Source organism: Agromyces fucosus, assembly GCF_004134865.1.
GTDB lineage: Bacteria > Actinomycetota > Actinomycetes > Actinomycetales > Microbacteriaceae > Agromyces > Agromyces fucosus.
This window is the reverse complement of sequence record NZ_SDPO01000002.1, coordinates 280,120-394,629: the sequence shown is the minus strand read 5'-3', so window position 1 is coordinate 394,629 and position 114,510 is coordinate 280,120. Positions and strand designations below refer to the sequence as shown.

Genomic DNA, 114,510 nt, shown 5'->3' with positions numbered 1-114,510 from the left:
TCGCCGTGGCGTCGCAGGGCTCGGGGCTCGCGCACCGGGTGTCGCTCGACCAGTTCGAGGGTGCGCGGCGGGCCGTCTCGCACCTCGTGGAGCTCGGGCACCGCGACATCCGTCACCTTGCAGGGCCTGAGGACTCGATGGATGCCCCGGAGCGCCTGCGCGGCTGGCGCGACGTGCTCGCCGCCCATTCGCTCGTCGCCCGCGAGCCGCTTGTCGGCGACTGGTCGCCGGCGAGCGGGTACCGGCTCGGACGCGAGCTCGCGGCATCCGACCCCGACTTCACCGCGGTGTTCGTCGGCAACGACCAGATGGCGCTCGGCCTGATCCATGCGCTCAGCGCCGAGGGGCGGTCGGTGCCGGGCGACGTGAGCATCGTCGGCTTCGACGACATCCCCGAGGCCGAGCACATCGCGCCGCCGCTGACGACCGTGCGGCAGGACTTCGCGCTGCTCGGCCGGGATGCGGTCGCCGCGGTGCTCACGGTGCTCGGCGACGAGCAGGCGGAGGACCTGCCCGTGCGGGCGCCGACGCTCGTGGTGCGTGCGTCGACGCGCGCCGTGGCGTAGCCGCGCCGCCGCCCGGCTGCGCTCGGGACCACTCGTGTCGCACGGGGCGCGCCGCCCGGGCCCCTGGGACCACTCGTGTCGCACCGGACACGCCCGCCCACGACTCCGGGACCACTCGTGTCGCACCGGACACGAGTTGTCAGGTGTCCCGTGCGACACGAGTGGTCCGAACGGGGCGCGGCCGGGCGCGCGTGCCGCGGCGCCTACCTCTGCCGCCCTACGCCTGCTGGCTGTAGTCGGGCAGCTCCTGCAGGGTCCAGCGGTTGCCGTCGGGGTCCTTCAGCGTGATGAAGCGGCCCCAGGCCTGCTCGTCGACGCCCTCGGCCTCGACGCCCTTGGCGCGCAGCTCGGCGAGTGCCGCGTCGGCATCGGGGATGACGACCTGGATGACGTCGAGCGACCCCGGCTCGATGGTGCTGCCGAGGCCCTCGCCGATCGCGATCGAGCAGGCCGAGCCGGGCGGCGTCAGCTGCACGAAGCGCAGGCCTTCGTTGACCCGCTGATCGTGGTCGGCGTTGAAGCCGAGCTTCTCGACGTAGAACTCCTTCGCGCGATCGACATCCGTGACGGGCACGAAGATGAGCTCGATCTTCCAGGTCATGGTGAACTCCTCGGTGAGTGGGGTGCGATCCGTCCATCGAATCGCCTGCTTCGAGCGTAGGCAACGAAGCGGTCAGTTTCCGTCCGCAATGACAAGCGAGCGGATGCCGCGGCGCCCGAGTGGAAGGATGGACGCATGGCATTGCACATCACGGGGGAGCAGGCCGCCGACGAGCTGCTCAGCGACGACGCGTTCGCGCTGCTCACGGGAATGCTCCTCGACCAGCAGGTGACCATGGAGTCGGCGTTCGCCGGGCCCGAGAAGATCCGCTCGCGCATCGGCTCGATCGACCCCGAGACCGTCGCGAGCTACGACCCCGAGGCCTTCGTCGAGGTGTTCAAGCAGACGCCGGCGGTGCACCGCTTCCCGGGATCGATGGCCGGTCGCGTGCAGGCGCTCGCCGCAGCGATCGTGGAGCAGTGGGGCGGCGAGGCATCCGCTCTCTGGACCCGGGGCGAGCCGAGCGGTGCCGAGGTGCTCGCCCGGCTGAAGGCGCTGCCGGGCTTCGGCGACCAGAAGGCGAAGATCTTCCTCGCGCTGCTCGGCAAGCAGTGCGGGCTGACAGCGCCGGGCTGGCGCGAAGCCGCGGGTTCGTACGGCGACGAGGGCGCCTTCCGCTCGGTCGCCGACATCACCGACCCCGAGTCGCTCGCCAAGGTGCGCGCGACGAAGCAGGCCGCCAAGGCCGCGGCCAAGGCCGCGAAGGGCTGAGCCCAGCGGGGCCCGTCAGCCGCGTCGGACTGGCTCGGCGGCAGGCCGGCTCGGCCGCACGAGGCCGGCTCAGCCGCACGAGCCCGGCCCGGCCGCACGAGCCCGGCCCGGCCGCTCGAGATCGGGCCATCCGCCCCATCCGCCCCAGCCGGCCCAGCCGACTCAGCCGACTCAGCCGCACGCCTTCGCTGCGTAGTCGGCGACGACGGTGGACGTCACCGCCTCGCCGTCGATCACGGCCGAGGCATCGATCGTCACCTCTCCGGCCGGCACCTCGGCGAGCCTTGTGCTGAACGTGTGGACGGCATTCCTGCCGGGCGCAACTGCCGTGAACGCCTTCTCGCCGTACGCCGTCTGCACGCGGAGGTCGACCGGCACGTCGTCGCCGTTGGTGACCCGCACCGAGACGTAGGCCTTCGATCCGATGCACCGCGGCTCGGCCGTGACCGCCAGTTCGAGCGAGGGCGGTGCCGCCGCCGGCACGCCGAAGACCTCCACCTCGGAGAGATTCAGCGCGTAGGCCACGTCGTCGAGCTGGATGCGCACGTAGCGGCCCGTGGCCTGCGTGGGCGTGGTCGTCGGGCGGCCGGCCTGCGAGGTCACCACCGTCGACCAGACGCCCTCGGCGGCGAGGTCGTCTGCGGTGAGCGGGCGGTTCGGGAACGGCTCGGGCGACACCACGATCGTGTAGTCCTTGAGCCGCGCGGTGCAGCAGTCGACACGGTTCCAGACCGCGGTCTCGGTGAGGTCGAACTGCGCGCCGAGGTCGACCTGCCACCACGGGCTGGCCTCGTTGCCGGCGGTGTTCGAGAGGTTGGAACCGTTGCCGACGGTGTCGCCGTCGACCGCCTTCTCCGCCCCGTAGGTGTAGCCGCCGTCGAGCGGCCAGGTCGACGACTGGGTGGCGGGCTTGTCGAGGGCGACGTTCGTCGGTCGCTCGGGGAGGGTGAACGTGTAGCTCTGCCCTTCGGCCGTCGGGAATGAGACCTTGTCGGGCCCGTCGGCGGTCACTGCGACGGGGTTGCCGTCGCCGTCCGTCACCGTGGCGCCGGCGATGCCGGGATAGCTCCCGATGAACTCGCCGCCGCCTCGCGCGGTGACCTCGAACTCGGTGGCGTTGCCGTCGCGCCACGCCAGGTCGATCACGAAGTTGCCGCGGGCGACGAGCCCCTCGACCTGCCCGCTGCTCCATGCGCGAGGCAGCGCTGGGAGGAACTGCGTGTACCCGGCCTGGCTCTGCACGAGCATCTCGGTCATGCCCGCGGTGAGCCCGAAGTTGCCGTCGATCTGGAACGGCGGGTGCGAGTCGAGCAGGTTGTCGAGGAGCCCAGCGGTGTTGCCGCCGAGCATCGCGCGAACCATCGAGTAGGTGTCGTCGGCGAGGCCCGTGCGGGCGTACATGTTGATCTTCATCGCCTTCGACCAGCCGGTGCCGTTGAGACCGCGCTGTTCGAGCGAGGTGATCGCCGCGTCCATCCACTCGGGCGTCTCTTGGTTGATCAGGGTGCCGGGGAAGAGCCCGATGAGCTGCGAGGTGTGGCGGTGCACGGAACCCTGGTTGGCGCTGCCGCCGGCGCCGAAATTCCAGATGGCCTCCTCGGGCAGGCTTCCGGCCTGCGCCCGGCCGAGCGTCGTCTCCTCGAACCACTCCTTGACCTGCCCTTGGCTGCCGATCAGGATCGGGTCGAGCTGGCCCTGCTTCTCCTGCCACACGGCTCGAAGGTCGGCGTCGACATCCAGGCGTTCGGATGCCTCGATCGCCATGTCGTACAGCTCCCACACGATCGACTGGTCGTAGGCGGTGCCGACGGCGGTCGGACCGTGCTCGGCCGAGACGCCGGGGGCGACGGTGAGTCGGCCCTGAGTGTCGCTGTACCAGAGGTACTCGTTCCAGAACGCCGCCATCTCCTTGAGCATCGGGTAAGCGCTCTCGCGCAGGAACTCCTCGTCGCCGGTGAAGAGGTAGTAGTCGTAGACGTTCTGCAGTGCCCACGACGACCCGCCGACGTTCCAGCCGTACTCCTGGGAGCCGATCGGCGCCGTGTGCCCGAACGGGTTGACCTGGGTGTTGATGAGGAAGCCGTTGCCGGTGCCGATGGGCGCCGTGGCGAAGTCCTCGGTCGCCACGGCCGCCGATCGCTCGGCCGTCAGCCGGCCGGGCACGACGAGCGATTCGACGTAGTCGTTGAAGGGCACCTGCGTCTCGGCGAGGTTCGTGATCATGGCCGGCCAGTAGTTCATCTGCACGTTGACGTTGAAGTGGTAGTCGGCGCCCCAGAACCGCCCGGCCTCGCCGACCATCCACAGGCCGACGAGGTTCGTGGGCAGGTCGCCGGCTCGTGACCCTGCGATGCTGAGGTAGCGGCCGAACTGGTAGGCCAGCTCATCGACCGCGAGGTCGTGGTCGCCCGCGCGGTAGTCGCGCATCAGTTGGTCGGTCGGCACGTCGGGCGCGTCGCCGCCCACGTCGAACTGCACCCGGTCGAAGAGCTCCCGGTAGTCGGCGAGGTGACGCTCGAGCAACGGCGTGTAGCCGCTCACCACGGCGGCGTCGACCCGTTCGGTGATCTCGACGTGCGGGTCCTCGCCGCGATAGGCCGGGTACACGTTCTCGTAGTCCGTGCCCGTCGAGGAGACGAGGGTGACCGAGTCGGCGCCGGTGACGGTGAGGGTCTTGCCGTCGCCGCTCGTGACGGTGCCGCCTTCGTTGGCGAGCCTCACCTGCATCTCGGCCTTCAACTGGTTGTCGTCGACGCGGCCTGCGAGCGTGATGCGCTGCTGCGCGGCATCCGCTGTGCTCGTGGTGGTGAAGCCTGCGGCCGACGTTGCCGAGGTGGTGAACGAGAGCTTGCCCGCCTCCGACGCGCGCAGTCGCACCACGGCGACCTGGTCGGGGTAGCTCACGAAGTATTCGCGCTCGTAGTGCACGCCGCCGTGGTCGAAGTTCACCGATGAGACCCCGGTGCGCAGGTCGAGGTCGCGCACGTAGTTCGTGACCGCGGCGTCGACGATGCCGGCCGCGGCGAAGTCGAGTGAGATGTCTCCGAAGTCCTGGTACTGCCCCATGCCCGTGCCGTTGCCGAACATGAGGTTCGTCAGCTGCTGGTTGGCACCGCCGGTTCCGGTCGCCGGAAGCCCGAACACGTACGCGGACTTGTCGTCGAGCGCCTCGCGGTAGCTGTCGAGCTGCTCGGGCGTGACGGCGGTCGCCCGGTTGCCGCCGATGTAGTTCCGGCCGGCGGCTGGGCCACCCCGCCAGAGGGTCTTCTCGTTGACGTGCAGGCGATCCTTGCTCGGCTGCCCGAAGGCCATGAGGCCGGTCGAGCCGTTGCCCTGCACGAGGGCGTCGTTCTCCCAGTTGGCCACCGGTTTCGTGTACCACATGCGCAATGCGTTGCCATCGGGCTGCGGCAGATCGGACGCGCTCGTTGCCAGACCGGCAGCCGAGATCGAGGTGAAATCATCGGATGTCTCTGCGCTCGCCGCGGGCGCACCAGTGACGGCTATCCCGCCGAGAAGCAGGGCGAAGGCGGCAGCGGCGCTGATCGCCCGAACGTGACTCGCGTGCATGAGAAGACTCCTTCGTCTGACCTCTAGACGTACCGGCCGAGTTAGTAGAGCATATAAACAAAGTCGTCCGGAGGTCGAGAGCCAGACGACGAGCAGTGCCCAGACGAAGGAGTCACCGCGTGCAGCGAGTACACGGTCGAGCACGCGGCGATGTCCTGCTGAACGCGACCGCGCTCAGCAGGTCGTGCTGAGCATCCGGCCGGGCCAAGGGACGGGGTCGGCCGGATGCGTCAGTCGACGAGGAACCCCGCGATCGTGAGCGCCATCGACTTCGGCTCCCACGCGTGGTCGGCGGCCGGCACGGTGCCGCGGAACGCGTGCGGCAGGCTCGCCATGAGCGAGTCGGCGGCCGGCGTCATGAACTCGAGCGTCTGCTCGCCGAGGAGCACGAGCGCCGGCAGCGTGATGCCGGCCCAGAGGGCGGGCCGCGGCGCGCTCTGCGTCCAGGCGAGCGCCTCGGCGTCGGGCTCGAGGCTCGGGCCCATCGAGGTCATGATCGGCCAGCCCGGGCTCGCCTTCGCGCCCGCGAGCCACTCGGGCGGCATGTCCTTCATGAAGTACTCGATCGTCGCGTCGCCATCGCCGGCCGCGATGCGTTCGCGCAGCCCCGCGAGGAACGCGGCGCCGTCGGTGCCGAGCTCGGCGTTCAGCGGCACCTCCCACAGCACGAGCTTCGAGACCGCGAGACCGGATGCCGCGGCCGCGAGTGCGATCGCCCCGCCCGAGGAGCTGCCGAAGAGGGCGACGGCCTCGTCGGCGCCCTCGGTGGCCACGTCGATGAGTGCGCCGAGGTCGTCGAGCGTCTGCGCGAGCGTGATGGGCGCTTCGGCGGCGCTCTCGCCGCGGCCGCGCCGGTCGTAGTGGTAGACCGTGAATCCGTGACCGGCAAGCTCCTTCGCCATCTCGACGGTCGCGGGGTCGAAGGCGCGGAACTGCATCGCACCGTCGACGAGGACCACGGGCGGACCCGACCCCTGGCGGTGGTAGGCGATGCGCGTGCCGTCGGCGGAGGTCGCGAACTCGGTCATCAGATGCCCCTTCGTCTCGCTTCTGGGTCAGGCTACGCCGCCAGGGCGCGTCGTGCCACGGCGTTGTCGGTGGGTGGTGGCAGTGTTGGGGTCACAACACCATATGTAGGGGTCGGCGGGGTGAAGCACCCCCAAGGGTTCCGATTCGCGACACGCCCGGCATCCGTCCACAGGGCAAGAGATTTCGAAGACGCCGGCTGTGGATAACCTCCGGCGAAGCCGCGAGAATCCGCCGGTCATCGAGGCATCCGCTGTTCATAACCCGTGGATAACCCCGTGGATAACTACACGAATGTAACTACAGCATGTTGTGGCAGTCGAGTTCTTCGAACACTAGATGTAGTATTGAAGTACGAAATGCAACACCGGGGGACGGGCTCCTCCAGAGCCTGAGAACGAGGGGAAAACAATGACGGTCACGGTCTACACCAAGCCTTCTTGCGTCCAGTGCAACGCGACGTATCGCGCCCTCGACAGTAAGGGCATCGAGTACGAAGTGCTCGACCTCTCTGTCGACGAGAGCGCCCTTGCGCAGGTCAAAGAGCTGGGCTACCTGCAGGCCCCGGTCGTCATCACCGACGAAGGCCACTGGTCGGGATTCCGTCCCGACAAGATCGACGAGCTCGCCTCGCGCCTCGCATAAGAGGCACCGGTGAGCTCGGGGGAGTGAACCGGTGGAGAACGCAGTCGCGAAGGACGCACCATGACGAATCTGGTCTACTTCTCGAGCGTCTCGGGCAACACGAAGCGCTTCATCGAGAAGCTCGGCCGCTCTGCGGCCCGCATCCCGCTGCATGCGCGTGAAGCAGCATTGCACGTCGACGAGCCCTACGTGCTCGTCGTGCCGACCTATGGCGGCGGCGACGGCAAGGGTGCCGTTCCGAAGCAGGTCATCCGCTTCCTGAACGACCCCGACAACCGCTCGAACATCCGCGGTGTCATCAGCGCGGGCAACACCAACTTCGGTACGGCCTTCGGTCTGGCCGGCGACATCGTCGCCGCCAAGACCGGGGTGCCGCACCTCTACCGCTTCGAAGTATTCGGAACACCAGACGACGTTCGCGCCGTCAACGATGGATTGGACGCATTTTGGCAAACACAGCGACAACTGACGGCGTAGCGCTCATCGACGCACCGCGATCGGCCAGTGGCATGGACTACCACTCGCTCAACGCGATGCTGAACCTCTACGGCCCGAACGGCGAGATCCAGTTCGACAAAGACCGTGAAGCGGCGCGCGAGTACTTCCTGCAGCACGTCAACCAGAACACCGTCTTCTTCCACTCGCTGAAAGAGCGCCTCGACTACCTCGTCGAGAAGGAGTACTACGAGCAGGCCGTGCTCGATCAGTACTCGTTCGAGTTCATCACGAAGCTCAACGACCTGGCGTACTCGAAGAAGTTCCGCTTCGAGACGTTCCTCGGCGCGTTCAAGTACTACACGAGCTACACGCTCAAGACGTTCGACGGCAAGCGCTACCTCGAGCGCTTCGAGGACCGCGTCGTCATGACGGCACTCGGCCTCGCGCAGGGCGACGAGAAGCTCGCCGTCAACCTCGTCGAGGAGATCATCGGCGGCCGCTTCCAGCCGGCCACCCCGACCTTCCTCAACACGGGCAAGGCCCAGCGCGGCGAGCTCGTCTCCTGCTTCCTGCTCCGCATCGAAGACAACATGGAGTCGATCTCGCGCGGCATCAACTCCGCCCTGCAGCTCTCGAAGCGCGGCGGCGGCGTGGCGCTCTCGCTCTCGAACATCCGCGAGGCCGGCGCTCCGATCAAGCAGATCGAGAACCAGTCGAGCGGCATCATCCCCGTGATGAAGCTCCTCGAAGACTCCTTCAGCTACGCCAACCAGCTCGGTGCCCGCCAGGGTGCCGGCGCGGTGTACCTGAACGCTCACCACCCCGACATCATGCGGTTCCTCGACACCAAGCGCGAGAACGCCGACGAGAAGATCCGCATCAAGACGCTGTCGCTCGGCGTCGTCGTGCCCGACATCACGTTCGAGCTCGCCAAGAACGGCGAAGACATGTACCTCTTCTCCCCGTACGACGTCGAGAAGGTCTACGGCAAGCCGTTCGGCGACATCTCGGTCACCGAGAAGTACCGCGAGATGGTCGACAACCCGCGCATCAAGAAGACCAAGATCAACGCGCGCGAGTTCTTCCAGACGATCGCCGAGATCCAGTTCGAGAGCGGCTACCCCTACATCGTGTTCGAAGACACGGTGAACAAGGCGAACCCCATCAAGGGCCGCATCAACATGTCGAACCTGTGCTCCGAGATCCTGCAGGTGAACACGCCGACGACGTACAACGAAGACCTGAGCTACAACGAGATCGGCAAGGACATCTCGTGCAACCTCGGCTCGCTGAACATCGCGCTCACGATGGACTCGCCCGACTTCGGCAAGACAGTCGATACCGCCATCCGTGGCCTCACCGCCGTGTCGAACATGAGCCACATCACCTCGGTGCGTTCGATCGAAGACGGCAACGACAAGTCGCACGCCATCGGCCTCGGCCAGATGAACCTGCACGGCTACCTCGCTCGTGAGCGCATCTTCTACGGCAGCGAAGAGGGCATCGACTTCACGAACATCTACTTCTACACGGTGCTGTTCCACGCCCTGAAGGCGTCGAACGCCATTGCCAAGGAGCGCGGCGAGACCTTCGTCGGTTTCGAAGACTCGAAGTACGCGTCGGGCGAATTCTTCGACAAGTACACGGATGCCGCGTGGGTGCCCGCGACCGCCAAGGTCACGCAGCTCTTCGCCGACTCCAACGTGCACATCCCGACGCAGGAGGACTGGAAGGCGCTGAAGGCGTCGATCCAGGAGCACGGCATCTACAACCAGAACCTGCAGGCCGTGCCGCCGACCGGTTCGATCTCGTACATCAACAACTCGACGGCCTCGATCCACCCGATCGCGTCGAAGATCGAGATCCGCAAAGAGGGCAAGCTCGGGCGCGTCTACTACCCGGCTGCGTTCATGACGAACGACAACCTCGAGTACTACCAGGACGCCTACGAGATCGGCTACGAGAAGGTCATCGACACCTACGCCGCGGCGACGCAGCACGTCGACCAGGGCCTCTCGCTCACCTTGTTCTTCAAGGACACGGCGACGACGCGCGACATCAACAAGGCGCAGATCTACGCATGGAAGAAGGGGATCAAGACGATCTACTACATCCGCCTGCGTCAGATGGCCCTCGAGGGGACTGAGCTGGAGATGTGCGTCTCGTGCGCGCTTTGATCAGTCTTCCAAACTGACGACATCGACTCGCGACATCCGCTCAGAAGGACTTGAAATGACTCTCACCGATCCTGTGAACTCGGCTCAGAACGACCCCGCGCACACGGGCGGCAAGCTGAAGCTCGTCAGCCACGTCAACGCGATCAACTGGAACAAGATCCAGGACGACAAGGACCTCGAGGTCTGGAACCGACTGGTCAACAACTTCTGGCTGCCCGAGAAGGTGCCGCTGTCGAACGACATCCAGTCGTGGAACACGCTGACGCCCGACGAGCAGCAGCTCACGATGCGCGTGTTCACCGGGCTCACGCTGCTTGACACGATCCAGGGCACGGTCGGCGCGGTCTCGCTCATCCCCGACGCGATCACGCCGCACGAAGAGGCCGTCTACACGAACATTGCGTTCATGGAGTCGGTGCACGCGAAGAGCTACTCGTCGATCTTCTCGACGCTGTGCTCGACGAAGGACATCGACGACGCCTTCCGTTGGTCGGTCGAGAACGAGAACCTTCAGAAGAAGGCCGCGATCGTCATGGAGTACTACCAGGGCGACTCCCCGCTGAAGCGCAAGGTCGCCTCGACGCTGCTCGAGAGCTTCCTCTTCTACTCGGGCTTCTACCTGCCGATGTACTGGTCAAGCCGCGCGAAGCTCACCAACACGGCCGACATGATCCGCCTCATCATCCGCGACGAGGCGGTGCACGGGTACTACATCGGCTACAAGTTCCAGAAGGGACTCGAAGGTCTCTCGCAGGCCGAGCGCGACGACCTGAAGGACTACACGTTCTCGCTGCTCTACGAGCTCTACGACAACGAGGTGCAGTACACGCAAGACCTCTACGACGGTGTCGGCCTGACCGAAGACGTCAAGAAGTTCCTGCACTACAACGCCAACAAGGCCCTCATGAACCTCGGCTACGAGCCGATGTTCCCGAAGACCGTCACCGACGTGAACCCGGCGATCCTCTCGGCGCTCTCGCCGAACGCTGACGAGAATCACGACTTCTTCTCGGGGAGTGGCTCGTCGTACGTGATCGGCAAGGCCGTCGTGACTGAGGACGAGGACTGGGACTTCTGACCAACGGGCCCGATCCGACGCCGGAGTCGCTCCCGTATCCTTCGCCTGAAGGATGGCTGCCCGATGCGCAGTACTTCCCGACGTCTGCGATGTGGGCCACGGGTGCTCTCGCGGTAGCGGTCGGCATCGGTTCGATGCAGTTCACAGTGGTCGGCTCATTGGTGTGGGGCGTCGTGCTCGCCGTGCTCTTCGGGTTGATTGCACTGACCGCGATGGTGTTCGGCCTCTTCGCCGTGCGTCGGAGCCCTCCGCAGTTGATCAACGCCGTGACGCTCGGCCGAGCCACGGCGCGGCCGGTCGATGGTTGGGTGCACTTCTGCCGTGAACGCCCAGTGCGAATCTGGAGCGTGCTGTGGTTGATCGTGATGGGGCTCGGCACCGGTGTACTGCTCGGGTTGGCGATGCCGGGCGTGCTGGGCGCACCCGGCGGCCTGTGGTGGTTGTTCCTGTTCGTTCCGTTGCTCGTGCTCTGCCTCGTGCCCATCGGGGCCGGGGTGCTCCAGCTCGTACTCGACCGCAAGAACACCTCCTTCGGCAGGATCCCGGTGGGGCTGACCCTCAGCCGTCATGGCGTGGCGCGGTACCTGATCGCCGGGGGCGTGCGGTGGGTGCCGTGGGAGACGATCAGCGGCGTCGAGGCGCACGTGCATTCTCGCGTCAGCATCAGTCGTATCGGCACGGCCGAGCCATTGGAGTTCACCGCGGGCGTCTTCGAGCAGGACGCGGTGCTGCTGTACTGCGCGGTGCGTTTCTACGCCGAGCATCCCGAACTGCGTGAGGAGCTCAGCACGATCGTGGCGCAGCGCCGCTTCGAGAGCTGGGATCGCGCGCTCAGCGTTCGCTGAGGGACCGGAATCTCGTCCACAATTCAAGGCACCTCCGAGGTCCAGCCAACCGAGTACTGCAATCTTCGGGTTGAGCCCGTCGAAACCGTGCGTGCGTGATTCGACGGGCTCAACCCGATGAACGGGTGTCAGCCCCGGTGGCTCAGCAGGTCAGGTCGGCGTGTTCGACCGTGACCTCGCCGGTGACCGGGCCGGCGCCCAGGTCTGTGGCAGTGGCCACCGTGAGGTCACCCGGATCCAAGGTCGTCGCACGGGTGTTGAACGCGTGCACGACGTTCTTGTCAGCCGCGACCGCAGTGAACTGCTTCTGACCGAACTCCGTGGTGATCGCCACGTCGACGGGCACGGCCTCGAGATTGTGCACGCGAGCCGTGACGTACGCTTTGCCAGCGATGCAGCGCTCATCGACGGTCACCTCGACGTTCGGGCTGACCTCCTCGGTGCCGGACGGGGTCACCCGGAAGCCGTCGACCAGCATGAATGATCCTGACTTCTTGACGAGCTTGATCGTGTGCGAGCCCGGCGTCACGGCCGTCGCGAACACCTCCTGCATTGCAAGCCGGCTCGTCGCTCGCGCGTCCACCGTCGTCTGGAATTGGCCGTCGATATAGACATCGATCAGGCCGTAGCTCGGTTCCTTCTCGGTGACGAACCCGATGCGGCTCCCCGTGAACGTGAACGTCGCAGACGAGTTGTCCACCGTGGTGTATGCCACATCGTTGTTGTGGTTGCCGAAGTCGCGATTGATGCTCGTCGACCAGCCGCTGCCCGCGTAGGCGATCGCCGGCGAGTGGTTGTTGACCACTGTCGGGCGCAGCACCTGGAGCGCATCGAGGACGAGGTACTGCCCCGAGCGTTTGACGACGCGAATCGTGTGCGTGCCGGATGCCAGGTCGCGCTTGCTGAAAACGACCTGCTTCACCTGTCGCGCGCCGGCGGCGTACGCCGAGACCGTCTGGACGAGCGTGCCATCGATGTACACGTCCATGTCCCCGTACGTCGGGTGCCGCTCCGAGACGATCTCGATGCCGGTTCCCTCGAAGGTGTAGCTGAATTCCGCGCCGTTGGCTGTGGCGTACGACACGTCGCTGTTGTAGTTGCCGAAGGGTCGCGCGAGACCGCCGTTGCGGGACCACCCGGCCCCATAGGTGATGAACTGGTCGGTGTCCGCGACGCGCAACTGCCCGAGGCCGCCATGCACCAGAGCAGCAAGATCTTCGAACCGGTTCTGGGTCGCATTGCCCCAGGCCCCGTTCTCCCACATCATGACGTTCATGCTGAATGGCATGCGACGCGCATTCATCGTCGCGATCCGATCCCGGAGTTGCGGCGCCGTTTCGGCCGAGGTGATGATCTGCTGACCGGATCCGGTGATGCCCCAATTGTTCTCTGTGATGCTCATCAAATGATCGGCCTCACCGACTCCCGGACCTGCGATGATCTTCCCGTCGCTGCCGTTGGGGGCCGAAATCCCCGGCCACGGGCTGCCGTTGCTGGCGATCTCACCGAAGAAGATGTCGTCGGTGTTCGTGATCTGAGCGGAATTCCAGCCGCCGTTGAAACTCACCATGCGCTCGGGGTTGCCTGCGCGGGCGGACTGCTTGAGGTCGAGATAGCTGTACCCGTAGTAGGCGTTTCCATCATCGAAGAACCACCCGTCGAGGTCGCTGCCGTAGCGGGTTCCGATCTCCTCGATCACAGTCTTCCAATTTGCGATGAAGGTCGCGCGATCGCCCCAGCCGCGGGTGGGGTAGGTGCTGGGGAACTGCTGCTTCTGCCACCAGTCGGTGCTGTTCGCGCCGAGATGCCAGTCCTGCCCGGTGTGGTAGTAGAGATGGAAGCCGATGTTGTCCGCCTTGAGCGCGCTTGCGACCTCGCCGATCAGATCTCGCTGCGTCGTACGGTCGCCGTGTCCGAGGATCGCATCGACAGAGGAGATCGGCGCCGACATCTGATACGTCCACCACGAAATGGACCAGATCACGTATCCGGCGCCGGTCGCCTTGACCTTCTCGACGAACGCCGGCACATCGAAGTCGTTGGTCTGCTGCTCCATCGACTTCTTCGTTCCGCTACGGGGCCCACCCCAGGGACCGTACTGGAAGAAGAGGCCGTACGGCGTGCCGGTGAACGCGCTCGTATCGGCGCGAGCCGCAGCGACATCCGCCTGGTATGCGCTGTATTCGCTGGACGGGAACATCTCGAGCGCCTTCAACGACGCGGTTCCCGAAAGCGAACCCGTTCGCGTGAGCGTGATGCTCGATGTGCCGGCTGGGAGCGCCACGTCACCGATCAGTCGGCGGTCCCATCGGCCTTCAGCCATCGTCGTCGTGACCGGGGTCGTGGACAGCACGGGCCCGCTGGCATCCCCGCTCCGCACGGTCAGTTGGAACTGCTGCCCCTGAGGGGCAGCCATGAGCGACTGTACGCGGTACGTGCGGGCAGCAGGCTGAGTGACCGTCCAGGTGAAGTGCTGGTCGGCTCGCGTCCATCCGGACATGTACAGGTCGAACGGCCAGCCGGGAGCGCCCATGGTGAAGTCGGAGCTGCGCGCAGCACGGTTCGCACCGAGGACGACCTGGCCGTCGACGTCGGTCACGGTGCTGAGGGGAAGCTCGGCGGGGCCGCCTTGGGGGAGATCGCTCGCGGCCGATGCCGCGTTCGCGCTCGTCAGGAGGCTGGCCGTCAGCGCGATCAGCGCTAAGAAGCCCACTCCGGCGCGTGGAAGTCGTCGGTGCATGGTGTGTACCTCTCGTCGTCGTTGACTGGGAATGTTACGCGTACCACGCTTCAGCATGATCCGGCGGCTACGGCGCTGTCAAGAGGTCGCGCGAGAGGGGCGGACGGTGATGCGACGACCCGCACGCAGGTGAACCATCCCTACGGACGCACGTCCGAGCCTGGACTGCGGGCAAGCCCGACCTGCCTGTCGGCTGTCAGTTCGCCGCGGGCGGTGGAGCTGTCGAGTCGTGAACTTCGAAGCGCGTCGGGAGAATGATCTCCCGGCCCGGTCCGTCTTCGTCGCCTGCGAGGCGGCCCAGCAGCATGCCGGTTGCCAGTTCTGCCATCTCTGCTGCGGGCTGAATGATGCCGGTGAAGAACGGGTCGAGGACCGAGTCGCTCCGCGCGTTGTCGAAGGTCGCGATCGAGACATCCTCTGGCACCCGCATCCCGAGCTCACGAGCAGCTTTGGCAGCGCCGATGGCGATGAAGTTGTTCGCCGTCACCATGGCGCTGGGTCGGTCGTGGCCGCCGAGCACCGACAACGCCATCTGGTAGCCGCCTTCGACCGTGAAGGGGGCGTTGCGCAATGCGACGGGCGACAATCCCGCACCTCGAAGCGCCGAGATGAAGCCGTCTGTTCGCTCCAGAGCGGAGACGATCTCGCTGGGACCGGACAGCATGGCGAGCCGCTTGTGTCCGAGGCCGAGGAGGTAGTCGGTGAGTTGTCGTGATGCCGTGCCCGTGTCACAGCGCACGACATCCACGTCGTTCCCTGGCATGGGGTAGCCGATCACGCTGATCGGCAATCCCTGGCCCTGCACGAAGTCGACCGAATCGGGTCGGTTCGTCACCGGAGCGAGCACGATGCCGTCGACGCGTCGCTGCACCAGCGCGCGCAGCTGCGTCAGCTCGTTCTCCTCGCTCGCCTCGGTGTGGGTGAAGAGCACCGTGTAGCCATCACGTCTGGCCGTGTCGCCCACGCTGCGGATCTGCTGAATGGCGAAGGGATTGCTGATGTCGGCAACGACGAGCGCAATCACCATCGTCCGATTCGTGCGGAGAGTCTGGCCGATCATGTTCGGCACGTACTTGAGCTCTGCGATGACCGCCTCGACGCGAGACCGAGTCTTCGGTGACACCGAGTCAGGGTTGTTGAGGACCCGCGACACTGTCATCGGGGCAACGCCGGCCCTGTCTGCGACATCTCGGATCGTGGCCATCGTCCCTCTCATACCTGCTCCTGCCCACCGATGCTACGCGTAACACCGAGCGTCGGCGTCGCTTTCTGGATACCCAGAGGCCACCGATCACCTTCCTGTACGCGAACGCGCCCGGGCGGATGCTGCAAGGCCCGTGACCTTCTACGATGCTCGGTCGGCTCTGGCACCGCCCCCACCTCCGCCTCAGCCGTGTGTCGTCAGAGGAGTCGGGGACTGCTCGTCTCGCAGCACGATATCAATCACCGGCGCCAGCAGGTCCGCCACGTCTGGTGGGATCGTGATGACGAGCTCGCCACGAGGGTCCGCCTTGCCAGCATGCACTTCGGGCAGACTCGCGATTCCGACGAAATCAAGCGTCCGCGAGTCGCCGACGACGTGGACGGACTCGATGCGTCGGACCGGAATATTGGAGACCGTGATCGAATCCCACGGTCGGAGCGTGCAGTAGACGAAGACGTGCTCGCCATCCGAGTCGATCTTCCGCCCCAGCGGGAGCGGCGCCCTGAGGTCCGCTGGCCGTGAGATCGATCCGTAGACCGCTGACGCATTGCGTCGAATCCACTGCCCGATGTCGTCGAGTCGGGACGCCGCTTCCTCCGGAATGCGGCCATCGCCCCTGGGCCCGACGTTCAGGAGAAGGTTGCCCCCCGAGGAGACGGTCTCGGCGAGTGTCGCGAGAATGGAGGGCGTGCTCTTCCACGGTCCGTCGTCTGGCACCCAGCCCCATGAGTCCGTCATCGTCATGCAGATCTCCCATGGGCCGGCCGGCACTCGCTCGGGTATCTGTTGCTCCGGGGTCGCGAAGTCGCCGAAACCGACGCACCGATCATTGACGACGCAACCGGGCTGCAGGGAAGCGACTAGCCTGCGTATCTCCGCGAAATCCCATTCCTCAGGGGTGTGCTCGAATTCGCCGTCCAGCCACAGAACGTCGACGACGCCGTAGTTGGTCAGCAGCTCCGTCAGTTGGCCGATGAAGAACGCTCGATACCGCTTCCACTGGGCCTCGGAGACCCGTTGGTAGCTGCCGATCCGATACGGCTTCGTCACTGTCTCATCTGTCATGCGTGGATACTCTGCGTGGTACCAGTCCGGGAGGGAGAGGTACAGCCCGATCCGAACGCCGGCCTCCCTCAGTGCCGCGACGAGCTCCGCAGTGAGGTCTCGCCCGAACGGCGATGTCTTCGCGATGGAGTAGTCCGAGAGTCGCGTGTCGAACATCGCGAATCCGTCGTGGTGCTTTGCGGTGAAGACCGCGTAGGCGGCACCGGAATCGGCGATGATGCGCGCCCACTCGACGGCGTCGAAATCCTGCGGGTCGAACTCCGCCGCGTTCGCGAAATACTCGTCGCACGCGACCGGCTCTCGCGGAGGGTGCTGCCCCTCGACACCTCCGGTCATCTGCCACGACAACTCCCATCCGCGGTGAGCAGCATGACCGAAGTGGATGAAGACTCCGAAGCCGGCTGAGGCGAACCAGTCGGTGTTGACGTCGTTGCTGATGATGAACTCCCTCGTTCGTGTTGCGATTGTGAAATGATACGCGTACCATCACCGTATCGCGACAGTGTACCGGGCAATCAGCCGACTGCTCATCGGAGGCGGAACGGGCTTGATGCCCTCGTCGTTGCGATGCGCCAACAGTGCGATCCTTCCCTCGGGCAGGATCACGATCACAATGAAGTGAAAGGACAGATCACATGAGATTGCGCAACGCAGCAGTCACCGCGGCAGCCCTCGCAGCCTCCGCGCTGGTCCTCGCGGGATGCGGCTCGAACGGTGGAGTCGGTGGAAGCGATGACGTCGAGCAGAACACCGGCGAAAAGGCCACGATCAACTATTGGACCTGGTTCCCGCCGCAAGCGACGCTCGACGCGGCCATCGCCGCATTCGAGGAGGAGAACCCGAACATCACGGTGGAGCTCCGCACCTTCGAAGCCGCGGATTACCAGAAGCAGCTTCCGCTCGCCCTCTCCGGCGGTGAGAGCATCGACGTGGTGGGTGTGCAGGTCTCGGCCATGACGAACTCGGTCAAGGACTACCTGCACCCGGCTGATGAGTGGACCGGCGACTGGCTCGCCGACATCAACCCCACGATGGTCGAGCAGACGACGTCGATCGCGGATGATGAGGTCCTCTACTCGGTGCCGATGGGCTCCATCGGCAGCCCGCTCATGTACTACAACGCCGCGATGCTCGAGGAACTGGGCATCGAGGTGCCCGCGACGGCAGCCGAGTGGAAGGTCGCGGTCGACGAGATCAAGGCGCAGAAGCCCGACGTCACCCCGGTCGTCTTCACGGGAGAGCCGTACTGGCAGGAGGAGATGCTGTTCGGCATCGCCGAGCAGAACTCGCCCGGCCTGTCCGATGACATCATCGGCGGCGACGGCGCGTGGGATCAGCCGGCGCTCATCGAAGGCCTCAACACCTACAAGTCGATCTTCGACGACGGGATCGTTGGAACCGACGTGCTGAGTCTGCAGGGCACCCGTCCCAGCGAGCTGTTCTCCGCAGGCCAGGCGGCGTTCTACATCGACGGTTCGTGGCAGAACTCCCTCCTGTCGGCCGCCTACCGGTCCGAGAACGGGATCGAGCTCGAGGACGTCGGCGTCACGGGCTTGCCCGTGATCGACGGCGGATCTCCCGCGGTCCGGGCGCTGGCCGAGGGCGGTCTCGCGATTCCGGCGGCATCGAAGAACGTCGAGGCGGCGACGGCGTTCATCAAGTTCATGGTGGAAGCCGGCGGCGCGGACGTCTGGGCCAAGGACCTCGTTCTCGTCCCGAGCCTCGACGGCTACACCCTTCCCGACGGCGTCCTCGAGAGCGACGCTGCGCAGCAAGGCTTCCAGACGGCCAGCACTCTCATCGGAGCGCCGACGTCCAAGCGGGACAGCCAGCAGGACTTCCTGAACCAGGTGGAAGGAAACGCGATTCTGGACGTCCTTCGCGGTACGAAGACCGCTGAGGAAGCCGCTGCGACGATGCAGGAGGAGTGGACCTCCGGCCGCTACCCGCACGGTTCGGACCAGTGACGACGACCGAGACCTCCACTCTCGTCACGCGCGCGGGGGAACGGCGGCAACGCCGGTCCCCCGCGCGGGGGGTCCGCGGGAGGTCGCCTTTCCGCGGGGGATGGTACGTCGTCCTCTTTCTCGGCCCGCTCCTGCTGTTCTACGGGGTGTACTTCCTGTACAGCTTCGGCATCCTCGGGATGGTCAGCACCGAGCGCGTGGGACTGACGTTCCGCAACGCCGTCGACGTCGGGATGCAGAACTTCGTCCTCGTTCTCGAGGACCCCACCTTCCAGCGCTCCCTGATCAACACGATCGTGTTCGGGCTGTTCAGCGTGCTGGTCGCATTGACCCTGGGTTTCATCCTGGCCATGATGCTCGCGTCCGGCGTCAGGATGCGCAGACTGTTCTACACCGTCTTCCTGCTGCCGTCGTTGATCCCTATGTCGCTGTTCGCGACGGTCTTCAGCCGGATGCTGGAGACACGCGACGGCGCGATCAACGATGGCTTGCGTAACCTCGGCCTGGGCTTCCTCGCCCAGGACTGGCTCGGCGACCCAACTGCCGCCTACGTCGCGATCGGCATCCTGCTCACGTATACGATCGGGCTGCCGATCATGTACTACACGACCGACGTCGCGCAGGTGAATGCCTCGATCGTGGAGTCGGCCACCTTGGACGGCGCATCCGTGTGGCAGATCTACCGCATCATGCTGTTCCCGTTGCTGCGTACGACCCACATCACCGTGATCCTGTCCGTCATCCTCGGATCGTTCCGCGCTTTCGACATCATCTACTTCTCGACCGGCGGCCAGCCGGGTGGGCGCACCGACATCACGGGCACCTATATCTACAAAGCGACGCTCGGCCTGGATCGGGTCGGCTACGCCGCCGCTGCGTCCATCATCGTGCTGATCATCGCGCTCATCATCTCGGTCGTGCAGATCATCGTGCGACGGAAGGCCTCGTGATCATGGCACGCATGAAAACCCAACACGCCGCAGACGAGGAGGCCCTGCCGCTGCGCAGCCGCCGGATCGACAAGATCCTCATCTACGGGTTCCTCGTCATCATCGGCCTGGCGTTCGCCGCGCCCCTCATCAATGCCGTGCAGATGTCAGTCGCGGTCGGAGGAATCGGCAACTACTGGGCGGTGCTCACCCGCACCTTGAACGGCGTGTCGATTCCGCAGACCTTCCTGAACAGCGCGATCATCGCGCTCATGCACGCCGGGCTCGTGTGCGTGATCGGCGCCCTCGCCGCCTATGCGTTCTCGTTCATCCCCTTTCGGGGACGCGAACCGCTGTACTACGGGGTGCTCCTGTTCCTTGCGGTCCCTGCCACGTCCATCCTCGTTCCCGTGTACTTCATCAGCGGCACTCTGGGCCTGTTCAACACCCACATCGGTGTGGCCCTGCCCGAAGCGGTCCTCACCCTGCCGTTCGCGGTGCTGCTCCTTCGCAATCGGATGGATGACATTCCCCGTCAGCTCGTCGAGGCTGCGATCCTCGACCGCGCGAGCCACATCGGCGTCTTCTGGCACGTTGCAGTACCGCTCTGTCGGGGGCCGCTGTTCAACTTGGCCGCGCTGAGCGTGATGTGGTCACTCCAGGACTTCCTCTTCCCGTCGGTGCTCCTCCGCTCGCCCGCGCTCACAACAGCGGCGCAGGCGGTGCAGACGATCCGCAGTGCGTTCGGGCCGACCCCCGCTGAATCCTCCCAGTACTACGCAGCGCTCGTGCTGCTCGGCGTGCCCGCGCTCGTGATCATCCTCTTCGCCTTCAAGTACGTCACCAGCGGCCTCTCCGCCGGCGGCGTAAAGGAGTGAGCGGAGCGCCAGCTCGCACAGCCCGGCCGCCGGCCACCGATCACCATCGTCTCCTGACTCATCTCAGCGGCGACCTGACTCACCTCCAGAGCGGACCTCAGATGAGCCGCCAGACCCTCCCCGGAGAGATGCAATGACAACCACCATCACCACGGCGCGCGCTTTCCTCGTCGACATCACTGTCGAGACGGAGCGCACCGATGCGGTGCAGAGCTTCGTGAAGCAAGAGACCATTTTCGTCGAAGTGTCCACGAGCGACGGCCTGCATGGCCGCGGCTACGCGTACACCATCGGCACCGGTGGCCGGGCGGTGCTGTCGATGCTGCGCGAGCACCTCCTCGATGTGCTGATCGGTCAGGATGCCGACCGCATCGAGGCGGTCTGGCATCGTCTATTCGCGTCAACGCGGGCGACGACCACCGGCGCCATCACATCGCTTGCACTGGCCGCGATCGATACCGCGCTGTGGGACGTGGCATGCCAGCGAGCCGGGCTGCCGTTGTGGCGACTCGCCGGCGGGTTCCGACGCGACGTGCCGCTCTACGACACCGAGGGCGGCTGGCTCCATCTTCCGATCGACGAGTTGGTGGACGGAGCCCTGAGCTCCCAGCGGAAGGGGCTGAGCGGGGTGAAGGTCAAGATCGGGAAGCCGAATGGCCAAGAGGACCTCGAGCGGCTGGCCGCCATACGTGACGCGGTCGGATCCCAGTTCGACCTCATGGTCGACGCGAACCAGTCCATGACCGCGGCGGAGGCGATCCGCCGTGCCAGGCTGTTCGATGGGCTCGATCTCGGTTGGATCGAGGAGCCGCTTCCAGCGGACGACATCGAAGGCCACGTGCGCCTGTCGCGATCGACGGCGACACCGATCGCAGTGGGGGAGTCGATGTATTCGATCGCCCAGTTCCGTGAGTACCTCGACCGTGGCGCGGCCAGCATCATCCAGGTCGATGTCGCCCGGGTGGGCGGGATCACGCCATGGCTGAAGGTCGCCCATCTCGCCGAGGCGTTCAACGTCGACGTGTGTCCGCACTTCCTGATGGAGCTTCACGTGAGCCTGGTCGCAGCCGTCCCGAACGGGCGGTATGTGGAGCACATCCCTCAGCTGCGTGCGGTCACCAAGAAGGAGATGCTCATCGAGAGTGGCCGCGCATACGCGCCCGAGAGCGTCGGACTCGGCATCGACTGGGATCGTGACGCGATCGAAGACCGGATCGTCGCGTAACGAAGCCGCTGCCCAGCGCCAGGACGGCAGGACACGTCGGTGAGAGTCAGTCCGCAGCCACGTCCTTCGGCGGGTTGAACATGAACTCGATTCGGATGCCGTTGTCGTCTTCGACGAACGCCGCGTAGTAGCGGTCGCTGAATCGCGTGAATACCTTCGGGCCACTGACGGCCGTCCAGCCCGCATCGATCGCGATTGCGTGCAAGCGGTTGACCGTCTCGCGCGAATCAACGGGGAAGGCGAGGTGCTGCCATCCGACCTTGCCGTGGCGGTGCGGACCGCTGCCCGGTTCTCGAGTCGGGAAGAGGATGAGCTCGTCTTCACCCAAGGACCAGGACACGCTGTTGTCGGCATCTTGCCGCGTGCAGCCGAGTGCGACCATCACCGGGTCGAACTGGGCGATCGAGCGGGGCAGGTCTTCAACGGAGAGCCCGATGTGGTCGAAGAGGCGCATCCGGCCATCCTATGAGGCACGATTTCAGAGTGGAAAGCCCTGCCGCAGCGTTCATCGACCGCACCCTCCGAGCCGAGGGGTCGGACGAGCGCGCGAGCGCTGATGCCACGAGGATCGGCGGCGGCCTGCGGTTCTACGGCGCATCAGTCGGGGCTGTACGGGGCGTTGTGAGAGACGCGCGGCGGCGGCATCCTGAACTGTCGCATGACGAGGTCGCCGCACTCGCATCTGAGCTGTGGGCCGAGCCGGTGTACGAGCGCCGGCTCGCCGCAGTCGTGCTACTCCAGGGGCAGGTGCCGACGCTGCTCGTCAGCGACTTCACCCGCCTCGAGCAGTTGCTGCGATCGGCGGGGGCGCGAGAACTCATCGATCCGCTCGTCGCCGACGTTTTGCGTCCGCTGCTCGAGCGACTGGAGGGTGTCGATGCGACTCGGGCGAATCGCATCGTCGATCGGTGGGAGAGCGAACGCCTGTTGCCGGAATCGTGACGGCGGATGTCCCGCGCCGCGACCAGCCCCGGTGCCATGATGTGAGCACGTTTCAGCTCAGTATCGGGGGATATGCGTGAACAGAGATCGCGCGAGGATGTCGGGGCTCCTCGCAACTGCCGTGGTGTCGGTCGTCGTCGTGCTGGGACTTACCGGATGCGCTGAGGGCACCGACCCGGTGGATCGGGCCCAGGCGCAGGTCACCGCGAAGGAGAAGGCCGTGGCGACCGCCCAGGCCGAGTTCGACGCCGCATCCGATGAGTTCTGCGGCGCGAGCCGCGACTACATCGACGCGCTCGATGTGTACGGCGACGTGCTGCACGACACCGCGATCACCGTCGGCGACGTGCAGACGGCCGGCACCGACCTCGCCGACCCTCGCGACGATGCGTTCGACGGCGCCGAAGCCGCGGTCGATGCGCAGCAGGCGCTCGTGACCGCCCAGCAGGAACTCGTCGACGCGCAGGTCGCGCTCGCCGCGGCCGAGGCCGGGCCGACCGGCACGCCCTCCGTCGTTCCGACCGAGGTGCCGACCAGCGCGCCGCTGGCACCTGCCGCCTCCGTCGACCGCGTGAAGCAGGCTGAAGCCGACTTCGATGACGCGCAGGCAGCCGTCACCCCGCAGACACCGCTGGTCGAGGCATCCGAGCAGTTCAACAGTGCGGTCGTCGCGCTCGAGATGGCATGGCTCAGGCTCTTCGCCGATGCCGGTTGCCTCACCGACGACCAGCAGGTGGAGGCCGTGGCGTCGGTCACCGCGTACACGTACGCACTGCAGCAGGACCTCGCCACGGCCGGGTACTACACCGGCACCGTTGACGGGGTGTCGGGGCCGCTGACCGTGCAGGCGATCGAAGACCTGCAGGAGGCGAACGGCCTGCCGGTCACGGGCACGGTCGACAAGGCGACGGCCGAGGCGCTCCAGGCCGAACTCGTGGCGCTCGGCGGTGCGGCCGCGCAGGAGTCGCTCGCGTCGACGGCGGCCGTGCAGCAGACGCTGAAGCTCGCCGGCTTCTGGGACGGGCCGGTCGACGGGGTGTGGACCGACGAGCTCACGGCGGCGCTGCAGGCAATCCAGACGGAGCTCGGCGTCGAGCCGACCGGTGCGGTGGATGCCGCGACGATCGCCGCCTTCGAGCGCGCGATCGCCGAGCTCACTGCTCCGGATGCCTCGCCGAGTCCGTCGCCGTCGAGTCCGCCCGCCGGCTGACCCGATCGACGTCACACGTGCGCCGGCGTGCGAGACTGCCTCGGTGACGGACATCGAGATGGCGAGCATCGACGGCGGCAGCGTCGGCTTGCACGATGCGCGCCGCCAGGTGCGCTGGAGCGTCGAGCTCGAGCCGTTCGAGATCGGGGTGTACCCGGTGACGCAGGAGCAGCTCGCCGAGCTGCTCGGCGAGACCGCGACGCACCCGCGGCGCCCGGCGACCGACGTGAGCTGGCTGCGGGCCATCCGCTTCTGCAACGCGGCATCCGAGTGGGAGGGCCTCGAGCCCGCCTACACGTACGACGGCGAAGACGTCACCTGGCACGTCGACTCCGACGGGTTCCGCCTGCCGACCGAGGCCGAGTGGGAGTTCGCGTGCCGGGCCGGCTCGACGCGACCGCACTACGGCCCGCTCGACGAGGTCGCCTGGACGAGCGCCGACGGCGTGACCGCGCCGCAAGACGTGGGCGGCAAGCATCCGAATCTCAATGGGCTCTTCGACACGCTCGGCAACGTGTGGGAATGGTGCTGGGACCTGCTCGACCCGGCCCGCTACGACGAGTACCGCGTGTTCCGGGGTGGCGGATTCGCCGACGACGCGTGGAGCGTGCGCGCCTCGGTGCGCCGGGGCGGCGCGCCGCGCATGCACCATCCGGACGTCGGCTTCCGTGTCGCGCGCGGCGGCTTCGAGACGACGGATGCCGCGCAGGGCTGGTCTGCCGCGGCGGACCTCGAGCGGGCGGCGATCGACGGGCCCCTGCCGTCGGGGTGGACGCCTCGAGGCTGACGCCACGCAGCTGACGGGCGGTTCGGGCGCCGACGAAGTTCGCCGCGTGCTCGCCAGAAGGCACCGCCGCGTGGGAATCTGTGTGCATGGGGGAAGAGGTGGCGCGTTCTCGTCGTACCGCTGCGGTGGCGGCAGCCCGCCCCGTGAGGTTCGTGCTCGACGCGTACAACACAGAGCACGCCGTCTACGGGCTGGTGCTCGTCACGGCACTCATCACCGTCGGGTGGAAGTTCGACACCGACTTCGAAGTGCTGCTGTTCATCGTCGGCACGGTCGGGGTGTTCTGGCTCACGCACATCTATGCCGTCGTCGTCGCGAGCCGCCGCACGGCAGAGGGGCGCGCGGTTCCGATCGGCCGGGCCATCGCGCGCACCGCCTCGCATTCAGTCGGGATGCTGCTGGCCATGCTGCTGCCCGCGCTGGCACTCGCCCTCGCAACGCTGGGATGGATCGACCAGTATGTCGCGTACTACATCGCGCTCTGGGTCGGGATCGTGAGTCTCGCCGTCATCGGCTGGGTCAATTCCGAGCGCAACAACGGCGCTTGGTACCTCCGGCTGCTCAGCGCGGCGATCACGACGGTGCTGGGGCTTGCGGTCATCTGGCTGAGCTCGCTCGTGCACTGAGGCGCGCCGGGGCGTCGCTCACGCGTGCTGCGAGGTCAGCTGATGAGGCCGTAGGCGCCGGCCGTCGCGAGGAGGTTCCACGCGGCGTGCGCGACGATCGACGGCGCCGTGCGACGGGTCGCCATCGCCAGTGCGCCGTAGACGATGCCCGCGAACAGGGTGCCCGCGGCCAAGATGACGCCGTTGACGCCGCCGAGCACCTGTGGAAGATGGAGTGAGGCGAAGATCAGCGCGGTGACGAGCACGGCGGCGTTCGTGGCCCGGAAGCTGCGGTCCTGGTCCGGCGCGTACCCGTCGAACAAACGCTTGAGCGAGGGCTGCAGCATGCCGCGGAAGACGACCTCTTCGATGAACGGCGCACTGACGACGGAGAGGATGAGCATCGGAACCCAGACCATCGGGTCGGGGGTTACGATGACGTTGCTGGGGAGCCCGCCGGGGTCACCGAAGATCATCAGGGCGATGCCGATGAAGATCGGCCCCACGAACCAGATCGTGGCAAGCGCTGCTGGAATCGCGAGCAGGTCGATCCACCGGAACGACAGACCGTAGTCGCGGATGAGGCTGCCGGTGCCCCATCTTCGCGAGACGAACACGATCCAGCTGACGACGAGCAACGGCATGGCGATGCTCACTGCCAGCCAGACCGGGTACGTCATCAACTCGATCGGAATGATCGACGGCCCCAGGATGCAGGCGACGAAGATGCCGACGCCGACGAGGGCATGAAGAAGACCCCATCGATGAGCCGATGGGATCACGGGGGCGGGCGCGGGGGCCTGGGCGGGCAGCGCTGAAGTGTCTACGACGACGACCGTACCGGAACCCGAGGGTCACGAATGACGAACTGCGGCGACCCAGTCGGCATACGTCTGAACGCCGTGGTCGGCAGACGGCCCCGGAAGGATGGTGCCGTCGCGCAGCGCCTTGCCGAAGCCGCCGGGCAGCGCGATCTCCCAGATCGGGCCCGTGTTGCCGACCGCTGCAGAATAGGCCCGCACCATGTCCGCCATGCGGAGTTCTTCAGGGCCGGCGAGATCGGCAGGTCGCCCGGCGAGCCCGCCTTCGGCAAGAGCGACCAGGCGTTCACCGACCTCGCGGGCGGCGACCGGCTGCGAGACCATCTTGGGAACGACCGTGATCGAACCGAACCTCATCTGCCCCGAGAGCTGCTGGGCGAACTCGTGGAACTGGGTGGCGCGAAGGATCGTCCACGGGACCGGGCCGGCGCTCACGACCTCCTCCTGCCGCTGCTTCCCGGCGTAGTAGCCGAAGGGTGCGCGGTCGCTGCCGACGATCGAGAGCGCGAGGTGGTGGGGAACGCCTGCGGCCTGCTCCGCGGCGAGCAGGTTGTTCGTCGTGGTCTCGAAGAACTCGATCGACTTCTTCGCCGACTGCGTCGCCACGGAAGCGACGTCGATGACGGCAGCCGTTCCGTCGATCGCCCCGGTGAGGCCGGCGCCCGTCATGAGATCCACTCCCGTGGAGCGGGAGAGGATGACGACGTCATGTCCACGCTCACGCGCGACATCGACGACGTGGCGGCCCACGGTTCCGGTTCCTCCGGCGACGGCGATCCTCATTCGTGCGTCCTCTCGATTCAGCTCGACCTTCACCAGTAAAGACCCTTGTGCGGGGTGATTTGTGACAGTCAGCCCATGTCGGTCGGGGGCACCTCGCCGGTGTACATGCCGTACGTGCGGTCGGCGGCGGCCTTCGCGACATCCGCTGCGGTGCCATCGTGCTGTTGAGCGGCAGCCCACGCGTCGGCCGAGCGCCGCATGAACGACTTGCCCTCGTCGGTCGCGACCCAGGCTGCCGCCTCTTCGGGCGCGATGCCGTCGGCGCCGCCGGCGAAGTGCAGCGCGAGGCCGAGCAGGCCCTGGTCCCAGCCGATGCCGGTCGCGGAGGGGCCGAACTGCTCCCAGAAGCCCTCGGGGACGCTCGCCGCGGTCGCGACGTTCTCGAGCTCGAGGCGAGTGGACGAGGCATCCACTGCGACGAGCCGGACGTTCACGATCGCGGGTTCGCCCATGCCCATGCCCCAGGTGACGGTGTAGCCGGCCTGCCCGCCGTTCGGCGGGTCGCAGCGCCGGATCTCGCCGCCCGCGTTGCCTTCGAACTGGTAGTTGCCGCCGAGCCGCAGGTCGCCGCTGACCGGCAGGAACCAGCGCGGGATGCGCTCGGCGGAGGTCACGGCGTCCCACACGTCGTCGATGGGGGAGGGATAGGTCTGGGCGAGCGTCTGCACGTAGGCGAGCGCGTCGTCGACCTCCTTCGTCTCGATGCTGCGGGTGACGGCGTCGATCTGCGCGTTCACGTCAACCATTTTGCTTACTCCTCTCCTTCTGGGTCGCGGCGGTCGACGAGTGTGGCCGCGCCGCCGTTCATGGGTGGGTCGCTGACCTCGCGTTCGGCCTCGGCCGCCTTCCGCTTCGCCAGCCGGCCCCGTGCGAGCTCGGTGCCGAGGGCGTCGAGCTTCGGTTGCCAGAAGCTGCGGAAGGTGTCGAACCAGGCGTCGGCCTGGGCCAGCGGTGCGGGGTCGACGGCGTACAGCCGCCGCGCTCCGTCGGGTCGCACGGTCACGAAGCCCGACTCGCGCAGCACGCGGAGGTGCTGTGAGACGGCGGGCTGGGAGATGCCGAACTCCGCTTGGATGACCCGGCCGACGTCGCCGGCCGGCGCCTCGCCGTCGGCGATCAGTTCGAGGATGCGGCGTCGTACCGGATCGCCGAGGACATCAAGAGCGTGCATGCGACCATGATTGCATCACGACTTATATAAGTCAAGTCTTATTGTATCTTCGGATTCTGATGCGAAACGGTTGAGCGCGCCCGCGGCGTCACATCGTCGCGGCAGCTTCCGCGTCTTCCGCCGCGGCCGCACGCTGCCGGGTCGAGTAGAGCGTGCCCCAGCGGGTCAGTTCTGCGAGCACGGGTGTCGCGCTCGCGCCGAGCTCGCTGAGTCGATACTCGACCTTGGGTGGCACCTGCGGATACACGGTTCGGATGACCAGGCCGTCGTCCTCGAGCTCGCGCAGCTGACGGGTGAGCACGCGCGCGGTGGGGTCCTGCAGAAGGCGTCCGAGCTCGCCGAAGCGCAAGACCCCGTGCTCATCGAGAAGCATCAGGATGCTCGGCTTCCAGGCGCCGCCCAGAACCGCGATCGAAACCTCGGTGTCGCACGAGTCCGCCCACTCGTGGATGATCCGTGCAGTCTTCTCGCGCATCGGAGCCTCCTTGGTATCCACTTGGTCAGTACGTATCAGAAATGACCGTACTTGTTGCTCCTGCCTGTACTTTACAGAATGAAAGCGTGACTTCAATCCCTACTTTCGTCGGCCAGCGTTCGACCCTCCGCCTCTGGCTCGCGATGGTCCCGCTCCTTCTCGGCGTCCTCATCGGCGCGCTCGCGATCAGCAGCGTCTCCACCGCCCTTCCCGCAATCCGCGGCGATCTGGCCCTCACCGACACCGAGAGCCTCTGGCTCGTCGATGTGTACGCACTGTCGCTGGCCGCCACCCTCATCGTGGCGGCCCGGTTCGGAGACGCCTTCGGGCGGAAGACCATCATCCTCATCGGCCTGGCCGGGTTCGCGGTGCTCAACGCAGTGGGAGGGTTTGCGACGAGCGGCGTCGTACTCATCCTCGTCCGTGCCCTGCTCGGCGTTGCCGAAGCCTTCGTCATCGCGGGGGTCGTCGCGACGATCGGCGCCAAGTTCCACGAGCGGGAGCGCGTGCTCGCATACGGGCTGTGGACCGCGACATTCGGCACCGGGAGCGCGCTCGGCCCGGTGATCGGCGGCCTGCTCGCCGAAGGCCCCGGGTGGCGCTGGTTGATGCTGGGAAGCGTTCCGCTCGCCGTGATCGCGGGCCTGCTCGCCCTCTGGCTCGTGCCCGACTCGCGCAGCTCGCAGCAGCCCTCCTGGGATGCACCGAGCATCATCTCCTCGATCATCGGGCTCGGGGCTCTCGTCTTCGCGCTGCACGAGGCCCTCGTCGCGCCCGCATCGGCGGTGGTCAGTGCACTCGTCGCCGTCGTGGGGCTCGTGTTCTTCGTGCGCAGGCAATGGCGGCTCAGCGAACCGTTCCTCGACATCCGCCTGTTCCGCGTGCCAGGCTTCAGCCCTGCCGCCATCCGCATCATCGCCAGCAGCGGAGCCTCCGCTGCCTCGGTGCTGCTGGTCAGCCTGCACCTGCAGGACACTCGGGGCCAGAACGCCGCCGAGGCGGGAATCGCGCTGCTGCCGCAAGCCGTGGCCATCGCCATCGGAGGTGTCGTGGCACCCCTCGCCCTCCGCTGGCTGTCGGCGAGCCGTCTCACCGTCGTCGCCCTCCTCCTGCAGGCCGTCGGACTCGGCTGGCTCGCACTCGATCCGAGTCTCATGGCCATACCGCTCGTGCTCGTGGGACTCGGGTTCGGAGTCGGCGCGACGCTCGCCGCGACCACGCTGTTCGAGGTGACGACCGAGGATCAGGCCGGGCAGGTGGGTGCGATTCAGGAGGTGGGGTTCGCGCTCGGCGGCGGGCTGGGCGTCGCGGTGTTCGGCACCATCGCCGCCGTGCTGGTCACCGGAGGTTTCGTCGTCGCGGTGCTGGTCGCAGCCGCCGTCGTGACGGCTGCCGCGGTGCTCCCGCTGGTGCGGCGTCGAAGCGAGCGGCTGAGCTCGCTCGTGCGCTGAGTACGCCGTCAGCCCGCGTCGGGCGGCGGCGCCTCGCCGGTGTACATGCCGTAGGTGCGGTCGGCGGGCCTTCGCGACATCCGCTGCGATGCCGTCGTGCTGTTGCCCCTCAGATCGCGGCGGTGACCGCGAACTCGACGAAGTAGTCGGGGGTGGCGAGCTTCGCCTCGACCGTGGCGCGGGCGGGCGGGTTGGCGCCGTCGACCCAGGCGTCCCAGACCGAGTTCATGTCGGCGAAGGTCGCGATGTCGGCGAGGTAGATGGTGACGCTGAGCAGCTTCGACTTGTCGCTGCCGACGCCCGCGAGCAGCTCGTCGACGCGCTGCAGCGCGGCCCGGCTCTGCTCGACGACCGTGGCGCCCTCGGCCACCTGGCCGGCGAGGTAGACCGTGTCGCCGTGGACGACCGCCTGGCTCATGCGGGCGCCGGGCTCGATGCGCTGAATGCTCACAGCATCTCCTTGTGTTCGTGGGGGTGGACGAACAGGCTATCGAGCCGGGCGCATCCCGGCCGACCCGAGCACGCGCTCGACCGTGAGCTCGAGCACGACCCGCTGCGGATTCGGGCGCGGCTGCCGGTAGCGCGCGGCGTAGAGCTCGACCGCCAACGCGACCGCCTCTGGATCGTCAAGCACGCGAGCCGGGCCCTCGAAACTGATCCAGCGCACGCCGTCGACCGTGTTGACGCTCGCCCGCCCGCTGCGCTCGGCGTTCAGGAACTTCTGCGAGCCGCTGCTGCCGATGATGCGCACGACGCCGTCGAGGTACGTGATGCCGACCGGCACCGAGTGGATGCGGCCGTGGCGATCGAGGGTCGAGAGCGTCGCGAGGTGGTACTCCGAGAGGAACTCTCGAGCGGTGTCGGTCAGCACTTCGCGCCTTTCGTGCAGGGATGAGACGGTGGTGCCGGGATCGGCCGCGCTCACGGAGTCCAGATCAGGAGTGTACGCGGGAGACGAGTGATGCGAGCACGCTCGAGTCCGCGATCTGCGCGAGGAGCTCGGCTCCGTCGAGCGGATCCGCGTCGGCGACTCGGATGTCGGCGCCCGGCAGGCGGGCGTACAGCTCGGACGAGAACTCGTCTACGATGTGCGCGCTGCGGAACACTCCGCCCGTCGCCCGGATGGTCGGGGCCGGTGCGAGGTGCTCGCCGACGCGGCGGAGCCCCGTGAACGCCGAGAGGGCGAGTTCGCGTGCTCCGCGCGTGAGGATGGACCGCGCGACCTCATCGTCATCGGCGACGGCGGAGACCTGCCGCGCGTACCTCGCGATGCGTTCCACGCGACTCGGGTCGGACTGCAGTTCGATGTAGGCGCTCTCGACATCGGGGAACTCGGCCCTGACGACGTCGAGCAGCGCCGTCTCGGGGCCGCGGCCGTCGTGGGCCCGCATCGCGGCGTCGAGCGCCTCCCGGCCGAGCCAGTACGCGCTACCGGCGTCGCCCATGAGGTTGCCCCAGCCGTCGATGCGTGCGACCGCCGAAGCACCGACCGCGAACGCGACGGTTCCGGTGCCCGCCGCGACGACGACGCCCCGCTCCTCGCCCAGCGTGCCGAGGAACGCGGTGACCGAGTCGTGCGCGAGCGTGATCGACTCGACGCCGAGTTCGTGCGCGCCGGTTCGGTAGAGCCCTTCGGCGTCTGCCTCGCTGCGCGTCAGCCCCGACACGCCGACACCGGCCGAGGCCGGCCGGCAGCCGCGTTCGAAGGCATCGCGGATCACCTCGGCGAGTTGCGGGCGCAATGGCAGGTCGGTGCGGATGCCGGGCAGCGACCACTGCTGCAGCTCGGCGCCGCGATACCGGACCTTGATCCCCGACTGGCCGGCGTCGACCGCCAGTGTCGGAGCACGGTCACGGTCCGCTCCCACGGACGCCATCTCCTCCGCCCCCATCACCCTCAGTTCTCCTGTCGTCCTCGGCGCACCGCCCTCGTTCGCCGACTCGGCATGTCAACGTTGGACACGGCCCTTCGTGGCATGTTACCTGTCGCGGTGCGAATTGTGGAAAGCTGAAGACAGCACTCGATGCCACGGGCGCCGTCGGAGACCCACGTCCCCGACCTCACGCCGACATGGAGGATTCCGATTCAGTCCAGGGCGACCCTTCACGATGTGGCGCGGCTCGCCGGAGTCAGCGCCAAGACCGTCTCGCGGGTGTACAGCGGTTCGCCGCGGGTGCTCCCCGAGACCCGCGAGCGCATCCTCGCGGCGGCGAAGCGATTGCGCTTCCGGCCGAACACCGTGGCACGCAACCTCCGCCAGGGCGGCAAGACCGACACGGTCGCGTTCGTGATGGGCGATATCCACAACCCGTTCTACTTCCACGTCGCCGCCGGCATCGAGCAGGAGCTCGCGAAGGGCGGGTTCACGATGCTGTGGGCCAGCACGGGTGATGCCCCCGACAGCGAGCCCGTCGTCGTCGACGCCCTGCTCAGCCAGCTGGTGCGCGCGCTGGTGCTGATCCCGATCGCGGGCGACCAGTCCTACCTCGAGGGCGAGCGGCAGCTCGGCACGCCCATCATCACCGTCGATCGCCCGGCAACCGATCTCGTCGCCGACACCGTCGTGCTCGCGAACCGGAGCGGCATGGCCGACGCGGTGCGGTCGCTGACGGCCAACGGCCATCGCAAGATCGGGTTCGTGAGCAACCCGAGCGAGATGTACACGCTCTCGGAGCGACTCGCGGGCTACCGGCAGGCACTCATGGAGGCCGGGGTCGCCGACAGCACGCCGTGGGAGCGGCTCGGCAACGATCCGTCGATCACGCCCGAGTCGCAGGTGCGCTCGCTGCTCGACTCGAGCGACCCGCCGACCGCGATCGTCACGGGCAACAACCGTGCGACCATGGGCGCGCTCCGCGAGCTGCGCACCCGCGAGGATCCGGTCGCCCTCATCGGCTTCGACGACTTCGAGCTCGCCGAGATGCTCGGCATCTCGGTCGTCGCGCACGACCCGGTCGAACTCGGCCGCGCCGCCGGCCGCCTCGCCCTCGAGCGCATCGAGCACCACGGCGGGCCCATCCGGCGCATCGAGCTGCCGACCCGCCTCGTGAAGCGCGGCTCCGGCGAGATCCCCGCACCGACCGGCTGACCGATCGCCGCCTCACCCGATCGCATCACCGGCGGCGAATCGCCGCATTGACATGATCATCAGGGTGTGCAAACCTGCCATGACAACGCTGACATGGCCTCGTTCCCGAAAGAAGACGATGAAGTTGACCACCGAACCGCACGCGCTCCTCGAGATGCGTTCGATCACGAAGGAATTCCCAGGGGTCAAAGCCCTCTCGGATGTCTCGATCACGGTGCGTCCCGCAGAGATCCACGCGATCTGCGGTGAGAACGGCGCCGGCAAGTCGACGCTCATGAAAGTGCTCTCGGGCGTCTACCCGACCGGCACCTTCACGGGCGAGATCTGGTTCCGCGGCCAGCGGGTCGAGTTCAGGGACATCCGCTCGTCTGAACAGGCCGGCATCGCGATCATCCACCAGGAGCTCGCGCTCATCCCCGAGCTGTCGATCACCGAGAACATCTTCCTCGGCAACGAGATCAACCACGGCGGCCGCATCGACTGGGTCGCCCAGAAGGCGCGGGCCCTCGACCTCCTTGCGCGAGTGGGTCTCGACGAAGACCCCGACACGCAGATCAAGCACCTCGGCGTCGGCAAGCAGCAGCTCGTCGAGATCGCGAAGGCGCTCGTGAAGGAGGTCAAGCTGCTGATCCTCGACGAGCCGACCGCGGCCCTCAACGAAGACGACTCCCAGCACCTGCTCGACCTCATCAGGGGGCTCAAGGGCAAGGGCATCGCGTCGATCATGATCTCCCACAAGCTCAACGAGATCGAGGCCGTCGCCGACCAGATCACGATCATCCGCGACGGCCGTGCGATCGAGACGCTCGACGTGCACGCCGGCGGGGTCGATGAGGATCGCATCATCCGCGGCATGGTGGGGCGCTCGCTCGAGAGCCGGTACCCGGAGCGCACGCCGAGCATCGGCGATGTGTTCTTCGAGGTGAAGGACTGGACCATCCAGCACCCGCAGGTGCCCGAGCGCCTCGTGGTGAAGGGGTCCAGCTTCAACGTGCGTCGCGGCGAGATCGTCGGCATCGCCGGCCTCATGGGCGCCGGGCGCACCGAACTGGCGATGAGCATCTTCGGGCGCTCCTACGGCAACTACCTGTCGGGCACCATCGTGAAGGACGGGCAGGAGATCGTCCTGAAGGACGTCGAGTCCGCGATCGACCACGGGCTCGCCTACGTGAGCGAAGACCGCAAGCAGCTCGGCCTCAACCTGCTCGACACGATCAAGCGCTCCATCGTCGCCGCGAAGCTGACGAAGATCGCCAAGGGCGGCGTCATCGACGACTCGCAGGAGTTCGGGATCGCCGAGGACTACCGGAAGCTCTTGCGCATCAAGACCCCGAGCGTCGACGCCGGCGTCTCGAAGCTCTCGGGCGGCAACCAGCAGAAGGTCGTGCTGGCGAAGTGGATGTTCACCGACCCCGACCTGCTGATCCTCGACGAGCCGACCCGCGGCATCGACGTCGGCGCGAAGTACGAGATCTACCTGATCATCCAGGCGCTCGCCGCACAGGGCAAGGGCGTCATCCTCATCTCGAGCGAGCTGCCCGAACTGCTCGGCATGGCCGACCGCATCTACACGGTGTTCGAAGGCCAGATCACCGACAACATCCCAGCACACGAAGCGAACCCCGAGGCACTCATGCGCAGCATGACCTCCGCGAAGAAGAAGGCGAACGCATGAGCACGACGGCGAACGACCCGGCCGCCCCGAAGAAGGGCGGACTCTCCGACCTGCGCAAGGTCTTCGGAGGCGGCCAGTCCAGCCTCCGCCAGTTCGGCATCCTCGGCAGCCTGATCGTCATCATCCTGATCTTCCAGATCTGGACGGGCGGCCTCACCCTGTCGCCGACGAACCTCATCAACGTCGTCAACCAGTACTCCTACATCCTGATCCTCGCGATCGGCATGGTGATGGTCATCATCATGGGACACATCGACCTCTCGGTCGGCTCGGTGGCGGCGTTCACCGGCATCATCGTCGCGAAGTCGATGGCCGACTGGAACCTGCCCTGGCCGTGGGCGATCCTGCTCGGCATCGCCGTGGGCGCCGCGATCGGAGCCTGGCAGGGATTCTGGGTCGCGTTCATCGGGGTCCCGGCGTTCATCGTGACCCTGGCCGGCATGCTCATCTTCCGCGGTGGCAACCAGTTCATCGGCCAGTCGACCACCACGCCCGTTCCGCAGGAGTTCGGCATCATCGGAGCCGGTTACCTCCCCGAGCTCGCGGTGCCGCTGAACTTCAACGTGCTGACGATGATCCTCGGCGTCATCGGCGCCGGATGGATCGTCTGGAACGAGATCCGCGCTCGCCGCGTGCAGAAGAAGATGGGCTCCGAGATGGCGCCCGTGTGGGTGAGCATCGTGAAGGTCGTCGTGCTCGCCGGCGTCATCCTCTGGGCCGCTTGGCTGTTCGCGACCGGGCGCCCCGGCACGAGCTTCCCGATCTCGGGCATCATCCTCGTCGCCCTCGTCATCCTCTACTCCTTCATCACGAACAACACGATCTTCGGCCGCCACATCTACGCCGTCGGCGGCAACCGCATCGCCGCCACGCTCTCGGGCGTCAAGGATCGCCGGGTCGACTTCTTCGTCATGATGAACATGTCGGTGCTCGCCGCCGTCGCCGGCATGATCTACGTCGCCCGTGCGACCGCATCCGGCCCGCAGGACGGCAACGGCTGGGAGCTCGACGCGATCGCGGCCGTCTTCATCGGCGGCGCCGCGGTCTCGGGCGGCATCGGCACCGTCATCGGGTCCGTCATCGGTGGTCTCGTGATGGCGTTCCTCAACAACGGCCTGCAGCTCATCGGCGCCGACGCCGACGTCGTGCAGATCATCAAGGGCCTCGTGCTGCTCTTCGCCGTCGGCGTCGACGTCTGGAGCAAGAGCCAGGGGCGCCCCTCGATCCTCGGCATCTGGGGCAGCCGTCGGAAGTCGCGCCTCGAGGCGCAGGCGCCCGACGAGGCTCCGACGGTGGTTCCGAGCTCGCAGTCCAACCTCTCGTCGCAGCCCGAGGACGTCACCCGGCGCTGAGGAACGTCGGCCGCGACATCCGCCGGCCGTCCCATCCCAAGAGAATCCGTCAATCCAACAAGAAAGTGAAAGATCAATGAAGAAGATCACTCTCGCGGCCACGGCGCTCGCCGCGGTCGCTGCACTCGCCCTGTCGGGATGCTCCGGCGGAGAGCGCGGTGGTGACGCCGGCGGGGCGTCCGACGCAGCCGGATTCGCCGCCGACTCCACGATCGGCGTCGCGCTGCCCGACAAGACCTCTGAGAACTGGGTGCTCGCGGGCGGCCTGTTCGAAGACGGCCTCGAGGAAGCCGGGTTCAAGGGCGACGTGCAGTACGCGCCCGCCTCGAACACCGTCGCCGAGCAGCAGAACCAAATCTCGGCCATGGTCACCAACGGGGCCAAGGTCATCGTCATCGGTGCGAAGGACGGCAAGCAGCTCGGCACGCAGCTGCAGCAGGCTGCCGACGCCGGCGTCAAGATCATCGCCTACGACCGCCTGATCGAGAACACGGAGAACGTCGACTACTACGTCGCGTTCGACAACTTCAAGGTCGGCCAGCTGCAGGGCCAGGCGCTGCTCGAGGGCCTCGAGGCACGCTCCGGCCACGCCGCGCCGTGGAACATCGAGCTCTTCTCGGGCTCGCCCGACGACGCGAACTCGGCCGTCTTCTTCGACGGCGCCATGGAGGTCCTCCAGCCGAAGATCGACGACGGCACCCTCGTCGTCGCCTCCGGCCAGACCGACATCGCGCAGACCGCGACGCAGGGCTGGGAAGCTGAGAACGCCCAGAGCCGCATGGACTCGATCCTGACCTCGACCTACTCGAGCTCCGACATCGACGGCGTGCTCTCGCCGAACGACAACCTCGCTCGCGCGATCATCACGTCGGCCAAGCAGGCCGGCAAGGACATCTCGAAGATCACGGTCACCGGTCAGGACTCCGAGGTCGAATCGGTCAAGTCGATCATGGCCGGCGAGCAGTACTCGACCATCAACAAGGACACCACCCTGCTGGTGGAGCAGACGATCAAGATGATCCAGCAGCTCCAGAAGGGCGAGGAGGCCGACGTCAACGACACCGAGCAGTACGACAACGGCGTCAAGGTCGTGCCCGCCTACCTGCTGGACCCGGTCATCGTGACCAAGGAGAACGCGGCCGAGGCGTACGCCAACAACCCGAACCTCCTCGAGATCGTCACCGCTGCACAGTGAGCTGACGTCCCGGAGAACCGAGGATCACCAGATGAGCGGCCCGCCGATCCGGCGGGCCGCTCGTTCTGTATGGGCCGTCGCGGCGGGCCTGCCACGGCAATGGGCAGCGCTGCCCATTCTCCGCACGCCGTGCTTCGTGGTGTGATCATGACGCGCACAAGGGGCGCTGAACACACCGGCGCCGCTTCGGCGCCCGAGAAGGGGACGTTGATGAAGAAGTTCGGAAGAGGAATCGCCGGTGGGGCGCTGGCGCTCGCGATCGCAGGGCTCTGCGCGATCGCGCCGGCGACCGCGGCGACTGCCTACAGCGGCACGACCGGCCAGGGCTGCACCGCCTACCAGTACTCGCGTGGCGGATACGCCACGTGCGTCGGTCAGATCCAGCGCATGCTGAACGGGGTGCAGTCGGCGTACAGCCTGGGCAGCGCCCTCGCCGTCGACAACTCGTTCGGCCCCGCCACTGAGTCGCAGGTGCGCAAGTTCCAGACCTGGGTGCACATCACCTCAGACGGCATCGTCGGACGCAATACGTGGAACACGCTGTGCTCCTACGCCGGCCAGGTCAACTTCGCCTACGCGAGTTCGAGCGCGGCGAAGCGCACGGCGTGGCAGGCCGCCTACGACGCCGGATGCTACGTGGAGAAGCCCGCCTCGGGATCGCCCGGGTACGTCACCATCTCGAAGTACTAGTCGCAGCAGCGATGAACGAAGGGCGGGTGGCGCGAGCCACCCGCCCTTCGGCGTTCACCAGGGCGCTGCGTTCATCGCTTCGGATCGGCGAGCACCCGGCCGCTCGCCGAGAGCGCGAGGCGCCGCGGCATGAAGCGGACGAGCGTGCTCGTGATCGCATTGGCCCGGCCGGAGACGACGCTCGCGGGCGTGCGGCGACGGTCGAGGCGACGGAGCGCGAGCCCCACGACCTCCTCGGGGGACTGGAAGCTGCCCACCGCGGCATCGCCGGTGCCGACGATGTCGAAGAACTCCGTACGCGTCGCGCCGGGGCTGAGCGTGAGCACCCGCAGCGACGATGCACGGTTCTCGTAGGCGAGTGCCTCGGTGAAGCTCAGCACGAAGGCCTTCGACGCCCCGTACACCGCCATGTCGGGGCAGGGCTGGTACGCCGCGGTGCTCGCGATGTTCACCAGGGCGCCTCGGCCCTCGCGCACGAGGTCGGGCAGGAACTCGCGCGTGATCGCCACGAGGGAGGCGACGTTCAGCTGCACCATCTCGGCGATGCGGGCCGGGTCGGCGTCGACGAACGCGCCCTTGACTCCGAAGCCGGCGTTGTTGACGAGGGTGCCGATGCGGATGCCCCGTTCGTCGAGCGCGACCCGCAGCGCCGTGTGGGCGTCGGATGTCGCGAGGTCGAGCGCGATCGGCGTCGCGCGCACGCCGTGCTCGCGTTCGATGCGATCGGCGAGCTCGCGCAGTCGCTCCTCGCGGCGGGCGACGAGCACGACGTCGGCGCCCCGGCGGGCGAACTCGGTCGCGAAGGCGGTGCCGAGGCCCGAACTGGCGCCGGTGATGAGGGCGGTGGTCCCGGTGAAGTCAATGGTCATGTTCGCTAATGTAGACAGTGACAGCATTGTTGTCAATGTCTACTTTCCGATAGAGTGCACGAGTGACCGAACGCGCCTATCACCACGGCAACCTGCGTCAGGCGCTCCTCGAGCGTGCGTGGGCGACGATCGACGATGACGGCATCGACGCCCTGTCGCTGCGACAGCTCGCACGCGACGTCGGCGTCAGCCACGGTGCATCCGCTCGCCATTTCGCCGACCGCACGGCACTGCTCGACGCGATCGCCGTCGCCGGCTTCACGCGCATGAACGACGCGCTCGCGGCGGCGGCGACGACCGAGACGACGTTCGCCGGGCAACTGCGCGCCGCGGGCCTCGCCTACATCGGGTTCGCGGTCGAGCATCCGGCGATCCTCGACCTGATGTACAAGGCGAAGCACCATCCCGACGCGTCGCCCGACCTCCTCGGACTCAGTCGGGCGAGCATGGCCGTGGTCGTCGAGTTCGTCGGCGCGGCGCAGGCGACGGGCGAGGTGCGGCCGGGCGACGTCGAACGACAGTCGCTCGTCGTGTTCGCCGCCGTGCACGGCGTCGCCGCGCTCGCCACCGACGACCTGCTCGACGGGGTGCCGTGGCGAGAAGCCGCCGACGCCACGATCGACGCCGTGCTCAGCTCGCTGACGGGCGTCGCCACGCCGTGACCCGATGAGGCGTGCGTCGGCGCGTCGTCTCGTCAGTCAGCGGGCGGGAGGCTCGGTGCCCGACAACTGCTGCGCAAACCTGAGCGACTCGACCGATCCGAGCTGTTGCTGCCGGTGAGGCTTCGCCAGGAAGCCGGAGAGGACCGGGATGTCGCGAGCGTCCCCGCGGAAGGGGACCCGCACGTCGCTGTCGCCGTCGCGGTCGAAGGGCAGACCCCGGTCGGCAGCCACGGCGCGGCGGATGACGAGCATCGGCCGCTCGTCGTGCAGGTCGGCACTCGGTTCGACCCCGTCGATGTGGTGCCACTCGAACACCGTCGGAGACTCTCGCAGCCGTGGCTTGCCGGCACCCGTGCCGTGCCTGACATCACGGACCGCGTGCACCGTCACGAATCCCGGCGCCAGCGTCAGGATCGCTGTCGGACGGCGGTTCCTCCGGGTTTCGCGCACGATGACGGGAAGCCCGCCGACCGCGATCGCGAGGAAGGCGAGGCCGAACAGGCCGTACATCCATGCCGGTCCCGAGATGGAGGCGGCACGGAGCGGCCCGCCGTCGAGGGTCGTGTCCCAACCGAGAGTCACGCCCGCGACGACGGCCGGCACGAGCCAGCTCGCTGCGACGACGACGACCATCACGAGCGCGAAGAGCTCCACGAGCAGCGTGGGAACCCACGACGAGTGTCCGATGCGCTCGAGCGCGCTGAACTCGCCCGACCGCTGCCACCGGGAGAGGTCGGCATCGCGAGCGGCGCGGGTCATGTTCAGTCCTGAGGTGGTGCGGGGAGCGAAGGGCTTCCAGTAGAACATGTCGATGAACGAGGCGCGCTGCTCATTCTCCCGCCGACTCCGGCTACTCCACGAGCTTGCCCGCCACCGAAACCTCGCGCATGAGGGACGCGATCTCCGCCGGGATCGGCGGGATCGACTCGCGCGTCACACCGGTCGACGGCGACCAGACGAGGTTCACCTGCAGCGCGGCATCCGTCTCGGGGTAGTCGCTGCGGTTGTGGCAGCCGCGCGTCTCGCGACGCTCGAGCGCCGCCTCGAGAGTTGCGCGGGCCGCCAGCGCGGCCGACTTGAGGTCGAAGGCGTGCGCGAGGTCCTGGTAGCCGGCGATGTCGGGGTGCACGCCGATGTCGGCGATGCGGGTCTCGATCGCCTCGAGCTCGGCGAGTCCGGCGACGAGGCCCTGCTCGTCGCGCACGACGCCGGCGTGCTCGGTCATGGTGTCGCGGATGGCGCGCTGGAGGGCGCGCACGTTCTCGGTGCCGTCGGAGGCGAGCAGCCCCGCGATCTCGTCGCGCGCCGTCTGCACCGCGGCTGCTGAACGCGTCTGCGCCGGGAGGGCGGCCGAGTACGAGGCGGCGGCCTGCCCGACGATGCGGCCGAAGACGAGCAGTTCGATGAGCGAGTTGCCGCCCAGCCGGTTGGCGCCATGCAGGCCACTGGATGCCTCGCCGATGGCGTAGAGCCCCGGGACATCCGTGCCGTGGTCGTCGGGGCGCACCCACACGCCGCCCATCGAGTAGTGCGCGGTGGGCGCGATCTCGATCGGCTCCTTCGTGATGTCGAGCATCTGCAGCTCGAGCATGGTCTGGTAGACGCGGGGGAGGCGGGTCATGATCGTCTCGCGGGGCAGGTGCGAGACATCCAGCCAGACACCGCCGTTGGGCGTGCCGCGGCCCTCCTTGATCTCGGTGTAGCAGGCGAGGGCGACCCGGTCGCGGGTCGAGAGCTCGAGGCGCTCGGGGTCGTACTTGTGCATGAAGCGCTCGCCGAGGCCGTTCGTGAGGATGCCGCCCTCGCCGCGGGCGGCTTCGGAGATGAGGGTGCCGGCCGCGTTCTCGGGCTCGATGATGCCCGACGGGTGGAACTGCACGAGCTCGGGGTCGCGCACCCGGCCGCCCGCCTCGACGGCGAGACGCCACGAGTCGCCGGTGTTCTCGTCGCGACGGGAGGAGGTGCGCCGCCAGATGCGGTTGTGCCCGCCGGCGGCGAGGATGACCGCGTCGGCGTGGATGAGGTAGCGGGTGCCGTCTTCGAGGTCGAAGCCGTAGGCGCCGAACACCGCGCCGTCGTCGTTCACGAGGATGCGCGTGACGTAGACGGTGTCGAGGATCGGCACGTTCAGCTGCGCGGCCCGGTTGACGAGCGTGCGCTGGATCTCGAGGCCGGTGTAGTCGCCGGCGAAGGCCGTGCGGCGGTAGGTATGGGCGCCGAAGAAGCGCTGCGAGATGCGGCCGTCGTCTTCGCGGGCGAAGGGCATGCCGTAGCGCTCGAGGTCGTCGATGCCGCGGGCCGCGCCTTCCGTGACCGTGACGACGGTGCGCGGGTCGGCGAGCAGGTAGCTCTCTTTCAAGGTGTCGGCGGCGTGCTGCTGCCAACTGTCGTCGGGGTCCATCGTCGACAGCGCCGCGTTGATGCCGCCGGCCGCGAGCGAGGTGTGCGCGTCGGACTTGGGGCGCTTGCCGAGGGCGAGCACGTCGACGCCCGCCTCGGCGAGTTCGATCGCGGCGCGCAGGCCCGAACCGCCGGTGCCGATGACGAGGACGGTCGTGGAGATCTGGCGTTCTGAGGTGGTGCTGGAGGTGCTCGGGGTGCTGGAGGTGCTCATGGGCTCAACGCTAGGTTTGCGCGGTCCATTACTCCAATGCATTTATGTCGTCAGCATCATGCATTCTGGCTATCGATCTACGCCCTCAGCGCTCGTCGTCGAACGCGTCCCGGGCGGCGAGGATGTCGTCGTGGTGCGCGGCGGCCCAGCGGGCGAGCTCGATGACCGGCACCGAGAGCGAGCGGCCGAGCTCCGTCGCCGCGTACTCGACCCGCGGCGGGATCTCGGGGTAGCTCGTGCGCGTGACGAGCCCGTCGCGCTCGAGGCTGCGCACGGTCTGCGTGAGCATGCGGTGCGAGATGCCGTCGATCTTGCGCTGCAGTTCGGTGAAGCGCAGCGGGCCGTCGTGCAGCACGCCGATGACGAGCATGCTCCACTTGTCGCCGACGCGGGCGAGGGTCTCGCGAATGACGCGGCTCGCCGGGTTGTCGACGCTGCATGCCTCGATGCCCTCGTGCCCGGCCTCGGCGCCGATGGGTGCGGTCGAGAGCACGCGGACGGGGTCGGTCGTCATGCTGTCCTCCTGGTGCCTGATCTCGATGGACGCTATCAGGTCGTGCGTCACGCACCCTGAGTAACCGGCGGACCGCGGCATCCTGGGGTGAGGAGCCGCCGCGGCATCCGCTCGAGACATGCCTGGGTCGACGCATCCGTGCGCCGCATGGATGTCGCGGCGACGATGCGCGTACGTTATCGACATGAACCTCGAGCAACTCCGCAGCTTCGTCGAGGTGGCCCGCTTCGGCAACTTCACCCGGGCCGCAGAGGAGCTCTACCTCGCCCAGCCCTCGCTGAGCCGTCAGATCGCCGCGCTCGAGCACGATCTGGGCGCCGAGCTCTTCCACCGAGCCCGCGGCGGCAGCACCCTGACGACCGCGGGGGAGTCGCTGCTGCCGCTCGCCCGCCGCATGCTCGCCGATGCCGAGTCGGTGCGCCGTGAGCTCGCCGAGCTGGCCGGTCTCGAGCGAGGGCGGGTGCGCCTCGGCGCGACGCCGACCCTCTGCATCAGCCTCGTCGCCGAGGTGCTGAGCGCGTTCCACGCGGAGCATCCGGGCATCGAGCTGCACCTCTCGGAACAGGGCTCGCGCCGCCTCCTCGACGAGCTCGCGAGCGGCGAGCTCGACCTCGCGCTCATCACCACCTCGGACGCCACGGCCGCCGAGCGGTTCACCGTGACGCCGCTCCTCGTCGAGGAGCTCGTGGTGATCTCATCGGCCGGCGCGCCGCCGGTCACCTCCCGCGACACCATCGAGCTGGCGGATGTCGCGGCGTTGCCGCAGATCGTCTTCAGCGCGACGTACGACCTGCGGAGCGCGACCGACGCGGCGTTCCGGGCCGCCGGCCTCACGCCCGAGGTCGTGCTCGAGGGGGCCGAGATGGACGCCGTGCTGCGGTTCGTCGAACGCGGGCTCGGGGTCGCGATCGTGCCCGCGATGGTGCTCATCGATCGGCCCGGCCTGCGGCCGGTGCGACTCGGCGAGCCCACACTCGACCGCACCATCAGCGTCGCGCGGCCCACCGACGTCGCGCCGACCGCGGCCGTCGAGGTCATGCGACAGACGATCTCGGCGAGTGCGACGGCATTCGCCGCGCGGGCAGGCGCGACGATGCGGCTCGCCGCGAGCGAGTGAGGGGATGTTGCAGAGCTCCCCCTCGTCCGGTTCAGCTGTACGTGAGCTGCGCGCTCGCGACCACGCTCGTACTCGCGACCACCCGCACCCAGTACGCCGAGAAGTGCACCGGGAATCGGTGGCGCAGCTGGCGCTCGACCGTGAACGTGCGGTAGCTGACCCAGTTGCCCTCGCCGGTGATGTCGACCTGCACGTCGAAGTCGACCGCCGCCTCACCCTGATGGGACAGCGCGATGAACTTCTCCTCGTAGGCGGTCATCAGGTACGGGTCGGAGGGCTGGCCTGCCACGACCGAGGTGTTCTTCCACGGCCCGCCGACGCCGCGCGGACGACCGAGCTTCCAGAGATCATCGACCGCGCCGACCCACAGCGCGGTCTTGCCGTCGGTCGAGCGAACGATGTGCTCGCCGGCTGGGGCGTCGTCGCGCACACCGGTGAGGATGGCCATGCCGCGATACGAGCAGTAGTCCTTGATGCGGCGGCCGTGGGTTGCGATCGGGCGCATCTTCGCGAACCCACCGGCGTTCTCGGCCGGTACCTCGTAGAACGTGCCGTGGGCGTTGAACAGGTCGCGCTCGGTGCAGATCTCGCGGTCGATGCGCTCGGGCCCGAGAGGGGCGGATGTCTCGTAGGCCGCGTTGAACTTGGGCAGTCGCCAGCGCCGACCGGCGTCGTCGATCACCAGCACCGACGCGGCGTCGACGTCGAGGACGCCGGTGGGAATGGCGCAGTTGAGACGGTGCCAGGCGTCCGAGTCGGGATCTTCGACCTTCTTGAGCTCGAAGTTGCCGTCCATCTCGTAGTAGCCGACCGACTGCGGCCCGTTGGCGGTGGGCCGGTCGACGACGAAGGCGAGGCTGCGCAGGTTGCCGCCGCGGGCACGCACCAGGCCGCCGGTGACGGCCGTGTCGCCGATCCCGGCCAGGCCGTCGAACATGGCGTCGGCCTCGGCCGGGCGCTCGTCGAGCTGCCGCATCGAGACGGTGGCTGTCACCCGTGTCGCGGCGCGGTCGGTGGTCAGCCTGATCCACTCGCCGAGCACGTGGCTCGGCATCGGGATCCACTGGTAGCCGTTGGCCGGCACCGTCACGCGCTGCCAGCGGGAGAACGCGCCCGAACCGTCGGCGTCGAGTTCGAGGTCGAACGTCACGGGCTCGCTGGAACCATGGCTGAGGTGCAGCACGCGTCGGTCGAAGCCGGCGATGAGGAACGGGTCGGAGGGGGTGGCGGCGGGCACTTCGTCGTCGTCCCAGACGGAACCACGGCCGATCGCGAAGCCGAGGTCGTCGAGCTGGCCGGGATCGACGAACCAGAGGTTCGACTGCGACTGGCCGGGGCCGATCAGGTTGCCCTTGTGTCTGCGCTTGTTGTAGAACTCGGCTTGCGCCGTATCGTCGCTGCCGAGCACGATGCGGTCGCCCCAGCGTGCGAAGTCTCCGATCACCTTGAGGTAGCTGCTGCGCGGGCGGATGCCGGCGGCGCTGCCGATGTCGAATGCCGCCGGGAACCGCCAGAAGGCACCGTGCATCGTCATGAGCAGGTCTTCGCCCTGCCCGACCTCGCGGATGCGCGGCCACTCGGTGTTCCAGCCGTGGGCGCCGTCGTAACTGTGGCTGCTCTTCGGCAGACGGAACGTGACCCATTCGTCGTTGCGACGGATCTGCAGGATGATCGAGCGGTAGTCCCAGCCGACCGCCCACACCGGGTCGTCCGCTGTTCGGCTGCCGCCGACGATGCCGGCGGGCCCCGTGACCTCGGTGAACTGGTTACGGCGCACGAGCTGCCAGTCTCCGCTGCCGTGCCACTCGCCGAGCGCACCCGACTCGGTCGTGGGGTCGGTCTGGGCCGCGGGGGCGGCGTCGCCGTTGTTGCTGTAGATGACCACGTCGCCGTGGGTGTAGAGGCCCTTGCCGTGATAGCCGGGAAGGGTCGAGCTGATCGTCGCGGGATCGGTCGGGCTCGTGATGCCGCCGTTGCCGTCTTTGATGTCACCCGACACGGCGAGGCTGTTGACGTCGACGCTGTAGAGGCCCTCCTCCATCGTGGCGAAATGGACCTTGTTCACCGGGTCGGCCCAGTGGCGCGACGTGCCGGTCAGGCGGCCCGGCATCACCGATCGGTCGATGACCCGCACGGTCGCGTCGGCGGCGATGACGTAGGGGCCGATGAAGAGCTGGTTCGACTCCTCGTGGATCATGCGGTTGGCGTTGGTGCCGCCGACGCTCTCGGGGCGCACCACCTGTTGCAGTTCAGGGGTGATCTCATAGAGCTTGTCGCTCGAGCCGCGCACGAGGTGCGGCCCATACGTGATCGCCCACAGGCGCCCGGCCCAGGGAACGACGGCACCGGTGCCGCACTCGCCCTCGGTGTTGAACATCGCCAAGGTCGGATAGATGCCCGAGACCGCCCGTGGCAGAGCAGCGACGGCACCCGCGGCCGAGCCCCCGAATGCTGCGGGCGCAGCCCAAGCCGTCGCGGGGGCGGGCATCGCCCAGGCGCCGACGCCGGCGAGCACCACGCCCTGCAGCACGGTGCGCCGAGTCGGCCGAGCCGCGTGGGCGCGGCCGGGTTCGGAGATCGGAGGGTCCGGCAGATTCGCAGTCATTGGTCTACTTCCTCGGAGACAGTCGATGCACGAAACCCCGAGTTTTGCGCATGGAGCAGACGAAAGCCACCGGATTCGAGATGAAAGGTGCTTGACGTACGGTGTTTGTGGCTATGGACGTCATTTGCCGTGGTCGAGGTCGCGTGCCCTGCACAGGCAGCCGCGTCGGCGCCGAGTCGGTGACCTTATGGACCTTCGCGAGTCCGGCGCCGAGCAGACGCCGGCACGGATCAGCTGAGCCCGAACGCCCGCTGCAACGTCTGCCCGAGCAGCGCCGGCACGTCGAGCTCGCCGGGGTGCAGCGCGCTGTAGACCTGCAGGCCCTCCCAGGTCGCCACCACGACGGCGGCGCTCTGCTCGGGGGTGAGGCCGTCGTCGGCGACCGCCCCGCTCTCGCGCTGGCTGCGGATCGTCGACGCCATGATCGACGTGAGCACGCGGTGCCGCTCCTGCAGGGCGGGGCGGGCCGGGTGGGCGGCCGCGCCGGCCTCGGCCGACAGCGTCGACAGCAGGTTCACGAGGCCCGGCGCCGACTCGTTCTGTCTCGCGACCGCGACGAACCCGTCGACGAGCGTGGCGGGCGGAATCGTCTCGGGGAACTCGGGCGGGGCGCCCTGCAGGTCGTGCCACTCGATGACGGAGAGCAGGAGTGCGACCTTGTTGCCGAAGTGGTGCAGGAGCGTGGAGTGGTCGACGCCGGCCTCGCGGGCGATCGCTCGCAGGGAGGCGCCGTAGAAGCCCTTCTGGGCGAAGGCCTCGGCCGCCCTGGCGACGATCAGGCGCTTCGTGGCGTTGCCGGTCGCGTAACCGGTGGAGAGCCACTCGGTGGGCAACTCGGGCACGATCGGCTCCTTCGTCGGTGTGGAATCGGCAGCTCTCGAGGGTAGCCGACTCAAATTCCACCAAGTGGTGGAACTTGGGTTAGTGTAGGCAACCGTGTCCACTCCACGCAACGACGCTGAACTGATCGAGCGCATGACGCTGGCCGAGAAGGCGTCGCTGACCTCGGGCGCGAACTTCTGGAATACGAAGCCCGTCGCGCGCCTCGGCGTGCCCTCGATCATGCTCACCGACGGTCCGCACGGCCTGCGCAAGCAGGGCGGCGCCGCCGACCACCTCGGGCTCAACGCGAGCATTCCCGCGACCTGCTTCCCTCCGGCCGCCGCTTTGGCGAACAGCTGGGATCGCGACCTCGTCGGTCGAGTGGGCCAGGCGCTCGGCGACGAGGCGGCGGCCGAGCGCGTGAGCGTGCTGCTCGGCCCGGGGCTCAACATCAAGCGCAACCCCCTCGCGGGCCGGAACTTCGAGTACTTCTCCGAGGATCCCCTGCTGTCCGGCGTGCTGGCCGCGGCGAAGGTGCGCGGCATCCAGTCCCGCGGCGTCGCGGCGAGCGTCAAGCACTTCGCGGTCAACAGCCAGGAGACGCACCGCATGAGCATCGACGAGATCGTCGATGAGCGCGCGCTGCACGAGATCTACCTCGAGGGCTTCCGCATCGCGATCACCGAGGGCGACGCGTGGACAGTGATGAGCGCCTACAACAAGGTCAACGGCACCTACGCGAACGAGAATCGGCACCTGCTGGGCGACATCCTCCGGCAGCGGTGGGGCTTCGACGGGCTCGTCGTCACCGACTGGGGCGGCAACAACGACCGGGTGCGCGGGCTCCTCGCCGGCAACGCCCTCGAGATGCCGTCGACGAACGGCGTGACCGACCGGGAGGTCGTTCATGCGGTCGAGCACGGCGACCTCGACGAGGCCGTGCTCGACGACCGGGTCGGCGAACTGCTCGCGCTCATCGAGCGGACGCGGGCCCGGACGCGGACGCAGCCGGTCGAGGCATCCGCCGTCGACTACGACGCGCACCACGACCTGGCCGTCGAGGCGGCACGCCGCTCGATCGTGCTGCTCGAGAACCGCCGCTCGATCCTCCCGCTCGGCGAGGGCGCAGGCAAGGTCGCCGTCATCGGCGACTTCGCGGCCCGGCCGCGCTACCAGGGCGCCGGCAGTTCGCTCGTGAACCCGACGAGGATCGACGCCGCGCTCGACGCCCTTCGCGAGTCCGAGCTCGACGTGATCGGCTACGAGCCGGGCTTCGCACGCATGGACCGGCGATCGAGCGGCTGCCGTCGCCGCGCCATCCGCTTGGCCCGACGCGCCGACGTGGTGCTGCTCTTCCTCGGCCTCGACGAATCGGCCGAGGCCGAGGGCGTCGACCGATCGCACATGCGCCTCGCCGAGAACCAGCTCGCGCTCGTGCGCGAGCTCACGGCGCTCGACGTGCCCGTCGTCGTCGTGCTCGCGGGCGGCGCAGCCGTCGAGCTCCCGTTCGCCGATGACGTCGACGCGATCGTGCACAGCTCCCTGGCCGGCCAGGGCGGCGGTCGCGCGGTCGCCGAGGTGCTCACGGGCCAAGTGAACCCCGGCGGTCGCCTCGCCGAGACCTACCCGATCCGATACGAGGATGTCCCGTCGTCGGCCACGTACGGACGCACCGAGGCCACCTCGGAGCACCGCGAACACGTCTACGTCGGCTACCGGTACTTCGACAAGGTCGACGCGGCCGTGCGCTACCCCTTCGGGCACGGCCTCGGCTACACGACGTTCGCCTACTCCGACCTGAGCGCCGGCCCGACGTCCGCGATCGTCACCGTCACCAACACCGGCGATCGAGCGGGCACCGAGACGGTGCAGCTCTACGTCGAGGCCCCGGATGCCGCGGCGGGAGTCATCCGGGCGCCGCGCGAGCTGCGCGGCTTCGCGAAGGTCGACCTCGCGCCCGGCGAATCGGCGACCGTCGAGATCCCGTACGCCGAGCACGCGTTCGACGTCTTCGACGCCGATGCGGACGACTGGCGCACGATCGGGGGCAGGTATTCCGTCCTGGCCGCGGCGTCGTCGCGCGACATCCGTCTGCGTGCCGAACTCGAGGTCGCAGGTTCGCCGATGCCGTCCACCGGGACCTCCGCCCTGCCGCACTACGCGACGGGCCGGGTCGAGCTGGTGGGCGACGCCGAGTACGCGGCCCTGCTCGGTCGCGAGCTGCCGCCCTCGATGTGGCCCGCCAACCAGCCGCTCACCCGCGACGACATCGTCGCCCGCACGCGCGGCCGCGGCGGATTCGCGAGCCTGATGCACGGCGTGATCGACGGCGCGAGCCGACTCGTCATGCGGCTCGGCCGCCCGCTCACGGCCAACAACATCCGCTTCGCGCTCGACCTCCCGTTCCGATCGATCTCCCGCCTGTCGGGCGGATCGGTCAGCGACGAGATGGTCGACGCGCTGCTCATCGCGGTCAACGGCCGCTTCTGGCGCGGTGCCGCCCGTTTCGTGGCCGCATGGCGCACCCATCGACGAACCGCACGGACGCGGGGAGAGGACTAGACGTGGCGACACGCAAGGAGATCAAGCAGGAGGCCGTGGCCCGCGTCAGAGCGGAGCGCGAACTCGCGAAGCAGTGGCGCGCCGAGCTGAAGGCGATGCCGCGCGAGGAGCGCGCGGCCGCGAAGGCCGCCCACCGGGCTGAGGCCCGTGCGGCGAAGAAGGCAGCGAAGGCGGAGCGCGCCGCCCGGCGCGCCACGATGACGCGCGCCGAGCGCCGCCTCGACTCGCGCCGCGAGCGGGTGTACCGCAAGGTCAAGCACCGGCCGCAGCGTGCGATCGGCTGGACCGTCGTGGTCGCCGTCGTCGCGATCCTGGCCGTGCTGGCCGCGCCCGTCGTCTCGGACATCAGCCGGCTGCTGTCGATCACCGTCGACTCGTCGACCGCCGACGGCGTCGCCGCTCGCGAGCATGGTGCCGTGGTGGCCGAGCAGATCTCCGACGAGGGCATCGTGCTGCTGAAGAACGACGGCGTACTTCCGCTCGCCGAGCAGAAGGTCAACGTCTTCAGCTTCGCGTCGTTCAACCTGCGGTACGGGGGCAACGGCTCGGGCGGCTCCGATCAGTCGAGCGCCGTCACCCTCTACGACGCGCTCGAGGAGCAGGGCGTCGCCTACAACCCCGAGCTGTACGGTGCCATGCAGGACGCCGGCGCGAAGACCGAGGAGGGCGCCGCCAACGGCCTCATCGCGATCGCCCAGATGGTGTCGGGGAGCGGCAAGGGCACGGAGCCCGCACCCGACTACCTGACCGACGACGTCATAGCGCAGGCGAAGGGCTTCGCCGACACCGCGCTCGTCGTCATCGGCAACGACGGCGTCGAAAGCGCCGACATGACGGCGGGCGAGCTCGCGCTCACCGACGAGCAGCGCGAACTGTTCGACACCGTGACGGCGTCGTTCGACCAGGTCGTCGTGATCGTCAACTCGGGCAACCAGATGGAGCTCGGCTTCCTCGACGAGTACCCGCAGATCACCGGCGCCGTCTGGATCGGCACCCCGGGTCCGCGCGGAGCGGTCTCGCTCGCGAAGGTGCTGACCGGCGAGGTCAACCCCTCGGGCCGCTTGACCGACACCTACGCCTACGACGTCACGAGCGCGCCCTCGACGGTCAACTACGGTGACTTCCAGTACGACAACACCAAGCGCGGCTTCCTCGACTACGCCGAGGGCATCTACGTCGGCTACCGCTACTACGAGACCCGATACGTCGACGACGAGGCGGGCTACCAGGCCGCCGTGCAGTACCCCTTCGGCTACGGCCTGAGCTACACCGACTTCGAGTGGACGGCGAGCACGCCGGTCGTCGCCGAGGGTCGGGTCAGCGTCGACGTGACGGTCGCCAACACGGGCGACACGGCCGGCAAGGACATCGTCGAGGTCTACGCCTCGGCACCGTACACGCCGGGCGGCGTCGAGAAGTCGGCGATCACGCTCACCGGCTACGCGAAGACCTCTCTGCTCGAGCCCGGGGCGTCGGAGACCGTCACCGTCGAGTTCGCACTGCGCGACCTCGCGTCGTGGAACACAGCCGAAGGCGCCTACGTGCTCGACGCGGGACAGTACGACATCTCCGTCGCGACCGACGTGCACACGCCCGTCGCCGAGTTCCCGATCGCGGTCGCCGACACGACGGTCTACGGCACCGACGAGACCACGGGCGTGGAGCTCGAGAACCGCTTCGGCTACGCGGAAGGCGACGTGGAGTACCTCTCTCGGGCCGACTGGGAGGGCACCTACCCGAGCGCCGACGACATCGACCACGAGGCATCCGAGGAGACCCTCGCGTTGATGGACCCTGAGATCGCACCGGCCGAGGGCGAGGTGCCCACCTACGAAGCCGACAACGGCCTCATGCTCGAGGACCTCGCCGGCCTCGACTACGACGACCCGAAGTGGGAGCTGTTCCTCGACCAGTTCACCCGCGACGAGCTCATCGACCTCTTCGCGAAGGGCGCTTACGAGACCGCGGCGGTCGAGCGGCTCGGAGTGCCCTCGGCGGTGCTGCTCGACAGCCCGTCGGGCCTGAGCTTCTTCTTCGGCGACATCACGGCGGCCGCGTACCCGACCGAGATCGTCGTCGCCTCGACCTGGAACGACGAGCTCGCCTTCGAACTCGGCGAATCGGTCGGCGCAGAGGCGAACGCCTACGGCATCGAGGGCTGGTACGCCCCGGGCATGAACCTGCACCGCACCGCGATGGGCGGTCGCGACTTCGAGTACTTCTCCGAGGACCCGCTGCTCTCGGGCAAGATGGCGGCCGGCATGATCTCGGGCGCGCAGAGCAAGCACGTGCTCACCTTCATGAAGCACTTCGTGCTGAACGACCAGGAGATCAACGCGCGGGCCCCCGGCGTCAACGTCTTCGTCGACGAGCAGGCGCTGCGCGAGCTCTACCTGAAGCCCTTCGAGATCAGCGTGAAGGAGGGCGGCGCGATGGGCGCGATGTCCTCGTTCATCAACATCGGCGGCAGCTGGGCGGGCGGCAACGAGCAGCTCCTCCAGGAGGTGCTGCGCGGCGAGTGGGGCTTCGACGGCGTCGTCTCGACGGACGCGGTGCTCGGCGGGTTCATGGACCCGGCGCTCGCCGTGCGCTACGGCAACGACCTCATGCTCGCCCCGCTGTCGAGCTCGGTCGTCAGCTCGGTGAAGCAGGCGTACGACGAGGACCCGGTCGGCGTGGGCAACGGCCTCCGCGACCGCGTGCACGCCGTGAGCTACGCGCTGCTCCAGACCGAGCTGTTCCAGTGAGCTGAGCGGCCACGGGCCGCGAACGAGCGCGAACGAGCGCGAGCGGACGAAGGGCGGATGCCACGTGGCATCCGCCCTTCGTCGCGTTCGATCCTGGCCGTGGAGGCGACGAACGCGATCCGTCAACCGGTTCCGCAGACGGCATGCCCTCGATACGCTGAGCGGGCAGGCGAGGAGAGGAATGCTCATGACGATCAACGATGACGACATCACCCGCGAGCCCGGCGCTGAAGGCGAAGGCACCGCCGACGGCGGTGCCAACCCCGAGGGCCACGACGGCGGTGCCGACGGGTCGGCCGAGGCCGGCGGCGAAGGCACGGCCGACGGCGGCGCGAACCCCGGAGGCCACGACGGCGGCGCCGACGGCTCGGCGGCTGCGGGGGAGGGCGTCGCGGATGGCGGCGCGAACCCCGGTGGCCACGACGGCGGCGCGGACGGTTCGGCGGAGTGACCGACCCGGAGCGCGGGTCGAGCAGTCGACCCGCGCTCTCGCGCTGCATCAGCGTTCCCGCCGACGAGTTCGCCGCCCGGTACTGGGGCAGTCAACCGCTGCTCTCGCCGGCCGCCGAGCTCGACCGCGGCTTCGACGACCTGTTCTCGGTCGCCGCCGTCGACGAGCTCATCACGCGTCGCGGAGTGCGCACCCCGTTCATCCGCATGGCGAACGAGGGGTCGGTGCTCGCGGCATCGTCGTACACCGCACCAGGTGGTTTCGGCGCCGAGATCGCCGACCAGGTCTCGAGCGACAAGGTGCTCGCCGAGTTCGCGGGCGGCGCGACCATCGTGCTGCAGGGGCTGCACCGCCTGTGGCCGCCGATCATCGACTTCACGCGCGAGCTCATCGACGACCTCGGGCACCCGGCGCAGGTCAACGCCTATGTCACCCCGCCGTCGTCGCAGGGGTTCGACGCGCACTACGACACCCACGACGTGTTCGTGCTGCAGGTCTCGGGCGAGAAGCACTGGCGCATCCACGCGCCGGTGCTCGTCGACCCGCTGCGCTCCCAGCCGTGGGACCGGCATCGCGGTGCGGTCGCCCGAGCTGCCACGGGCGAGCCGGTGATCGATGCGGTGCTGCGCCCCGGCGATGCGCTCTACCTGCCGCGCGGGTGGATCCATTCGGCGACCGCGCTCGGCGCGACATCCGTGCACCTGACCGTCGGCATGGCGGCGTACACGCGCGCCGACCTCGTCGACGCGCTCCTCCGCGAGGTCGGCGACAACGCCGCCCTGCGAGGGTCGCTTCCACTCGGCATCGACCTGCGCGACACGGAGGCGATCGCACCGGTCGTCGCGCAGACGATTCAGGCCCTCATCGAGACGCTGCAGCAGACGGATGCCTCGCGGCCGGCCGCCGTGCTCGCAGACCGGTTCGATGCCGCGACCCGCGCGGAACCGATCGCGCCCCTCTCGACGCTCGAGGCGCTCGCGACGTTGGATGCGTCGACGCCCGTGCGCTGGCGTGCGTCGCTGCCCGTGCGGGTCACCACGATCGACGACCGGGTGCGCATCGTCGGGCGCGCGAAGACGTTGTCGTTGCCGGTCGAGGCGGAACCGGCGGTGCGACGGCTCGTCGCGGGCGGGGTCGTCGCGCCCAGCGAGCTGCCGGGCCTCGACACCGAGAGCGCGGTCGTCGTCGTGCGACGCCTCGTGCGCGAGGGATTCGTGGTGGCGCCCGCGTGACGCTCGCCGTCGAGCACTGGGCCCCGTGCAGCGATCGCGCTCGCGAACGGCACGACCCGCTCGTCGGCACGGGCCCTCGCGGTCTGCGATGGTTCCTCATCGAGGTCGCAGGAAGCTGGGGTCAGAACGCCCTGCTCGACGCGCCGTTCGACCGCGAGCTCGGCCGTGCCCTCGTGCGTCGAATCGAGGGCGCGGGCATGCGGCCGCTCGCGATCCGTCGAACGGGTCGGCGCGCCGCCCCGGCGACGCAGCGGTGGGCGATCGTCGATTCACGGCCGGGTCGGGAACGTGTCGTGTGGGGTGAGGTGGCGGATGCCGCGGCGCTGCTCGACGTGCCGCTCGACGGGTCGACGGGCACGCCCTCGACCCGACCCGTCTACTGCATCTGCACCCACGCCAGGCACGACCAGTGCTGCGCCGTGCGCGGCCGCCGGGTCGTGACCGCGCTCGCCGAAGCGCGCCCCGAGGAGACCTGGGAGTGCTCGCACCTCGGCGGCGACCGGTTCGCCGGAACCATGGTGGTCTTCCCGCACGGCCTCTACTACGGGTACGCCGACGACGGCGACCCCGTGCGCATCGCCGACGCCTTCGACGACGGCCGCATCGTGCCCGAGCAGTTCCGGGGTCGCAGCTCGCTGACGCATCCCGTGCAGGCCGCACAGCACTTCGCCCGCGAAGCCTTCGGCGATGAGCGCATCGACTCGTTCGCGCCGATCGCGGAGGAGGCGGCGGAAGGCGGTTGGCGCGTGCGACTGGCCGGGGCCGGGGGCGCCGGTGGTACCGATGCGGGCACCGCTGACGGTCATGCCGCCGGTGCCGGCAACATCGTGGTCGACCTGGAGGAGACGCACTCCGAACCCCTGCTGTCGACGTGCGCCGCGACGCGGTTCGTGCGGGTGCGGCAGTACGCGCTTCGCTCGATCACCGTGAGCGCGTGAGTGCGCAAGTGCCGATCAGAGCGGCGCCGGTGCCGACGAGTCTCGCGGAACGACCGCGAGCTGCAGCTCGGGACCTGCGCTCGGTACCGGCCGTTCCTCCACCGCACTGAGCGCGAGTGCCGCGAGATAGCGCCCGAGCCCGACGGTGTTCATGTGGATCGTGGAGAGGCGCGGCTCGAACATCGACGCGAGCGGAGTGTCATCGTGGCCGACGACCGAGAGCTCGCGCGGCACCGAGATCCCGGCGCGGAGCGCAGCGCCGACGAGCGAGGCGGCGACGTCGTCGTTGTATGCCGCGACGGCCGTGACGCCCGACGAGCGCCAATCGTGAATGGCGGCGGCTGCCGAGGCATCCGTCAGCTCGATGTCGGCAAAGCGCAGCGGCGGAAGTCCCAACGACTCCGCGGCCTCGCCCGCGCGCTGTCGACGGAGCTCGACGAGGTCGGCGACGCGCGGGTCGGCTGATCCCGCGAACGCGATCGATCGGTGCCCGAGGTCGAACAGGTGCTGCAACTGGAGCACCGGGCCGTCTTCGGAATACTCGTCGGCCACGGGCATCTCGGGATCGGGGATGAGTCGCGTGACGCCGGAGGCGCGGATCGATTCCGCCACCCCCGGCGCGAACGCTGCCATCGACATCACCACGTCGGGTTGCAGGGTCTCCCAAAGCGGGCGGGAGAGGCCGGTCGGGTGCGGCGTGTAGGTGATGAGCGCGTAGCCTGCCTCGTCGAGTGCGAGCGAGGCCTCCTCGATGTTGCGGCGCAGGTTGAAGTCGAGGGGCCAGTCGGGCAGCACGAGCAGCACGATGCGGGTTCGTCCGCTCGCGAGGGCCCGCGCGGCGATGTGCGGTCGGTAGCCGAGCCGCTTCGCCTCGTCGAGCACTCGCGAGCGCGTCGCCTCGGAGATGGTCTGTCCCGGGGTCTCGTTGAGCACGAACCCGACCGTCGCACGCGAGATGCCGAGCGAGCGCGCGATGTCGGCCGCGGTGACACGGCGGTTGCTCGTCGACTGGGACATCCGTTGCCTCTCTTCGCTCGCGGGACTTGCGCGCGCTAGTTCCCCAATGTAGCATCGACGCCATTCACTAGCACGCGCTAGCTGCCGTTCCCCCAGACAATGGAGTCCCATGCGCAACGATGCCCGCGACGACGAGCCACTCGTCGTTCCCGTTCCCTCCCCGCTTGCCACCGCCACCGTCGATCCCGAGACGGTGAGCGCGATGCAATCGACTCCGCCCGAACTCCCGAAGGTCAGCGCTCGCTACATCTGGTTCATGGTGCTGGCGCAGTTCGGCGTCTTCATGGCGTTCATCACGCCGATCGCGATCTCGCTCGCGGTGCGACTGGGGGAGTTGGCTCCGAGCAACCAGGAGTACCTCGGCTACATCACCGGTGCCGGCGCACTCTGGGTGATGCTGACCGCCCCGTTCATGGGCATCTGGAGTGATCGCACGCGTTCACGACTCGGGCGGCGGCGCCCGTTCATGATCGGCGGAATGATCGTCGGCGTCGTCTCACTGGTGGTGATGGCGTTGGCTCCGTCGGTGCTCGTGCTCGGCGCAGGCTGGATCCTCGCACAGTGGGGCTGGGGAACCGTGCTCGGCAATCTGCAGAACTCCACCGCCGATCGCCTCCCCGAAGCCCAGCGCGGCAAGGTGGCCGGCCTCACCGGCTTCGCGACTCAGGTGGCGCCGGTCATCGGCGTCATCGCCACCATGGGCTTGACCGGTGACCCGTTGCTGCTCTTCCTGGTGCCCGGCGTCGTCGGTGTCGTCTTCGTCACCCTCTTCGTGACGCTCGTGCACGAGGACGACAGCCGCGCCCTGCCACTCGAGCGCATCGGCCTGGTCGGTGTGCTGGCGAAGTACGTTTACAACCCGCGCCGCTTCCCCGACTTCTCGTGGAACTGGCTCGGCCGCTTCCTCTTCTACTTCGGGCTCACCCTCAATACGACCTTCACGGCCTACTTCTTCGCCTCGCGTCTCGGTGTCTCGATCACCGAGGTCTCGGGCATCATCGGGACCCTCGGCGCCGTCGGCGTGCTCGCCACGACGGCCGGCGCGCTCGGCGGCGGCTTCCTCTCCGACCGCTTGCGCCGCCGCAGGGTGTTCCTCGTGATCGGCGGCGCGATCATGGCGGCCGGCATGGTCACGATGGCTCTGTCGTCGGATCTCGCGTTCCTCTTCGCGGGCTCGCTGATCGTCTCGCTCGGCATCGGCCTTTTCGCCGCGGTCGACATGGCGCTGCTCCTCGACGTGCTGCCTGAGAAGGAGACGGATGCCGGCCGCTTCATGGGCATCACGGGCTTCGCCACGTCGATCCCGCAGGCCGCGGCGCCCTTCATCGCATCGGGAATCCTCCTGATCGGCGTGACCGGCGACGCGAAGAACTACTCGCTGCTGTTCTTCATCGCCGCTGCGTTCGTGCTGCTCGGCGGACTCGTCATCCTGCGCATCAAGTCCGTCCGCTGACCCTTTCCCGACCCGAGACCTCCAGGAGAGATCGATCATGACCACTGCCGCCTTCATCACCCCCGCGGCCCCGACCGGGCGAGAGGGAGACCCGGCGCCCTACTTCCGACGAGCGTTCGAGGCATCCGCTGCCCTGCAACGCGCGACGCTGCGCATCACCGCGATCGGCGTCGTGGAGCCTTGGCTCAACGGCGCCCGCGTGGGCGATGAGGTGCTCGCGCCGGGGTGGACGTCGTACCGGCACCGCCTCGCGGTGTCGAGCCACGACGTCACCGAACTCGTGCGCGAGGGTGAGAACGTGGTCGGCGCCATCGTCGGCGAGGGCTGGGCGCTCGGGCGCCTCGGCTGGGAGCACCGACGCAACCACTACAGCGAGCGGCCGGCGCTCTGGGCGGTACTCGTGCTGGAGTACCCCGACCGGGTCGAGACCGTGGCGACGGATGCCGCGTTCCGCACCTCGTTCGGTGCGATCCGCTCCTCGAGCATCTACGACGGCGAGGTCGTCGACGCCCGGCTCGAACCCGCGGGGTGGAGCGAACCGGGCTTCGACGACGCGAGCTGGACCGCGGTCGAGCCCTTCGACTGGCCGGCCGAGGCGCTCTTCGAGCCGACGGCAGAGCCGATCCGGCGCGTCGAGGAACTGGCACCCGTGTCGATCGAGACGAGCCCGAGCGGCCGCACCGTCGTCGACTTCGGACAGAACATCTCGGGCTGGGTGCGCTTCACGGTGCACGCGGCATCCGGTGATGTGATCACGCTTCGGCACGCCGAGACGCTCACCGACGGCGAGCTCGATCTCGAGACGATCCGCACCGCGAAGGCGACCGACGTCTACACCGCGCGAGGCGGCGACGCTGAGACGTTCGAGCCGCGGTTCACGTTCCACGGGTTCCGCTACGTCGAGGTCGACGGCTGGCCCGGCGAGCTTGCTGCCGATGACCTGCGCGCCGTCGTGGTGCACAGCGACATGACCCGCACCGGCTGGTTCGAGACCTCGAACCCGCTCGTGAACCGCCTGCACGAGAACGTCGTGTGGTCGATGCGCGACAACTTCGTCGGCGTGCCGACCGACTGCCCGCAGCGCGACGAGCGCCTCGGCTGGACCGGCGACCTCAACGCCTTCGCGCCGACGGCCGCATTCCTCTACGATGTGCGCGGCGTGCTCGGCTCGTGGCTCGACGACCTCGCGGCCGAGCAGCGCGAGAAGGGCTTCGTGCCGTGGGTCGTGCCCGACGTGCTCTCGACGCCCTCGTCGCCGACGGCGCTGTGGTCGGATGTCGCGGTGAGCCTGCCGTGGGTGCTGTATCAGGAGTACGGCGACCTCGAGATCCTGCGGCGCGCGTACCCCTCGATGACGACGTTCATCCGCAGCGTCGAGCCGTCGCTCGATGAACACGGTCTGTGGTCGACCGGCTTCCAGTACGGCGACTGGCTCGACCCCGACGCGCCGAGCGACAACCCCGCCGGCGGCAAGACCGATCGTCACCTCGTGGCATCCGCCTACCTCTGCAAGACGACGCGCGAGCTCGCGGAGACCGCGGCGCTGCTCGGCGAGCATGCCGACGCGGCGCACTTCTCGGCGCTCGCCGACCGGGTGCGCGCCGCCTTCCGCCGCGAGTACGTGACCGAAGCGGGGCGCATCGTCAACGAGACCGCGACGGCGTACGCGCTCGCGATCGTCTTCGGCATCCTCGAACCCGACGAGCGCCGGCACGCCGGCGATCAACTCGCGAAGCTCGTCGCGAAGGCGGGCTTCACGATCTCGACCGGCTTCGCCGGCACCCCGCTCGTGACCGACGCGCTCTCGAGCACCGGCCACCTCGACGAGGCCTACGCGCTGCTCACCGAAACGCGATGCCCGTCGTTCCTCTACCCGGTGACCATGGGCGCGACGACGATCTGGGAGCGGTGGGACTCGATCCGCCCCGACGGCACCATCAACCCCTCTGGCATGACCTCGCTGAACCACTACGCGCTCGGCGCGGTCGCTTCGTGGCTGCACCGCATCGTCGGCGGCATCGAGGCGGTCGAGCCCGGCTATCGCCGCGTGCGCATCGCCCCGCAGCCGGGCGGCGGGCTCACCTCGGCGAACACTCGCCACGAGTCGGTGCACGGCGAGATCGCCGTCGCCTGGCAGATCGCGGGCGCGGAGGTGACGCTCGAGGTCACGGTGCCCGACGGCGTCGAGGCCGAGGTCGTGCTGCCGCTGCATCCGGATGCCGCGACCGCCGTCGTCGGCGGCGGGGCGCACTCGTGGCGCTATGAACTGCCCGCGGTTTCTCGCCCCGAGTACTCGATGGACACGATGCTGAACGTGCTCGCGGCCGACCCGGTCGTCTGGCGGGACGTCACCGAGGTGTTCGCGAAGCACCTGCCCGGTATCCCCATCGACGGCACCGCACCCGAGGCGGCCGCGATGAGCCTCTCCATCGTGCTCGGGTACATCCCCGGGGCATCCGACGAGCTGCGCGCCGACCTCGAACGCGCCGTGACCGACTCGAACACTGAAGGAGCACTCGCATGACCGGCATCCACGACGAGAACCTCGACCCCAGCGCCGAAGCGGACGATGCGACGTTCGACGCACGGGCCGCCCTACTGAGCGGGCACGACTTCTGGTCGACGCGGGGCGGCAGCGGCATCCGCTCGATCGTCATGGTCGACGGCCCGCACGGCGTCCGGCGCCAGGGCGGCACCGCTGACAACCTCGGCTTCAACCAGAGCCTGCCGTCGACGTGCTTCCCGCCCGGTGCGGGAATCGCCTCGAGCTGGGACCCGGCGCTCGTGCGCGAGGTGGGCGAGGCGCTCGGCCGCGAAGCACGCGCGCTCGACGTCGACGTGCTGCTCGGACCGGCCATCAACATCAAGCGCTCACCGCTCGGCGGGCGCACGTTCGAGTACTTCTCGGAGGATCCGCGGCTCACGGGCGCGCTCGCCGTCGAGTATGTGCGCGGCGTGCAGAGCACGGGTGTCGGCACGTCGGTCAAGCACTTCGCGGTGAACAGCCAGGAGACCGAGCGCATGCGGGTGAGCGCCGAGGTCGACGACCGCACGCTGCGCGAGATCTACCTTCCGGCCTTCGAACGCGTCGTGAAGGAGGCGGCGCCGACCTCGGTCATGAGCGCCTACAACGCGATCAACGGCGTCTTCTCGTCGGAGAATCGCTGGCTGCTCACCGAGCTGCTGCGCGAGGAGTGGGGCTTCGACGGCCTCGTCGTCTCGGACTGGGGTGCGATCAAGGACCGGGTCGAGGCGCTCGCCGCGGGACTCGACCTCGAGATGCCGGGCACCGGTGACGAGGGCACCGAGGCGATCCTCCAGGCGGTTCGCGACGGGCGGCTCGACCGCTCGCTCGTCGAGGCGAGCGTGGAGCGGCTGCGGCGGCTCGCCGAACGTACGGCAACGGCGGCGGATGCCGCGGAGGGCTTCGATGCCGAGGCGCATCATGCACTCGCCCGACGTGCGGCCGCGGCATCCGTCGTGCTGCTTCGGAACGAGGCGCAGACCCTGCCGCTTCGCGCCGGTCGCAAGGTCGCCGTCATCGGCGAACTGGCCGTCTCGCCGCAGTACCAGGGCGGCGGTAGCTCCCACGTGAACCCGACCCGGGTCGACGTGCCGCTCGATGAGCTGCGCGGTGCACTCGGCGACGACTACGTCGCCTATACAGCGGGTTATGAGAAGGACGCGACCGACGAAACCGCACTGACGTTGCTCGCCGAGGCTCGTGCGGTGGCGGCATCCGTCGACGTGGCCGTCGTCTTCGTCGGCCTGTACGAGGAGGACCAGTCGGAGGGCTTCGACCGGGAGCACCTCGACCTGCCCGCTGCCCACGTCGCACTCATCGACGCGGTGGCGGAGGTCGCGCCGAGGACGGTCGTCGTGCTCTCGAACGGCGGCGTCGTCACGCTCGAGTCGTGGCACGACCGGGTCGACGCGATCGTCGAGGGCTGGGCGCTCGGCCAGGCGGTCGGCAGCGCGCTCGCCGACGTGCTGACCGGAGCCGTGAACCCATCGGGCCACCTCGCGGAGACGATTCCGGTCGCGCTCACCGACACTCCCACCTATCTCAACTTCCCAGGCGAGCAGGAGGTCGTGCGGCACGGCGAGGGCGTCTTCGTCGGCTACCGGTACTACACGAGTGCCGACCGCGCGGTGCGGTATCCGTTCGGACACGGGCTCAGCTACACGACGTTCAGCATCGAGGGCTTCGAGGTCGAGGCGATCGGCTCGGATGCCGCGACCGCGCGTGTGACCGTACGGAACACGGGCGAGGTGGCAGGCTCCGAAGTGGTGCAGCTCTACGTCGCACCCGCTCCCTCGTCGGTCCGCCGCCCGGTTCGGGAGCTCGGCGCGTTCGCGAAGATCTCGCTCGAACCCGGGCAGGCCACGACCGTCTCGCTCGAACTCGAGCGCCGCGCGTTCGCGCACTGGGACGCGCGCGGCGCACGCTGGTGGGTCGACCCCGGCATGTACCGGGTCGAGCTCGGTCGTTCGGCGAACGACATCGTCGAAGTGCGCGAGCTGGCGCTCGAGGGCGACGTCGAGCGCCCGAACCCCCTCAGCCTCGATTCGACCGTGAAGGAGTGGTTCGGTCACGCCGTCGTCGGGCCGGCACTCATGCAGAGCATGATGGCCAATGCGACGCCCGAGCAACAGGACGCGGCCGCCGCGAACTCGAATGCGCTGAAGATGGTCGAGTCGATGCCCATGGGCCAGTTCGCGCGGTTCCCCGGCGTGGAGATCCCCGAGGAGGCGCTCGAACAGCTCATCGCATTGAGCGTCGCGGCAGCGGAGGCGGAGCCAGCCGCGTGAGGCATCCGGAGGCGACGTCGGATGACGTGGTGATCGGGCGTCACGGACCAGTACCGGTGCGCCGCTATCGACCCCGGCCTGGCGGTGAGCGACCGGCGCCGCTCGTCGTGTGGCTGCACGGCGGGGCCTTCTCGCATGGCGACCTCGAGATGCCGGAATCTGATGCCGTCGCGCGAGGTCTGGTCGAGGCGGGGCACCCGGTTCTCGCGGTCGACTATCGGCGTGTGCCGCCGTGGAAGTGGTGGGCGCGCCCGCGCCCGGGCATCCTGTCAGGCATCCGCTACCCGGTGCCGCTCGACGATGTCGTCGACGTCATCGGCCATGCACGCGGCGAGGCAGCCGTCTCAGGGCGGGGGCTCGTGGTCGGCGGCGCCAGCGCGGGGGCATGTCTCGCCGCCGCTGCGGCGTTGCGACTGGTCCGGGAAGGTGACACGGTGCCCAACGGGCTCCTGCTCGCGTATGGGACCTTCCACGCCCAGCTGCCGTCCGTACCGCCCGCGTTGCATGCGCGGATCCGTGGTCGGCACGGGTTCATGCAGTTCCGGCCCTCCACCGTCGAGCGGATGAACCGCAACTATGCCGGGCGTATCGAGGCGATGGACGATCCGTTCGCCTTCCCCGGTGGGCATGACCTTCGTGGGCTGCCCCCGACCATGGTGCTCGACGCCGACCGCGATTCGCTTCGCGCCTCGGGTGAGCGCTTCGCGGCCGAGTTGGCCGACGGTGGGGTCGATGTCTCCTACGACGTCGTGCCCGAGTCGACCCACGGCTTCCTCGATCGACCCGGATCGCCGGCGTTCGACGAGGGAATCGCACGAGTGACGCGGTGGCTCGCCGCTTCAGCGGACGGGCACGATCGATGATCGCAGCGATACGTCGCCGCGTCTTCCTCACCAGTGCGGACGGCACCGGAGGGACGCGCGATCCAGTGGAGTTCGCCGAGCGTGCCCACCTATACCCACTGCGCTCGCACAGGGAGGAGCCGCAGCGCTGACGCGTGCGGATGGAGCCGCGCACCTGCGAATCGGCTGTCGGGACTCACGGATCCGGCGAAACGGGGGTATCTTTACGACACGCGTTATATCGCGTTATCGGCGAAGTGGTCGAACTGGGCGGGGTGGTGCATGTGACCGGCATCGAAGCGATCTTGATCGGGCTCGGCGTGATCGTGCTGCTCTCGATCGGCGTCATGGTGACGGTCGTGCTCGTCGTGCGGGCACTCGTGCGTCGCGTCCGCCGGAGCCGAGCTTTCGGGGCGACGACCCTCCGCGCCCGGGCCCGCGTGAGTCACGGACCGCAGCGAACGGTTCTCGCACTGCGAGTGCGGCTCGACGACGCGCTGCGGAGCGGACGCGCCGCCGTCGAGCTCACCGGCGCAGCGAGCGGCTCCCGCCCACGCGGGTTCCGCGGCGAACTGCCTCGGCTCTTCCGGCGCATCAGCGACGAGGGCGACGTGCTCGACCTGCAACTGCGCCTGATGGAGTCCGAGACGAACGCCGGCGTGCTCGCACAAGAACTGCCCGCGGCCCGTCTTCGCGTCGAGCAGGTCGAGGCGCTCGTCCGACGGGTGCGCGACGCCGTGGCATCCGGGCTCTCCGGCGCGACCGACGACGCGCTCTCCGCGCTCGGCTCCGACGTCGACCGGGAGGTCGCCGCCCTGCAGACGGGCATCGAAGAACTCCAGGCACTCAATCGCCGCGACGGTCGCGTCGATGTCACGAGACCGCCGACGACTTCCATCATCCGAGACGAGGGGAACCGACCATGAGCAGCAGCAACGCCAACAGCAATTCGGCGCGGATGCGGACGATCTTCCGGAGCAAGACGTCGAAGGCGCTCGACCGCATGGAGGACCCGCGGGAGACGCTCGACGACAGCTACGACCAGCAGGTGAAGCTGCTGCAGCAGGTTCGGCTCGCGGTCGCCGACGTCGCGACGGCGAAGAAGCGCATCGAACTGCAGGGCGAGGAGATGGGCACGCGCTACCAGCGCCTGGGATCGCAGGCCGCCGAGGCGCTCGCGCAGGGGCGCGAAGACCTCGCGCGAGCCGCGCTCGAACGCCGGGCCATGCTCGAGGGGCAGGTCGCGCAGCTGCAGCAGCAGTTCACCGCGCTCGATCGACAGACGGCGCAGTTGCAAGACCGGGAGCGCCGACTCACCGACCAGGTGGCCGCCTTCCGCATCGAGAAGGAGACGATCAAGGCGACGTACACGGCGTCCGAGGCGCAGGTGCGCGCCAACGAGGCGGTGTCGGGCATCAGCAACACGATCACCGATGTCGGATCGAGCCTCGATCGTGCCCGCGATCGCGTCCAGCAGATGCAGGCGCGCGCGGCCGCGACCGACGAGCTGCTCGCGAGCGGCGCCCTGACCGACCTCACTGCTGCGCCTGACGCCGACATCGAGCGTCAGCTCGCCGCCGTCTCGGCGCAGGCCGAGATCGATCGTCAGCTGCAGGCGCTGAAGAGCGGAAGCGGGCAGGCCGGCGGCGGTGCGGCGGAGCGCCCCGGACCCGATGGCTGGCTGAGCATCGGCCGAGCCGGCTGACGGCCGTCGGTCGTCGGTCGCTGGCCGCGACCCCAGCATCGGGCTTCCTGAGCATCGGCTTCGACTGATGCGGGAGCGGCGGCGCGCGGGTACTGTGAAGGAGCGGGTCGAATCGCCCCGGGCTTCGAGAGCCTGCGGTGATCGACCCGGTGGGAACCCTGCACCCACGCCTGAACGGAGCGCGACACCGATGTCCTGGCATGACGATTTCGACGACGACGAGTACGGCGAGCGTCGCCCGAATCGAGCCCCGACCTCGAAGTGGCGGCTCGTGCGTCGCACCGCCGCGTACGTCGGCGTCATGGTCGGGGCCATCGGCCTCGTGATCGGCGCGGTCTTCGCCGTGAACCTCGTCGGCACCGCCGTGAACCCCGACGGGTTCGCGGCTCCCGACGCCTACGGTCCCGCCGTCGCGATGCCGCCGCTCACCTCGCAGCCCGACGGGGAAGCCGACGAATCGGTCGACGACGGCGACAACGGCGAGACCGTCGACGCCGGCGTCGTCGAGGAGCCGACCGGGCTCTCGGGCTCGAAGCTCGCCCCGATGTCGTCGGTCGATCCCGAGTGGATCGCCACGGTCGCCGATGCCACCGGCATCCCGAAGCGCGCTCTCGCGGCCTATGCGCTCGCGCACGTCACCATCGCCCAAGACGACGCCGAGTGCGGCCTCGACTGGGCGACGATCGCCGCGATCGGAGCGATCGAGTCGAAGCACGGCAGCCACGGCACGTCGAAGCTCGACGACGACGGCCGCACCACGCCGCCGATCATCGGGCCCGCTCTCGACGGGAGTGCCGATGTGGCGAGGATCGATGACACCGACGACGGTGCGCTCGACGGCGACACCACCTGGGACCGCGCCGTCGGACCGATGCAGTTCATCCCGTCGACCTGGCACAAGTGGGGCACCGACGCGAACGGCGACGGAGTCGCCGACCCGCACCAGATCGACGACGCTGCGCTGTCGACGGCACGGTACCTCTGCGAGTCGGGTCCGATGACGAGCTCCGAGGGATGGCGAGCGGCCGTCTTCTCGTACAACCACGACAACGACTACGTCGACAACATCGCCAAGGTCGCGCTCGAGTTCGCGGAGTCGGTGGCCGAGCTCGGCCACTAGCCGAGCGGGGACGATCCGAACAGTGGATGCCGCGGCATCCGCTGACCGCCGCGGAACCCGCCGTTCAGGCGGAGGTCGACCGCGCCCGCATCGTCGCGAGCCGGCTCCAGATCGTCGCGATGACGATGGCCGCCGCTGCTGCGATGGCCGCCACCGCGGTGGGGGTCGACGGCGGAGCGTCCGTGAGCCTCGCGGCCGCGATCCATGACAGGCCCCAGGCCAGCGAGATCGTCGGGGCGATGCGGCCGCGATCCCAGACGGCGAGCCAGACCCCGATGATGCCGACGACGGCGAGCACGCCGATCGCCCACACTTCGGGCGCGAGCCCCCAGCCGTCGAATCCCGCCGCCACGAGCACGGCGGTGATGTTCGCGGCCGTGGCGACGCTGACCCAACCGAGGTAGAGGCCGATCGTGCCATCCGTCAGCACGGCGTCGACCGGACCAGCCGGGCGGGTCGCACGGCAGATCCGGAATGCCAGGATGAGCACGACGAGCAGGGCAACGATGACCGGGACGCTGAGCGCGAGCTGGTCGAACTGGATCGAGAGGATCCACGCGGCGTTCAGCACCAGGGACGCGGCGACCAGGTAGCCGAGGCGGCGCTGCCGTTCGGCAGCGCGTTGCGCCGGGAGGAACTGCCACACCGCATACGCCACCAGTCCCACGTAGATGACCGACCAGATGCTGAAGGCGCCGCCGCCGGGCGCGAGGAGCGTGGCGTCGGCGGCGAGCGCACCGCCCGAGGCATCCTGGACCGGCGTGCCTCCGGCCGCTCCCGAGCCGATGAACGCGCCGATCACCGCGAGCGCCGCGCTCACCGCGACCGTGATCTGCCGGGCGAGGTCGCCGCGGGGTGTGGTGAGTTCTGCCGAGGTGCTCGTCATGTCCGCTCCGGTCGGTCGCTCGTGCCGACCGTGATCGAGGCCGGTTGGAGGAAACGTATTGCTCGTTCGGCAGGGTGCACAAGAAACGCCGTGGGGCTTGACACCGGCGCGCCGCTCGGCCGCGGCTTCGGGTCAGGGCTGTTGTGTGAGGTCCACGTCCCAGTCGAGCTGCGTCGTCGCCTCCGTGACGGAGAACACGGTGGAGCGAGCCTCGTCGATCGACGACGCCTTGTCGTACATGGCGAGGGTTGTGTCGGGCTCGACGAGTTCGTCGTCGTGGGCTTCGCGGGAGGACGCGAGCTCGACCGACGAGGTGTCGGAGCGCCAGCCGACGGTCATCCGCACGCGGGCGATGGAGCCGTCGTTGCGACGATAGGGAACGTCGACGAGATCGAGCCGGCGTTGACGCGCCAGCGCGAGACCGTAGTTCAAGACGGCGTCTGCGAGATCATCACCGGTGAGGTAGGAACCGAGCCGATTGATGAGCAATTTCATGGGAACCCCCAGCAGCATCTCGATGCGAGTTGGCCGGCGGGGTCCGGGTCGACACCATTCCAGTGTAAACCCGTCTGCTGCATGGTGACCCGTGTGCTCGGCCGGTCATTGGGCGCCTACTCGGGCAGCGCGAGGCTGCGGTCGACGAGCCCGGCCGCCACCTGGCTGATGCCGATCCGGTTGGCTCGCGCGTAGGCGCGGATGAGCGTGAACGCCTCTTCGATGGGCACGCCCCTGGTGTGTGCGACGACCCCCTTCGCCTGTTCGATGACCACCCGGCTCTGCAACGCGCGTTCGAGCTGTTCGGAGAGGACGTGGCTCTCGTGGATCGAGCGTTCGTGCAGGATGCCGATCGTGGCCACGTCGGCGAAGGCCTGCGCGGCGGCCCGGTCGTCGGGGTCGAGCTCGCCGACCGAGTCGCGAAGCAGATTCAAGGTGCCGATCCGGGTCTCGCGCAATCGCATCGGGAAGGCGTGCACCGATGCGAATCCCTGAGCGATGGCACCGTCGCGGAATCGGCCCCATCGCTCGGGAGAATCGCTGATGTCGGGCACGGAGACGAACGTTCCCGTGGTGAAGCTCTCCACGCACGGGCCGGCTTCGGCACCGATCTGGATGAGCTCGACGAGGCGACTCGCCTCGCTCGTGGATGCGATCACGTCGAGTTCGCCGTCGGCGTCGGCGAGCAGGATCGCCGCTGCCGTCGTGTCGAGCAACTGCTGGCAGCTGTCGACGAGCAGTTGCAGGAGTTCGACGACGTCGTAGCCCTCCACGAGGGTGTCGGCGAGGGACGCGAAGGTGCGCAGCAGCTCTTGCTCGCGGGTGCGGCTGTTCATATCGCCTCGATGCCCGTGGGGCCGTTCGTGAACTTCAACCTGCCCTCCACGATGTCTTGGGCGACGTCGATCATCGTGCGGGACTCGGCGAAGGCGTGCCCTTGGATGACGAGCCTCGCCTCGTCCGGCGACAGTCCGAGCTGCGCGAGCACGACGCCCGTCGCCTGGTGCACGAAGCGGCGCGAGTAGGCGTTGCCGAGGTCCTCCTCGTGCTGCCCGACGGCGTCGAGGGCCCGGCGCAGCACCTGCTTGCCGACGAGATCGGCCATGACCCCGACTTGCGACGTCTGCGTCGGATTCAGGCGCACCGGTGCCACGGAGTACAGGTCGACGGCGCCGAGCCGGAGTGGCCCGACGGTCATCGGGAAGGCGAAGATCGAGCTCAGGTCCTCACGCAGCACTGCGGCGGTGAAGGCGGGCCAGATCGTGGGAGCGTCGCGCCGAACGTCGGGCACGAGCACGGGGCGTGCCGAGCGCAGTGCATCCCAGCACGGACCCTCACCGAGATCGAACTGGAGCTCGTCGATTCGGAGGGCCCGCTGATCGGTCGCCGACAGGGTCTCGCTGCCGAGGATGTTGCCGACCGTCGAGACGGACGCCCCCGTGATCGGGAAGGCGCCGACGAAGAGCGCGGCCAGCCCGTCGGGCGACTCCGCCCAACGTTCCAGTGCATCGACTGCAGAGCCGAAATCGCCCACCGAGTCCTCCAAATGCGCCCGATCTCCTCGACCGGATACAGATCATTCCATCACACCGGGCAGCGAGACGTCAGGGGCTTGACCGGGAGGAAAGCGGCGCGAGGGCATCGTCCCGGTACATGGCGAAGGACGTCGCCCATGGGGGAAACACGACGCCGGCCCGTCCATGGGACGGGCCGGCGATTGAGTCGAGCGTCAGGTCAGACGCGAGCTCCGCGGAGCGCCACGTTTCCAAGGGCGTCGGCGCCGAGGGCGAAGAGGTCGCGCGAACCTGCGGTGGCCGCCCCGGCGAGCCCTGCGGCCTGCGGCAGCAGCTGCTCGGCGTAGAAGCGGGCGAGCGGCAGCTGCGTCTCCGCGATGCCGTCATCGTCGAGGCCACGAGCGGCGAGCGCCGACTTGGCCATGAGCCATCCGCCGACGACGAGGCCCCAGATGCGCTGGTACGGCGTCGAGCCGGAGAGCACGGCGTTCGGGTCGGTGGCGCCGGTGCGGAGCATCCACGCCGTCGTCTGCTCGAGCGCGTCGAACTGGGCGTTCAGCTGCGTGCGGATCGTCGCGAACTCGTCACCCGCGGCTGCCAGTTCGCCGTCGAGCTCCCGCATGGTGGCGATGAACTCGAGAGCGGATGCACCGCCGCGAACCGGGAGCTTTCGGCCGACGAGGTCGGCGGCCTGCACGCCGTTCGTGCCCTCGTAGATCGCCGCGATGCGGACATCCCGGTAGTGCTGTGCAGCGCCGGTCTCCTCGATGAACCCCATGCCGCCGTGGATCTGCAGTGCGAGCGAGGTGAGCTCGTTGCCGAGGTCGGTGCCGAACGACTTGTTGATCGGGGTGAGCAGGCCGACGATCTCGTTGGCCCGGGCCCGCACGGCGGGGTCGGGGTGGTGGGTCGACACGTCGGTGTAGGTGGCGGTCAGCAGCATCATGCGGCGCATCGCGGCGATGTACGCCTTCTGCGTCATGAGCATGCGGCGCACGTCGGGGAAGTCGATGATGGGGGAGTCCTGGGTGGCGCCGATCGCGCGACCCTGGATGCGCTCGCGGGCGTAGTCGAGCGACTGCTGGTACGCGCGCTCCGACACGGCGAGGCCCTGCATGCCGACCGAGAGGCGGGCGCTGTTCATCATGACGAACATGATGCGCATGCCGATGTTCTCCTCACCGACGAGGTAGCCGGTCGCGTCCTCGTACGAGAGCACGCAGGTGGGCGAACCGTGGATGCCCATCTTGTGCTCGACGCCGACGGTGTGCACGCCGTTGCGCTCGCCGAGCGAGCCGTCGTCGTTCATGAGGAACTTCGGCACGATGAAGATCGAGATGCCCTTGGTGCCGGCGGGCGCGTCGGGGGTGCGGGCGAGCACGAGGTGCACGATCTGCTCGCTGAGGTCGTGGTCGCCGAAGGTGATGAAGATCTTCTGGCCGGTGATGGCGTAGGTGCCGTCGTCGCGCTTGACGGCCTTGGTGGTGAGCGCGCCGACGTCGGTGCCGGCGTGCGGCTCGGTGAGGTTCATGGTGCCGGCCCACTCGCCGGAGACCATCTTCGGCAGCCACTGCTGCTTCTGCCCGTCGCTGCCGTAGTGCAGCAGCGCCTCGATCGCGCCCTGCGTGAGCAGCGGTGCGAGTGCGAAGGCCATGTTGGCGGTCGCCATGAGCTCCTGGAGCGCGAGGCCGATGGTGCGGGGGAACCCGCCGCCGCCGAACGCCTCGGGCAGCGGCACCGAGCCCCAGCCTGCGTCGACGTAGGCCGAGTAGGCCTCCTTGAAACCGGTGGCCGTGGTGACGGTGCCGTCGGGGTTCAGCTTCGAACCCTCGAGGTCGCCGGCTCGGTTGGTGGGGGCGACGACTTCGGCCATGAAGTTGCCGGCCTCGTCGAGGATCTCGGTGACGGTCTCGAGATCGGCGTGCTCGAATCCGGGCAGCTGTGCGACGGCGTCGTAGTCGACGACATGCTCGAGGGCGAAGGCGATATCTGCAACAGGGGGTCGGAATCCACTCATGCCCGCAGCGTAAGCCCGGCACCTCGCAACAGGGCGGGAACTGTGCGGGTTCCACGATGGGTGCGGGCCGGGACTCGGCATGGTTTGGCGGCATCCCACAAAACAGGCCCCTTTTCGGGCAAGCAAGTGCTTGGTTAGGATGAAGCAACTCGTCGAAGGAGCGGAATGAAGATCGTCGTCCTGGTCAAGGAAGTCCCCGATACCTACGGGGATCGGAAGCTCGACCTGCAGACCGGCCTCGCCGATCGTGCGGCGAGCGAGACGGTGCTCGACGAGATCGGCGAGCGCGCGCTCGAGGTGGCGCTCTCGTACGCCGACTCCCACCCCGACACCGAGGTCGTCGTGCTGTCGATGTCGCCCGGGTCCGCTGCTGCCACGGTGCGCAAGGGCCTCGCGATGGGCGCCGCCGGCGCCGTGCAGGTGGCCGACGAGGCGCTCCTCGGCGCCGACCTCGGTCTCACCGCCGAGGTGCTCGCGGCAGCGCTGCAGCGCATCGGCTTCGACCTCGTGATCGCCGGCAACCAGTCGACCGACGGCTCGGGCGGAGTGCTCCCGGCGATGATCGCCGAGCTCCTCGACGTGCCGAACGCGACGAGCCTGAACTCGGTCGAGATCGACGGCGCCGAGCTCCGCGGCGAGCGCGCGACCGATCACGGCACGATGCAGGTCTCGGCGTCGCTGCCTGCGGTGATCTCCATCACCGAGGCGCTGCCCGATGCCCGGTTCCCGAACTTCAAGGGCATCATGGCGGCCAAGAAGAAGCCGTTCGAGACGCTCACGCTCGCGGACCTCGGCGTCGACGCCGAGAGCACCGAGGCGTCGCGCTCGATCGTGATCTCCCTCGGCGAGAAGCCGCCCCGCTCGGCGGGCACCAAGATCGTCGACGAGGGCGACGCCGGCGAGCGCCTCGCCGAGTACCTCGTCCAGAACCGGCTCGCGTAAGGGACCACGATGACTGACTACTCCGCAGACTCGATCCTCGTGCTCCTCGACGTCACGCCGTCGGGTGCGCTCGCCAAGAGCGCCGCCGGCCTGCTCGGCGCCGCAGCCGGCGTCGGCACCCCCGTCGCCGTGATCGTCGCAGCTCCGGGCGAGGGCGAGCAGGCCGCGACGGATGCCGCCGCGCTCGGCGCGAGCCACGTGCTCGTCGCCGAGCACGCCGCCGCCGGCTCAGGCCTCACCGTGCCGGGCGCCGACGCGCTCGCCGCGGCCGCCGAACTCGTGCGACCCGACGCGATCCTCGTCTCCAACTCGATCGAGGGCCGCGAGATCGCCGCCCGCTTCGCCGCCCGTTCGCGGTCGGGCCTCGCGGTCGACGCCGTCGGGGTCTCGCGCGATGCCGAAGGCGTCGTCGCCCATCACTCGGTGTACGGCGGCGCCTACAACGTCGACTCGGCCGTCACATGGGGTGCACCCGTCATCACCGTGCGCGAGGGCTCGATCGATGCCCGCGCCGAGGCGCAGCCCGTCTCGGTCGAGCGGCTCGACGTCGCGGCATCCGGTCGGAAGGCCGCCGTCATCGGCGCATTCGAGGAAGAGGTCGTGGCATCGTCGCGCCCCGAACTGCGCGGCGCCGCGAAGGTCGTCTCGGGCGGTCGCGGGCTCGGCTCCGAAGACAAGTTCGCACTCGTCGACCAGCTCGCCGACGTGCTCGGCGCCGCCGTCGGCGCATCGCGCGCCGCGGTCGACGCTGGCTACATCCCGCAGTCGCACCAGGTCGGCCAGACCGGCGTCTCGGTGTCGCCCCAGCTCTACATCGCGCTCGGCATCTCGGGCGCGATCCAGCACCGCGCCGGCATGCAGACCGCGAAGACGATCGTCGCGATCAACAAGGACGCCGACGCCCCCATCTTCGAGATCGCCGACTTCGGCATCGTCGGCGACCTGTTCACGGTCGTGCCGCAGCTGATCGCCGCGCTCGAGGCGCGGAAGGCGTAGCGCGCGATGGCGACGTACGGGCGAACGACGCGGCAGGGCCTGCCCCGCGTCGCCGGCGGTGAACCCTGGCCCCCGGTGTTCGAGATCGCAGGGGGCGCTGCTGCGCCCACTGAAGTCGACGAGGCGAGCGCTCCGGCGGCGGTCGCGGATGTCTCGGCACCCGTGGCGACGGCTGCCACGGTCGCTCAGGCCGCTGTGCCCGCAGCCGCTCCGACTTCTCGTGCGGTTCGGCGCGGGCTGCCTCGCGTGCCCGGCGGGGAGCCGTGGCCACCCGCCTCCGCAGCCCCGCTCGCGGCGACGGCGGCAACGGTCGAGGTGCCGGTGAGCACCGCGACGGATGTCCCGGCCGCGGCTCCTCCCGTCGAACCGCTCACCGCGGTCTCGACCGCCACCGCGGCCTCGGCGCCGTCGGCGGCCGGCGGAACGGCGCTCCGTCGTGGACTCCCGCGCACCCCCGACGGCGAGCCCTGGCCGCCCGCAGGTTCGGCGCCCGCGAGGCCCGACCGCGTCGTCGCGGCACCGGTGCTCGAGTCAGCGCCGGAGCCCGTTTCCGAGCCCGTCCTCGAGCCGAACCCCGAACCGGTCATCGCACCCGCGGCCGCCGCAGCCCCGGCGCCGGCGCCACAGCGCACCCCGATGCAGCCGCCGCGTCGCCCGGTCGCGGTCGCCGCGGCATCCGCTCGCCCTGCTGCCGAGCCGTGGCCGAAGCTGTACGGTCCGTACTCCCGTGCGGAGTGGGCGGGAGCGCTCGTCATCGGCGGCTTCGGGCTGCTGCTCGCCGCCACGGGTGTCGTCGTCGGGGTCAACTGGCTGCTCGGCCTCGCGCCGATGGAGGAGTTCATCGCGCGCTACCCGGGCGAGTACCACCTGCCCGAGTCCGCTCCGGTCGGCATCCCGGCCTGGATCGGCTGGCAGCACTTCTTCAACGTGTTCCTGATCGTGCTCATCATCCGCTCGGGCCTCGAGGTGCGCACGCAGAAGCGGCCGACCGCGTTCTGGTCGCCGCGCTGGAACTCGAAGCGCAAGATCAGCCTCTCGCTGTGGTTCCACCAGTCGCTCGACATCCTGTGGCTCGTCAACGGCGTGGTGTTCGTCGTGCTCCTCTTCATGACGGGGCAGTGGATGCGACTCGTGCCCACGAGCTGGGAGGTCTTCCCGAACGCGCTGTCGGCGCTGCTGCAGTACCTCTCGCTCGACTGGCCGACCGAGAACGGCTGGGTGAACTACAACAGCCTGCAGCAGATCGCCTACTTCGTCACCGTCTTCATCGCCGCGCCGCTCGCCGTGATCACGGGCGTGCGCATGTCGGGCCTCTGGCCGAAGAACGCGAAGACGCTGAACCGCATCTACCCGGTGGAGTGGGCGCGCGCCGTGCACTTCCCCGTGATGCTCTACTTCGTGCTGTTCATCATCGTGCACGTCGGGCTCGTCTTCGCGACCGGGGCGCTGCGCAATCTCAACCACATGTACGCGAGTCAAGACGTCGTAAACTGGACCGGGTTCTGGATCTTCGTCGCGTCGCTCGTCGTGATCGCCGCAGCCTGGGTCGCCGCACGGCCGCTCGTGCTCGCACCGATCGCACGCCTCTTCGGCAAGGTCAGCGGGCGCTGACGTGGGCGACGGCTCCGAACGGCGCGACCAGATCATCGTCATCGCGAGACGGCTCATCGCCGCGCGCGGCTACTCGGCGACGACGGTGCGCGACATCGCCGACGAGGCGGGGATCCTCTCGGGCAGCCTTTACCACCACTTCGCCTCGAAGGAGGCGGTGCTGCACGAGATCCTGCACGGCTTCCAGCACGACACGCTCTCTGCGTTCGAGCGCATCGCCGCGAGCGGCGGCAGCGCCCGCGAGCGGCTCGACCAGCTCATCGAGCACGCGTTCCTCACGATCGAGCAGCGGCCCGACGACGTGCGCATCTACCAGAACGAGACCGGGTTCCTCATGACCCAGCCCGGGTTCGAGTTCCTCGCCGACGGGGCGGAGCGCATCGAGGAGCTCTGGCTCGAGCAGATCACCGAGGGGCAGGCCGCCGGCGTGTTCCGCGACACGATCGACCCTCGGCTCGCCTTCCGCTTCATCCGAGACGCGGTGTGGTCGACGGTGTTCTGGTTCCGGCCGGGCGGCAGCCACACGGCGGCGAGCGTCAGCGAGAACTACCTCGACCTGCTGCACCACGGGATGCTCACGGTCGAGGGCTGAGACGGCGCTCGCAGCGGGCGCGTCGCGTCAGCGGCCGAGCAGCCGCCGGCCGACGATCATGCGCATGATCTCGTTCGTGCCCTCGAGGATCTGGTGCACCCGCAGGTCGCGCACGACCCGCTCGATGCCGTACTCCGAGAGGTAGCCGTAGCCGCCGTGCAGCTGCAGCGCGCTGTTCGCGACGGTGAACGCGGCGTCCGTCGCGAAGCGCTTCGCCATCGCGCACCTCGAGGTGGCGTCGGGCAGCCGGGCGTCGAGCGCCTCCGCTGCATCGTGCACGAGCAGGCGGGCGGCGTGGAGGTCGGTCGCCATGTCGGCGAGCGTGAAGACGACCGACTGGTGGTCGCTGAGCGGATGCCCGAAGGTCTCGCGCTCGCTGACGTAGCGGAGGGTCTGGTCGAGCGCCCACTGCGCGCCCCCGATCGAGCAGGCGGCGATGTTCACGCGGCCCCCGTCGAGTCCCGACATCGCGATCGCGAAGCCATCGCCCTCGGCCCCGAGACGGTTGCCGACGGGAACCCGCACCGCGTCGAGCACGACCTGTCGCGTCGGCTGGGCGTTCCAGCCCATCTTCTTCTCGTCGGGGCCGAACGAGAGGCCGGATGCCGCGGCGGGCACGATGATCGCGCTGATGCCGTGCGACCCGGGCTCCCCAGTGCGAGCGAAGACGAGGTAGACCGCCGACGATCCGGCGCCGGAGATGAACTGCTTCACGCCGTTCAGCACGTACTCGTCGCCCTCGCGCCTGGCGGTCGTCGTGATCGCCGCGGCATCCGACCCGGCCGACGGCTCGGTCAGGCAGTAGCTGCCGCGGTTCACGAACGTGGTGAGCGCCGGAAGCCACTGCTCGCGCTGCCCGTCGTCGCCGTACCGGTCGATCATCCAGGCGACCATGTTGTGGATGGAGACGTAGGCTGCGATCGCGGTGTCGCCCTTGGCGAGCTCCTCGAAGATCAAGGCGGCGGTGAATCGGCCGAGCTCTGACCCGCCGACGTCCTCGCGCACGTAGATCCCGCCGAGTCCGAGCCGGCCCGCGTGCTCGAGCGCCTCGATCGGGAAGTGCTTCGCCTGATCGCGCTCGTTCGCGTACGGGGCCAGCTCGGCCGCCGTGAAGTCGCGGACCGCGTCGACGATCGCGAGCTGGTCTTCGGTGAGTGCGTTCCCCATGGCCCCCTCGGCCTTCGTCGCTGCCGGTGAGGCCGAGCCTAGTCCGGCGCGTGACGCCGCGGACGGACGGGCTGCTCCGTGTCGCCGCCCAGCGGTCGGAGGCGGCCGAGCGGTGCCCGACGTACCATGGCAGGGTCACGCCCGAGCATCGGACGGGAGGCGCCATGGTCCAGGTCCGGGTCATCGGAATCGCGCTCGATTCCCTGCAACGCAACCTCGTGCTGCTGAAGCCGCTGCACGAGGAGTCCGGGACCGGGCTCGTGCTGCCGGTCTGGATCGGCACGCAGGAGGCCACGTCGATCCTCATCGCCCTCGAGGGGCGGCAGGCGCCCCGGCCGCTCTCGCACGACCTCATCGCAACGCTGTTCACCGCCGTCGGCGCAGAACTCCGCCGGGTGGACCTGACGCGCATCGACGAGGGCACGTTCTTCGCCGAGATCTCGCTCATCACGCCCTCGGGCCCCCAGACCATCGATTCGCGCCCGTCGGACGCCATCGCGCTCGCGCTGCGCGCCGACGCGCCGATCTGGGTGGCCGACGACGTGCTCGAAGCGGCCGGCATCCCCGCGGAGATGGTGGACTTCGCAGCAGAGTCCGGCGACGAGGCGCGGCTCGACGAGTTCAAGCGGTTCCTCGACGATGTGGATCCCGAGGACTTCCAGGGCTGAGCGGCGGAGGGCTTCAGTCGCGACGGCGGTGCTTCTCGCCCAGCGCCCAGATCGCGAGCTCGACGCGATTGCGCGCACCGAGCTTCGTCATGAGGCTCGCGACGTGCGTCTTCACCGTGCTGAGCGAGATGTGCAGCTCGCTCGCGATCTCGGTGTTGCCGAGGCCGCGGGCGACGGCGGCGAGCACCTCGCGCTCACGGGCGGTCGGTGGTTCGAACGGCCGGGCGGGCTGCGAGCCGGGTCGCGTGGTCGACGACGGCGAGCCCGCCGATCCCGTGCCGGCGAAGGCCTCGAGCAGCCGCACCGTCACGTTCGGCGCGATCAGCGCGTCGCCGCGGGCGGCGGCGTGCACGGCCTCGGCGAGCATCGTCGGGCCGGCATCCTTCAAGAGGAAGCCGCGGGCGCCGGCTCGGAGTGCTGCGTAGACGTACTCGTCGAGGTCGAAGGTCGTGATCACGACGACGGGGATCGGCTCCGCGACATCCGGACCGGCGAGCGCCCTCGTGGCCTCGAGCCCGTCGGTGCCCGGCATGCGGATGTCGAGGAGGCACACGTCTGGCCGCAGGCGCCGGGCGAGCGCGATCGCCTCGGCGCCGTCGGCGGCCTCGGCGATCACCTCGATGCCGGGCTGCGTGTCGAGGAGCACGCGGAGGCCGGCGCGCACGAGTTCCTGGTCGTCGGCGATCAGCACGCGCACGGTCATGTCGACCACCCGCTGCGGGGGAGTGCGGCGACGACCGTCCATCCGCCGTCGGGTGCCGGGCCGGCGGTGCAGGTGCCCCCGAGCAGGGTCGCGCGCTCGACCATGCCGACGATGCCGAAACCGGGCGAGGCGGATGCCGCGGCGTCACCGTCGTCGTGCACGTCGAGCCGGATCCCGGCGTCGTCGACCCGCACGAGCACCTCGACGCGGGTGGCACCGCGTGCGTGGCGGCGTGCGTTCGTGACCGACTCCTGCGCCATGCGGTAGACGGCGGCGCCGATCGTCGGCGGCACGGACGCGAGGTCACCGGTGAGGTGCACGTCGACGTGCGGGGCACGAGCAGCGGCATCGGCGGCGCCGGTCGAGTCACCCGAGGCGAGCGCGCCGAGATCGCCGAGGCCCGGCCCCGGCGCGAGCTCGGCGGCATCCGCTCGGCGCAGCACCCGCACGATCGAGCGCATCTCGGCGAGGGTGCGCGACGCCTCGCCCTCGATCGTCCGCAGTGCGGCGGCCGCGGCGGCCGGATCGGTGGGCGCCAGCGCCGTGCCCGCCTGCGCCTGGATCGCGATCGCCGAGACGTGGTGGGCCACGGTGTCGTGCAGGTCGCGTGCGAGCTGCTCGCGCTCGTCGAGCTTCACCCGATCGAGCTCACGGGCTCGCGACGCCGCCCGCCAGCGGAGGCCGGCGCCGAGCGAGACGGTGGCGACGAGCACGGCGGTGCCGCCGATGAGGTCGGTCGGCGTCATCGGCCCGAAGGCGAGGGAGAGCGTCGTCGAGGCGGCGAGCAGCGCGGCGCCGGCGATGCGGGCACGACCGTCGCCCCACCGGAACGCGGCGTAGACGAGCAGGAGCATGTAGGCGGTCGACACGAACTGCGGGTCGCCGCCCGTCGCGACGGCGACCACCGCGCCGGTGCCGAACGCGATGACGAGCATGAGCAGCGGCCGGGTGCGGCGCCAGAGCAGGGTCGGCACGAGGGCGATGAGCACGACGGCCCAGAGCCAGCGCCACGCCACCTCGGTGCGCAGCGCCGCCTCGAGCAGTACGAGCGGCGGGATCACGGTCACCAGCACCCAGTCGCGCCACACGCGACGGGGCGGCGGCGGTGATGCGGCCGGCGCATCCCACAGCGAGCGGACGGGGCTCGTCATGCCCCTCATCGTAGGGCTGCGGCGGCACGAGCGGATCGGCCGGAAGGACGGAACATGCCGCGCGCGTCGCGGCGCCGGATGACGATCTCGGCGACGGCGAGGTTGATCACCCAGCCGGCCGCCATGAGCGCGGCGCGCACGTTCACGTCGGGCTCGCCGAAGAGCAGCAACCACGGGAGCATCGTGAACACCTGCGTGCCGGCCGCCAGGCCGATCGCGTACCCCCGGGTCATCCACGCACTGTGCCGGCGGATGTCGCCGCGACGCACGGCCACGACGGCGACGACGATGCTCCCGGCCATCGCGGTGCCGAACACCAGGCGGATGACGCCGAGCGCCTGACCGTCGGAGGCCGGCAGGTCGGAGAAGACCGTCAGCCAGAGGCCCGACACAGCGGCGAGGAAGCCCGCCGGCGCCGCGATGCGCCCCGAGATGCGATGCCAGCGGTGCCGACGCAGCGACGGTGCGAACTGCAGGGCGCCGAGCAACGCGAAGACTGTCGCGCCGACGATGTGCACGACGACCGGGGCGGGGAAGACGACGAATCGCGCGTTGTCGGCCGTCACGACCGGATCGCTCGCGAGCTCGGTGAGCCGCATGCTGCCGGCGACGACCGGCACGAGGCTGAGGAGGATGAGGCCGGCCGGCGCGAGCCACTCCCGGCCGGGGTGCCGGGTCGTGCGCGGAACGGTGGGGCGAGCGGATGCTTCGGTCATGACCCGATGCTCGCGGGAACGGTCGCGCTCGGCATCGGGCGATCGGCCCGATCGGTCTCATCCCTTCGGCCGAGGCGCGCCGCCGCCTCCGTCGGTCGAGTAGGCGCGCCAGCGCCGTATCGAGACCACGCCCGCGCGACAATGGCTGACATGGATGCCTCCCTCCCCGCCCTCACCGAGATGCCCGCGCCGCAGTACGTGATGTCGGGCGACGGCATCCGCATCGCGACCTACCTGTGGGGCGACGACGACGCACCGACCGTGCTGTGCGTGCACGGCTTCGCCTCGAGCTGCCGCGACAACTGGGTGAACACCGGCTGGGTGCGCGACCTCACGCGTGCCGGCTACCGCGTGCTCGGCATCGACCAGCGCGGTCACGGTGCGAGCGACAAGCCGCACGAGGCATCCGCCTACGGCATGGACGCCTTCGTCGACGACATCACGACCGTGCTCGACACCTACCTGCTCGACACCGTCGTCTATGCCGGGTACTCGCTCGGCGCGCGCGTGGGCTGGCAGGTCGCCGTGCAGCTGCCGGATCACGTCGAGCGCGCCGTGCTCGGCGGCATCCCCGACGGGCGCCCCCTCGCGCGACTGCAGATCGAGCAGGCGCGGGCGTTCGCCGACCACGGCACCCCGGTCGAAGACCAGGTCACCCGCAACTACGTGACCCTGGCCGAACGCGTGCCCGGCAACGACCTGCGCGCGCTCGTCGCGCTCGCCGAGGGCATGCGCCTCGGCGACGCCGACCCCGATGTCGCGCACCCGCCGCTGCAGCCGATCCTCTTCGCCACGGGCAGTGAGGACGCGATCCTCGCGCAGTCGAAGCTGCTGGCGCGCGCGACGCCGAACGGCACGTTCGTCGAACTGCCGGGGCGGCACCACTTCAACGCGCCGGGCTCGCGGGTGTTCCGCGAGGCCGCGCTCGAGTTCTTCGGCGCGCCGGCCGCCTGACCGCCGTCGCGCCTCAGCCGGCCGAGCCCGACGCCGCCGCTCGCGCTGCAGCCGCGGCGCGCTCGACCCACTTGGGTGTCTCGCCGTAGCGCTGGAACGAGACGAGGCGGCCGGCCGCGCTGTCGTCGATGAGCTGCACGAGCCGCCGTTCGCGAGTGGCCTCCTGTTTCGCGGTCAGCACCCAGTGCGTCGCCTGACGGCGGTACGTCGGGGTCGCGGCCTGCCAGAATGCGGATGCCGCGGGGTTCGCGGCGAGCCGCGCGGCGGCCTCGGCCGGCAGCTCCTGATCGGGGTTCTCGTGGGAGTAGATGCCCGAGCGGTCTTCGCGCCGTCGCTCGAAGGCCGCGAGACCCGCCTCGTGCATGCGCCCAGCAGCGGTGAGCTGCTCGACGAGCGCGATGTTGACACTCGACCAGGTGCTCGCGGCCTTGCGTGGGGTCCACCGCTGGCGGCGCGCGTCGTCGTCGATGCGCTGGGAGACCGAGTCGATCCAGCCGAAGCACAGCGCCTCGGGCACCGCCTGCTCCCACGTCAGCCCGCGATCGGGTACGTGCTTCTTGTACAGGCCCATCCAGAGCTCGGTCGCCGTGTCGTGGTTGGCCTCGAGCCACGCGCGGAACTCCTCGGGCGAGGCGAAGAAGCGTGCCGGACGCTCGGGAGTGCCGCCGGGAGTGCCGATCTCCGTCGTCATGCCCCGAGTCTGCCAGCACCCACTGATGTGCTGGGCCCACGTGCACGAGATCATGCGTTCGAGCTGGTGCGCACGACGGCACCGCGGACTAGTTTGGAGGCGTGTCCGCACCCGCGACCGACGCACGGGCCGCTCACGCCGACGGCGTGGAGCGACTGCTGGCGAGCTATCGGGCGGTGCCGGCGGGTTCGCCGGTGCGACTCGCCAAGCGCACCTCCAACCTCTTCCGGTCGAGGGCCGCGACGGATGCCCCCGGCCTCGACACCTCGGGTCTGACGCACGTCATCGCGGTCGACGTCGAGGCGCGCACCGCCGACGTCGCGGGCATGTGCACCTACGAGGATCTCGTCGCGGCGACGCTGCCGTTCGGGCTCGCGCCGCTCGTCGTGCCGCAGCTGAAGACGATCACCCTCGGCGGTGCCGTGACCGGCCTCGGCATCGAGTCGACCTCGTTCCGGAACGGCCTGCCGCACGAGTCCGTGCTCGAGATGGACGTCCTCACCGGGGCCGGGGAGGTGCTCACGGCATCGCCGACCGAGCATGCCGACCTCTTCCGCGCCTTCCCGAACTCGTACGGCACCCTCGGATACGCGGTGCGCCTTCGCATCGCGCTCGAACCGGTGCTCCCGTACGTCGCGCTCACCCACCTGCGATTCCATGCGATCGACGAGCTCGTCGCCGCGATGACGGCCATCATCGACACGGGCCGGCACGACGGCGTCGACGTCGACTCCCTCGACGGCGTCGTGTTCAGCGCCGAGGAGTCGTACCTCTGCCTCGGCCGGCGTACCGCGGCATCCGGACCCGTCAGCGACTACACCGGACAGCGCGTCTTCTACCGCTCCATCCAGCACGACGACGGCGCTGCACGCGACCGGCTCACGACCCACGACTACCTCTGGCGGTGGGACACCGACTGGTTCTGGTGCTCCGAGGCGTTCGGCGCGCAGCATCCGCTCGTTCGCCGCCTCTGGCCGCGCCGGTACCGAGGCAGCCGCTCCTATGCGAAGCTCATGCGCCTCGAACGCCGCTACGACCTCGGCAACCGCATCGAGGCGCTGAAGGGCCTGCCGCCCCGCGAACGCGTCATCCAAGACGTCGAGGTGCCGATCGAGCGATGCGCGGAGTTCCTCGACTGGTTCCTCGAGCACGTGCCGATCGAGCCGATCTGGCTGTGCCCGCTGCGCCTGCGCGGCGACGACGCCTGGCCGCTCTACCCCCTCGAGCCGCACCGCAGCTACGTGAACGTCGGCTTCTGGTCGACGGTGCCGGTCGGCGCGAGCGAGGGCGAGACGAACCGGCGCATCGAGCGCGAGGTCAGCGCGCTCGACGGCCACAAGTCGCTCTACTCCGACGCGTTCTACGAGCGCGCCGAGTTCGACGCGCTCTACGGCGGCGACGCCTATCGCGCCGCGAAGGTGCGGTACGACCCCGATTCACGACTCCTCGACCTCTATGCGAAGGCGGTGCAACGACGATGACGACGCTCTGTGCATCACGACTCCTCGACCTCTACGCGAAGGCGGTGCAACGACGATGACCACGACCAAGGGCACGGCGGCCGAGACGACGGCGACGGGCGACCAGCATGAGGCGACGGATGCCTCGGGCAAGCTCACCCTCGCCGAGATCCTCGAGATCTTCGCCGGCGGCCGGCTGCCGCTGCGCTTCACCGCCTACGACGGCAGCTCGGCCGGGCCGGCCGACGCGGCACTCGGCATCGAACTGAAGAGCCCGAGGGGCACGACCTACCTCGCCACCGGCCGCGGCGACCTCGGGCTCGCCCGCGCGTACATCGCCGGTGACATCGACATCCACGGTGTGCACCCCGGCGACCCCTACGAGCTGCTGAAGGCGCTGGCCGACGAACTCGTGTTCAAGCTGCCGCCGCCGCGCACGATGGCCCATGTCATCCGCTCGATCGGCCTGGAGCACCTGCGCCCCATCGCGCCGCCGCCGCAGGAGGCGCCGCCCCGCTGGCGGCGAGTGGCCGAGGGCCTTCGGCACTCGAAGCACCGCGACGCCGAGGCGATCCACCATCACTACGACGTCTCGAACACCTTCTACGAGTGGGTGCTCGGGCCCTCGATGACCTACACGTGCGCGTGCTACCCCGACGCCGGGGCCTCGCTCGACGAGGCGCAGGAGAACAAGTACCGGCTGGTGTTCGAGAAGCTGCGCCTGCAACCGGGCGACCGGCTGCTCGACGTCGGCTGCGGATGGGGCGGCATGGTGCGATACGCCGCGCGCCGAGGCATCCGCGCCCTCGGTGTCACGCTGTCAGCGGAGCAGACGGCATGGGCGCAGCAGGCGATCGTCGACGAGGGGCTCGGCGACCTCGCCGAGGTGCGGTACGGCGACTACCGCGACATCACCGAGACCGGGTTCGATGCAGTCTCCTCGATCGGCCTGCTCGAGCACATCGGGGTGCGCAATTACGCGTCGTACTTCACGTTCCTGCAGTCGCGGCTGCGTACCGGCGGGTTGCTGCTGAACCACTGCATCACGCGCCCCGACAACCGCTCCGAGCCCGCGGCGAAGGGGTTCATCGACCGCTACGTCTTCCCCGACGGCGAGCTCACCGGCTCGGGCCGCATCATCACCGAGGCGCAGGACGTGGGCCTCGAGGTGATGCACGAGGAGAACCTGCGACTGCACTACGCGATGACGCTGCGCGACTGGTGCGCGAACCTCGTCGCGCACTGGGACGAAGCGGTCGCCGAGGTCGGGTTGCCGACCGCGAAGGTGTGGGGCCTGTACATGGCCGGCTCGCGTCTCGCATTCGAGACCGGCGGCATCCAGCTGCACCAGGTGCTCGCCGTGCGACCCGACGAGCGCGGCGGCAACGGCGACCTCCCGCTCCGACCGTGGTGGACGCCGTGAGTCACTGAGCAGCCCCGCTCACACGTTCGCGCCCGGCCGATGCGATCGGCCGGGCGCGAATCGTTCAACGCGAACGGGTCAGGGAGCGACCGCGATCGAGAAGATGTGCATCGTCGCGTTCGTGGGCAGTACGACGAAGTCGACCGTCTTGCCCGCCGTCAGCGGCACCGAGTGCGCGAACATGCGGTACTGGTAGGCGGCATCGCCGTAGCCGCTCGGTCGGTTGCGGCCGTTCGTCGAGATCGCGAGTTCGGCGCCGTGCGCATTCTCGTCGTGGAACGACCAGTTCGGGAATCCGATCGCGCCCGAGCTCGTCGTGCCGTCGGTGTAGAAGACGGTCGCCGTGCCGGTCGCGCCGAGGCTCGATCCGGAGCCGAGGAAGACGAGGCGCTGACCCTGCCCGCTGATGCGGAGCGCCTGCCCGGCCGCCGTCACGTTGTCGGCGGTGCCCGGCTGGGACGCCGGCATCGTCAGCGTGGCGCCGAGCGCCTCGAGCGTCGCTCCCGGCGCTGCGCCCACCGCGGCGAGCTGCTCCGCCGAGAACGTGTTGCCCTCGCCGTCGAAGTTGCCGGCGGTCGTCTGCGACAGGGCCGTGATGCCCACGTTGTTGTAGAGCGCGGCGAGCGAATCGGTCGGCGGGCTGGTCGGCATCGCACGGATGCCGGTCGCGCTTCCGGCACCGTCACCGCCCTTGTACGTGACCGTCGCGGTGAAGATGCGCAGCGCGAAGCCGGGGCGCTTCTCGGGGATGCGGATCTGGAACGTCGCGGTCTGCTCGCGGCCGGGCTTGATCGCGTCGAGCTTCTGGCTCGACGGGACGACCTGCCAGCCGACCGGGCCGGCGAACGAGACGGCGACCGAGCTCATCTTCTGCGCCGAATCGTTCGACACCGTGATCTCGACGTCGGCGATCGTCGGCCCGTCGAGACCGACCTCCGGAACCGTGACGGTGATCTCGGGTGCGGGCTCGGCGGCGTCGGATGCCTCGGGTGCGGTGTCGCTCGGCTTCGACGACTCCGGCGCGGGAGCGGCCGACTCGGGCGTTTCGGCGGCCGGCGCATCCGTCTCGGGCGCTTCGGTGGCCGGGGCATCCGATTCGGGCGCTTCGGTCTGCGGCGCCCCGGTTGACGGAGCTTCGGTGGAAACGGGCGACTGCGTTGTCGCCGGCGACTCCTCGGCGAAGGCACCCGCCGCGGTCGACCAGGTGGATGCCGCGAGCACGAGCACGCCGGCGACGGCGGCCCGGCGAAGGAACTTCATGGACATGTTCTTCCTCTCAGCTGATCGATCAGACGACGGCGGGCATGGCGGATCGCGTGGAATCGAGCCCGAGGCGCAGCTTCTTCCACTCGCCGCGCGTGAAGTCGGGCACCTCGACCGGCTTGCCGCCCTTGTCGAGCGACATCACGCTCAGTGGTACGGGTGCGCACCAGGCGGCGGAATCGTAGACGTCGATGTCGGGCACGAGGCCTGAGCGCATCTGCTGCACGATCCGCCACTGCAGGATGTAGTCCATGCCGCCGTGGCCGCCGCCGGCGGCCGGACCCTCGAGGTCCTTCCAGAGCCAGTGGTCGAACTCCGTGCGCATCGCGCTCGCCCCGCGCCAGGTGTCGCCGCCGTGGTACGGCTCCGCGTAGATGCGGGCACCCGTCGAGTCCGCGCCGACGTAGTCCTCGAAGATGCCGCGGCTGCCCTCGAGCGTGTTGATGCGGCTGTACGGTCGGGGTTGGCTGACGTTGTGCTCGGCGCGGATCGTGCGGCCGTTCGCCGTCGTGATCATGCACGTCACGAGGTCGCCGTTGATGTACTCCTCCTTCCACGAGCGGTGGTCGCGCGGAACGAAGCGCTCGCGGTAGTCGGCGAGGCCGCGCGCCGCGGTCGCCGTCGCGGTCAACGTCTCGAGGCGGTCGCCCCGGTTGATGTCCATGGCCGCGGCGATCGGGGCGAGCCCGTGCATGGGGTAGAAGCTCGCCGTGCTGCGGGTGTGCCAGAGGCGACGCCAGTCGTCGGTGTAGTAGCCGTCGGCGAACAGCAGGGAGCGGAGGTCGTGCAGGTAGCCGCCGTGTCCGCTCGTGACGTCGCCGAAGACGCCCTCGTGCGCCATCTTCAGCATCGTGAGCTCGTTGCGCCCGTACGAGCAGTTCTCGGCGAGGAACAGGTGCTTGCGTGTGCGTTCGGAAGTGTCGACGAGGTCCCAGAGCTCGTCGAGCTCGGTCGCGATCGGCAGCTCGATGGCCGCGTGGGCTCCCGCGAGCAGGGCGGCCTTGCCGTGCGCGTGATGGAACTCCCACGGCGTCGCGACGTACACGAGGTCGAGCTCTTCGGTGTCGAGCATCTTCTGGAAGGACTCGTCGCTGCCGCCGTACTCGCGAGGTCGCGGCTTGCCCTTGCCGGCGACCCGGTCGGCCGCGGTCGTTGCGCGATCGGCACGGATGTCGCACACCGCCGTGACGGCGGTGCCTGGCACGTCGACCCATCCGTTCAGCATGCCCATGCCGCGGTTGCCGAGGCCGATGAGGCCGATCTTGACGACGTCGACGGCCTCGAAGGGCTCGTTCGCCATCGAGGTCGCGCCGCCCTTCCTGGCGGGGATGATCGCCGCGTTGGCGACCGAGGGGACTACGGCGGTGACGGCGACGCCGGCGAGGAGTCCGCCGAGGAGGTTTCGCCGGCTGAAGCCGAATGCCCCCGGATCCCGATCCGCGATGATCGGCTCCTCCGTGGGGCGGGGGGTGGTGAGAAAACGCGTCATGACACTCTCCAAGTCGGTCAGGGAACTCGGTGAAGCTCGGTAATCCCATACCTTGCTGGCCTGATCGATTCGTGTCAAGAGTTGATCGAAGATTGCGCTATTCGATCATTATTGATCAGTCAGGGTGCGTGCCGATCGGAGGATGTGGCCGGGTACTGCTGAGCGAACGACGTGGCGCGGCGCGCGGAAAGGCAGCCTGATCTGGGGGAGAGCGGGCGAAGATAGGCCCGACCCCAGCGGGTGCACCGTGAGCGGATCCTGCTCGTTCGCTCGCGGCACCGGCGGCGAGCGCGGCCGTCAGGAGCGCGAGTCGTCGGCGCTCGCCGCGGCGACGCACGCCTCGAGCGCGACCCACGCGAGCATGGCGCACTTCACGCGCATGACGTACTTCGAGACGCCGTGGAAGGCGATCGCGTCGCCGAGCAGTTCTTCATCGGCCTCGCCCGCGCCCTGGGAGCGCATCATCGTGCGGAACCCGTCGATGAGCTCCCGCACCCGCTCGAGCTCCGCGCCGGCCGCGAGCTCGGTGAGCGCCGAGGCGGAGGCCATCGAGATGCTGCAGCCGTCGCCGGTCCAACCGATCTCGTCGAGCACGGTGCCGGATGCGTCGAGGCGGATGCCCATCGTGATCTCGTCGCCGCACGTGGGATTCAGCTCGTGGTGCGTCGCGTGCGGCTCGGCGAGTTCGCCGTCGCCGAGTCGTCGCCTGGAGTGGTCGAGGATGAGCTCCTGGTACAGGCCCGAGAGGTCGCTCATGCGCCGACCCCGAAGAAGCCGCGCACCTCGGCGAGCGCCGCCGCGAATCGGCGCACCTCGTCGGCCGTCGTGTAGACGTAGGCGCTCGCGCGCGTCGTCGCCCGGAGTCCGAGCCGCCGGTGCAGGGGCTGGGCGCAGTGGTGGCCGACTCGCACGGCGATGCCCTGCGAGTCGAGGAACTGGCCGACGTCGTGGGCGTGCACACCGGGCACGTCGACGCTCACGAGCGCAGCACGGGGGCTGCCGGGCGGCGGGCCGACGAGTCGCACGCCGGCGACGCGCGACGTCTCGTCGACGAGCAGCCCGGCGAGCGCCTCCTCGTGCGCGTGCACGCGCTGCATGCCGAGGCCGTCGAGGTAGCGCACCGCCTCGGCGAGGGCGATCGCCTGCGAGACCGGCTGCGTGCCCGCCTCGAAGCGCTGCGGTGCCGGCAGGAACGACGCCGACTCCATCGTCACGGTGGTGATCGTGGAGCCGCCCGTTCGCGCGGGCGGCAGTGCGTCGAGCAGGTGCTCCCGGCCGTACAGCACGCCGATGCCGGTCGGGCCGAGCATCTTGTGCGCCGAGAACGCGGCGAAGTCGACGCCGAGCTCGGCGAAGTCGACGGGGCGGTGCGGCACCGACTGGCAGGCGTCGAGCATGACGAGCGCGTCGTGGCGGTGGGCGAGCTCGACGACCTCTGCCGCGGGCGCGAGGAACCCGGTGACGTTCGAGACGTGCCCGAAGGCGACGAGGCGGGTGCGGGGTCCGATGACGGATGCCGCGTCGTCGATCGACCACGTGCCGTGGTCGTTCACGGGGATGAAGCGCAGCGTCGCACCGGTCTTCGCCGCGAGGCGCTGCCACGGGATCAGGTCGGCGTGGTGCTCGGCCTCCGTGACCACGATCTCGTCGCCGGCGCCGAGCCGGAAGATCTCTGTCTCCGGCCCGCCGATGCCGGCCGAGGCATCCGCCATGCCGAGGGCGACCATGTTGATCGCGTCCGTCGCGTTCGAGGCCCAGACGATCTCGCGGCTGCCGGCGCCGACGAAGCGCGCCACCGTCTCGCGCGCCTCCTCGAACGCGGTCGTCGAGGTGCCGACGAGGGTGGACGCGCCCCGGTGCACGGCGGCGTTCGCGTGCTCGAGGTAGGCGCGCTCGGCGTCGAGCACGGCGATCGGTCGTTGCGCGGTCGCGCCGGAGTCGAGATAGGCGAGCGGATGCCCGTTCAGCTCCTGGTCGAGGTACGGGAAGTCGCGACGGAGATCCGTCGGTAGCAGACCGTCGATGGTCGTCGTTCGATCGAGGGTCACTGTTCCTCCCAGCGGGCCGCGCAGGCAGTCGCCTGCACCCTTCCAGTCTGACGCAGTTTCGATCGGTGATCGCCGTGAGACGGGTCATCCGTCATCTCACGCGCCCGGAATGCGTTCGGCGCGCCGGTTCGGATACCGTGGCGGTATGCCCCGGAGCGTGAGTGAGCGCGGCGACCGCGACGACGAGGTCGACCTGCTGATCGACGCCTGGTCGCACCGCCTGCCGGGGGTCGACCTGACACCGCTCGATGTCATGTCGCGGCTCCGGCGCGTGGCGAATCGCCTCGGGCGGCTGCGTGCGGCCGCCTTCAGCGGCGCGGGGCTCGCCGTCTGGGAGTTCGACGTGCTGGCCGCGCTCCGCCGCGAGGACCCGCCGCACGAGTTCAGCCCGGCGCAGCTCATCGAGGCGACCATGATCGGCAGCGCCGCCATGACGAACCGGCTCGACAACCTCACGCGCCGAGGCCTCGTCGAACGCCGGCCGAACCCGCGCGACGGCCGGAGCGTGCTCGTGCGGCTGACCGACGAGGGCGCCACCCGCGTCGATGCCGCCATGCGCACGCTCGCGGAGCGCGAGGCCGAGGAACTCCGCGGCCTCAGCCGCGAGGAGCAGGCGACGCTCGCCGCCCTGCTGCGGCGGCTCGCGCAAGACCCGGAGTGACGGCAGCGGATGCCGCGGCATCCGCCCTCCCGATCGTGTGGGAGGTTGAGAGCATGACGTTCGCGACGCTCGAAGCCGGTGGTTCCACGTTCATCCTTCGACGCGCACGGCGCGGCGACCTCGCCGCCCTCATCGCGCTGATCGCCGCGGACTCGCTGCGCGCCGCCGAGGAGACGCCCGACCCGACCGGGGCGGAGCCCTACCAACGTGCGTTCGAGGCCATCGACGCCGATGCTGCGCAGACCCTGACGGTGCTCGAGACCGCCGACGGCCGGGTGGTCGGCACCATGCAGCTCACCGTCATCCCCGGGCTCGCGCGCCGTGGGGCGACACGGATGCAGATCGAGGCGGTGCGCGTGTCCGAGGAGCTGCGGGGCCTCGGCCTCGGCTCCGCGATGATCGCGTGGGCGATCGGCCATGCGCGCGATCAGGCGGTCTCGCTCGTGCAGCTGACGTCGGACGCCCGCCGCGTCGACGCGCATCGCTTCTACGAGCGGCTCGGGTTCGCGGCATCCCACGTGGGGTTCAAGCTCTTCCTCTGAGCTGCTCCGCCCGCGGGCGGCTGGCGTGAGTGGCACGACGTGCCTATTGTGCACGACGTGCACATCGGCGAGGATGGCTGCACTGTCCGCCGATGAATCGGAGCTGCGTCGAAGATGACCGAGAACATGACGATCGACCTGCTCGTGGTCGGATCGGGAACCGGGCTCGCCGCCGCCCTCTCCGCGCACGAGCAGGGCGCCGAGGTGCTCGTGGTCGAGAAGACCGCGTTCGTCGGAGGCTCCACGGCTCGATCGGGCGGGGCGTTCTGGATCCCCGCCAACCCGGTGCTCGAGGCGTCCGGCGCGAAGGACTCGCTCGAGCGGGCCCGCGAGTACCTGAGCGCGGTCGTCGACGGAACGAGTCCGGCGCCCCGCTGGGAGAGCTTCCTCGAGCACGGCGCCGACACCGTGCGCATGCTCGAGCGCACGACGCGCATGCGGTTCGCATGGGCCCAGGGCTATTCCGACTACCACCCCGAACTGCCCGGCGGCTCGCCCGCGGGCCGAAGCTGCGAGTGCCGACCGTTCGACGTCGCACGGCTCGGCGCCGAGCGAGCACGGCTGCGGCCCGCCGTCATGGAGGCGCCGCTCCCGATGCCCGTGACCGGCGCCGACTACAAGTGGCTGAACCTCATGGCCAAGTCACCGGTGCGCGGCTTCGGCGTCGCGATCAAGCGCGCGATCCAGGGCATCGGCGGCAAGCTCATCGGGCGCGAGTACGCCGCAGGAGGTCGCGCGCTCGCCGCGGGGCTCTTCGACGGCGTCGTCCGCGCCGGCATCCCGGTGTGGACGGAGGCGGGCCTCGAGCGACTCGTCACCGATGGTGACGGGGCCGTCGTCGGCGCCGTCGTCACGCGCGACGGCCGGGAGATCATGATCACCGCCCGGCGCGGCGTGGTGCTCGCCGCCGGCGGGTTCGACCACGACCTCGCGCTGCGGCGCACCGCGCAGTCGGCTGCGCTCGAGGACTGGAGCCTCGGCAGCGACGGCAACACCGGCGACGCGATCCGCACCGCGCAGGCACTCGGCGCGGGCGTCGCCCTGATGGACCAGGCCTGGTGGTTCCCCGCGATCGCCCCGCTGCCCGGCGAGCGTCCCGTCGTGATGCTCGCCGAGCGCTCGCTGCCCGGCTCCTTCATCGTCGACGGCGCGGGCACGCGATTCCTCAACGAGGCCGAGGACTACATGTCGTTCGGTCACGACGTGCTCGAGCGCGAGCGCGAGGGACGGCCGGTCGGCGCCATGTGGCTCGTGTTCGACCAGGAGTATCGCAACAGCTACCTGCTCGGCGGCCAGGTGTTCCCGCGCATGTCGCTGCCGAAGGCCTGGTACGAGCACGGCATCGCCGTGCGAGGCTCCTCGTGGACGGAGCTCGCGGAACGGATGGGCGTTCCGACCGCCGCGCTGGGAGAGACGGCCCGCCGTTTCGACGAACTCGCCGCAGCCGGCGTCGACGATGACTTCGGTCGCGGCGCCAGCGCCTACGACCGCTACTACGGCGACCCCACGATCGCGCCGAACCCGAACCTCCGACCGCTGAACCCGGCGTCGCTGTACGCCGTGCGCGTCGTGCTCTCCGACCTCGGCACGTGCGGCGGCATCACCGCCGACGCAGCGGGGCGGGCGCTCGCCGAAGACGGCGCGCCGATCCGCGGCCTCTACGTGATCGGCAACGCGGCGGCCAACGTCTTCGGCGAGAGCTATCCGGGCGCCGGCGCCACGATCGGCCAAGGGCTCGTCTACGGGCACATCGCCGCGAGTCATGCGATGGCGGCGCGAACCGTCGACTCCCAGCGCTGAACTCCGTCGCACGGGGGATCCGCGAGGCGGCGCGCGTGGTTAGCGTGGATCGCGTGAGCGATGAACGTGCCGACCCGACCGTCTCGACGACCTCCGATGCCGCGACACCCGATGCAGCGCCCGGAGCTGCGCGCGAAGCGGCGCCCGAGTCCGGGCACAGCGAGGCGACCCGCGTTCCCTGGGCTGCGGTCGCGGTCTTCGCGGTCGTCTCGTGCGGGCTCGCCTGGGCCGTCGCCTCGCCGCTCTGGGTGCGCGGGCTCGGCATGACCGACCCGCTGCTGCCGGTGATCGCCGCCGCCATGATGCTCACCCCGGCGATCGCCACGGTCGCGGCGCTCCTCGTGGAACGGCGACAGCGCGGGCGCCGCGGCGCACGAGGCATCCTGCGCGACCTCGGCATGTGGCCGCTCCGCCCGCTCGGTCGCACCCTCGGCATGTCGGCGGTCGCGATCGTCGCACTACCGCTGCTCATCGCCGCCGGGCTGGCCGTGGTCGGCCTGCTCGACCTCGCGCGCTTCGACCTCGTGGGCTTCTCGGGCTTCGCCGAGCAGCTCGAGGCGATGCTCCCCGCCGGCACGCCCGCCCCGCCGATCATGCTCCTCGTCACGATGCAGCTCGTGATGATCCCCATCGGGGCGATCATCAACGCGCCGTTGGCGTTCGGCGAGGAGATCGGATGGCGCGGCTGGCTGCTGCCAGCACTGCGGCCCCTCGGGGTGTGGCCGGCGCTGCTCCTCAGCGGTGCGTTCTGGGGCTTCTGGCACTCGCCGCTGATCCTGCTCGGCTACAACTTCGGGCTCACCGACGTCAGTGGTGTGCTGCTCATGATCCTCGCCTGCATGGTGCTCGGCGTGCTGCTCGGCTGGACCAGGCTCCGCACCGGGTCGGTGTGGCCGGCGGTGTTCGGCCACGGGGCGTTCAACGCTGCGGCCGGTCTCGGAGCGCTCGTCGTCGCCGCCGACTCGCCGGTGCCGCCGGCATGGCTGGCGGGACCCGCCGGACTCATCACGTGCGCCGTGATGGCCGCGGTCGTCGCGGTGCTCGTCGCGGCAGGGCAGTTCCGTCGCGACCGGCTCGACGCCCGGCTCGGCTGACGCCGGCTCGGCCGAGGCCTGCCCGGCTACACCGAGCGCCCGTCGAACCAGCGCAGCACGCGCAGGGCGCGCAAGGTGTTCCAGCGGCTCGGTTCACCCTCGGAGGCGTCGACGGCGAAGAACACCTGTCCGTTCCATGGGGTCCCGGCGAGCCAGCGGCCGTCACCGCCCCGCTGCGCGACCATGAGTTCGACGGCATCGGCGACGCGCGGGTCGGGCCGGTCATGGGCGGAGCGGAAGTAGTCGAGCGCGCGCAGCACGTCGTAGGTCCAGTACGGCGGGAATTTGAGGTTCGCGTAGCGGGGGAGCACGATCTCGCCGGTCGACCGCCGTCGGAACAGGCCGCGTTCGAGCAGGTACTCCTCACCGAGACGACGGGATGCCGCGATCTCGGGCGGTGCGCCCGGCACCGAGCGCTCGTAGGCGGCGAGCCCCTCGATCACGCACAGGGTCGAGTCGAACGAGGAGCGCTGCGACTCCTCGACGGGCTCGCAGTTCCAGCCGCCGTCGGGGAGCTGCTCCGCCAGCAGTCGCTCGATGATGCGGTCGCTGCCGGCACCGAGTTCACCGAAGTACGCGGCGAGCGCGAGCACCCCGCCGTTCACGCACTCCTCGACCTCTCCGTGGAAGAACGGCAGGTCTCCCCACTCCCGCCAGACGACGCCGTCGCGGACCCGGGCGATCGCGGAACGGGTCTCCGGGGCATCCGGGTCGATGCCGAGGCGACGCAGCAGGTGCAGGGTCCACATGACGCTGCGGCGATCGCCGTCGATGCCGTACTCCTGGCCTCCCCAGTAGCCGTCCTCGGCCTGCAGGGCCAGCAGGCTCGCGCCCCAGCCCCCGGTCGCGATGCGGGCGCGCTCGCCGGCGGTGTCGCCCGGCGGCGCGTCGAGCAGGTCGCGCATGACCTGCCAGCGGATCGCCGGATCGGAGTCGAGCAGCCATTCGGTGACATCCATTCGCCCATGTTCGCGGACTTCGGGCGCGGTCGCCAGTGGCGGCGGGTCTCCGCTCGCAGCGCGGCGGCTCAGGCGTCGAGCGGCACGTAGTCGAGCTCGAGGAAGTCCTCGACCTCGGGCACCCAGCGGTCGCGCACGAACGCGACGTGCACGGGGTGCACGTTGTAGGCGTCGTAGGCGGCCTGGTCGGCGAACTCCATCGAGAAGCCGTACGAGAACCCGTTCTTCGAGCTCACCTGACGGAGTTGTTCGAAGCGCTCGACCCCGGGGATCGCGGCGAGCGACTCGGCTTCGGAGAGGAACGAGCGTTCGTCGGCGGAGCCGGAGTCGTGGCGCAGGCGGAAGGCGACGGTGTGACGGATCATGACCTCACTGTAGGGCCGTGCAGAGGTCGGTGACGGCCGAATACCGACGGAGTGTTGACGGAAAAAATACCCCTCCCTAGCGTTGGGCAGCACGTGCCAGAAGCCTCGACGAGGAGTGTTCCATGCCAACCAGATTCCGTCTCGCCGCTGCCGTGACGGTGGCCGCCGTCGCGTTCGCGGCGGTGCCGGTCGCCGCCTCGGCCACCGAGCCGACATCGGCCGCCACCCCGACGACCGGCTCCACCGCGCTCGCCGCGATGCCGGCGAACCTCGCCCTCGAGGCTGTCGCAACGGCGTCGTCGACCGAGCTCGACGAAGCGCGATTCGCGCCCACGCAGGTCAATGACGGCGACATCTCGACGCGATGGTCCTCGAAGTACGTCGACGCGAGCTGGCTGCAACTCGAACTCGCCGAGCCAGCCGACGTCGCAACCATCGTGATCGACTGGCCGAACGCGTGTGCGCGCTCGTATCGCATCCAGACCTCGGTCGACGGCGTGTCATGGACGACCGAGGCCGAGCGCAGCGCGCAGGTCACCTGCCCGCGCATCGACGAGATCAGCATCGACGTCGACGAGCCCGTCGGCTTCGTGCGCATGCAGGGCGTGACGCGCTGGTCGACGTGGGGGTACTCGGTCTCGGAGTTCCGCGTCTACGACCAGCCGCTGCCCGAGCCCCAGCCGCAACTGCCCCTCGTGCCGGCGCCCGTCTCGCTCGAGCGCGCCGAGGGTGCGTTCGTGCTCGCCGACGACATCGGGATCGAGGCATCCGGTGACGCTCTCGACGCGGCCGAGTACCTCGCCGAGCTGATGCGGCCGAGTACCGGACTCGCGCTGCCGATCGCGGCACCAGGCGAAGCCGGCGAGCGTGCGATCGAGATCTCGGTCGCTCCCGGCAACGCGCCCGCCGGGCACGAGGCCGAGGGCTACACCCTCGATGTGACCGCAGCCGGCATCGAGCTCGCCGCCGACACCCCGGCCGGGGCGCTGAACGGGGTGCAGACGCTGCGTCAGCTGCTGCCGGCATGGGTCGAGTCCGATCAGGTCACCGACATCGAGTGGTCGGTGCCGTTCGTGGCGATCAGCGACTACCCGCGCTTCGAGCACCGGGGTCTCATGGTCGACACGGCGCGCAGCTTCTACACCGTCGACGAGGTCAAGCGACTGATCGACAGCGCGGCACCGCTCAAGCTCAACCGCCTGCACCTGCACCTGACCGACGACCAGGGCTGGCGCATCGCGATGGACGTGCCGGCGGAGAACCCCTCGGGCATCGACTACGACGCCCTCACCACGATCAGCGGCGCGACCGCGATGACGTACAGCCCGACGGGCACCCTCATGGGCACCGAGCTCGGACACACCGGCTTCTACACGAAGGAGGACTACCGCGAGATCGTCGAGTACGCGGGCGAGAACGGCATGACCGTGATCCCCGAGATCGACCTGCCCGGCCACACGAACGCCGCCCTGCACGCGATTCCGCAACTGAACTCGGCGGGCTCGAACCCGAAGCCGCTGCCCGGTGAGACCACCGCTCCGCACCAGGGCACCGGCCAGGTCGGCATCTCGACGTTCGATGCGGACAATGAGCACACGTACACCTTCATCACCGAGGTGCTGCGCCAGGTCGCCGAGCTCACGCCGGGCGAGTACCTGCACATCGGCGGTGACGAGGCGCACACCACCTCGCACGAGGACTACGTCGAGATGGTCGACTTCGCCACCGCGACGGTCGCCGACCTCGGCAAGACCGTCGTGGGATGGAACGAGTACGCGAGCACGAACCTGCCGCAGGATGCCGCGGTCGTGCAGCTCTGGACCGGCAACGGGGCGTCCACGCGCGACGCGGTGGACACCCGCGGTGCGAAGGTGATCCTGTCGCCCGCGAACAAGACCTACATGCCGCAGAAGCAGGACTCCCGCCAGCCGCTCGGCGGCACGTGGGCGTGCGGCGGGCCGTGCACGCTCGAGAACGCGTACAACTGGAACCCGGCGACCCAGATCCCGGGCGTCGCCGAGGAGTCGATCCTCGGCGTCGAGGCGGCGTTCTGGGGCGAGTTCATCCGCGGCGTCGACCAGGCGCAGTTCTACACCTTCCCCCGCCTCCTGGCGACGGCCGAGGCGGGCTGGACCCCGCAGGACGGCAAGGTGCTCGCGGAGTTCATCGACCGGGTCGGACAACTGGGCCCGCGCATGACCGCACAGGGTGTCAACTTCTTCCCGACCTCGACGGTCGACTGGCGGGTCGATGCCGCCCCCACCGTCGCGGGCGGCGGAGATGCGGCCGTCGGGTCGACGGTCGACATCGGATGGCGCGTGATCGCGCCCGACACGGCGGCAGCGGATGTCGCGGCCGAACTCGTGTGGGACGACGGGCAGCGCCAGCCGGTCGCACTGGTCGGCACCGCCGTGACCGACATCGCCGCGATGACGATGAACTCGGCCTACGCGGGCACCTCGGGTCGCGGCTTCGAGACGGCGGGAGCGCACGTCGGCCGGCTCGAGGTGACCGTCGGAGGCGGCGAGCCGGTCCTGGCGGGCGAGGTCTCGGTGACCGTGGTCGATGCCGGCCTCGACCTCGACACCGTCGTGACCAGCAGGTGCGTCGCGTCGAAGGCCGTGCTCTCGGTCAGGGCGACGAACGGCGAAGACGTGCCGCTCGCGGTGACGTTCACGTCGCCGTACGGCACGAAAGCCTTCGAGACTGTGGCGGCCGGCAAGAACGCGTTCCACGCCTTCTCGACCCGCTTGTCCGAATCGCCGGCCGGCGAGGTGTCGATCGAGGCGACCGCCGTGATCGACGGCGTTCCCGTCTCCACCACCTCGCAGGTGCCGTACGAGGCGCGGTCGTGCGGGTGACGCGTGATCCGCTGAGCGGGCGATCGGTTCTGCCGGTCGACCCCTGAACGAAGGGCACTTGGTCGTCGACCAAGTGCCCTTCGTCGTCGGCTTTGTTCGGCCCATCACCCGAGGCACCTTCATCCGCGCAGCGGCGGATTTCGAACCGAATTATGTCGGTGTGTTGACGGAAAAAATCGGCCCTCGTAGCGTCTCCGTTGTGACCTTGCCCAGCGGAGTGCACGCACTCGTCAGACGGACCCATGAAGACCGGGTCCTCCAGGTGCTGCGCGAGCACGGCGCGATGACGCGCGGCGAGCTCGCCACGCGCATCGGCCTCTCGCGCACGACCCTCTCGGAGATCACGTCGCAGCTCCTCGAGCGCGGCGTGATCTCGGTCTCGGCCGACGAGACGCGGCGCCTCGGCCGCGGCCGGCCCGCCGAGAAGCTCACGCTCGACCCTGCGGCCGGCCAGTACCTCGGCGTCGACTTCGGCCGACGGCGGGTGCGGATCGTCGTCGCGAACGCCGCGCACGACCTGATCGCCTCCGACGCCGTCGGCTACGACGCATCCGCCTCGTGGGCCGATCGCATCGCCGCCGCCTTCGATCTCGTCGACCGCATGGGCGCCGAGCGCGGGCTGCACTTCGAGGGCGTCCTCGGCGTCGGCATCGGATTCCCCGGACCGTTCTCGCCGCGAGTGCCGCACGAGCCGTCGGAGCCCGTCGCCGAGGCGCGCCGTGCCGGCGCGGTGTTCATGCGCACGGCGTTCGCGGATCGCTTCGACGCGCCGGTGCTCCTCGACAACAACACGCGTCTCGCCGGCCTCGCCGAGGCGACCTGGGACACCGCGGCCGGGGCGGATCACCTGCTCTACCTGCGACTCTCCGACGGCATCGGCGGCGGTCTCGTCGTCGGCGGCCGGCTCGTCACGGGCGCATCGGGGCTGGCCGGCGAGTTCGGCCACATCAGCCTCGGCGGCACCGGCGAGCTCTGCCGCTGCGGCAAGCGCGGCTGCCTCGAGACCGTCGCCTCCATCGGCGCGATCCTGCGGCGCTGCACCGAGGCGGGTGCGCCCGTCGCCTCACTCGCCGAACTCGGGGATGCCGCGGGCAAGGGCGATCCCCTCGTCGTCGGAGTACTGCGCGACGCCGGTGAGGCGGTGGGCCGCGTGCTCGGTTCGCTCGCGGTCGCCCTGAACCCGTCGGAGATCGTCATCGGCGGCGAGGTGGCGCACGTGTCCGACGTGATCCTCGAGCAGGCTGCGGCGACGACCGCCTACGAGCTGCTGCCCGTCGGCGAGTACTCGCCGACGATCCGCACCGCCGCGCTCGGCGACGAGGGCGGCGCGATCGGCGCGATCATCGCCATCTTCCAGAATTCCCCCCTGCTGGCCGGCTACCGGTCGGCGTGAACGTCGCGCCCGCGACCACCCCATTGCGAAGGAGCAACAGCTGATGTCCCCCCTGAACCGAGGAGGTCGCGCATGGTCGCTGTGACCGACGCCACCGTGCGGCAGACCGCCGCGCAGCGCTCGACGCCCCAGAAGGGGAGGTCGCCGCGTCGCCGAATGCTCGTCCTGAACCTCGTGAGTGTCGCCATCGGCATCCTGCTGTGGTGGGCGCTGTCCGCCTCCGGGCTGCGGCTGCCGTCTCCCGCAGAGGTCGCGGTGCGCGGCTGGGAGCTGCTCGTCGACGGCACCCTGCTCTCCGACACCGCCGCGAGCCTCACCCGCGTGCTCATCGGCTTCGCGCTCGGCACTCTCGTCGCGATCCCCGTCGGCTTCCTCATGGGCTGGTACGCCTGGGCGCGCGGCCTCATCGAGCCGTGGGTGCAGTTCTTCCGCACCATCCCGCCGCTCGCGATGATCCCGCTCGCGCTGGTGCTGCTCGGCATCGGCGAGGAGCCGAAGATCTTCGTCATCTTCCTCGCGGCCTTCTTCGCCTGCGTGATCTCGACCTTCCAGGGCGTGGTGAACATGGATCGCACGCTGATCAACGCCGCACGGGTGCTCGGCACGAAGGACGCCGGCATCTTCCTCAGGGTCGTCGTACCGGCATCCGTGCCCTTCATCCTCGTCGGCATGCGCGTGGGACTCGGAGCGGCCTGGGCGACGCTCGTCGCCGCCGAGCTCATCGCCGCCCAGGCGGGCCTCGGCTACCGGATGCAGAACGCGCAGCTCTACTACGACCTGCCGACGATCTTCGTCGGCCTCATCACGATCGGCATCCTCGGCCTCCTGATGGACCGGGTGCTGCTCTTCGCCGAACACAAGCTCACGGGATGGCAGGAACGCCGATGACCGCAACCACGCAGCTCGCCGACGCCCGCATCTCGGTGCGTCACGTGCGCAAGACGTTCGACCTGAAGGGCGAGGAGTTCGTCGCACTCGGCGACGTGTCGCTCGATGTCGCCGACAACGAGTTCGTCACCGTCGTGGGGCCGTCGGGATGCGGCAAGTCCACGCTCATGAACATCCTCGCGGGCCTCGACATGCCGAGCTCGGGGGAGGCGCTGGTCGACGGCGACGCCGTCACCGGCCCCGGTCCCGAGCGCGGCGTGATCTTCCAGCAGTACGCGCTGTTCCCGTGGCTCACGGTGCGCAAGAACGTCGAGTTCGGGCTCAAGACCGCCGGGCTCAACGCGAAGGACCGCCGTGAGAAGGCCGAGCACTTCATCGACATGGTCGGGCTCGGCCAGTTCGCCGACGCGCTGCCCAAGATGCTGTCGGGCGGCATGAAGCAGCGGTGCGCGATCGCGCGCGCCTATGCGGTGAACCCGAGCATCCTGCTGATGGACGAGCCGTTCGGTGCGCTCGACGCCCTCACAAGGGTGAAGCTGCAGGAGCAACTGCTCGACACCTGGAGCCGCGACAAGCGCACCGTCGTCTTCATCACGCACGACGTCGACGAGGCCGTGTACCTCGCCAACCGCGTCGTCGTGATGGCCGCCCGCCCCGGACGGATCTTCGAGATCGTCGACGTCGACCTGCCGTACCCGCGCACGGAGGAGATGCGACTGAGCCCCGAGTTCGCGGCGCTCCGCAACCGCGTCTGGAACGCGGTGTACCACCAGAACCCGTAACGCCCCACCCGCACGGCCCCCGATCGCTGTCGAACGACAGCACGACACCAAGGAAGATCCATGACCCACTCACACCGCAAGCGCGGCATCCTCGCCGCCGCTGCTGCCGTCGTCGCGTTCGCGCTCGCCGGCTGCGCGACCAGCGCCTCAGGCGGCTCCGCCGACGCCCCCGAAGCACTCGAGCACGTGCGCTTCGGCTACATCGCCGACTTCAACGGCGCGAGCCTGCTCGCGATCGCCGACGACCAGGACCTCTGGGAGAAGCACGGCATCGAGGTCGAGACGCCCGTCTTCACGAACGGCCCGCTCCAGATCCAGGCGCTCGGCACCAACGACCTCGACTTCGGCTACATCGGCCCGGGCGCGATGTGGCTCCCGGCATCCGGGCAGGCGAAGGTCGCGGCGATCAACAGCCTCGGCAACGCCGACCGAGTCATCGCGCAGGCCGGGATCACCTCGATCGAAGACCTGAAGGGCAAGAAGGTCGCGGTGCCCGAGGGCACGTCCGGCGACATGATCCTCACCATGGCGCTGCGCTCGGCCGGCATGACCATCGACGACGTCGAGAAGGTCGCCATGGACCCCGCGACCATCGTCGCCGCGTTCTCGTCGAAGCAGGTCGACGCCGCCGGCATCTGGTATCCGCTCATCGACACGATCCAGGAGCAGGTGCCCGATCTCGAGATCCTCGCCGAGAACGAGGACTTCATCGACGACGTCGCGTTCCCGAGCGCGTTCGTCGCCAGCCCCTCGTTCGTCGAGGAGAACCCCGAGGCGACGACGAAGGTGCTCGCCGTGCTCCGCGAGGCGATGGACTACCGGGTCGAGAACCTCGACGAGGTGATCGAGCTCACGTCGAAGATGCTGAAGATCGATGCCGCGGCACTCGAGGTCGAGGCCGAGAACGCGAAGTACATGACCGCGGCCGAGGTCGACGCCCTGACCGAGGACGGCACGGTGGTTACCTGGCTGACCGCCCTGAACGAGTACTTCACGACCGCGGGCAAGCTCACCGAACCGACCGATCCCACCGAGTACTACCTCGGCGATCAGTTCGTGGAGGCCGGCGAGTAGGGAGACCTGCAGCCGGGATCCGCGCCCGTCGCGCGGCGGAGCCCCAGCTCCGCCGCGCGACGGCCCACGGGCAGCGGATGCCCCGGCCGACCCTGCACGCACGAGACGAATGAGATCCATGAGTTCCACCGAACGCCGCCCGAACATCCTGCTGATCCTGACCGACGACCACGCAGCGCATGCCATCGGCGCATACGGCTCCGTCGTCAACCGCACGCCGCGGATCGACGAGATCGCCGAGGCCGGCGTGCGCGTCGACAACTGCTTCTGCACGAACGCGCTCTGCACGCCGAGCCGGGCCTCCATCCTCACCGGCACCTACAGCCACGTCAACGGAGTCACGACCCTCGAGACGCCGATCGACGCGAGCCAGCCGACGTTCGTCTCGCAACTGCGCGAGTCGGGCTACCGCACCGGGATCGTCGGCAAGTGGCACATGGGCGAGGGCCCGGGGCACGACCCGCAGGGATTCGACCACTGGGCGGTGCTGCGCGACCAGGGGGAGTACTTCGACCCGCAGATCCTCACCGAAGACGGCGTGCGGATCGTCGAGGGCTACGCCACGGATGTCATCACCGATCTCTCCCTGGAATGGCTCGAATCCCTCGAGGGCGACGAGCCGTGGTGCCTGCTCATCCACCACAAGGCGCCGCACCGGCCGTGGGAGCCCGACGAGAAGCACACGGGCATGTACTCGGAGCCGATCCCGGTGCCCTCGACGTTCGGCGACGACTACCGCACGCGCTCCTCGGCCGCGCATCGCGCCGCCATGCGCATCGCCGACCACCTCACGCTCACCGACCTGAAGCAGGCCCCGCCCGAAGGGCTCGACTACGAGCAGGCCGCGCTCTGGAAGTACCAGCGGTACATGGAGGACTACCTCGCCTGCGTGGCATCCGTCGACGACAACGTCGGCCGCGTCATCGACTGGCTCCGTGATCGTGGCCAGTTCGACGACACCCTCACGATGTACACCTCCGACCAGGGGTTCTTCCTCGGCGACCACGGATGGTTCGACAAGCGCTTCATGTACGACGAATCCCTCCGGATGCCGCTGCTGATCAGCTGCCCCTCGCGGATCCGGCATCGCGATGAGCCGCTCGAGCAGATCATCACGAACGTCGACTTCGCGCAGACGATCCTCGACGGCGTCGGACTCGAGCCGCACCCGCGCATGCAAGGCACGAGCTTCTGGCCGCAACTGACCGTCGAGCCCGAGCGCCCGACCCGACCCGCCATGTACTACCGGTACTTCGAGAACGACGACGTCAACCACCACGCCTTCGCCCACTACGGCGTGCGCACCGACCGACACAAGCTCATCTACTTCTACAACGACGGCCTCGGCCTGCCCGGCGCCTCACCTCACCGCTATCCGCCGGAGTGGGAGCTCTACGACCTCGCGGCGGATCCCGAAGAGTTGAACAACGTGTACTTCGACCCGGCATACGCCGAGCTCCGTGAAGAGCTGAAGGTCACGCTCTGGCAGCTGCAGGCCGAGCTGCTCGACTCGCCGCATCCGTCGCAGCCGCGACCGGCGGGGCTCGCCTCCCCGGAACGGGCGATGTCCCGGCCCGAGCGGCTCGTCGCCGGTAGATCGGTCAGGTCGTGACCACCTCGACCGCGAGCCATTCGGCGAGGCTCGCGATCTCGTCGTCGACGGCGCGGCGGATGTCGCGGCTGAACGGCACGTCTTCATGCACCGCGTGCACCGTGAGCGTGCCCGCCTTGCGGTCGGCCTTCGCGTCGAGCTTGCCGACGAGCCGGTCGTCGTGGAGGATCGGCAGGGCGAAGTAGCCCCAGCGACGGGCGGCGGCCGGCTTGTACATCTCGAGCACGTACTCGAAGTCGAAGAGCTGCTGCGCGCGCACGCGGTCGTAGGTCAGCCGGTCGAACGGCGAGAGCAGGGCGGTGCGACCGGTGAACGGCCGGCCGAGTGCAGCGGGGTCGACCCGCCAGACGCCGGGCACGCCCTCGACGATCGCCGGCTCGCCGGCGAGGCCGACGTCGACGGGTTCGAGCGGCATCTTCGTCGACTTCTCGCGAGCGATGCCGAGCGCCGTCAGGCGGCGCTCGTTGCGTCGTCGCAGTGCTTCGTCGGCCGGGATCACGGGGGCTGCGAGCAGCTCGGCGGGATAGACCCGGTCGGCCGGCGTCCAGAGCCGTTCACGCCCGCGCCTGGCCGCGATCGCGACCTCACCGCGCAGCGTGAGGAGCTCGAGCATCCTGCCGACGTTCTGATTGTGGGTCCATCCGCTCGACTGCCATGCCACCGCACTCGTGTCGGGCATGTCCCGGGAGAGCAGCGGTTCGGGGGAGTCGGCGAGGCGGTTCAGGATGTCGCGGCGGAACGACTCGTTCTGCTCGAGCCAGTCGCGCGACCGTTGCCACACCGGCCAGGCGGCCATGTCGGCACGGAGCAGCTCGAGGTCTTCGATCGGGCGGATGAGCGCGTCGACCTCGAAGAGCGTGCGCTCCTGTTCGAGGGCGCGCACGAGGTCGCCCGGCCGGTACGCCCCGCCGAGGCGGCTCCACGCGACGAGGTCGGCATTCGGGGCGATCGCCGCGGTCGGGTCGACCTGCAGCAGGGTCAGCTGCCGTACGACGTCGAGCAGCCCGGTCGGTCGAGGAGCGTCGAGCAACTGCGCGCGAATCGCGATGCGTCGCGCCTCGGCGCGATCGAGGCGATGCGGTTCCATGCGGGCGTCCTCCAGACGGATGCCGACCGGCATCAGCCCAACGGGCGGTTGCTGCGGATGACCCCGCCCGGGTCGACGCGCCGCTTGACGGCGGCGAGGCGGTCGAGCACGTCTCGGTCGAAGGCGTCGGCGAGCGTCGCACCGGAGCTGAGGAACGTCGGCAGGGGGTTGCCGCCCGGATGCCTCGCGACGAGTTCGCGGAGCGGTGCGAACGCGGCGCCGACGTCGATCGTCGGGTCGAAGAGCAGCACACCCGAGCTCATGAGGCCGTCGGCCTGCGTCGCGCCGACGGCCGCGCGGTCGGCGCCGAGCTCGTCGGAGATCGCTCCGCCGAGGATGCGGATGCTGCACCGCATGAGCCCGCGGTCGGCTCCGCGCAGGAACGCGTCGATGAACTCGCGTGCGAACGGGGCGTTGAGGTCGGTGAGCGCGGCGCCGAACTCGGCCGACGGCATGGGATCGACCGGTTCGGCCGCGACGGCGGCGAGCCCGCCGATCGTGAAGGTCGTGAGGGCGTCGGCGATCGGCTCGGCGACCGAGGTGATGCGATCGGCGAACGCTCGCCCGGTGGCCTCGTCGCCGACGTGCACGAGGTTCACCGTCGCGACGGTGCGGCCTCGCAGGTGCGGCGGCAGCTGCGGTGCGTCGGGGAAGCGCATCATGCCGACGTCGATGCCGAGCTCGGGCTCATCGCGCGCGAGCTCGAGCGCCGCGGTGATGACGGGCTCGGCCGCCTCGGACGGGAACGTCAGGCCGCCCCCGAACATCGCGTCGCCAGGGTACAGCGCGAGTTCGACCTCGGTGACGATGCCGAAGAGCCCGCCGCCGCCGCGCAGCGCCCAGATGAGTTCGGCGTCGTCGGCGTCGCTCACGCGATGCACGACGCCAGCCGCGTCGACGAGTTCGACGGAGATGATCGAGCGGGCCGTGATGCCGTACCGGCGGCTGAACATCGAGTGGCCGCCCGCGATCGCGAGCGCAACGACGTTGACCTCGGGGTTCGAGCCCGCGAGCGCGACGAGACCGGTGCCGTCGAGGTGCTCGAGCGCCCGGCCCCAGTTCACGCCGGCGCCGGCGCGCAGCACCCTGGCCTGCGTGTCGACGACCACCGAGTCGAATCGCGTGGGCCGGATGAGCACGGTGCCGCGCAGGTCGCCGTTCGCGCCGTGGCCGTTGGGCTGCACGGTCACCCCGAGCCCTGCCGCGGTCGCGGCGCGGAGGATCGCCTGCACGTCGGCGATGTCGGCGGGCTCGGCGATCGCGGCGGGCCGTTGGTCGACGCTCAGGTTCCACGGCTTGCGGGCGGCGTCGTACTCGGCGTCGTCTGGGAGCAGGAGCGTGCCGGTCAGTTCGGCGCGCAGTGAGAGGAGCTCGGATGCGGAGGTCATCGCATTCCTTTCGTCGGGGTCAACCTAGCGGAGACCGCCGACGGCGTCACGCCCAGTCGGGCCCCGGTCCGAGCAGCGCACGCCAGACCCAGCCGGCGCCGACCTCGACCGAGGGGCGCGGATCGCGCATGAGCCACGCCTCCACGACGCCGAGTGCGGAGCCGGTGATGCCGGCGGCGATGATGTCGACCGGCAGCCCGTCGTAGGCCTCGGCGGCCGCGGAGACGAAACCGGCGCGCACGATCGCGTCGATGCGTGCGCGGAGCCGGGTGAGCACGGCGGCCGACCCCGTCGGCCCGAAGACGGAGCGGTAGAGCTCGGCGTGCTCGTCGACGTGCTGCAGGAAGACGACGAGCGCCTGCGGCGGACCGCTCGGCGGTTCGTAGTGATCCGGCAGCATCGCGGCTGCCGCCTCCGCGGCCGCATCGAGGGCGTCGGCGAGCAGCGTCTCCTTGTCGGAGTAGTGCTGGTAGAAGCTGCTGCGATTGACGCCCGCGCGCACGGTGATCTCGGCGACGGTGATCTCATCGAGCGGCCGTTCGCGGGCGAGCTCGAGCAGTGCGTCCTGCAGGCGTCGCCGCGTTCGCTCCACCCTGACGTCCATAGGGGGATTCTGCCAGTTCCGGATGTCCCGAAGCGGCAAGATCTCCGACAGATGTCGGTTATTCTCGAGAGGGCTCGATGAAGCGCCGACTTCCGACACTTCACGAAGGGCGCCTCGGCTCAATGGCTGAACTCCTGTACCGCATCGGTCGATTCTCCGTACGACGAGCATGGCTCGTGCTCGTCGGATGGCTCGGCGTGCTCGCGCTCGCCGGCGGCGCCTTCCTCGCCTTCGGCGGCACGCTCACGCAGAGCATGTCGATCCCGGGCACCGAGACCGAGCGCGTCACCGAGCAGCTCGATGCCCGCCTCGGCGGGCTCGGCGGGGCCACCGGCACCGTCGTCTTCCAGACCGACGACGGCGAGGCGCTGAGCGAGTCGCAGCAGGATGCGATCTCCGCGCTCCTCGCCGACATCGCCGAGATCGACGGCGTCTCGGGTGTCGTGGATCCGTTCGCCGCGACATCCGAACGTTCCGACCAGGCCGCCCAGCTCGCCGACGGTTCCGCGCAGATCGACGCGGGGCGCGCCGAGCTCGAAGCCGGCCAGGCGCAGCTCGATGCCGCTCGCACCCAGCTCGAGGCCGGTCAGGCGCAGCTCGACGCCGCGGTCGAGCAGGCGAAGGCCGCCGGCGTCTACGACCAGGCCGCCGCCCAGTTCGACGCGCAGCAGGCGCAGCTCGACGCGGGCACCGCGGAACTCGACGCCCAGCAGGCGCAACTCGACGACGGCCGAGCCCAGCTCGACGAGTCGGCCGCCGAACTCGACGACGGCGAGCGACTCATGGACGCCGCCGCCGAGATCCGCACGGTGTCGGAGGACGAGACCACCGCCATCGGCGTCGTCATGTTCGAGGACGACCTCTTCTCGCTGTCGAGCGAGCTGAAGGCCGAGGTCGCCGGCGAGCTCGACGGCGCCGACATCGAAGGCGTGAACGTCGATTACTCCTCGGAGATCGCCGCATCGATCGACGGGCTCATCGGCATCGGCGAGATCGTCGGCGTGCTCATCGCCGCCCTCGTGCTCATCATCGTGTTCCGGGCGCTCCTGCCGGCCACCCTGCCGATCATCTCCTCGTTCATCGGCGTCGGCATCGGCGTCGCCGGTTCGCTCGCCTTCTCGGGTGTCGTCGACATGTCGTCGGTCACCCCCGTGCTGGGCGTCATGCTCGGCCTCGCCGTGGGCATCGACTACGCCCTCTTCATCATCAACCGGCACCGGCGCCAGGTGCTCGCCGGCATGGAGCTGCACGAGTCCATCCAGCTCGCGAACGGCACCGCGGGCAACGCCGTCGTCTTCGCCGGCTCCACCGTGCTGGTCGCACTCCTCGCCCTGAACGTCACGGGCATCCCGTTCCTCGGCATCATGGGCACCGTCGGCGCCGTCTGCGTGCTCGTCGCCGTGCTCATCGCGGTCACGCTCACCCCGGCTCTGCTCGGCCTGATCGGCACGCGCGTGCTCTCGAAGCGCGCCCGTGCCGAGATCGGCCACGAGGTGCACGCGGCGCCGAAGCTCGTGGCGATGCCGACGTGGCGGGCCATCGTCACGGCGGTCGTGTCGATCGTGGTGCTCCTCGTCATCGCCATCCCGGCGCTCTCGATGCGGCTCGGCCTGCCCGACGGGGCATCCGAATCGCCGGATGCCACGACGTACCAGGCATACACCGCCGTCTCCGACGCCTTCGGCGCCGGTCAGAACGGCCCGCTGCTGGTGACCGCGACGCTGCCCGACGCGGTCGCGGAGGACGAGGTCGTGGCGACGCAGGCCGATCTCGCCGAATGGCTCATGGGCGTCGACGATGTCGTCGCCGTGGCTCCGGTGGGCGTCTCCGACGAGCGCGACTTCTTCGCGTTCCAGGTGGTGCCGAGCGACGGGCCGTCGAGCGAGACGACGGAGGCCCTCGTGCACGAGCTGCGCGGCCAGTCGCCGATCGGCGGCGACGCGGCATCCGCTGCGGGACTCGACGGCGTCGAGCTCGGCGTCGCAGGCGGGGCGAGCGGCAACATCGACATCTCGGCGAAGCTCGCCGGAGTGCTCCCGCTCTACCTCGCGGTCGTCGTGGGACTCTCGCTCGTCATCCTGATCCTCGTGTTCCGCTCGATCCTCGTACCGCTCATCGCGACCGCCGGCTTCGTGCTCTCGCTGTTCGCGGCGTTCGGCGCGACGGTGGCGATCTTCCAGTGGGGCTGGTTCGGCGAGGTCTTCGGGGTGCACAACCCCGGGCCCGTGCTGAACTTCGCACCCATCATCGTCATGGGCGTGCTCTTCGGCCTGGCGATGGACTACCAGCTGTTCCTCGTCTCTGGCATGCGCGAGGCCTATGTGCACGGCACTCCGGCGCGGCTCGCGGTGGTTGCGGGGCTCCGCGGCGGCCGCGCGGTGGTCACCGCTGCGGCGATCATCATGGCGGCCGTCTTCGGCGGCTTCGTGTTCTCGCACTTGACGATGGTGCGGCCGCTCGGCTTCGGCCTCGCGATCGGCGTGCTGTTCGACGCGTTCATCGTGCGCATGCTGCTGACGCCCGCCATCATGCATCTCCTCGGCCCGGCCGCGTGGTGGCTGCCGAAGTGGCTCGACCGGCTGCTGCCCGATGTCGACGTCGAGGGCGCCGCGCTCGAGCGGAGCCACCCGGTGCACGGCGCGGCGGCGGCCGGCGAGTCGGCGACGGATGCCTCGACCGGCGACGTGGAGGCCGACGACGCGGCGGAGTTCAGCGCAGATCGAGGCGCATGAGCACGCGCGGGAAACCGCCGACCACCGACTCCGTGTCGGCCGCCTTCGTGAATCCGGCCCGCTCGAACAACGCGCGCGTGCCGACGTAGGCCATGGTCAGGTCGACCTTCTCGCCGCGATTGTCGACGGGGTAGCCCTCGATCGCGGGTGCGCCGTGCGACCGGGCGAACTCGACCGCGCCCGCGAGCAGGTGGTGGCTGATGCCGCTCTTGCGATGCCCGGGCCGCACGCGGATGCACCACACCGACCACACGTCGAGGTCGTCGACGTGGGGGATCTTGCGATTCTTCGCGAAGCTCGTGTCGGCACGCGGATGCACGGCCGCCCAGCCGACGGACTCGTCGCCGTCGTAGGCGAGCACGCCGGGCGGCGGGTCGAGAGTGCACAGCTCGCGCACGCGGTCGGCCCGCTCGGGCCCCCGCAGCTCGACGTTCTCTTTCGACGAGAGCAGTCGGTAGCTCAGGCAGAAGCACACGTTCGACGTGGGGTTCTTCGGCCCGACGACCGCCGCCACGTCGTCGAACTCGGTCGCGGGGCGTACCTCGATGGCCATGTCGTCAGACTGCCACCGCCCGCCGACATCCGGAGCCGGCGACGCCCGTCGCCCGCGAACCGCCGACGCGCACTGCGCCGTCAGCGCAGTTCGAGCACGCTCCAGACGATCTCGCCCTTCTCGTCGGCGGTCGAGTGGTCGCGGCGGAAGCCGAGCTTGTCGAGCACGCGGAACGACGGCGTGTTCCACGTGCGCACGGTCGACCAGAGTCGCGACCTGCCCGTCTCGCGCGCCGCGGCGACCACGGCGGTCGCCGCCTCGGTGGCGTAGCCGTTGCCGTGCGCGCCCTGCAGCAACTCGTACGCGAGTTCGGGCTCGTCGAGGTTCGAGCGCCCGATGACGAGCCCGCAGTAGCCGAGGAAGTCGCCCTCGTCATGGCGCCGAAGCGTCAGGAGGTGGATGCCGCGGCCCGGGGCGCTCTCGCGTGCACCACGGATCTCCTCCGTCGCCTCCTCGAGGGTCGGCATCGCCTCGCCGCGTTCGCCGACGAGCAGGCGGTAGCCTGCGGCATCCGATTCCTCCCAGAGCCGGAGGGCCAGTCGTTCGGTGTGCAGCTCGAAGGGCATCGGTTCGTAGGGCATCGATTCACTCTCGCATCGGTTCATCGACGTGGCAAGACGGCGGCCAGTGGGGTCGGCGCCGGAGCCTGCACGGCGTCGACGCGCGCTCGTGCCTTGACGCACAGGTGAGAGGGGCATATATTCACCCACATGGGTGAATATCAGCTCGACTCCGTGCTCAGCGCCGTCGCCGATCCGACGCGTCGCGCGATCCTCGACCGGCTCCGGGTCTCCGACGCGCGCGTCACCGAACTGGCGCGCGAGTTCCCGATCTCGCTGAACTCGACGAGCAAGCACATCAAGGTGCTGGAGCGCGCCCAGCTCGTGCACCGGCACGTGCGCGGTCGCGACCACGTGCTCTCGCTCCGAGCCGAGGCGCTCGGCGACGCGGTCGCGTGGATGACGCAGTACCGCGAGTTCTGGGAGCAGCGCCTCGCCGCGCTCGAGGCCTTCGTGCTCGCGGGCGACCCCGAGGCCGGCGACCCCGAGGCCGGCGACGGCCGAGCGGATGACGCGGCGCCACCGAGCTCGCCCGACGACGCCCCGAAGGGTGCAGCACGATGACCGCGACCGTGACGGTGAGTCGGCGCATCGCGGCATCCGCCGAACGGCTCTTCGACGCCTGGCTCGACCCCGAGAGCCTCGCCGTCTGGATGCGTCGCGACGGCAGCGCGCCGTCGAGCGTGGTCGCCGACCGCCGGGTCGGCGGCGCCTTCGCGATCACGATGAACGACTCGGGCGGCTCCTTCGTGCACGCCGGCGCCTACACCGTGATCGACCGGCCGCACACGCTCGAGTTCACGTGGCGCTCGATCGCCACGCACCAGGTCGACTCGCTCGTTCGCGTCACTTTCACGCCCGACGGCGACGCCACGGTGGTCGAGGTGCGCCACGAGCGCCTGCCCGACGCCGAGGCCGTGCGCCGGCACACCGAGGGCTGGACCGAGATCATCGACCGATTCGCCCGAACACTCGCAGGGAACGGAGATTCATGATGCTGCTCGAAGACAAGGTGGCCGTGATCCACGGCGGCGGCGGGTCCATCGGCGCCGCGACGGCGCGGGTGTTCGCGCGCGAAGGGGCGAGGCTGTTCCTCGCCGGGCGGAGCCTGCCACGGCTCGAGGCCGCGGCGGCCGAGGCGCGGGAGCTCGGGGCATCCGTCGACATCGCGGTCGTCGACGCGATGGACCAGGCGGCCGTCGACCGGCACGTCGACGAGGTGACGGATGCCGCGGGGCGCGTCGACATCGCCCTGAACGCCGTCGGCTTCGACCACGTGCAGGGACTGCCGATCGCGGAGACCTCCCTCGCCGACTACCTGCACCCCGTCACCGGGTACCTGCAGACGAACTTCGTGACGGCGAAGGCGGTCTCGCGGCCCATGCTCGCGCAGGGCGGCGGCGTGATCCTCACGATCTCGACGCCCGGCGCGCGGCTCTCGGGCACTGGCCTCATCGGAAATGCCGCGCAGAGCGCCGGGCTCGAGGGCTTCTCGCGGGCGCTCGCCGGCGAGCTCGGCCCCGGCGGCGTGCGCGTCGTCTGCGTGCGACCGCACGCGATGGCCGATGCGTACGACACCTCGTACACGGGGGAGATGTTCGGCCGCATCGCGGCGGCGGGCGGCATTTCCCGCGACGAGTGGCTCGCAGGCCTCGCCGGCACGACCCTGCTCGGCCGGCTGCCGTCGCTCGTCGAGGTCGCGGAGTACCTCGCGTTCGCGGCATCCGACCGGGCGCGCTCGATGACCGGCGTGATCTCGAACCTCACGGCCGGGGCGCTCGTCGACTGAGTCTGGTCCGCGTCAGCCCTTCGGGGCGGTGTCGGCACTGTGGGCCGCGACGAGACCCGGAACACCGGCGTCGGCACGGCCGCGGATGAAGATGAGCGCGATGAGGGCGAAGACCGCCATCAAGAGCGTCGCGGGGGTCACGAAGGCGAGGAGCGGGTTCTGGGCGCCAGCGGCGGCGACGTCGATACCGCCGGTGGCGAGGAACGTCGTCGGGTCGGTGATCGCGTGCAGGAGGATCGGCCAGATCAGGTTGCCAGTGACGCGCAAGGTCAGGTACATCATGATGCCGAACACGAAGGTGTAGCCCATGGTCACCAGCACCGTGACGATCGGCTGGCCGGAGAGCACGTTGCTCGAGTGCAGCATTGCGAAGATCAGCGACGAGAGCACGGCGACGACCCACTCGTTGTACCCGTGCTTGCGCAGCAGCGTCACGGCGAGACCGCGGGTGAGCAGCTCTTCGGAGACGCCGACGAAGATGCCGACGAGGAAGGTGACGGCGATGACACCGCCGGTGTACTGGCTGTAGTCGGTGCCGAAGAGCCGGAGCAGCACCGGGATGAGCACGAGCACCGGCGCGATCCACATCCACCAACTGCCACGCACGGGCTGCTTGGTGAAGAGGGGCTTCGGGATCCAGCCGAGCGACCATGCGAAGGCGAGCAGGATGATCGAGCCGACGATCACCGGCATGCCGACCGCGAGGAAGACGCTCAGTGCGTCGCCGAACAGGTTCTCGAAGTCGATCGCATCACGGCCGAGCGTGTCGACGACCCATCCGGTGCCGAGGTAGAGGGCCAGGTACACGGCGGCGAGGCCGAACGCCTTCCACCAGCCGCCGCGGTTCCAGAACGACTGCCAGCGGGATTCGGAAACGTGGTCGGTCATGGTGCCTCATCTCAAGGGGGGCGAGGCGCGGAGTCTGCGCGCTCGTCAACGGTATCGCCGAGCCGTGCTCGGGAAACGCAGCGACGCCGTGTCGACACTGCGCGTCGCACTAACCGATGGCGATGACGAGGCTCAAAACGGCGAGCACGGCGACGATCGGCGTCATCGTGTACCGCTCGGCGGTACTGCGCGAGATTGCGTTCATCGGGATGCCGAGCACGAAGTACGCGAACACGACCCACATGCCGACGGTCGAGACCACGTCGGAGACGACGTCGACGGCGCCTGCTCGATCGAGCGCGAGCACCGCGATGACCGCGTAGATCACGATCGAGACCGCGCTGCCGATGCGCAGCCGTGTCGGGAGCACGCGGTGCTGCCCGCCCCACGCGAACCTGCCGAGTGGGGCGCCGAGGGCGAGTGCGAGTTGGAAGACGGCGAGGGCGGCGAGGATCGCGCAGAGCGCGACGGCGGCGAGCATGCCGTGAGCCTACCGGGCGAGGTGACGGCCAAGGGCCCGGTGCGAGTGCACCGGGCCCCTGTGCTCGCGGTCGGCCGATGGGCGGCCGACGTCGTGTCGTTCCTCTTACTCGAAGAGGGAGAGGGTGAGGTTGGCGGTGTAATCGCCGGCGGCGACGGTCGCGGGGGTGCGGAGGAAGAGGTTCGCGGTGGCGGTCCACTGTCCTTCGGTGGCGATGTCGCCGGAGTTCCAGGCCGAGGCGAGGAGCTCCTGGTCGACGAGGCCGACGGCGTTGGCGCCGGAATCGAGGACGGTGTCGACCTGGTCGCCTTCGGAGACCTGTCCGGATTCGCCGCCGTCGAGCAGGTCAGGGGTCCAGCCCAGGTGTCCGGCGCTGATCGGGGCCTGTCCGGCGCTGCCGGTGAAGTCGGTGGAGGTGCCGAGCACGTACCAGGCGGCGTCGGCGGGGATGTCCTCGGCGGCGCGGGTGTCGGTGACGGTGACGGTGGGCAGTGCGCCGGTGAACTGGCGCACGGTGGCGGTGGAGCCGTCTTCGAGGAGGTCGGTGCTGGTGCCGGCCACGGTCATGGCGAGGACGCCGGGCTCGCTCAACTCGGTGACCTCGACGTTCACGGCGACGTCGTGGTCGCCGTTGGTGCCTTCCTCGGCCATCGCGATGCCGGCGACGCCGACCAGCAGTGCGGTGCCGATCGTGACCGCGGTGCATCGTGCGGCGAATGCTGTCTTGCTCATTGGGATTCTCCTTGCATTGGTACGGGTGTCGTGCATTCGGAACTGGTGTCGAACAGGGTGAAGAGGTGGGATCAGTTGGCGGGCGCCGCCGCGTACGCCGTCTCGGTGGAGGCCGTCACGGGCGCACCGTCGATCGTCGCGGTCGCCGTGACGGTGACCGCGCCCGCGGGCACGCTCGTCTTGCGCGTCGAGAACACGTGGGTCGCGTTCTTGCCGGGGGCGACGGCGGCGAACGACTTGGTGCCGTACGCCGACTCGAAGGTCAGCGCCACCGGCACCGCCTCGTTGTTCGTCGCCTTCACCGAGAGCACCACCTTGCCGCCGATGATGCGCGGCTCGACCGTCACGGCCACCGCCAGCGTCGGGTTGGGGTTGATGCCGACCGGGATGACGGTCTGCTCCGCGCCGTTCACGACGACCGTGACGGCGCTCGGGTTCGTCGTCTTGTCGGCCGTCACGGTGAAGGAGGTGACCTGGCCGTTCGCCCACGTGCAGTCGACCGCGTAGCCGCCACGAGCGCGGAGGCCCGTGAACGAGCCGGTGGCGGCCCACTCGGCGGGCAGGGCCGGAACCAGCCGGATCTTGCCGTCGTGGCTCTGCAGCAGCATCTCGGTGATCGCCGCCGGGATGCCGAAGTTGCCATCCATCTGGAAGACGCCCGAAGCGGTGCAGAACAGGTTCGTCAGGGTGTTGTAGCTGAGCAGGCCCCGCACCATCTCGCGAGCGCGGAACGCATCGCCGAGGCGGGCGAACAGCGCGGCACGCCACGGCCACGCCCACGACTGGCGGCTGTCGCCGGAGACGGTGGCGGCCGTGAACGGCACCCCGGTCTTCTCGCCGCAACGGGCCTTCAGCGAGACGAGTGCCGCCGCCGCGAGCTCGGGCG

Annotated in this window: 104 protein-coding genes (2 of these 104 cut by a window edge); 57 read left to right on the top strand and 47 right to left on the bottom strand. The window is 69.4% G+C overall.

Translation table 11 applies throughout. From position 1 onward, the window contains the following. A protein-coding gene (locus tag ESP57_RS07605; protein WP_129231133.1) for a LacI family DNA-binding transcriptional regulator crosses the window boundary here: on the top strand, positions 1–566 show its 3' portion. The gene continues 451 nt to the left of window position 1, outside the view; only the last 566 of its 1,017 coding nucleotides appear in the window; its start codon lies off the left edge, out of view; its stop codon occupies positions 564–566. 217 nt (positions 567–783) lie between these two features. Here the strand turns inward: ESP57_RS07605 and ESP57_RS07600 are convergent, their stop codons facing one another. Beyond that, complete coding sequence (locus tag ESP57_RS07600) at positions 784–1,167, bottom strand: glyoxalase superfamily protein (RefSeq protein ID WP_056005494.1); 384 nt, start codon at positions 1,165–1,167, stop codon at positions 784–786. 135 nt (positions 1,168–1,302) lie between these two features. Between ESP57_RS07600 and ESP57_RS07595 the strand changes: the two genes are divergently transcribed. Further along, the gene (locus tag ESP57_RS07595; protein WP_115958662.1) at positions 1,303–1,878 is read left to right on the top strand and encodes an HhH-GPD-type base excision DNA repair protein; all 576 of its coding nucleotides are present in this window, start codon (positions 1,303–1,305) and stop codon (positions 1,876–1,878) included. 171 nt (positions 1,879–2,049) lie between these two features. On the opposite strand, the gene ESP57_RS07590 is transcribed toward ESP57_RS07595, so the two are convergent. Both ESP57_RS07590 and ESP57_RS07585 read right to left on the bottom strand, forming a co-directional pair. Then, a complete protein-coding gene (locus ESP57_RS07590) occupies positions 2,050–5,448 on the bottom strand; it encodes a glycosyl hydrolase family 95 catalytic domain-containing protein (protein WP_165877408.1) in 3,399 nt (1,132 codons plus the stop codon). Positions 5,449–5,678: 230 nt separating this feature from the next. Continuing rightward, complete coding sequence (locus ESP57_RS07585; RefSeq protein WP_129231132.1) at positions 5,679–6,476, bottom strand: alpha/beta fold hydrolase; 798 nt, start codon at positions 6,474–6,476, stop codon at positions 5,679–5,681. A 409-nt stretch (positions 6,477–6,885) separates the two neighbouring features. Here ESP57_RS07585 and nrdH point away from each other — a divergent pair, with 409 nt between their 5' ends. The 5 genes from nrdH to ESP57_RS07560 all read left to right on the top strand — a co-directional run bounded on the left by nrdH (position 6,886) and on the right by ESP57_RS07560 (position 11,657). After that, positions 6,886–7,119, top strand: coding sequence for a glutaredoxin-like protein NrdH (gene nrdH, locus ESP57_RS07580; RefSeq protein ID WP_056005481.1), 234 nt, complete (start codon positions 6,886–6,888; stop codon positions 7,117–7,119). A 60-nt stretch (positions 7,120–7,179) separates the two neighbouring features. Beyond that, positions 7,180–7,596 carry a class Ib ribonucleoside-diphosphate reductase assembly flavoprotein NrdI gene (gene nrdI / locus ESP57_RS07575; protein ID WP_056005479.1) on the top strand — a complete coding sequence of 139 codons (417 nt, stop codon included), beginning with the start codon at positions 7,180–7,182 and terminating at the stop codon, positions 7,594–7,596. Between the two features lie 32 nt (positions 7,597–7,628). Beyond that, positions 7,629–9,734 (top strand): class 1b ribonucleoside-diphosphate reductase subunit alpha, encoded by a 2,106-nt coding sequence (nrdE, locus tag ESP57_RS07570; RefSeq protein ID WP_129231131.1) that lies wholly within the window; start codon positions 7,629–7,631, stop codon positions 9,732–9,734. 55 nt (positions 9,735–9,789) lie between these two features. Beyond that, entirely contained in the window at positions 9,790–10,812 is a 1,023-nt protein-coding gene (gene nrdF, locus ESP57_RS07565; protein ID WP_115958650.1) for a class 1b ribonucleoside-diphosphate reductase subunit beta, read from the top strand. A gap of 134 nt (positions 10,813–10,946) precedes the next feature. After that, on the top strand, positions 10,947–11,657 hold the full coding sequence (locus ESP57_RS07560; RefSeq protein ID WP_129231130.1) for a hypothetical protein: 711 nt from the start codon (positions 10,947–10,949) through the stop codon (positions 11,655–11,657). Positions 11,658–11,799: 142 nt separating this feature from the next. Here ESP57_RS07560 and ESP57_RS07555 read toward each other — a convergent pair whose 3' ends face one another. The 3 genes from ESP57_RS07555 to ESP57_RS07545 all read right to left on the bottom strand — a co-directional run bounded on the left by ESP57_RS07555 (position 11,800) and on the right by ESP57_RS07545 (position 17,104). After that, complete coding sequence (locus ESP57_RS07555) at positions 11,800–14,454, bottom strand: alpha-L-fucosidase (protein ID WP_129231129.1); 2,655 nt, start codon at positions 14,452–14,454, stop codon at positions 11,800–11,802. Positions 14,455–14,593: 139 nt separating this feature from the next. Continuing rightward, on the bottom strand, positions 14,594–15,601 hold the full coding sequence (locus ESP57_RS07550) for a LacI family DNA-binding transcriptional regulator (RefSeq protein ID WP_165877407.1): 1,008 nt from the start codon (positions 15,599–15,601) through the stop codon (positions 14,594–14,596). A 183-nt stretch (positions 15,602–15,784) separates the two neighbouring features. Next, positions 15,785–17,104, bottom strand: a complete 1,320-nt coding sequence (locus ESP57_RS07545) for an alpha-L-fucosidase (protein ID WP_279387792.1) — start codon at positions 17,102–17,104, stop codon at positions 15,785–15,787. A 197-nt stretch (positions 17,105–17,301) separates the two neighbouring features. Between ESP57_RS07545 and ESP57_RS07540 the strand changes: the two genes are divergently transcribed. The 4 genes from ESP57_RS07540 to ESP57_RS07525 all read left to right on the top strand — a co-directional run bounded on the left by ESP57_RS07540 (position 17,302) and on the right by ESP57_RS07525 (position 21,665). Further along, complete coding sequence (locus ESP57_RS07540; protein ID WP_129231126.1) at positions 17,302–18,633, top strand: ABC transporter substrate-binding protein; 1,332 nt, start codon at positions 17,302–17,304, stop codon at positions 18,631–18,633. Continuing rightward, complete coding sequence (locus ESP57_RS07535) at positions 18,630–19,583, top strand: carbohydrate ABC transporter permease (protein ID WP_129231125.1); 954 nt, start codon at positions 18,630–18,632, stop codon at positions 19,581–19,583. The genes ESP57_RS07540 and ESP57_RS07535 overlap by 4 nt, the downstream gene beginning before the upstream one ends. A 2-nt stretch (positions 19,584–19,585) precedes the next feature. Then, positions 19,586–20,440, top strand: coding sequence for a carbohydrate ABC transporter permease (locus tag ESP57_RS07530; protein ID WP_235507642.1), 855 nt, complete (start codon positions 19,586–19,588; stop codon positions 20,438–20,440). Between the two features lie 133 nt (positions 20,441–20,573). After that, positions 20,574–21,665 carry a mandelate racemase/muconate lactonizing enzyme family protein gene (locus ESP57_RS07525; protein ID WP_129231124.1) on the top strand — a complete coding sequence of 364 codons (1,092 nt, stop codon included), beginning with the start codon at positions 20,574–20,576 and terminating at the stop codon, positions 21,663–21,665. A gap of 46 nt (positions 21,666–21,711) precedes the next feature. Here the strand turns inward: ESP57_RS07525 and ESP57_RS07520 are convergent, their stop codons facing one another. Beyond that, positions 21,712–22,119 carry a VOC family protein gene (locus ESP57_RS07520; protein ID WP_129231123.1) on the bottom strand — a complete coding sequence of 136 codons (408 nt, stop codon included), beginning with the start codon at positions 22,117–22,119 and terminating at the stop codon, positions 21,712–21,714. An 11-nt stretch (positions 22,120–22,130) separates the two neighbouring features. On the opposite strand from ESP57_RS07520, the gene ESP57_RS07515 reads away from it, so the two are divergent. The 4 genes from ESP57_RS07515 to ESP57_RS07500 all read left to right on the top strand — a co-directional run bounded on the left by ESP57_RS07515 (position 22,131) and on the right by ESP57_RS07500 (position 25,230). Further along, positions 22,131–22,607 (top strand): DNA alkylation repair protein, encoded by a 477-nt coding sequence (locus ESP57_RS07515; protein WP_129231122.1) that lies wholly within the window; start codon positions 22,131–22,133, stop codon positions 22,605–22,607. 76 nt (positions 22,608–22,683) lie between these two features. Next, positions 22,684–23,817, top strand: a complete 1,134-nt coding sequence (locus ESP57_RS07510) for a peptidoglycan-binding domain-containing protein (RefSeq protein WP_243648447.1) — start codon at positions 22,684–22,686, stop codon at positions 23,815–23,817. A 43-nt stretch (positions 23,818–23,860) separates the two neighbouring features. Beyond that, on the top strand, positions 23,861–24,604 hold the full coding sequence (locus tag ESP57_RS07505; RefSeq protein ID WP_207904505.1) for a formylglycine-generating enzyme family protein: 744 nt from the start codon (positions 23,861–23,863) through the stop codon (positions 24,602–24,604). Positions 24,605–24,702: 98 nt separating this feature from the next. Next, positions 24,703–25,230: a hypothetical protein gene (locus ESP57_RS07500; RefSeq protein ID WP_129231121.1), complete on the top strand. Its 528-nt coding sequence runs from the start codon at positions 24,703–24,705 to the stop codon at positions 25,228–25,230. A 35-nt stretch (positions 25,231–25,265) separates the two neighbouring features. Here ESP57_RS07500 and ESP57_RS07495 read toward each other — a convergent pair whose 3' ends face one another. The 5 genes from ESP57_RS07495 to ESP57_RS07475 all read right to left on the bottom strand — a co-directional run bounded on the left by ESP57_RS07495 (position 25,266) and on the right by ESP57_RS07475 (position 28,459). Then, the gene (locus ESP57_RS07495; RefSeq protein WP_129231120.1) at positions 25,266–25,889 is read right to left on the bottom strand and encodes a CPBP family intramembrane glutamic endopeptidase; all 624 of its coding nucleotides are present in this window, start codon (positions 25,887–25,889) and stop codon (positions 25,266–25,268) included. Between the two features lie 174 nt (positions 25,890–26,063). Beyond that, entirely contained in the window at positions 26,064–26,813 is a 750-nt protein-coding gene (locus tag ESP57_RS07490; RefSeq protein ID WP_129231119.1) for an SDR family oxidoreductase, read from the bottom strand. A 68-nt stretch (positions 26,814–26,881) separates the two neighbouring features. After that, entirely contained in the window at positions 26,882–27,559 is a 678-nt protein-coding gene (locus tag ESP57_RS07485; RefSeq protein WP_129231118.1) for an SRPBCC domain-containing protein, read from the bottom strand. Positions 27,560–27,564: 5 nt separating this feature from the next. Further along, complete coding sequence (locus tag ESP57_RS07480; protein ID WP_129231117.1) at positions 27,565–27,984, bottom strand: ArsR/SmtB family transcription factor; 420 nt, start codon at positions 27,982–27,984, stop codon at positions 27,565–27,567. 88 nt (positions 27,985–28,072) lie between these two features. Further along, entirely contained in the window at positions 28,073–28,459 is a 387-nt protein-coding gene (locus ESP57_RS07475; protein ID WP_129231116.1) for a winged helix-turn-helix transcriptional regulator, read from the bottom strand. A gap of 86 nt (positions 28,460–28,545) precedes the next feature. Between ESP57_RS07475 and ESP57_RS07470 the strand changes: the two genes are divergently transcribed. Next, positions 28,546–29,910, top strand: a complete 1,365-nt coding sequence (locus ESP57_RS07470; protein WP_165877406.1) for an MFS transporter — start codon at positions 28,546–28,548, stop codon at positions 29,908–29,910. 109 nt (positions 29,911–30,019) lie between these two features. Here ESP57_RS07470 and ESP57_RS07465 read toward each other — a convergent pair whose 3' ends face one another. From ESP57_RS07465 to ESP57_RS07455, 3 genes are all read right to left on the bottom strand, one after another. After that, positions 30,020–30,361 (bottom strand): RidA family protein, encoded by a 342-nt coding sequence (locus tag ESP57_RS07465; protein ID WP_056005418.1) that lies wholly within the window; start codon positions 30,359–30,361, stop codon positions 30,020–30,022. Between the two features lie 36 nt (positions 30,362–30,397). Further along, complete coding sequence (locus ESP57_RS07460) at positions 30,398–30,781, bottom strand: TIGR03618 family F420-dependent PPOX class oxidoreductase (protein ID WP_129231114.1); 384 nt, start codon at positions 30,779–30,781, stop codon at positions 30,398–30,400. 64 nt (positions 30,782–30,845) lie between these two features. Next, positions 30,846–31,778 carry an N-acetylglucosamine kinase gene (locus ESP57_RS07455; RefSeq protein ID WP_165877405.1) on the bottom strand — a complete coding sequence of 311 codons (933 nt, stop codon included), beginning with the start codon at positions 31,776–31,778 and terminating at the stop codon, positions 30,846–30,848. Between the two features lie 243 nt (positions 31,779–32,021). On the opposite strand from ESP57_RS07455, the gene ESP57_RS07450 reads away from it, so the two are divergent. The 5 genes from ESP57_RS07450 (at position 32,022) to ESP57_RS07430 (ending at position 37,911) form a co-directional block, all read left to right on the top strand. Further along, complete coding sequence (locus ESP57_RS07450) at positions 32,022–32,999, top strand: LacI family DNA-binding transcriptional regulator (RefSeq protein WP_243648446.1); 978 nt, start codon at positions 32,022–32,024, stop codon at positions 32,997–32,999. Between the two features lie 118 nt (positions 33,000–33,117). Next, entirely contained in the window at positions 33,118–34,674 is a 1,557-nt protein-coding gene (mmsA, locus tag ESP57_RS07445; protein WP_129231112.1) for a multiple monosaccharide ABC transporter ATP-binding protein, read from the top strand. Continuing rightward, positions 34,671–36,026 (top strand): multiple monosaccharide ABC transporter permease, encoded by a 1,356-nt coding sequence (mmsB, locus tag ESP57_RS07440; protein WP_056005407.1) that lies wholly within the window; start codon positions 34,671–34,673, stop codon positions 36,024–36,026. Before mmsA ends, mmsB begins: the two co-directional genes overlap by 4 nt. Before the next feature lie 76 nt (positions 36,027–36,102). After that, positions 36,103–37,221 (top strand): substrate-binding domain-containing protein, encoded by a 1,119-nt coding sequence (locus ESP57_RS07435; protein WP_056005404.1) that lies wholly within the window; start codon positions 36,103–36,105, stop codon positions 37,219–37,221. Between the two features lie 210 nt (positions 37,222–37,431). Beyond that, entirely contained in the window at positions 37,432–37,911 is a 480-nt protein-coding gene (locus tag ESP57_RS07430; protein WP_165877404.1) for a peptidoglycan-binding domain-containing protein, read from the top strand. A gap of 71 nt (positions 37,912–37,982) precedes the next feature. On the opposite strand, the gene ESP57_RS07425 is transcribed toward ESP57_RS07430, so the two are convergent. Next, positions 37,983–38,780, bottom strand: coding sequence for an SDR family NAD(P)-dependent oxidoreductase (locus tag ESP57_RS07425; protein ID WP_129231110.1), 798 nt, complete (start codon positions 38,778–38,780; stop codon positions 37,983–37,985). 62 nt (positions 38,781–38,842) lie between these two features. Between ESP57_RS07425 and ESP57_RS07420 the strand changes: the two genes are divergently transcribed. Continuing rightward, the gene (locus ESP57_RS07420) at positions 38,843–39,442 is read left to right on the top strand and encodes a TetR/AcrR family transcriptional regulator (RefSeq protein ID WP_129231109.1); all 600 of its coding nucleotides are present in this window, start codon (positions 38,843–38,845) and stop codon (positions 39,440–39,442) included. A gap of 36 nt (positions 39,443–39,478) precedes the next feature. On the opposite strand, the gene ESP57_RS07415 is transcribed toward ESP57_RS07420, so the two are convergent. The 3 genes from ESP57_RS07415 to ESP57_RS07405 all read right to left on the bottom strand — a co-directional run bounded on the left by ESP57_RS07415 (position 39,479) and on the right by ESP57_RS07405 (position 42,570). Beyond that, entirely contained in the window at positions 39,479–40,201 is a 723-nt protein-coding gene (locus tag ESP57_RS07415) for a hypothetical protein (protein ID WP_129231108.1), read from the bottom strand. A 91-nt stretch (positions 40,202–40,292) separates the two neighbouring features. Further along, entirely contained in the window at positions 40,293–42,056 is a 1,764-nt protein-coding gene (locus ESP57_RS07410; protein WP_129231107.1) for an L-aspartate oxidase, read from the bottom strand. Between the two features lie 85 nt (positions 42,057–42,141). Then, entirely contained in the window at positions 42,142–42,570 is a 429-nt protein-coding gene (locus ESP57_RS07405) for a winged helix-turn-helix transcriptional regulator (RefSeq protein WP_129231106.1), read from the bottom strand. A gap of 184 nt (positions 42,571–42,754) precedes the next feature. Here ESP57_RS07405 and ESP57_RS07400 point away from each other — a divergent pair, with 184 nt between their 5' ends. Beyond that, the gene (locus tag ESP57_RS07400; RefSeq protein ID WP_129231105.1) at positions 42,755–43,687 is read left to right on the top strand and encodes a LysR family transcriptional regulator; all 933 of its coding nucleotides are present in this window, start codon (positions 42,755–42,757) and stop codon (positions 43,685–43,687) included. 31 nt (positions 43,688–43,718) lie between these two features. Here the strand turns inward: ESP57_RS07400 and ESP57_RS07395 are convergent, their stop codons facing one another. Both ESP57_RS07395 and ESP57_RS07390 read right to left on the bottom strand, forming a co-directional pair. Further along, the gene (locus ESP57_RS07395; RefSeq protein ID WP_199470606.1) at positions 43,719–46,292 is read right to left on the bottom strand and encodes a hypothetical protein; all 2,574 of its coding nucleotides are present in this window, start codon (positions 46,290–46,292) and stop codon (positions 43,719–43,721) included. Between the two features lie 230 nt (positions 46,293–46,522). Then, positions 46,523–47,134, bottom strand: a complete 612-nt coding sequence (locus ESP57_RS07390; protein ID WP_056005384.1) for a TetR/AcrR family transcriptional regulator — start codon at positions 47,132–47,134, stop codon at positions 46,523–46,525. A gap of 94 nt (positions 47,135–47,228) precedes the next feature. On the opposite strand from ESP57_RS07390, the gene ESP57_RS07385 reads away from it, so the two are divergent. The 5 genes from ESP57_RS07385 (at position 47,229) to ESP57_RS07365 (ending at position 55,044) form a co-directional block, all read left to right on the top strand. Continuing rightward, positions 47,229–49,676 carry a glycoside hydrolase family 3 C-terminal domain-containing protein gene (locus tag ESP57_RS07385; protein ID WP_199470605.1) on the top strand — a complete coding sequence of 816 codons (2,448 nt, stop codon included), beginning with the start codon at positions 47,229–47,231 and terminating at the stop codon, positions 49,674–49,676. A 2-nt stretch (positions 49,677–49,678) separates the two neighbouring features. Continuing rightward, positions 49,679–52,423: a glycoside hydrolase family 3 protein gene (locus tag ESP57_RS07380; RefSeq protein ID WP_165877403.1), complete on the top strand. Its 2,745-nt coding sequence runs from the start codon at positions 49,679–49,681 to the stop codon at positions 52,421–52,423. Positions 52,424–52,610: 187 nt separating this feature from the next. Then, positions 52,611–52,874: a hypothetical protein gene (locus ESP57_RS07375; protein WP_056007570.1), complete on the top strand. Its 264-nt coding sequence runs from the start codon at positions 52,611–52,613 to the stop codon at positions 52,872–52,874. Then, positions 52,871–54,106: a cupin domain-containing protein gene (locus ESP57_RS07370; RefSeq protein WP_129231102.1), complete on the top strand. Its 1,236-nt coding sequence runs from the start codon at positions 52,871–52,873 to the stop codon at positions 54,104–54,106. Before ESP57_RS07375 ends, ESP57_RS07370 begins: the two co-directional genes overlap by 4 nt. Continuing rightward, on the top strand, positions 54,103–55,044 hold the full coding sequence (locus tag ESP57_RS07365) for a sucrase ferredoxin (protein WP_129231101.1): 942 nt from the start codon (positions 54,103–54,105) through the stop codon (positions 55,042–55,044). The genes ESP57_RS07370 and ESP57_RS07365 overlap by 4 nt, the downstream gene beginning before the upstream one ends. A 15-nt stretch (positions 55,045–55,059) precedes the next feature. On the opposite strand, the gene ESP57_RS07360 is transcribed toward ESP57_RS07365, so the two are convergent. Beyond that, the gene (locus ESP57_RS07360) at positions 55,060–56,061 is read right to left on the bottom strand and encodes a LacI family DNA-binding transcriptional regulator (RefSeq protein ID WP_129231100.1); all 1,002 of its coding nucleotides are present in this window, start codon (positions 56,059–56,061) and stop codon (positions 55,060–55,062) included. A gap of 109 nt (positions 56,062–56,170) precedes the next feature. On the opposite strand from ESP57_RS07360, the gene ESP57_RS07355 reads away from it, so the two are divergent. From ESP57_RS07355 to ESP57_RS07325, 7 genes are all read left to right on the top strand, one after another. Further along, entirely contained in the window at positions 56,171–57,514 is a 1,344-nt protein-coding gene (locus ESP57_RS07355; RefSeq protein ID WP_207904504.1) for an MFS transporter, read from the top strand. Between the two features lie 37 nt (positions 57,515–57,551). Further along, positions 57,552–60,038 carry a glycoside hydrolase family 78 protein gene (locus tag ESP57_RS07350; protein WP_129231099.1) on the top strand — a complete coding sequence of 829 codons (2,487 nt, stop codon included), beginning with the start codon at positions 57,552–57,554 and terminating at the stop codon, positions 60,036–60,038. Then, on the top strand, positions 60,035–62,326 hold the full coding sequence (locus ESP57_RS07345; RefSeq protein ID WP_129231098.1) for a glycoside hydrolase family 3 C-terminal domain-containing protein: 2,292 nt from the start codon (positions 60,035–60,037) through the stop codon (positions 62,324–62,326). Before ESP57_RS07350 ends, ESP57_RS07345 begins: the two co-directional genes overlap by 4 nt. Beyond that, positions 62,323–63,189: an alpha/beta hydrolase gene (locus tag ESP57_RS07340; protein WP_129231097.1), complete on the top strand. Its 867-nt coding sequence runs from the start codon at positions 62,323–62,325 to the stop codon at positions 63,187–63,189. Before ESP57_RS07345 ends, ESP57_RS07340 begins: the two co-directional genes overlap by 4 nt. Before the next feature lie 263 nt (positions 63,190–63,452). Further along, positions 63,453–64,094, top strand: a complete 642-nt coding sequence (locus ESP57_RS07335; RefSeq protein WP_129231096.1) for a hypothetical protein — start codon at positions 63,453–63,455, stop codon at positions 64,092–64,094. Next, positions 64,091–64,873 (top strand): PspA/IM30 family protein, encoded by a 783-nt coding sequence (locus tag ESP57_RS07330; protein ID WP_129231095.1) that lies wholly within the window; start codon positions 64,091–64,093, stop codon positions 64,871–64,873. Before ESP57_RS07335 ends, ESP57_RS07330 begins: the two co-directional genes overlap by 4 nt. A 190-nt stretch (positions 64,874–65,063) precedes the next feature. Next, entirely contained in the window at positions 65,064–65,993 is a 930-nt protein-coding gene (locus ESP57_RS07325) for a lytic transglycosylase domain-containing protein (protein WP_243648444.1), read from the top strand. Between the two features lie 64 nt (positions 65,994–66,057). Here ESP57_RS07325 and ESP57_RS07320 read toward each other — a convergent pair whose 3' ends face one another. The 5 genes from ESP57_RS07320 to ESP57_RS07300 all read right to left on the bottom strand — a co-directional run bounded on the left by ESP57_RS07320 (position 66,058) and on the right by ESP57_RS07300 (position 70,905). Continuing rightward, complete coding sequence (locus ESP57_RS07320; RefSeq protein ID WP_129231094.1) at positions 66,058–66,879, bottom strand: TspO/MBR family protein; 822 nt, start codon at positions 66,877–66,879, stop codon at positions 66,058–66,060. Between the two features lie 132 nt (positions 66,880–67,011). Further along, positions 67,012–67,374 (bottom strand): hypothetical protein, encoded by a 363-nt coding sequence (locus tag ESP57_RS07315; protein WP_129231093.1) that lies wholly within the window; start codon positions 67,372–67,374, stop codon positions 67,012–67,014. A gap of 116 nt (positions 67,375–67,490) precedes the next feature. After that, positions 67,491–68,210 carry a GAF and ANTAR domain-containing protein gene (locus ESP57_RS07310; RefSeq protein WP_056005354.1) on the bottom strand — a complete coding sequence of 240 codons (720 nt, stop codon included), beginning with the start codon at positions 68,208–68,210 and terminating at the stop codon, positions 67,491–67,493. Further along, positions 68,207–68,908, bottom strand: a complete 702-nt coding sequence (locus ESP57_RS07305; RefSeq protein WP_129231092.1) for a GAF and ANTAR domain-containing protein — start codon at positions 68,906–68,908, stop codon at positions 68,207–68,209. The genes ESP57_RS07310 and ESP57_RS07305 overlap by 4 nt, the downstream gene beginning before the upstream one ends. 200 nt (positions 68,909–69,108) lie before the next feature. Beyond that, positions 69,109–70,905, bottom strand: coding sequence for an acyl-CoA dehydrogenase family protein (locus tag ESP57_RS07300; protein ID WP_129231091.1), 1,797 nt, complete (start codon positions 70,903–70,905; stop codon positions 69,109–69,111). Positions 70,906–71,070: 165 nt separating this feature from the next. On the opposite strand from ESP57_RS07300, the gene ESP57_RS07295 reads away from it, so the two are divergent. The 4 genes from ESP57_RS07295 to ESP57_RS07280 are packed head-to-tail and all read left to right on the top strand — an operon-like array spanning position 71,071 to position 75,046. Then, positions 71,071–71,847, top strand: a complete 777-nt coding sequence (locus tag ESP57_RS07295; RefSeq protein WP_129231090.1) for an electron transfer flavoprotein subunit beta/FixA family protein — start codon at positions 71,071–71,073, stop codon at positions 71,845–71,847. A gap of 9 nt (positions 71,848–71,856) precedes the next feature. Further along, a complete protein-coding gene (locus ESP57_RS07290; protein ID WP_129231089.1) occupies positions 71,857–72,843 on the top strand; it encodes an electron transfer flavoprotein subunit alpha/FixB family protein in 987 nt (328 codons plus the stop codon). Positions 72,844–72,849: 6 nt separating this feature from the next. After that, positions 72,850–74,454, top strand: coding sequence for a cytochrome b/b6 domain-containing protein (locus ESP57_RS07285; protein WP_129231088.1), 1,605 nt, complete (start codon positions 72,850–72,852; stop codon positions 74,452–74,454). A gap of 1 nt (position 74,455) precedes the next feature. Then, a complete protein-coding gene (locus ESP57_RS07280; RefSeq protein ID WP_056005333.1) occupies positions 74,456–75,046 on the top strand; it encodes a TetR/AcrR family transcriptional regulator in 591 nt (196 codons plus the stop codon). A gap of 27 nt (positions 75,047–75,073) precedes the next feature. Here the strand turns inward: ESP57_RS07280 and ESP57_RS07275 are convergent, their stop codons facing one another. Beyond that, positions 75,074–76,213 (bottom strand): acyl-CoA dehydrogenase family protein, encoded by a 1,140-nt coding sequence (locus tag ESP57_RS07275; protein WP_129231087.1) that lies wholly within the window; start codon positions 76,211–76,213, stop codon positions 75,074–75,076. Between the two features lie 164 nt (positions 76,214–76,377). On the opposite strand from ESP57_RS07275, the gene ESP57_RS07270 reads away from it, so the two are divergent. Next, complete coding sequence (locus ESP57_RS07270; RefSeq protein ID WP_056005327.1) at positions 76,378–76,881, top strand: bifunctional nuclease family protein; 504 nt, start codon at positions 76,378–76,380, stop codon at positions 76,879–76,881. 13 nt (positions 76,882–76,894) lie between these two features. Here ESP57_RS07270 and ESP57_RS07265 read toward each other — a convergent pair whose 3' ends face one another. The 3 genes from ESP57_RS07265 to ESP57_RS07255 are packed head-to-tail and all read right to left on the bottom strand — an operon-like array spanning position 76,895 to position 79,451. After that, the gene (locus tag ESP57_RS07265; RefSeq protein ID WP_115959707.1) at positions 76,895–77,584 is read right to left on the bottom strand and encodes a response regulator; all 690 of its coding nucleotides are present in this window, start codon (positions 77,582–77,584) and stop codon (positions 76,895–76,897) included. Next, positions 77,581–78,735, bottom strand: a complete 1,155-nt coding sequence (locus ESP57_RS07260; RefSeq protein WP_129231086.1) for a sensor histidine kinase — start codon at positions 78,733–78,735, stop codon at positions 77,581–77,583. The genes ESP57_RS07265 and ESP57_RS07260 overlap by 4 nt, the downstream gene beginning before the upstream one ends. 5 nt (positions 78,736–78,740) lie before the next feature. Continuing rightward, positions 78,741–79,451, bottom strand: a complete 711-nt coding sequence (locus tag ESP57_RS07255) for a DUF2306 domain-containing protein (RefSeq protein ID WP_129231085.1) — start codon at positions 79,449–79,451, stop codon at positions 78,741–78,743. 150 nt (positions 79,452–79,601) lie between these two features. Between ESP57_RS07255 and ESP57_RS07250 the strand changes: the two genes are divergently transcribed. Further along, positions 79,602–80,405: an alpha/beta fold hydrolase gene (locus ESP57_RS07250; RefSeq protein WP_056005318.1), complete on the top strand. Its 804-nt coding sequence runs from the start codon at positions 79,602–79,604 to the stop codon at positions 80,403–80,405. A 13-nt stretch (positions 80,406–80,418) separates the two neighbouring features. Here ESP57_RS07250 and ESP57_RS07245 read toward each other — a convergent pair whose 3' ends face one another. Next, a complete protein-coding gene (locus ESP57_RS07245) occupies positions 80,419–81,096 on the bottom strand; it encodes a YdeI/OmpD-associated family protein (RefSeq protein WP_129231084.1) in 678 nt (225 codons plus the stop codon). Between the two features lie 101 nt (positions 81,097–81,197). Here ESP57_RS07245 and ESP57_RS07240 point away from each other — a divergent pair, with 101 nt between their 5' ends. Further along, positions 81,198–82,577, top strand: a complete 1,380-nt coding sequence (locus tag ESP57_RS07240) for an FAD-binding oxidoreductase (protein ID WP_129231083.1) — start codon at positions 81,198–81,200, stop codon at positions 82,575–82,577. A gap of 55 nt (positions 82,578–82,632) precedes the next feature. Beyond that, complete coding sequence (locus ESP57_RS07235; protein WP_129231082.1) at positions 82,633–83,979, top strand: class I SAM-dependent methyltransferase; 1,347 nt, start codon at positions 82,633–82,635, stop codon at positions 83,977–83,979. Between the two features lie 78 nt (positions 83,980–84,057). Here the strand turns inward: ESP57_RS07235 and ESP57_RS07230 are convergent, their stop codons facing one another. The 4 genes from ESP57_RS07230 to ESP57_RS07215 form a co-directional block, all read right to left on the bottom strand. After that, positions 84,058–85,239 (bottom strand): NEW3 domain-containing protein, encoded by a 1,182-nt coding sequence (locus ESP57_RS07230; RefSeq protein WP_129231081.1) that lies wholly within the window; start codon positions 85,237–85,239, stop codon positions 84,058–84,060. A 28-nt stretch (positions 85,240–85,267) separates the two neighbouring features. Beyond that, entirely contained in the window at positions 85,268–86,731 is a 1,464-nt protein-coding gene (locus ESP57_RS07225) for a Gfo/Idh/MocA family protein (RefSeq protein WP_129231080.1), read from the bottom strand. 297 nt (positions 86,732–87,028) lie between these two features. Continuing rightward, complete coding sequence (sufU, locus tag ESP57_RS07220) at positions 87,029–87,487, bottom strand: Fe-S cluster assembly sulfur transfer protein SufU (RefSeq protein ID WP_129231079.1); 459 nt, start codon at positions 87,485–87,487, stop codon at positions 87,029–87,031. Further along, positions 87,484–88,779 carry a SufS family cysteine desulfurase gene (locus ESP57_RS07215; RefSeq protein WP_243648443.1) on the bottom strand — a complete coding sequence of 432 codons (1,296 nt, stop codon included), beginning with the start codon at positions 88,777–88,779 and terminating at the stop codon, positions 87,484–87,486. The genes sufU and ESP57_RS07215 overlap by 4 nt, the downstream gene beginning before the upstream one ends. Before the next feature lie 145 nt (positions 88,780–88,924). Between ESP57_RS07215 and ESP57_RS07210 the strand changes: the two genes are divergently transcribed. The 4 genes from ESP57_RS07210 to ESP57_RS07195 all read left to right on the top strand — a co-directional run bounded on the left by ESP57_RS07210 (position 88,925) and on the right by ESP57_RS07195 (position 92,876). After that, on the top strand, positions 88,925–89,440 hold the full coding sequence (locus ESP57_RS07210; RefSeq protein WP_056005308.1) for a MarR family winged helix-turn-helix transcriptional regulator: 516 nt from the start codon (positions 88,925–88,927) through the stop codon (positions 89,438–89,440). A 53-nt stretch (positions 89,441–89,493) separates the two neighbouring features. Further along, on the top strand, positions 89,494–89,982 hold the full coding sequence (locus ESP57_RS07205) for a GNAT family N-acetyltransferase (protein WP_129231078.1): 489 nt from the start codon (positions 89,494–89,496) through the stop codon (positions 89,980–89,982). A 114-nt stretch (positions 89,983–90,096) separates the two neighbouring features. Further along, positions 90,097–91,782, top strand: coding sequence for a 3-ketosteroid-delta-1-dehydrogenase (locus ESP57_RS07200; RefSeq protein ID WP_129231077.1), 1,686 nt, complete (start codon positions 90,097–90,099; stop codon positions 91,780–91,782). Positions 91,783–91,835: 53 nt separating this feature from the next. Continuing rightward, a complete protein-coding gene (locus ESP57_RS07195; protein WP_165877401.1) occupies positions 91,836–92,876 on the top strand; it encodes a CPBP family intramembrane glutamic endopeptidase in 1,041 nt (346 codons plus the stop codon). 26 nt (positions 92,877–92,902) lie between these two features. Here the strand turns inward: ESP57_RS07195 and ESP57_RS07190 are convergent, their stop codons facing one another. Both ESP57_RS07190 and ESP57_RS07185 read right to left on the bottom strand, forming a co-directional pair. Then, positions 92,903–93,835 (bottom strand): prenyltransferase/squalene oxidase repeat-containing protein, encoded by a 933-nt coding sequence (locus tag ESP57_RS07190; RefSeq protein WP_129231076.1) that lies wholly within the window; start codon positions 93,833–93,835, stop codon positions 92,903–92,905. Between the two features lie 68 nt (positions 93,836–93,903). Then, positions 93,904–94,200, bottom strand: a complete 297-nt coding sequence (locus tag ESP57_RS07185; RefSeq protein ID WP_056005299.1) for a Dabb family protein — start codon at positions 94,198–94,200, stop codon at positions 93,904–93,906. Between the two features lie 122 nt (positions 94,201–94,322). Between ESP57_RS07185 and ESP57_RS07180 the strand changes: the two genes are divergently transcribed. From ESP57_RS07180 to ESP57_RS07155, 6 genes are all read left to right on the top strand, one after another. Then, on the top strand, positions 94,323–97,061 hold the full coding sequence (locus tag ESP57_RS07180; protein WP_129231075.1) for a family 20 glycosylhydrolase: 2,739 nt from the start codon (positions 94,323–94,325) through the stop codon (positions 97,059–97,061). A gap of 199 nt (positions 97,062–97,260) precedes the next feature. Then, on the top strand, positions 97,261–98,454 hold the full coding sequence (locus tag ESP57_RS07175; RefSeq protein ID WP_199470602.1) for an ROK family transcriptional regulator: 1,194 nt from the start codon (positions 97,261–97,263) through the stop codon (positions 98,452–98,454). Between the two features lie 72 nt (positions 98,455–98,526). Then, on the top strand, positions 98,527–99,342 hold the full coding sequence (locus tag ESP57_RS07170) for an ABC transporter permease (RefSeq protein ID WP_056005293.1): 816 nt from the start codon (positions 98,527–98,529) through the stop codon (positions 99,340–99,342). Next, the gene (locus tag ESP57_RS07165; RefSeq protein ID WP_115958578.1) at positions 99,339–100,124 is read left to right on the top strand and encodes an ABC transporter ATP-binding protein; all 786 of its coding nucleotides are present in this window, start codon (positions 99,339–99,341) and stop codon (positions 100,122–100,124) included. The genes ESP57_RS07170 and ESP57_RS07165 overlap by 4 nt, the downstream gene beginning before the upstream one ends. Before the next feature lie 60 nt (positions 100,125–100,184). Then, the gene (locus tag ESP57_RS07160) at positions 100,185–101,198 is read left to right on the top strand and encodes an aliphatic sulfonate ABC transporter substrate-binding protein (RefSeq protein WP_129231074.1); all 1,014 of its coding nucleotides are present in this window, start codon (positions 100,185–100,187) and stop codon (positions 101,196–101,198) included. A gap of 118 nt (positions 101,199–101,316) precedes the next feature. Then, a complete protein-coding gene (locus tag ESP57_RS07155; protein ID WP_129231073.1) occupies positions 101,317–102,810 on the top strand; it encodes a sulfatase family protein in 1,494 nt (497 codons plus the stop codon). Here the strand turns inward: ESP57_RS07155 and ESP57_RS07150 are convergent. From ESP57_RS07150 to ESP57_RS07140, 3 genes are read right to left on the bottom strand one after another with little or no spacing between them, the layout of a single operon-like run. Continuing rightward, positions 102,800–103,897, bottom strand: coding sequence for a DNA glycosylase AlkZ-like family protein (locus ESP57_RS07150; RefSeq protein ID WP_129231072.1), 1,098 nt, complete (start codon positions 103,895–103,897; stop codon positions 102,800–102,802). The two genes, ESP57_RS07155 and ESP57_RS07150, sit on opposite strands and share 11 nt — an antisense overlap. A gap of 32 nt (positions 103,898–103,929) precedes the next feature. Continuing rightward, positions 103,930–105,285 carry an FAD-binding oxidoreductase gene (locus tag ESP57_RS07145; protein WP_129231071.1) on the bottom strand — a complete coding sequence of 452 codons (1,356 nt, stop codon included), beginning with the start codon at positions 105,283–105,285 and terminating at the stop codon, positions 103,930–103,932. Between the two features lie 46 nt (positions 105,286–105,331). After that, the gene (locus ESP57_RS07140) at positions 105,332–105,889 is read right to left on the bottom strand and encodes a TetR/AcrR family transcriptional regulator (protein WP_129231070.1); all 558 of its coding nucleotides are present in this window, start codon (positions 105,887–105,889) and stop codon (positions 105,332–105,334) included. Positions 105,890–106,011: 122 nt separating this feature from the next. Between ESP57_RS07140 and ESP57_RS07135 the strand changes: the two genes are divergently transcribed. Continuing rightward, positions 106,012–108,621, top strand: coding sequence for an MMPL family transporter (locus tag ESP57_RS07135; protein ID WP_129231069.1), 2,610 nt, complete (start codon positions 106,012–106,014; stop codon positions 108,619–108,621). Here ESP57_RS07135 and ESP57_RS07130 read toward each other — a convergent pair. Both ESP57_RS07130 and ESP57_RS07125 read right to left on the bottom strand, forming a co-directional pair. Then, complete coding sequence (locus ESP57_RS07130; protein WP_056005272.1) at positions 108,599–109,174, bottom strand: GNAT family N-acetyltransferase; 576 nt, start codon at positions 109,172–109,174, stop codon at positions 108,599–108,601. The genes ESP57_RS07135 and ESP57_RS07130 overlap by 23 nt on opposite strands. Positions 109,175–109,254: 80 nt before the next feature. Further along, entirely contained in the window at positions 109,255–109,755 is a 501-nt protein-coding gene (locus ESP57_RS07125) for a GNAT family N-acetyltransferase (protein WP_129231068.1), read from the bottom strand. A 129-nt stretch (positions 109,756–109,884) separates the two neighbouring features. Here ESP57_RS07125 and ESP57_RS07120 point away from each other — a divergent pair, with 129 nt between their 5' ends. From ESP57_RS07120 to ESP57_RS07110, 3 genes are read left to right on the top strand one after another with little or no spacing between them, the layout of a single operon-like run. Then, positions 109,885–110,298 (top strand): ArsR/SmtB family transcription factor, encoded by a 414-nt coding sequence (locus ESP57_RS07120; RefSeq protein ID WP_129231067.1) that lies wholly within the window; start codon positions 109,885–109,887, stop codon positions 110,296–110,298. Continuing rightward, the gene (locus ESP57_RS07115; protein WP_129231066.1) at positions 110,295–110,729 is read left to right on the top strand and encodes an SRPBCC family protein; all 435 of its coding nucleotides are present in this window, start codon (positions 110,295–110,297) and stop codon (positions 110,727–110,729) included. Before ESP57_RS07120 ends, ESP57_RS07115 begins: the two co-directional genes overlap by 4 nt. Then, on the top strand, positions 110,726–111,523 hold the full coding sequence (locus tag ESP57_RS07110) for an SDR family NAD(P)-dependent oxidoreductase (protein WP_207904503.1): 798 nt from the start codon (positions 110,726–110,728) through the stop codon (positions 111,521–111,523). The genes ESP57_RS07115 and ESP57_RS07110 overlap by 4 nt, the downstream gene beginning before the upstream one ends. A gap of 12 nt (positions 111,524–111,535) precedes the next feature. On the opposite strand, the gene ESP57_RS07105 is transcribed toward ESP57_RS07110, so the two are convergent. The 4 genes from ESP57_RS07105 to ESP57_RS07090 form a co-directional block, all read right to left on the bottom strand. Then, positions 111,536–112,411: a CPBP family intramembrane glutamic endopeptidase gene (locus ESP57_RS07105; RefSeq protein ID WP_056005261.1), complete on the bottom strand. Its 876-nt coding sequence runs from the start codon at positions 112,409–112,411 to the stop codon at positions 111,536–111,538. Positions 112,412–112,520: 109 nt separating this feature from the next. Next, positions 112,521–112,892 (bottom strand): hypothetical protein, encoded by a 372-nt coding sequence (locus tag ESP57_RS07100; RefSeq protein ID WP_056005258.1) that lies wholly within the window; start codon positions 112,890–112,892, stop codon positions 112,521–112,523. A 105-nt stretch (positions 112,893–112,997) separates the two neighbouring features. Further along, positions 112,998–113,624, bottom strand: coding sequence for a hypothetical protein (locus ESP57_RS07095; RefSeq protein ID WP_207904502.1), 627 nt, complete (start codon positions 113,622–113,624; stop codon positions 112,998–113,000). A gap of 71 nt (positions 113,625–113,695) precedes the next feature. Further along, positions 113,696–114,510 carry the final stretch of a glycosyl hydrolase family 95 catalytic domain-containing protein gene (locus ESP57_RS07090; protein ID WP_207904501.1) on the bottom strand. 2,614 nt of this gene lie beyond the right edge of the window, so only the last 815 of its 3,429 coding nucleotides appear in the window; its start codon lies beyond the right edge, outside the window; the stop codon is at positions 113,696–113,698.

Coding starts and splice junctions, on each gene's coding strand:
- ESP57_RS07170 (WP_056005293.1), top strand. CDS start 98,527: ATGGTCGCTGTGACCGACGCCACCGTGCGGCAGACCGCCGCGCAGCGC.
- ESP57_RS07540 (WP_129231126.1), top strand. CDS start 17,302: ATGAGATTGCGCAACGCAGCAGTCACCGCGGCAGCCCTCGCAGCCTCC.
- ESP57_RS07310 (WP_056005354.1), bottom strand. CDS start 68,210: ATGAACAGCCGCACCCGCGAGCAAGAGCTGCTGCGCACCTTCGCGTCC.
- ESP57_RS07270 (WP_056005327.1), top strand. CDS start 76,378: ATGGTCCAGGTCCGGGTCATCGGAATCGCGCTCGATTCCCTGCAACGC.
- ESP57_RS07345 (WP_129231098.1), top strand. CDS start 60,035: ATGACCGGCATCCACGACGAGAACCTCGACCCCAGCGCCGAAGCGGAC.
- ESP57_RS07315 (WP_129231093.1), bottom strand. CDS start 67,374: ATGAAATTGCTCATCAATCGGCTCGGTTCCTACCTCACCGGTGATGAT.
- mmsB (WP_056005407.1), top strand. CDS start 34,671: ATGAGCACGACGGCGAACGACCCGGCCGCCCCGAAGAAGGGCGGACTC.
- ESP57_RS07160 (WP_129231074.1), top strand. CDS start 100,185: ATGACCCACTCACACCGCAAGCGCGGCATCCTCGCCGCCGCTGCTGCC.
- ESP57_RS07225 (WP_129231080.1), bottom strand. CDS start 86,731: ATGACGCGTTTTCTCACCACCCCCCGCCCCACGGAGGAGCCGATCATC.
- ESP57_RS07355 (WP_207904504.1), top strand. CDS start 56,171: ATGCGCAACGATGCCCGCGACGACGAGCCACTCGTCGTTCCCGTTCCC.
- ESP57_RS07260 (WP_129231086.1), bottom strand. CDS start 78,735: ATGACGAGCCCCGTCCGCTCGCTGTGGGATGCGCCGGCCGCATCACCG.
- ESP57_RS07550 (WP_165877407.1), bottom strand. CDS start 15,601: ATGGCCACGATCCGAGATGTCGCAGACAGGGCCGGCGTTGCCCCGATG.
- nrdI (WP_056005479.1), top strand. CDS start 7,180: ATGACGAATCTGGTCTACTTCTCGAGCGTCTCGGGCAACACGAAGCGC.
- ESP57_RS07265 (WP_115959707.1), bottom strand. CDS start 77,584: ATGACCGTGCGCGTGCTGATCGCCGACGACCAGGAACTCGTGCGCGCC.
- ESP57_RS07435 (WP_056005404.1), top strand. CDS start 36,103: ATGAAGAAGATCACTCTCGCGGCCACGGCGCTCGCCGCGGTCGCTGCA.
- ESP57_RS07405 (WP_129231106.1), bottom strand. CDS start 42,570: ATGACGACCGACCCCGTCCGCGTGCTCTCGACCGCACCCATCGGCGCC.
- ESP57_RS07415 (WP_129231108.1), bottom strand. CDS start 40,201: ATGACCCGCGCCGCTCGCGATGCCGACCTCTCCCGGTGGCAGCGGTCG.
- ESP57_RS07190 (WP_129231076.1), bottom strand. CDS start 93,835: ATGGATGTCACCGAATGGCTGCTCGACTCCGATCCGGCGATCCGCTGG.
- ESP57_RS07125 (WP_129231068.1), bottom strand. CDS start 109,755: ATGCCCTACGAACCGATGCCCTTCGAGCTGCACACCGAACGACTGGCC.
- ESP57_RS07115 (WP_129231066.1), top strand. CDS start 110,295: ATGACCGCGACCGTGACGGTGAGTCGGCGCATCGCGGCATCCGCCGAA.
- mmsA (WP_129231112.1), top strand. CDS start 33,118: ATGAAGTTGACCACCGAACCGCACGCGCTCCTCGAGATGCGTTCGATC.
- ESP57_RS07235 (WP_129231082.1), top strand. CDS start 82,633: ATGACCACGACCAAGGGCACGGCGGCCGAGACGACGGCGACGGGCGAC.
- ESP57_RS07105 (WP_056005261.1), bottom strand. CDS start 112,411: ATGACCGACCACGTTTCCGAATCCCGCTGGCAGTCGTTCTGGAACCGC.
- ESP57_RS07290 (WP_129231089.1), top strand. CDS start 71,857: ATGACTGACTACTCCGCAGACTCGATCCTCGTGCTCCTCGACGTCACG.
- ESP57_RS07150 (WP_129231072.1), bottom strand. CDS start 103,897: ATGGAACCGCATCGCCTCGATCGCGCCGAGGCGCGACGCATCGCGATT.
- ESP57_RS07410 (WP_129231107.1), bottom strand. CDS start 42,056: ATGAGCACCTCCAGCACCCCGAGCACCTCCAGCACCACCTCAGAACGC.
- ESP57_RS07525 (WP_129231124.1), top strand. CDS start 20,574: ATGACAACCACCATCACCACGGCGCGCGCTTTCCTCGTCGACATCACT.
- ESP57_RS07425 (WP_129231110.1), bottom strand. CDS start 38,780: ATGACCATTGACTTCACCGGGACCACCGCCCTCATCACCGGCGCCAGT.
- ESP57_RS07430 (WP_165877404.1), top strand. CDS start 37,432: ATGAAGAAGTTCGGAAGAGGAATCGCCGGTGGGGCGCTGGCGCTCGCG.
- ESP57_RS07555 (WP_129231129.1), bottom strand. CDS start 14,454: ATGCTGAAGCGTGGTACGCGTAACATTCCCAGTCAACGACGACGAGAG.
- ESP57_RS07205 (WP_129231078.1), top strand. CDS start 89,494: ATGACGTTCGCGACGCTCGAAGCCGGTGGTTCCACGTTCATCCTTCGA.
- ESP57_RS07255 (WP_129231085.1), bottom strand. CDS start 79,451: ATGACCGAAGCATCCGCTCGCCCCACCGTTCCGCGCACGACCCGGCAC.
- ESP57_RS07180 (WP_129231075.1), top strand. CDS start 94,323: ATGCCAACCAGATTCCGTCTCGCCGCTGCCGTGACGGTGGCCGCCGTC.
- ESP57_RS07300 (WP_129231091.1), bottom strand. CDS start 70,905: ATGAGTGGATTCCGACCCCCTGTTGCAGATATCGCCTTCGCCCTCGAG.
- ESP57_RS07590 (WP_165877408.1), bottom strand. CDS start 5,448: ATGCACGCGAGTCACGTTCGGGCGATCAGCGCCGCTGCCGCCTTCGCC.
- ESP57_RS07515 (WP_129231122.1), top strand. CDS start 22,131: ATGAGGCACGATTTCAGAGTGGAAAGCCCTGCCGCAGCGTTCATCGAC.
- nrdF (WP_115958650.1), top strand. CDS start 9,790: ATGACTCTCACCGATCCTGTGAACTCGGCTCAGAACGACCCCGCGCAC.
- ESP57_RS07375 (WP_056007570.1), top strand. CDS start 52,611: ATGACGATCAACGATGACGACATCACCCGCGAGCCCGGCGCTGAAGGC.
- ESP57_RS07295 (WP_129231090.1), top strand. CDS start 71,071: ATGAAGATCGTCGTCCTGGTCAAGGAAGTCCCCGATACCTACGGGGAT.
- ESP57_RS07350 (WP_129231099.1), top strand. CDS start 57,552: ATGACCACTGCCGCCTTCATCACCCCCGCGGCCCCGACCGGGCGAGAG.
- ESP57_RS07360 (WP_129231100.1), bottom strand. CDS start 56,061: ATGTCCCAGTCGACGAGCAACCGCCGTGTCACCGCGGCCGACATCGCG.
- ESP57_RS07480 (WP_129231117.1), bottom strand. CDS start 27,984: ATGCACGCTCTTGATGTCCTCGGCGATCCGGTACGACGCCGCATCCTC.
- ESP57_RS07100 (WP_056005258.1), bottom strand. CDS start 112,892: ATGCTCGCCGCCGTCGCGCTCTGCGCGATCCTCGCCGCCCTCGCCGTC.
- ESP57_RS07110 (WP_207904503.1), top strand. CDS start 110,726: ATGATGCTGCTCGAAGACAAGGTGGCCGTGATCCACGGCGGCGGCGGG.
- ESP57_RS07490 (WP_129231119.1), bottom strand. CDS start 26,813: ATGAGGATCGCCGTCGCCGGAGGAACCGGAACCGTGGGCCGCCACGTC.
- ESP57_RS07130 (WP_056005272.1), bottom strand. CDS start 109,174: ATGGCCATCGAGGTACGCCCCGCGACCGAGTTCGACGACGTGGCGGCG.
- ESP57_RS07325 (WP_243648444.1), top strand. CDS start 65,064: ATGTCCTGGCATGACGATTTCGACGACGACGAGTACGGCGAGCGTCGC.
- ESP57_RS07140 (WP_129231070.1), bottom strand. CDS start 105,889: ATGGACGTCAGGGTGGAGCGAACGCGGCGACGCCTGCAGGACGCACTG.
- sufU (WP_129231079.1), bottom strand. CDS start 87,487: ATGAGCGACCTCTCGGGCCTGTACCAGGAGCTCATCCTCGACCACTCC.
- ESP57_RS07520 (WP_129231123.1), bottom strand. CDS start 22,119: ATGCGCCTCTTCGACCACATCGGGCTCTCCGTTGAAGACCTGCCCCGC.
- ESP57_RS07230 (WP_129231081.1), bottom strand. CDS start 85,239: ATGAAGTTCCTTCGCCGGGCCGCCGTCGCCGGCGTGCTCGTGCTCGCG.
- nrdE (WP_129231131.1), top strand. CDS start 7,629: ATGGACTACCACTCGCTCAACGCGATGCTGAACCTCTACGGCCCGAAC.
- ESP57_RS07095 (WP_207904502.1), bottom strand. CDS start 113,624: ATGAGCAAGACAGCATTCGCCGCACGATGCACCGCGGTCACGATCGGC.
- ESP57_RS07485 (WP_129231118.1), bottom strand. CDS start 27,559: ATGGTTGACGTGAACGCGCAGATCGACGCCGTCACCCGCAGCATCGAG.
- ESP57_RS07275 (WP_129231087.1), bottom strand. CDS start 76,213: ATGGGGAACGCACTCACCGAAGACCAGCTCGCGATCGTCGACGCGGTC.
- ESP57_RS07600 (WP_056005494.1), bottom strand. CDS start 1,167: ATGACCTGGAAGATCGAGCTCATCTTCGTGCCCGTCACGGATGTCGAT.
- ESP57_RS07165 (WP_115958578.1), top strand. CDS start 99,339: ATGACCGCAACCACGCAGCTCGCCGACGCCCGCATCTCGGTGCGTCAC.
- ESP57_RS07285 (WP_129231088.1), top strand. CDS start 72,850: ATGGCGACGTACGGGCGAACGACGCGGCAGGGCCTGCCCCGCGTCGCC.
- ESP57_RS07155 (WP_129231073.1), top strand. CDS start 101,317: ATGAGTTCCACCGAACGCCGCCCGAACATCCTGCTGATCCTGACCGAC.
- ESP57_RS07395 (WP_199470606.1), bottom strand. CDS start 46,292: ATGACTGCGAATCTGCCGGACCCTCCGATCTCCGAACCCGGCCGCGCC.
- ESP57_RS07135 (WP_129231069.1), top strand. CDS start 106,012: ATGGCTGAACTCCTGTACCGCATCGGTCGATTCTCCGTACGACGAGCA.
- ESP57_RS07495 (WP_129231120.1), bottom strand. CDS start 25,889: ATGACGTACCCGGTCTGGCTGGCAGTGAGCATCGCCATGCCGTTGCTC.
- ESP57_RS07120 (WP_129231067.1), top strand. CDS start 109,885: ATGGGTGAATATCAGCTCGACTCCGTGCTCAGCGCCGTCGCCGATCCG.
- ESP57_RS07320 (WP_129231094.1), bottom strand. CDS start 66,879: ATGACGAGCACCTCGGCAGAACTCACCACACCCCGCGGCGACCTCGCC.
- ESP57_RS07330 (WP_129231095.1), top strand. CDS start 64,091: ATGAGCAGCAGCAACGCCAACAGCAATTCGGCGCGGATGCGGACGATC.
- ESP57_RS07560 (WP_129231130.1), top strand. CDS start 10,947: ATGCAGTTCACAGTGGTCGGCTCATTGGTGTGGGGCGTCGTGCTCGCC.
- ESP57_RS07400 (WP_129231105.1), top strand. CDS start 42,755: ATGAACCTCGAGCAACTCCGCAGCTTCGTCGAGGTGGCCCGCTTCGGC.
- ESP57_RS07145 (WP_129231071.1), bottom strand. CDS start 105,285: ATGACCTCCGCATCCGAGCTCCTCTCACTGCGCGCCGAACTGACCGGC.
- ESP57_RS07595 (WP_115958662.1), top strand. CDS start 1,303: ATGGCATTGCACATCACGGGGGAGCAGGCCGCCGACGAGCTGCTCAGC.
- ESP57_RS07475 (WP_129231116.1), bottom strand. CDS start 28,459: ATGCGCGAGAAGACTGCACGGATCATCCACGAGTGGGCGGACTCGTGC.
- ESP57_RS07245 (WP_129231084.1), bottom strand. CDS start 81,096: ATGACGACGGAGATCGGCACTCCCGGCGGCACTCCCGAGCGTCCGGCA.
- ESP57_RS07185 (WP_056005299.1), bottom strand. CDS start 94,200: ATGATCCGTCACACCGTCGCCTTCCGCCTGCGCCACGACTCCGGCTCC.
- ESP57_RS07585 (WP_129231132.1), bottom strand. CDS start 6,476: ATGACCGAGTTCGCGACCTCCGCCGACGGCACGCGCATCGCCTACCAC.
- nrdH (WP_056005481.1), top strand. CDS start 6,886: ATGACGGTCACGGTCTACACCAAGCCTTCTTGCGTCCAGTGCAACGCG.
- ESP57_RS07530 (WP_235507642.1), top strand. CDS start 19,586: ATGGCACGCATGAAAACCCAACACGCCGCAGACGAGGAGGCCCTGCCG.
- ESP57_RS07200 (WP_129231077.1), top strand. CDS start 90,097: ATGACCGAGAACATGACGATCGACCTGCTCGTGGTCGGATCGGGAACC.
- ESP57_RS07210 (WP_056005308.1), top strand. CDS start 88,925: ATGCCCCGGAGCGTGAGTGAGCGCGGCGACCGCGACGACGAGGTCGAC.
- ESP57_RS07250 (WP_056005318.1), top strand. CDS start 79,602: ATGGATGCCTCCCTCCCCGCCCTCACCGAGATGCCCGCGCCGCAGTAC.